The organism is Ruegeria sp. CK3 (assembly GCF_056536565.1).
Genome location: NZ_JBQFPV010000001.1, coordinates 109,510 through 223,323, shown reverse-complemented (window position 1 = coordinate 223,323; position 113,814 = coordinate 109,510). Strand labels below are relative to the sequence as shown.

At 59.2% G+C, this 113,814-nt stretch carries 106 protein-coding genes, 4 tRNA genes and 1 other RNA gene (2 of these 111 cut by a window edge); 54 read left to right on the top strand and 57 right to left on the bottom strand.

Features of this window, described 5'->3' with window-relative positions; translation table 11 throughout:
• Positions 1-94: the 5' end (the start) of a response regulator transcription factor CtrA gene (ctrA, locus tag ACR0C3_RS01150; protein WP_480756743.1), read on the bottom strand. It extends 623 nt beyond the left edge of the window; the window shows 94 of its 717 coding nt (coding positions 1-94); its start codon is at positions 92-94; the stop codon falls past the left edge of the window.
• Positions 95-178: 84 nt separating this feature from the next.
• Positions 179-472 carry a CtrA inhibitor SciP gene (sciP, locus tag ACR0C3_RS01145; RefSeq protein ID WP_480756741.1) on the bottom strand — a complete coding sequence of 98 codons (294 nt, stop codon included), beginning with the start codon at positions 470-472 and terminating at the stop codon, positions 179-181.
• Positions 473-600: 128 nt separating this feature from the next.
• On the opposite strand from sciP, the gene mnmA reads away from it, so the two are divergent.
• A complete protein-coding gene (gene mnmA, locus ACR0C3_RS01140; RefSeq protein ID WP_480756739.1) occupies positions 601-1,746 on the top strand; it encodes a tRNA 2-thiouridine(34) synthase MnmA in 1,146 nt (381 codons plus the stop codon).
• Here the strand turns inward: mnmA and ACR0C3_RS01135 are convergent.
• From ACR0C3_RS01135 to ACR0C3_RS01045, 19 genes are all read right to left on the bottom strand, one after another.
• Positions 1,743-2,288 carry a carboxymuconolactone decarboxylase family protein gene (locus ACR0C3_RS01135; RefSeq protein ID WP_480756737.1) on the bottom strand — a complete coding sequence of 182 codons (546 nt, stop codon included), beginning with the start codon at positions 2,286-2,288 and terminating at the stop codon, positions 1,743-1,745. The two genes, mnmA and ACR0C3_RS01135, sit on opposite strands and share 4 nt — an antisense overlap.
• An 80-nt stretch (positions 2,289-2,368) precedes the next feature.
• Positions 2,369-2,944 carry a hypothetical protein gene (locus ACR0C3_RS01130; RefSeq protein ID WP_480756735.1) on the bottom strand — a complete coding sequence of 192 codons (576 nt, stop codon included), beginning with the start codon at positions 2,942-2,944 and terminating at the stop codon, positions 2,369-2,371.
• A complete protein-coding gene (gene lpxB / locus ACR0C3_RS01125) occupies positions 2,937-4,103 on the bottom strand; it encodes a lipid-A-disaccharide synthase (protein ID WP_480756733.1) in 1,167 nt (388 codons plus the stop codon). Before lpxB ends, ACR0C3_RS01130 begins: the two co-directional genes overlap by 8 nt.
• Complete coding sequence (locus tag ACR0C3_RS01120; RefSeq protein ID WP_480756731.1) at positions 4,103-4,897, bottom strand: LpxI family protein; 795 nt, start codon at positions 4,895-4,897, stop codon at positions 4,103-4,105. The genes lpxB and ACR0C3_RS01120 overlap by 1 nt, the downstream gene beginning before the upstream one ends.
• A 4-nt stretch (positions 4,898-4,901) precedes the next feature.
• Complete coding sequence (gene lpxA, locus ACR0C3_RS01115) at positions 4,902-5,687, bottom strand: acyl-ACP--UDP-N-acetylglucosamine O-acyltransferase (RefSeq protein ID WP_170373766.1); 786 nt, start codon at positions 5,685-5,687, stop codon at positions 4,902-4,904.
• Positions 5,684-6,157: a 3-hydroxyacyl-ACP dehydratase FabZ gene (gene fabZ, locus ACR0C3_RS01110; protein WP_170373767.1), complete on the bottom strand. Its 474-nt coding sequence runs from the start codon at positions 6,155-6,157 to the stop codon at positions 5,684-5,686. The genes lpxA and fabZ overlap by 4 nt, the downstream gene beginning before the upstream one ends.
• Before the next feature lie 75 nt (positions 6,158-6,232).
• Positions 6,233-6,751 (bottom strand): OmpH/Skp family outer membrane protein, encoded by a 519-nt coding sequence (locus ACR0C3_RS01105; RefSeq protein ID WP_480756729.1) that lies wholly within the window; start codon positions 6,749-6,751, stop codon positions 6,233-6,235.
• Positions 6,752-6,823: 72 nt separating this feature from the next.
• Entirely contained in the window at positions 6,824-9,142 is a 2,319-nt protein-coding gene (gene bamA, locus ACR0C3_RS01100; protein WP_480756727.1) for an outer membrane protein assembly factor BamA, read from the bottom strand.
• A 168-nt stretch (positions 9,143-9,310) separates the two neighbouring features.
• Entirely contained in the window at positions 9,311-9,439 is a 129-nt protein-coding gene (locus ACR0C3_RS01095) for a hypothetical protein (protein WP_419737989.1), read from the bottom strand.
• An 80-nt stretch (positions 9,440-9,519) separates the two neighbouring features.
• Positions 9,520-10,872, bottom strand: a complete 1,353-nt coding sequence (gene rseP, locus ACR0C3_RS01090; protein WP_170548594.1) for an RIP metalloprotease RseP — start codon at positions 10,870-10,872, stop codon at positions 9,520-9,522.
• 4 nt (positions 10,873-10,876) lie between these two features.
• The gene (gene dxr, locus ACR0C3_RS01085) at positions 10,877-12,049 is read right to left on the bottom strand and encodes a 1-deoxy-D-xylulose-5-phosphate reductoisomerase (RefSeq protein ID WP_480756725.1); all 1,173 of its coding nucleotides are present in this window, start codon (positions 12,047-12,049) and stop codon (positions 10,877-10,879) included.
• On the bottom strand, positions 12,049-12,831 hold the full coding sequence (locus ACR0C3_RS01080; protein WP_480756723.1) for a phosphatidate cytidylyltransferase: 783 nt from the start codon (positions 12,829-12,831) through the stop codon (positions 12,049-12,051). The genes dxr and ACR0C3_RS01080 overlap by 1 nt, the downstream gene beginning before the upstream one ends.
• Positions 12,828-13,559, bottom strand: a complete 732-nt coding sequence (locus ACR0C3_RS01075) for an isoprenyl transferase (protein ID WP_170458293.1) — start codon at positions 13,557-13,559, stop codon at positions 12,828-12,830. The genes ACR0C3_RS01080 and ACR0C3_RS01075 overlap by 4 nt, the downstream gene beginning before the upstream one ends.
• Before the next feature lie 10 nt (positions 13,560-13,569).
• Positions 13,570-14,133 (bottom strand): ribosome recycling factor, encoded by a 564-nt coding sequence (frr, locus tag ACR0C3_RS01070; protein ID WP_170373774.1) that lies wholly within the window; start codon positions 14,131-14,133, stop codon positions 13,570-13,572.
• 167 nt (positions 14,134-14,300) lie between these two features.
• A complete protein-coding gene (acuI, locus tag ACR0C3_RS01065; protein WP_480756721.1) occupies positions 14,301-15,296 on the bottom strand; it encodes an acryloyl-CoA reductase in 996 nt (331 codons plus the stop codon).
• A gap of 101 nt (positions 15,297-15,397) precedes the next feature.
• The gene (locus ACR0C3_RS01060) at positions 15,398-16,501 is read right to left on the bottom strand and encodes a dimethylsulfoniopropionate demethylase (RefSeq protein ID WP_480756719.1); all 1,104 of its coding nucleotides are present in this window, start codon (positions 16,499-16,501) and stop codon (positions 15,398-15,400) included.
• Complete coding sequence (locus ACR0C3_RS01055) at positions 16,502-17,059, bottom strand: DinB family protein (protein WP_480756717.1); 558 nt, start codon at positions 17,057-17,059, stop codon at positions 16,502-16,504.
• Complete coding sequence (locus tag ACR0C3_RS01050) at positions 17,029-17,733, bottom strand: DUF1326 domain-containing protein (RefSeq protein WP_480670974.1); 705 nt, start codon at positions 17,731-17,733, stop codon at positions 17,029-17,031. Before ACR0C3_RS01050 ends, ACR0C3_RS01055 begins: the two co-directional genes overlap by 31 nt.
• A gap of 4 nt (positions 17,734-17,737) precedes the next feature.
• On the bottom strand, positions 17,738-18,529 hold the full coding sequence (locus ACR0C3_RS01045) for a DUF2182 domain-containing protein (protein WP_480756715.1): 792 nt from the start codon (positions 18,527-18,529) through the stop codon (positions 17,738-17,740).
• An 83-nt stretch (positions 18,530-18,612) separates the two neighbouring features.
• Between ACR0C3_RS01045 and ACR0C3_RS01040 the strand changes: the two genes are divergently transcribed.
• The 9 genes from ACR0C3_RS01040 to ACR0C3_RS01000 all read left to right on the top strand — a co-directional run bounded on the left by ACR0C3_RS01040 (position 18,613) and on the right by ACR0C3_RS01000 (position 25,492).
• A complete protein-coding gene (locus ACR0C3_RS01040; RefSeq protein WP_480756714.1) occupies positions 18,613-19,344 on the top strand; it encodes a FadR/GntR family transcriptional regulator in 732 nt (243 codons plus the stop codon).
• 127 nt (positions 19,345-19,471) lie between these two features.
• Positions 19,472-20,872 carry a selenium-binding protein SBP56-related protein gene (locus tag ACR0C3_RS01035; protein WP_480756713.1) on the top strand — a complete coding sequence of 467 codons (1,401 nt, stop codon included), beginning with the start codon at positions 19,472-19,474 and terminating at the stop codon, positions 20,870-20,872.
• A gap of 13 nt (positions 20,873-20,885) precedes the next feature.
• The gene (locus ACR0C3_RS01030; RefSeq protein WP_480756711.1) at positions 20,886-21,536 is read left to right on the top strand and encodes a hypothetical protein; all 651 of its coding nucleotides are present in this window, start codon (positions 20,886-20,888) and stop codon (positions 21,534-21,536) included.
• Between the two features lie 75 nt (positions 21,537-21,611).
• Positions 21,612-22,262, top strand: a complete 651-nt coding sequence (locus ACR0C3_RS01025) for a TenA family protein (protein WP_480756709.1) — start codon at positions 21,612-21,614, stop codon at positions 22,260-22,262.
• An 18-nt stretch (positions 22,263-22,280) separates the two neighbouring features.
• Positions 22,281-22,643: a DUF4345 family protein gene (locus ACR0C3_RS01020; RefSeq protein WP_170665087.1), complete on the top strand. Its 363-nt coding sequence runs from the start codon at positions 22,281-22,283 to the stop codon at positions 22,641-22,643.
• A gap of 25 nt (positions 22,644-22,668) precedes the next feature.
• Positions 22,669-23,016, top strand: a transfer-messenger RNA (tmRNA) gene (gene ssrA, locus ACR0C3_RS01015).
• A gap of 94 nt (positions 23,017-23,110) precedes the next feature.
• The gene (locus ACR0C3_RS01010; RefSeq protein ID WP_170717935.1) at positions 23,111-23,542 is read left to right on the top strand and encodes an ester cyclase; all 432 of its coding nucleotides are present in this window, start codon (positions 23,111-23,113) and stop codon (positions 23,540-23,542) included.
• Positions 23,543-23,703: 161 nt separating this feature from the next.
• On the top strand, positions 23,704-24,957 hold the full coding sequence (gene chrA, locus ACR0C3_RS01005; RefSeq protein WP_480756708.1) for a chromate efflux transporter: 1,254 nt from the start codon (positions 23,704-23,706) through the stop codon (positions 24,955-24,957).
• A gap of 76 nt (positions 24,958-25,033) precedes the next feature.
• The gene (locus tag ACR0C3_RS01000) at positions 25,034-25,492 is read left to right on the top strand and encodes an SspB family protein (RefSeq protein ID WP_170466831.1); all 459 of its coding nucleotides are present in this window, start codon (positions 25,034-25,036) and stop codon (positions 25,490-25,492) included.
• A gap of 29 nt (positions 25,493-25,521) precedes the next feature.
• On the opposite strand, the gene ACR0C3_RS00995 is transcribed toward ACR0C3_RS01000, so the two are convergent.
• Complete coding sequence (locus ACR0C3_RS00995) at positions 25,522-26,037, bottom strand: hypothetical protein (RefSeq protein WP_425083199.1); 516 nt, start codon at positions 26,035-26,037, stop codon at positions 25,522-25,524.
• A 241-nt stretch (positions 26,038-26,278) separates the two neighbouring features.
• Between ACR0C3_RS00995 and fumC the strand changes: the two genes are divergently transcribed.
• Genes fumC through ACR0C3_RS00975 form a run of 4 tightly spaced genes read left to right on the top strand, consistent with a single transcriptional unit; the run spans position 26,279 to position 28,728 of the window.
• On the top strand, positions 26,279-27,673 hold the full coding sequence (gene fumC, locus ACR0C3_RS00990; protein ID WP_170548552.1) for a class II fumarate hydratase: 1,395 nt from the start codon (positions 26,279-26,281) through the stop codon (positions 27,671-27,673).
• Positions 27,673-27,849 carry a DUF4169 family protein gene (locus ACR0C3_RS00985; protein WP_480756707.1) on the top strand — a complete coding sequence of 59 codons (177 nt, stop codon included), beginning with the start codon at positions 27,673-27,675 and terminating at the stop codon, positions 27,847-27,849. Before fumC ends, ACR0C3_RS00985 begins: the two co-directional genes overlap by 1 nt.
• Positions 27,846-28,067, top strand: coding sequence for a ribbon-helix-helix domain-containing protein (locus tag ACR0C3_RS00980; RefSeq protein ID WP_480756705.1), 222 nt, complete (start codon positions 27,846-27,848; stop codon positions 28,065-28,067). The genes ACR0C3_RS00985 and ACR0C3_RS00980 overlap by 4 nt, the downstream gene beginning before the upstream one ends.
• A 58-nt stretch (positions 28,068-28,125) precedes the next feature.
• A complete protein-coding gene (locus tag ACR0C3_RS00975; protein WP_480670992.1) occupies positions 28,126-28,728 on the top strand; it encodes a DNA-3-methyladenine glycosylase I in 603 nt (200 codons plus the stop codon).
• A 3-nt stretch (positions 28,729-28,731) separates the two neighbouring features.
• Here ACR0C3_RS00975 and ACR0C3_RS00970 read toward each other — a convergent pair whose 3' ends face one another.
• From ACR0C3_RS00970 to ACR0C3_RS00955, 4 genes are all read right to left on the bottom strand, one after another.
• Positions 28,732-29,613: a fructose bisphosphate aldolase gene (locus tag ACR0C3_RS00970; RefSeq protein WP_170548543.1), complete on the bottom strand. Its 882-nt coding sequence runs from the start codon at positions 29,611-29,613 to the stop codon at positions 28,732-28,734.
• 73 nt (positions 29,614-29,686) lie between these two features.
• Positions 29,687-31,036, bottom strand: coding sequence for a cytochrome P450 (locus ACR0C3_RS00965; protein WP_480756703.1), 1,350 nt, complete (start codon positions 31,034-31,036; stop codon positions 29,687-29,689).
• Entirely contained in the window at positions 31,033-32,229 is a 1,197-nt protein-coding gene (locus ACR0C3_RS00960) for a hypothetical protein (protein ID WP_480756702.1), read from the bottom strand. Before ACR0C3_RS00960 ends, ACR0C3_RS00965 begins: the two co-directional genes overlap by 4 nt.
• 55 nt (positions 32,230-32,284) lie before the next feature.
• On the bottom strand, positions 32,285-33,037 hold the full coding sequence (locus ACR0C3_RS00955) for a cytochrome c biogenesis CcdA family protein (RefSeq protein WP_170373794.1): 753 nt from the start codon (positions 33,035-33,037) through the stop codon (positions 32,285-32,287).
• A gap of 105 nt (positions 33,038-33,142) precedes the next feature.
• Here ACR0C3_RS00955 and ACR0C3_RS00950 point away from each other — a divergent pair, with 105 nt between their 5' ends.
• The gene (locus ACR0C3_RS00950) at positions 33,143-33,376 is read left to right on the top strand and encodes a sulfurtransferase TusA family protein (protein WP_480756700.1); all 234 of its coding nucleotides are present in this window, start codon (positions 33,143-33,145) and stop codon (positions 33,374-33,376) included.
• Between the two features lie 51 nt (positions 33,377-33,427).
• On the opposite strand, the gene ACR0C3_RS00945 is transcribed toward ACR0C3_RS00950, so the two are convergent.
• A complete protein-coding gene (locus ACR0C3_RS00945) occupies positions 33,428-36,274 on the bottom strand; it encodes an Rne/Rng family ribonuclease (RefSeq protein ID WP_480756699.1) in 2,847 nt (948 codons plus the stop codon).
• Positions 36,275-36,919: 645 nt separating this feature from the next.
• Here ACR0C3_RS00945 and ACR0C3_RS00940 point away from each other — a divergent pair.
• The gene (locus ACR0C3_RS00940; RefSeq protein ID WP_480756698.1) at positions 36,920-38,464 is read left to right on the top strand and encodes a trimethylamine methyltransferase family protein; all 1,545 of its coding nucleotides are present in this window, start codon (positions 36,920-36,922) and stop codon (positions 38,462-38,464) included.
• A gap of 51 nt (positions 38,465-38,515) precedes the next feature.
• Here the strand turns inward: ACR0C3_RS00940 and ACR0C3_RS00935 are convergent, their stop codons facing one another.
• The gene (locus tag ACR0C3_RS00935) at positions 38,516-38,761 is read right to left on the bottom strand and encodes an EF-hand domain-containing protein (protein ID WP_170717925.1); all 246 of its coding nucleotides are present in this window, start codon (positions 38,759-38,761) and stop codon (positions 38,516-38,518) included.
• Positions 38,762-39,297: 536 nt separating this feature from the next.
• Positions 39,298-42,912, bottom strand: coding sequence for a vitamin B12-dependent ribonucleotide reductase (locus ACR0C3_RS00930; protein ID WP_480756696.1), 3,615 nt, complete (start codon positions 42,910-42,912; stop codon positions 39,298-39,300).
• Between the two features lie 507 nt (positions 42,913-43,419).
• Between ACR0C3_RS00930 and ACR0C3_RS00925 the strand changes: the two genes are divergently transcribed.
• Positions 43,420-43,854 (top strand): hypothetical protein, encoded by a 435-nt coding sequence (locus tag ACR0C3_RS00925; RefSeq protein WP_480756695.1) that lies wholly within the window; start codon positions 43,420-43,422, stop codon positions 43,852-43,854.
• Positions 43,855-43,863: 9 nt separating this feature from the next.
• Here the strand turns inward: ACR0C3_RS00925 and ACR0C3_RS00920 are convergent.
• The 4 genes from ACR0C3_RS00920 to pdxH form a co-directional block, all read right to left on the bottom strand.
• Positions 43,864-43,940, bottom strand: a tRNA-Pro gene (locus tag ACR0C3_RS00920).
• Positions 43,941-43,984: 44 nt separating this feature from the next.
• Complete coding sequence (locus tag ACR0C3_RS00915; RefSeq protein WP_170688714.1) at positions 43,985-44,452, bottom strand: DUF192 domain-containing protein; 468 nt, start codon at positions 44,450-44,452, stop codon at positions 43,985-43,987.
• Between the two features lie 4 nt (positions 44,453-44,456).
• Entirely contained in the window at positions 44,457-44,984 is a 528-nt protein-coding gene (locus ACR0C3_RS00910) for a cold-shock protein (protein WP_170373801.1), read from the bottom strand.
• 121 nt (positions 44,985-45,105) lie between these two features.
• Positions 45,106-45,711: a pyridoxamine 5'-phosphate oxidase gene (pdxH, locus tag ACR0C3_RS00905; RefSeq protein ID WP_480756694.1), complete on the bottom strand. Its 606-nt coding sequence runs from the start codon at positions 45,709-45,711 to the stop codon at positions 45,106-45,108.
• A 136-nt stretch (positions 45,712-45,847) separates the two neighbouring features.
• Here pdxH and fabI point away from each other — a divergent pair, with 136 nt between their 5' ends.
• From fabI to trpE, 5 genes are all read left to right on the top strand, one after another.
• Positions 45,848-46,654 (top strand): enoyl-ACP reductase FabI, encoded by an 807-nt coding sequence (fabI, locus tag ACR0C3_RS00900; RefSeq protein WP_170458428.1) that lies wholly within the window; start codon positions 45,848-45,850, stop codon positions 46,652-46,654.
• A gap of 6 nt (positions 46,655-46,660) precedes the next feature.
• Positions 46,661-47,170, top strand: a complete 510-nt coding sequence (gpt, locus tag ACR0C3_RS00895) for a xanthine phosphoribosyltransferase (protein ID WP_480538387.1) — start codon at positions 46,661-46,663, stop codon at positions 47,168-47,170.
• Positions 47,171-47,227: 57 nt separating this feature from the next.
• Positions 47,228-48,403: an aminotransferase gene (locus tag ACR0C3_RS00890; protein WP_480756692.1), complete on the top strand. Its 1,176-nt coding sequence runs from the start codon at positions 47,228-47,230 to the stop codon at positions 48,401-48,403.
• A 68-nt stretch (positions 48,404-48,471) separates the two neighbouring features.
• Positions 48,472-50,313, top strand: coding sequence for a SurA N-terminal domain-containing protein (locus ACR0C3_RS00885; RefSeq protein WP_480756691.1), 1,842 nt, complete (start codon positions 48,472-48,474; stop codon positions 50,311-50,313).
• A gap of 11 nt (positions 50,314-50,324) precedes the next feature.
• Positions 50,325-51,836, top strand: a complete 1,512-nt coding sequence (trpE, locus tag ACR0C3_RS00880) for an anthranilate synthase component I (RefSeq protein WP_480756690.1) — start codon at positions 50,325-50,327, stop codon at positions 51,834-51,836.
• A gap of 53 nt (positions 51,837-51,889) precedes the next feature.
• On the opposite strand, the gene ACR0C3_RS00875 is transcribed toward trpE, so the two are convergent.
• Entirely contained in the window at positions 51,890-53,296 is a 1,407-nt protein-coding gene (locus ACR0C3_RS00875; RefSeq protein WP_480756688.1) for a divergent polysaccharide deacetylase family protein, read from the bottom strand.
• Between the two features lie 195 nt (positions 53,297-53,491).
• Here ACR0C3_RS00875 and ACR0C3_RS00870 point away from each other — a divergent pair, with 195 nt between their 5' ends.
• From ACR0C3_RS00870 to lexA, 6 genes are all read left to right on the top strand, one after another.
• The gene (locus tag ACR0C3_RS00870; RefSeq protein WP_170459279.1) at positions 53,492-54,073 is read left to right on the top strand and encodes an anthranilate synthase component II; all 582 of its coding nucleotides are present in this window, start codon (positions 53,492-53,494) and stop codon (positions 54,071-54,073) included.
• Complete coding sequence (gene trpD / locus ACR0C3_RS00865; protein ID WP_480756687.1) at positions 54,070-55,089, top strand: anthranilate phosphoribosyltransferase; 1,020 nt, start codon at positions 54,070-54,072, stop codon at positions 55,087-55,089. The genes ACR0C3_RS00870 and trpD overlap by 4 nt, the downstream gene beginning before the upstream one ends.
• Positions 55,086-55,898 carry an indole-3-glycerol phosphate synthase TrpC gene (gene trpC / locus ACR0C3_RS00860; RefSeq protein ID WP_480756686.1) on the top strand — a complete coding sequence of 271 codons (813 nt, stop codon included), beginning with the start codon at positions 55,086-55,088 and terminating at the stop codon, positions 55,896-55,898. The genes trpD and trpC overlap by 4 nt, the downstream gene beginning before the upstream one ends.
• Complete coding sequence (gene moaC, locus ACR0C3_RS00855) at positions 55,898-56,371, top strand: cyclic pyranopterin monophosphate synthase MoaC (protein ID WP_170466778.1); 474 nt, start codon at positions 55,898-55,900, stop codon at positions 56,369-56,371. Before trpC ends, moaC begins: the two co-directional genes overlap by 1 nt.
• Positions 56,368-57,540, top strand: coding sequence for a molybdopterin molybdotransferase MoeA (locus tag ACR0C3_RS00850; RefSeq protein WP_480756685.1), 1,173 nt, complete (start codon positions 56,368-56,370; stop codon positions 57,538-57,540). The genes moaC and ACR0C3_RS00850 overlap by 4 nt, the downstream gene beginning before the upstream one ends.
• A 78-nt stretch (positions 57,541-57,618) precedes the next feature.
• Positions 57,619-58,317: a transcriptional repressor LexA gene (gene lexA / locus ACR0C3_RS00845; RefSeq protein ID WP_170373813.1), complete on the top strand. Its 699-nt coding sequence runs from the start codon at positions 57,619-57,621 to the stop codon at positions 58,315-58,317.
• Here the strand turns inward: lexA and ACR0C3_RS00840 are convergent.
• Positions 58,311-60,362, bottom strand: coding sequence for a ComEC/Rec2 family competence protein (locus ACR0C3_RS00840; RefSeq protein ID WP_480756684.1), 2,052 nt, complete (start codon positions 60,360-60,362; stop codon positions 58,311-58,313). The two genes, lexA and ACR0C3_RS00840, sit on opposite strands and share 7 nt — an antisense overlap.
• Positions 60,363-60,440: 78 nt before the next feature.
• Here ACR0C3_RS00840 and gltX point away from each other — a divergent pair, with 78 nt between their 5' ends.
• From gltX to ACR0C3_RS00825, 3 genes are all read left to right on the top strand, one after another.
• A complete protein-coding gene (gene gltX, locus ACR0C3_RS00835; RefSeq protein WP_480756683.1) occupies positions 60,441-61,841 on the top strand; it encodes a glutamate--tRNA ligase in 1,401 nt (466 codons plus the stop codon).
• 124 nt (positions 61,842-61,965) lie between these two features.
• Positions 61,966-63,261: a citrate synthase gene (gltA, locus tag ACR0C3_RS00830; protein ID WP_170373816.1), complete on the top strand. Its 1,296-nt coding sequence runs from the start codon at positions 61,966-61,968 to the stop codon at positions 63,259-63,261.
• 229 nt (positions 63,262-63,490) lie between these two features.
• Complete coding sequence (locus ACR0C3_RS00825; RefSeq protein ID WP_419738028.1) at positions 63,491-64,384, top strand: autotransporter outer membrane beta-barrel domain-containing protein; 894 nt, start codon at positions 63,491-63,493, stop codon at positions 64,382-64,384.
• Positions 64,385-64,392: 8 nt separating this feature from the next.
• On the opposite strand, the gene ACR0C3_RS00820 is transcribed toward ACR0C3_RS00825, so the two are convergent.
• The gene (locus ACR0C3_RS00820) at positions 64,393-65,460 is read right to left on the bottom strand and encodes a PA0069 family radical SAM protein (RefSeq protein WP_480756681.1); all 1,068 of its coding nucleotides are present in this window, start codon (positions 65,458-65,460) and stop codon (positions 64,393-64,395) included.
• A gap of 255 nt (positions 65,461-65,715) precedes the next feature.
• Between ACR0C3_RS00820 and ACR0C3_RS00815 the strand changes: the two genes are divergently transcribed.
• The gene (locus tag ACR0C3_RS00815; protein WP_170373819.1) at positions 65,716-66,414 is read left to right on the top strand and encodes a corrinoid protein; all 699 of its coding nucleotides are present in this window, start codon (positions 65,716-65,718) and stop codon (positions 66,412-66,414) included.
• Between the two features lie 109 nt (positions 66,415-66,523).
• A complete protein-coding gene (locus ACR0C3_RS00810; RefSeq protein WP_480756680.1) occupies positions 66,524-67,183 on the top strand; it encodes a DUF1638 domain-containing protein in 660 nt (219 codons plus the stop codon).
• Positions 67,184-67,185: 2 nt separating this feature from the next.
• Here ACR0C3_RS00810 and ACR0C3_RS00805 read toward each other — a convergent pair whose 3' ends face one another.
• A complete protein-coding gene (locus tag ACR0C3_RS00805; protein WP_170526724.1) occupies positions 67,186-67,596 on the bottom strand; it encodes a SufE family protein in 411 nt (136 codons plus the stop codon).
• 138 nt (positions 67,597-67,734) lie between these two features.
• Between ACR0C3_RS00805 and ACR0C3_RS00800 the strand changes: the two genes are divergently transcribed.
• Entirely contained in the window at positions 67,735-68,262 is a 528-nt protein-coding gene (locus tag ACR0C3_RS00800; protein WP_480756679.1) for a hypothetical protein, read from the top strand.
• A gap of 4 nt (positions 68,263-68,266) precedes the next feature.
• On the opposite strand, the gene rnd is transcribed toward ACR0C3_RS00800, so the two are convergent.
• From rnd to purM, 3 genes are all read right to left on the bottom strand, one after another.
• Positions 68,267-69,424 (bottom strand): ribonuclease D, encoded by a 1,158-nt coding sequence (gene rnd / locus ACR0C3_RS00795; RefSeq protein WP_480756677.1) that lies wholly within the window; start codon positions 69,422-69,424, stop codon positions 68,267-68,269.
• Positions 69,425-69,533: 109 nt separating this feature from the next.
• Positions 69,534-70,130, bottom strand: coding sequence for a phosphoribosylglycinamide formyltransferase (gene purN / locus ACR0C3_RS00790; protein ID WP_170466747.1), 597 nt, complete (start codon positions 70,128-70,130; stop codon positions 69,534-69,536).
• Positions 70,127-71,173 carry a phosphoribosylformylglycinamidine cyclo-ligase gene (gene purM / locus ACR0C3_RS00785; RefSeq protein ID WP_480756676.1) on the bottom strand — a complete coding sequence of 349 codons (1,047 nt, stop codon included), beginning with the start codon at positions 71,171-71,173 and terminating at the stop codon, positions 70,127-70,129. Before purM ends, purN begins: the two co-directional genes overlap by 4 nt.
• 107 nt (positions 71,174-71,280) lie before the next feature.
• Here purM and ACR0C3_RS00780 point away from each other — a divergent pair.
• Positions 71,281-71,357: transfer RNA gene (locus tag ACR0C3_RS00780), tRNA-Ile, on the top strand.
• Positions 71,358-71,390: 33 nt separating this feature from the next.
• Here the strand turns inward: ACR0C3_RS00780 and ACR0C3_RS00775 are convergent.
• Positions 71,391-72,710, bottom strand: coding sequence for an ATP-binding protein (locus ACR0C3_RS00775; protein ID WP_480756675.1), 1,320 nt, complete (start codon positions 72,708-72,710; stop codon positions 71,391-71,393).
• A 44-nt stretch (positions 72,711-72,754) separates the two neighbouring features.
• On the opposite strand from ACR0C3_RS00775, the gene ACR0C3_RS00770 reads away from it, so the two are divergent.
• From ACR0C3_RS00770 to ACR0C3_RS00760, 3 genes are all read left to right on the top strand, one after another.
• On the top strand, positions 72,755-73,669 hold the full coding sequence (locus ACR0C3_RS00770; protein ID WP_480756674.1) for an MBL fold metallo-hydrolase: 915 nt from the start codon (positions 72,755-72,757) through the stop codon (positions 73,667-73,669).
• A gap of 75 nt (positions 73,670-73,744) precedes the next feature.
• Positions 73,745-73,819 (top strand) — tRNA-Asn (locus tag ACR0C3_RS00765).
• A 133-nt stretch (positions 73,820-73,952) separates the two neighbouring features.
• Positions 73,953-74,027 (top strand) — tRNA-Asn (locus ACR0C3_RS00760).
• An 11-nt stretch (positions 74,028-74,038) separates the two neighbouring features.
• On the opposite strand, the gene ACR0C3_RS00755 is transcribed toward ACR0C3_RS00760, so the two are convergent.
• The 4 genes from ACR0C3_RS00755 to zwf all read right to left on the bottom strand — a co-directional run bounded on the left by ACR0C3_RS00755 (position 74,039) and on the right by zwf (position 79,573).
• Positions 74,039-75,658, bottom strand: coding sequence for a long-chain-fatty-acid--CoA ligase (locus ACR0C3_RS00755; RefSeq protein ID WP_480756672.1), 1,620 nt, complete (start codon positions 75,656-75,658; stop codon positions 74,039-74,041).
• A gap of 184 nt (positions 75,659-75,842) precedes the next feature.
• Entirely contained in the window at positions 75,843-77,450 is a 1,608-nt protein-coding gene (pgi, locus tag ACR0C3_RS00750; RefSeq protein ID WP_480756670.1) for a glucose-6-phosphate isomerase, read from the bottom strand.
• 3 nt (positions 77,451-77,453) lie between these two features.
• Complete coding sequence (gene pgl, locus ACR0C3_RS00745; protein WP_480564440.1) at positions 77,454-78,125, bottom strand: 6-phosphogluconolactonase; 672 nt, start codon at positions 78,123-78,125, stop codon at positions 77,454-77,456.
• Positions 78,122-79,573 carry a glucose-6-phosphate dehydrogenase gene (gene zwf, locus ACR0C3_RS00740; protein WP_170717901.1) on the bottom strand — a complete coding sequence of 484 codons (1,452 nt, stop codon included), beginning with the start codon at positions 79,571-79,573 and terminating at the stop codon, positions 78,122-78,124. The genes pgl and zwf overlap by 4 nt, the downstream gene beginning before the upstream one ends.
• Before the next feature lie 198 nt (positions 79,574-79,771).
• Here zwf and ACR0C3_RS00735 point away from each other — a divergent pair, with 198 nt between their 5' ends.
• Entirely contained in the window at positions 79,772-81,340 is a 1,569-nt protein-coding gene (locus ACR0C3_RS00735; protein ID WP_480756668.1) for a caspase family protein, read from the top strand.
• A gap of 4 nt (positions 81,341-81,344) precedes the next feature.
• Here ACR0C3_RS00735 and ACR0C3_RS00730 read toward each other — a convergent pair whose 3' ends face one another.
• Positions 81,345-81,614, bottom strand: a complete 270-nt coding sequence (locus ACR0C3_RS00730) for an usg protein (RefSeq protein ID WP_480756667.1) — start codon at positions 81,612-81,614, stop codon at positions 81,345-81,347.
• Between the two features lie 193 nt (positions 81,615-81,807).
• Between ACR0C3_RS00730 and gyrA the strand changes: the two genes are divergently transcribed.
• Positions 81,808-84,546: a DNA gyrase subunit A gene (gene gyrA, locus ACR0C3_RS00725; RefSeq protein WP_480756665.1), complete on the top strand. Its 2,739-nt coding sequence runs from the start codon at positions 81,808-81,810 to the stop codon at positions 84,544-84,546.
• 29 nt (positions 84,547-84,575) lie between these two features.
• Here gyrA and ACR0C3_RS00720 read toward each other — a convergent pair whose 3' ends face one another.
• The 4 genes from ACR0C3_RS00720 to ACR0C3_RS00705 all read right to left on the bottom strand — a co-directional run bounded on the left by ACR0C3_RS00720 (position 84,576) and on the right by ACR0C3_RS00705 (position 89,376).
• Positions 84,576-85,844, bottom strand: coding sequence for a DsbA family protein (locus ACR0C3_RS00720; protein WP_480756664.1), 1,269 nt, complete (start codon positions 85,842-85,844; stop codon positions 84,576-84,578).
• 87 nt (positions 85,845-85,931) lie between these two features.
• Positions 85,932-87,401: a carboxypeptidase M32 gene (locus ACR0C3_RS00715; RefSeq protein ID WP_480756663.1), complete on the bottom strand. Its 1,470-nt coding sequence runs from the start codon at positions 87,399-87,401 to the stop codon at positions 85,932-85,934.
• Between the two features lie 4 nt (positions 87,402-87,405).
• Entirely contained in the window at positions 87,406-88,551 is a 1,146-nt protein-coding gene (gene ctaA, locus ACR0C3_RS00710) for a heme A synthase (RefSeq protein ID WP_480756661.1), read from the bottom strand.
• An 81-nt stretch (positions 88,552-88,632) separates the two neighbouring features.
• Positions 88,633-89,376, bottom strand: a complete 744-nt coding sequence (locus ACR0C3_RS00705) for an RNA methyltransferase (RefSeq protein ID WP_170373836.1) — start codon at positions 89,374-89,376, stop codon at positions 88,633-88,635.
• 161 nt (positions 89,377-89,537) lie between these two features.
• On the opposite strand from ACR0C3_RS00705, the gene ACR0C3_RS00700 reads away from it, so the two are divergent.
• Positions 89,538-90,161, top strand: coding sequence for a thiamine phosphate synthase (locus ACR0C3_RS00700; RefSeq protein ID WP_480756659.1), 624 nt, complete (start codon positions 89,538-89,540; stop codon positions 90,159-90,161).
• Here ACR0C3_RS00700 and ACR0C3_RS00695 read toward each other — a convergent pair.
• Entirely contained in the window at positions 90,154-91,266 is a 1,113-nt protein-coding gene (locus tag ACR0C3_RS00695; protein WP_480756658.1) for a HupE/UreJ family protein, read from the bottom strand. The genes ACR0C3_RS00700 and ACR0C3_RS00695 overlap by 8 nt on opposite strands.
• Positions 91,267-91,431: 165 nt before the next feature.
• Here ACR0C3_RS00695 and ACR0C3_RS00690 point away from each other — a divergent pair, with 165 nt between their 5' ends.
• From ACR0C3_RS00690 to ACR0C3_RS00680, 3 genes are all read left to right on the top strand, one after another.
• On the top strand, positions 91,432-92,325 hold the full coding sequence (locus ACR0C3_RS00690) for a PfkB family carbohydrate kinase (protein ID WP_480756657.1): 894 nt from the start codon (positions 91,432-91,434) through the stop codon (positions 92,323-92,325).
• Entirely contained in the window at positions 92,322-93,233 is a 912-nt protein-coding gene (locus tag ACR0C3_RS00685; RefSeq protein WP_480756655.1) for a pseudouridine-5'-phosphate glycosidase, read from the top strand. The genes ACR0C3_RS00690 and ACR0C3_RS00685 overlap by 4 nt, the downstream gene beginning before the upstream one ends.
• 64 nt (positions 93,234-93,297) lie before the next feature.
• Positions 93,298-93,975 (top strand): DUF502 domain-containing protein, encoded by a 678-nt coding sequence (locus ACR0C3_RS00680; RefSeq protein WP_480756653.1) that lies wholly within the window; start codon positions 93,298-93,300, stop codon positions 93,973-93,975.
• On the opposite strand, the gene ACR0C3_RS00675 is transcribed toward ACR0C3_RS00680, so the two are convergent.
• Both ACR0C3_RS00675 and ACR0C3_RS00670 read right to left on the bottom strand, forming a co-directional pair.
• Positions 93,976-95,001: a patatin-like phospholipase family protein gene (locus ACR0C3_RS00675; protein WP_480756652.1), complete on the bottom strand. Its 1,026-nt coding sequence runs from the start codon at positions 94,999-95,001 to the stop codon at positions 93,976-93,978.
• A 64-nt stretch (positions 95,002-95,065) separates the two neighbouring features.
• Complete coding sequence (locus tag ACR0C3_RS00670) at positions 95,066-95,839, bottom strand: 3-hydroxybutyrate dehydrogenase (protein ID WP_480756651.1); 774 nt, start codon at positions 95,837-95,839, stop codon at positions 95,066-95,068.
• A 286-nt stretch (positions 95,840-96,125) separates the two neighbouring features.
• Here ACR0C3_RS00670 and ACR0C3_RS00665 point away from each other — a divergent pair, with 286 nt between their 5' ends.
• Together ACR0C3_RS00665 and ACR0C3_RS00660 are read left to right on the top strand one after the other, a co-directional pair.
• Positions 96,126-97,940, top strand: a complete 1,815-nt coding sequence (locus tag ACR0C3_RS00665; protein WP_480756649.1) for an extracellular solute-binding protein — start codon at positions 96,126-96,128, stop codon at positions 97,938-97,940.
• 296 nt (positions 97,941-98,236) lie between these two features.
• Positions 98,237-98,458 (top strand): hypothetical protein, encoded by a 222-nt coding sequence (locus tag ACR0C3_RS00660; protein ID WP_170688747.1) that lies wholly within the window; start codon positions 98,237-98,239, stop codon positions 98,456-98,458.
• A gap of 106 nt (positions 98,459-98,564) precedes the next feature.
• Here ACR0C3_RS00660 and ACR0C3_RS00655 read toward each other — a convergent pair whose 3' ends face one another.
• The gene (locus ACR0C3_RS00655) at positions 98,565-99,188 is read right to left on the bottom strand and encodes a helix-turn-helix domain-containing protein (RefSeq protein ID WP_170373845.1); all 624 of its coding nucleotides are present in this window, start codon (positions 99,186-99,188) and stop codon (positions 98,565-98,567) included.
• A 65-nt stretch (positions 99,189-99,253) separates the two neighbouring features.
• On the opposite strand from ACR0C3_RS00655, the gene ACR0C3_RS00650 reads away from it, so the two are divergent.
• From ACR0C3_RS00650 to ACR0C3_RS00635, 4 genes are all read left to right on the top strand, one after another.
• Positions 99,254-100,771: a class I adenylate-forming enzyme family protein gene (locus tag ACR0C3_RS00650; protein ID WP_480756647.1), complete on the top strand. Its 1,518-nt coding sequence runs from the start codon at positions 99,254-99,256 to the stop codon at positions 100,769-100,771.
• The gene (locus ACR0C3_RS00645) at positions 100,768-101,436 is read left to right on the top strand and encodes a DsbA family oxidoreductase (RefSeq protein ID WP_480756646.1); all 669 of its coding nucleotides are present in this window, start codon (positions 100,768-100,770) and stop codon (positions 101,434-101,436) included. Before ACR0C3_RS00650 ends, ACR0C3_RS00645 begins: the two co-directional genes overlap by 4 nt.
• Positions 101,437-101,514: 78 nt before the next feature.
• Entirely contained in the window at positions 101,515-102,723 is a 1,209-nt protein-coding gene (locus ACR0C3_RS00640; RefSeq protein WP_480756645.1) for a multidrug effflux MFS transporter, read from the top strand.
• Positions 102,724-102,784: 61 nt separating this feature from the next.
• The gene (locus tag ACR0C3_RS00635) at positions 102,785-104,443 is read left to right on the top strand and encodes a tetratricopeptide repeat protein (RefSeq protein WP_480756643.1); all 1,659 of its coding nucleotides are present in this window, start codon (positions 102,785-102,787) and stop codon (positions 104,441-104,443) included.
• Positions 104,444-104,575: 132 nt separating this feature from the next.
• On the opposite strand, the gene mfd is transcribed toward ACR0C3_RS00635, so the two are convergent.
• Together mfd and ACR0C3_RS00625 are read right to left on the bottom strand one after the other, a co-directional pair.
• Entirely contained in the window at positions 104,576-108,037 is a 3,462-nt protein-coding gene (mfd, locus tag ACR0C3_RS00630) for a transcription-repair coupling factor (RefSeq protein ID WP_480756642.1), read from the bottom strand.
• Positions 108,038-108,058: 21 nt separating this feature from the next.
• The gene (locus ACR0C3_RS00625; RefSeq protein WP_480756932.1) at positions 108,059-108,583 is read right to left on the bottom strand and encodes a component of SufBCD complex; all 525 of its coding nucleotides are present in this window, start codon (positions 108,581-108,583) and stop codon (positions 108,059-108,061) included.
• Positions 108,584-108,703: 120 nt separating this feature from the next.
• Here ACR0C3_RS00625 and hemB point away from each other — a divergent pair, with 120 nt between their 5' ends.
• The 4 genes from hemB to ACR0C3_RS00605 all read left to right on the top strand — a co-directional run bounded on the left by hemB (position 108,704) and on the right by ACR0C3_RS00605 (position 113,545).
• The gene (gene hemB / locus ACR0C3_RS00620; RefSeq protein WP_480756640.1) at positions 108,704-109,702 is read left to right on the top strand and encodes a porphobilinogen synthase; all 999 of its coding nucleotides are present in this window, start codon (positions 108,704-108,706) and stop codon (positions 109,700-109,702) included.
• A 144-nt stretch (positions 109,703-109,846) separates the two neighbouring features.
• Entirely contained in the window at positions 109,847-110,419 is a 573-nt protein-coding gene (locus ACR0C3_RS00615; protein WP_170373852.1) for a lipid-binding SYLF domain-containing protein, read from the top strand.
• 162 nt (positions 110,420-110,581) lie between these two features.
• Positions 110,582-113,044, top strand: coding sequence for a penicillin acylase family protein (locus tag ACR0C3_RS00610; protein ID WP_480756639.1), 2,463 nt, complete (start codon positions 110,582-110,584; stop codon positions 113,042-113,044).
• Positions 113,045-113,149: 105 nt separating this feature from the next.
• A complete protein-coding gene (locus tag ACR0C3_RS00605) occupies positions 113,150-113,545 on the top strand; it encodes a nuclear transport factor 2 family protein (RefSeq protein ID WP_170665028.1) in 396 nt (131 codons plus the stop codon).
• 3 nt (positions 113,546-113,548) lie between these two features.
• Here ACR0C3_RS00605 and hflX read toward each other — a convergent pair whose 3' ends face one another.
• Positions 113,549-113,814 carry the final stretch of a GTPase HflX gene (hflX, locus tag ACR0C3_RS00600; RefSeq protein WP_480756637.1) on the bottom strand. It continues 1,006 nt past the right edge of the window, so 266 of the gene's 1,272 nt are visible here — the last part of the coding sequence; its start codon lies beyond the right edge, outside the window; its stop codon occupies positions 113,549-113,551.

The window sequence follows — 113,814 nt, the reverse complement described above, 5'->3', positions numbered from 1 at the left end:
GGTCCGTCGCATACACATTCAGGTTGGCATGCGTCAGCATCAATTCAATGCTTTTGGACGTGGTCGGATCATCCTCGACAAGAAGTATTCTCATTTCACTGCTCCAATTCGGGTCAAAACTTCCAATTAAAAATAAACCTGAACAAGAATGGTTAATCTTGCGTTACCGTTGAATCACTTATTCACTTTCGCCTTTAGGTTGTCGATATTTTTTTAGTGCGGTAACTTTCAGTGCATCAACGCCATGCTCTGCCACGGCAGAGACCCAGATGTTGAATTCCTCATCGCTGATGCCGTAGCGTTTCTTGGCCTCGGACAAGGTGATCAGGCCATACAACACCCCGCGCACGACCAGGATCTTGCGCGACGCCACCCAACGCCGCGTGTCTGGCGGCGGCAGATCGGCCCGCGACAAAATCGTGCCATCCGGAAGGGTTACAGACCGCGGACCTTCAACTTTGTGCAAATACATCTCTCAACCCTTTTCTGCTGCGACAAAGTTGACACCAGCCTACTTAATGCTGCGTGAAACCGCCCCTTGAGAGTGTCTAGAATTTTCTTATATTCTGCCGGTCTTTCTTAACCCGGACTGGAATCGCCATGGCCCTCGCCGCCGAGACCCAACTCAATTCGCTTGGCTTTGCCAAACCGCCCTCGGAAACGCGGGTGGTGGTTGCTATGTCGGGCGGCGTCGACAGCTCGGTCGTGGCTGCGTATCTGGCGGATCAGGGCTATGACGTGGTGGGCGTGACGCTGCAACTGTACGACCACGGCGCGGCGCTGGCCAAGAAAGGCGCGTGCTGTGCCGGGATCGACATCCATGACGCACGGCGCGTGGCCGAAGAGCGTGGGTTTCCGCATTACGTTCTGGACTATGAGAACATCTTCAAGGACGCGGTGATTGAGGAATTCGCCGACAGCTATCTGGCGGGCGCGACCCCGGTGCCCTGTATTCGCTGTAATGAACGGGTGAAGTTCAAGGACCTGTTGGAAACCGCGAAAGACCTGGAAGCCGACTGCATGGCGACCGGCCACTATATTCAGCGCAAGATGGGACCGAACGGGCCCGAGCTGCACAGCGCCGAGGATGCGAACCGCGATCAGTCCTACTTCCTGTTCTCGACCACGCCCGAGCAACTGGATTTCCTGCGCTTCCCTCTGGGCCACCTGCCCTCGAAGGATGCGACCCGCGAAATGGCGGCGCAATACGGGCTGGCCGTTGCGGACAAGCCCGACAGTCAGGACATCTGTTTCGTGCCCAACGGCAACTATGCCAGCGTCATCGAAAAGCTGCGCCCCGGTGCTGCTGAACCCGGTGAGATCGTCCATGCCGATGGCCGTGTGCTGGCAAAGCATAACGGCGTGATCCACTACACGATCGGACAGCGCCGCGGGCTGGGTATCGGAGGCCTGAGCGAGCCGCTTTATGTGGTGAAACTCGATGTCGACAAGAAGCAGGTCGTCGTCGGCCCGAAAGAGATGCTGGCCACGCGAACTGTTCCCGTGCGCGAGATCAACTGGCTAGGCGATGAACCCTTCACGTCACGCGACGAATGGCATGTTTCGGTCAAAGTCCGCTCGACCCGCCCCCCGCGCGAGGCGATCATTCGATCATTGTCTGAAACTACAGCCGAAGTTGAATTGCTGACACCCGAGGAAGGCATTTCGCCCGGTCAGGCCTGCGTGTTCTACGACCCAAACAGCAGTCGCATTTTTGGCGGCGGCTGGATTTGGCGCGGCTACTAGGCCGAGACCGGCGTGACCTCGGGTTCGATCTGGATCTGAAGGGCGTCGTTGAACCGGTTGAACGCCCCGCAAAGGGCAATGCGCCATGTCAGTTCAACGATCTGCGCGTCAGTAAACCACTCTTTCAGGTCCGAGATCTCCGCGTCGCGCATCCTGCCTGATCGGGTGGTCACTGCTTCGGCATAGCGGACCACCGCCCTGTCACAAGCGTCCAGCTCGGGGTGATCCTCGACCTCCGGCAGCCGCGCCACGCCTTCTGCGCTGAGACCCGCAACGGTCAGCAAGGGCGTGTGATGCGACACGCAATAGTCACAGGCGTTCAGCTTGGATACCGTAACCATCGCCAGCTCCAACGCGCGGCGCGGAAGGGTCGCCTGTGCGCGCAGCGTGGTGAGCATCCCGCTGACATGTTCCAGAATCGGCGGGCAATGCGCCGCCACCCGCGCCCAATTTTCGAACGGCCCATATGCGCCCAATTCCGCATGCGCGGCTCGCGCGGCCGGTGTCATGTCATCGTCGGTCAAGGCGGGAATACGGGTCATCTAGGCTCTCCTTCTGCCGCAGGATATCGCAAGCTGCAGGTCCAACTGCAACGCTGCTTCATTCACAACAGCGACACAGATTAGAGTATATCGGTCGGCGAGTTCAGCAGAATGTAGAGACCGACGCAGACCATGATATAGGGCGCGATCTTCTCTAGCCGAGTGACGCGTGGACCCAGTTTCTGCGCATGAGGCGCACCCCAGGCAGCAACGGCTGCCAAACTTGCGGAGGCACAACCCGCGCCAATCAGAGCCGCCAGCCGGTATGAGGGACTAGAATCGGCCAGCAAGGGGGTCATCACGGCGAATGTATCGACCGACAGGCTGAGAAACAGTGTCACGACTGAGGTCACAGCGCCCTTTGGGGTGTCGTCTGTCTGCTCAACGCCTGAAATCTGGTGCCAGATACCGCGCAGACCAAGCGCTAGCGGAACGATCCCAAGATACCCGATCCACTCCGGCAGTCCGCTCTGGCTTAAACCTGTCGCGACGGCCAATGACAGGCACAGGACAAGCCCATGCGCAACGGCAAACCCCATAAGCGAGCGGCGGTGATCCATCACCAGCATCAGCCCCAACAACACGGCCAGATTGTCGAGATTGGTCGACACCATCACAACCCCAGCCGAGACCGAAAAGAGCAGATACTCAAGCATCAGCTTTGGTCATCCGGGCTAAAACGGCCTTCGCCGCGCGAAGCCCAGGCGCTTCGCCGCCGCGGCCCAGAAGATCCATCGTGAGCGCCATGGCCTCACGTTGCGCTTCCGGGTTCGCGGCGACCTTTGTCAGGGCTTCGGCGATCTGGTCGGGCTGGCAATCGTCCAGCAGACACTCTGGCACTGTCCGCGTGTCTGAGACCAGATTGACCAGAGTCACCGTGTCCAGATGCACCATCCGCTTGGCAATCAGAGTTGTCAGCCAGTTGAGGTTATATGCAATCACCATCGGCGTGGCCTGCGCCGCCAACTCCAGTGACACAGTCCCTGACGCGGCCAAGGCCAGATCCGCCGCCGCAAAAGCCGCCCGCTTTTGCTTCACCGCCTGATCCGAGGGCAGATCACGTGGGTCAACCACCACAGGTGATCCGGGCCAGCTGTGCAGATGATCCGTCACCGTGTCGACCATATGGGCCACCGCTGGCACAATAACCCGCGTTTCCGGGCGGGTTTTCAGGTAGAGCGAGAGTGTCTCGCCAAAGACAGGTGCAAGCCGGTCGACCTCGCCCCGGCGCGACCCCGGCAGGGCCAGTATTAGCGGGGCATCCCCCAGATCGTAGGCATCACGGAAGGCCTTGATATCCGCCTCCGTCGCCTGCGGTTCGCTTGCGACCGGGTGGCCGACAAAATCGCACTCCATCCCCGCGCGCTCCATGTAGGGCGGCTCGAAAGGAAGCAGCGCAAGAACGTGATCGATCACCTTCGCCATCTTGTCCGCTCGACCCGGGCGCCAGGCCCAGACGCTGGGGGCGACATAGTGAACAGTGCGAATTTCGCTGCTCGCCTTGACCAGTTTGGCCACACGCAACGAGAAATCCGGACTGTCGATGGTGATCAGAACATCTGGTTGGGTGTCCAACACAGCCTGCGCAGTCTCGGCAATCCGGCGTTTGAGGTGGAAGAACTTGGGCAGCACCTCAACCAGGCCCATGACGCTGAGTTCGGACATGGGAAAGCGGCTGTTCAGACCCTGCGCCTGCATCAACGGCCCGCCTACCCCGTCAAACGCGACGTCAGGGACCAGCGCCTTTAGACCCTCCATCAAAGCGCCGCCCAGCCGGTCGCCCGAAGGTTCTCCGGCGACCAGAAAAACGCGCATCAGACGGCCCGCTCGCGCACGTAGAGGAACAGGCCAAGGCGGTTGCACTCGGCGACCACGTGATCGCGTCGCAGTACCATGACGCCACCTTTTTCGATGACGATGCCCGTCAGACCGGCGGCCACCGCATCAGTGACGGTCTCCGGACCGATTGCAGGCAGATCAACACGGCGATCCTGATCGGGTTTTGGGCCTTTGAACAGAACCCCGCCGCCCGCATCAGGCCGCTGGGTCAACGATTGCAACATCCACGCAGTGCCAAAAATGCTCTCAACCGCCAGAGCCTGCCCTTTGGAGACGGCACAGGCCTGACCAATATCTGCGCTGCCCATTGCGCGCAGAATACCTGCGGCACGATCCGCATCTCCCAGATCGGCCTCGGACGGATGCGCCTCGGTCAGACATCCCAGCGGAGGCAGCAGGTCAGGTGCGATCTCATGCGCGGCTTTGACGGCCAGGCCCGCATCCTCAAAGATACCGATCACAGCGCGCAAAGCGCCATCATCACCCGACATCATCGCCTTTTGAATGATCGGCACCAAAGGCATCGTTGCGGCATCAATCCGCGTGGGATCGACCTTTGGCCGCTGCACCGCACCCGCCATGCAGATCTGCGTCACGCCGCGCACCTTGAGATCTGCGAGAAAGCTGCCGAGCTGCTCCAGACGGAAAACGACGTCTACAGTCAGGCTCTCAGGTTCGAACCCCTCCATCGCGCAGACCAACGGACGGTCTGGCAGAGCGTCCACAACAGCGTCCGGCAGAACACCCGTTCCTGCGATCAAAGCCAGCATTTGGTTATTTCCTCGGCGTCAGGAACGAGCGATCTGATTGACCGGTGACGAACTCGACAATGCGTTGAACATATTCGCTGTCGGTGTCCTTGCCTGCGCGATGGGCGCGTTCCTGAAAAGTCCCCTCGCCGCCGGACAGTTCCTTGAACGCAGCCCGCAGAGCCGAGATATCCTCACGCGATACACCGCGACGTTTCAGGCCAACAAGGTTCAGCCCGTCCAACTCGCCGCGTGGCGCTTGCACCAGACCGTAAGGGATGACGTCGTTGGGCACCATGGTCAGCGCGCCTATGATAGCGCCGCGACCGACGCGGACCCATTGGTGCAGGCCCGAGATTCCGCCAACGATTACGTCATCTTCGACGATACAATGCCCCGCCGCGCCCGCGTGGTTCACCATGATCACACGGTTGCCGATCTGAACGTCATGGGCCACGTGAACTCCGGCCATGAACAGGCAATCGTCGCCGATCCGGGTCACCCCGCCACCGCCTTCGGTGCCGGTGTTGATGGTCACATGCTCGCGGATGCGGTTGCGTTGGCCGATCTCAAGCCGCGTATTCTCGCCGCCGAATTTCAGATCCTGCGGAATCTCACCGATCACCGAGAAATTGAAGATCACAGTATCGTCGCCAACCGTAGTATCACCTGTGACGACCACATGCGTCTTCAGCTCGACCCGATCGCCCAGTTTGACCTGAGGACCCACGTAGCAGAACGGACCAATCACGCAGTCCTGACCGATCTGCGCACCGTCTTCGATGATTGCGCTTGGGTGAATGCCGCTCATGTTGTTTTTTCCATGTCCCAGTCGACATAGGCCGAGAATTCGGCTTCGGCTGCGACTTCACCATCAACGGTCGCGCGTCCATTGAATTTAAACAGCTTGCCGCCCTTCTTGCCGCGCAGGGTTTCGACATGCATCTCAAGCACGTCACCCGGCACCACCTTGCGGCGGAATTTGCATTTGTCGATGCTCATGAAATAGATCAGCAGCTCGGTATCAATGACATCCATGCCAACACCCAGCATCACGCCCGAGGTCTGCGCCATCGCCTCAACAATGGTCACGCCCGGCATTATCGGTGTTCCGGGGAAGTGGCCTTGGAAATGAGGCTCGTTCATGGTGACATTCTTGATGCCACGGGCCGATTGATAGCCGTCGATGTCGACCACCTTGTCGACCAGCAGAAACGGATAGCGATGCGGCAATATCCGCTGAATCAGCTGAATGTCGGCGCTTTTGGTTTCCGTCGTCATCGTTCACTCGTCCCGTTATTTGGATGTGTCAGTTTCCGCGTGGTTAGCAATACCCGCCCCTGAGGGCAAGCGAACCTATTCGCCTGTGCCGTCCTGCAGGCCGGTTCCATCGCCAATTGCGGCATTGATGCGGGCAATCGCATCATCCGTGATGTCGGAGGTGTCGGCGCTAAGGAATACATTTGCGCGTTCCAGCACCACAGCGGCCCCCGTCTCGCGCATAAGTTCGATCAGAACAGGCTGCGCCAAGGCATAAAACGTTTGGCGGCTTTCTTCGCTACGTCGGGCCAAAGCGTCCAGTTTGGCGCGCTGGCCTTCGCGATGCGATTGCACCTTGTCGTCGAAGGCCTGCGCAAGAGGGCGGAAATCCTCTGGGGCCAACTCGGCCCGTTTCTGCGTCAAGTCTTTCTCTTCGCTGCTGAGTTCCGCGACGATCCGCTCATTCTCTTCCGCAAGCTGCGCACCCTCGGATTCGATTTCGCGCAGCACGCGCTGGCCGAACGCCGAATCCGCAAACAACCGGTCGCTTGAGATGGTCAGGACCAGCGGATCTCGCACGCCCAATTGCTGCGCCGCTGTTTGGGACGCAAGCACAAGGCCCAGCAAAAGGCAAAGGGCCCGAACCGGGCCCCATGCGCGTCTAGATATTCGCAACCGCATGCCGGATCAGAACCGAGCCTGAACGGTCAGGTCGAAATTCTGTTCCTTGTCGAAGTCTTCTTTCTTCAACGCTTTCGAGAAGTTGAAGCGCAGCGGGCCGAACGGAGTTTCCCACAGAACCGACACACCGATGACGTGACGAATGGAGCCATCCGCACCCACAATATTTGCACCTGCGGTGTTTACGTCATTGATGTTGTAAAGGTTGCCAACGTCGTAGAATAAACCGCCCCGCAGACCCAGTTCTTCCGGCAGTCCCAATGGGAAGTCGCTTTCGAACCGCGCCACCCAGTAGTAGTTGCCACCGATGGCGTCGTCCTGCCCGTTGGATAGATCACGCGGGCCAAGACCGGCAGGCTCAAACCCACGGAAGGTGTTTGGACCCAGAACGAAACGGTCGATGGTACGGCTGAAGTCATTCCCCGACCAGTGAAGCGCACCGGCCTCAAGTGTCGCGCGCAGAACGACCTCTTCGTTCCATACACGGGTTTGCGCGATCGTGCGCGCCGTGGTCTTGAAGTACTTGTTATCGCCACCCAGACCGGCTGCATCGAAGCCAAGTTCGAACAGCACACCCGCATTCGGGTTCAGGCCGCCGATACGGCTGTCATAGACATAGGTCAGGCCAAAGCTGCTGTTGACCCGCTCACCCTGTGCGATCTCCGACGTGATGACCGCACCGTTCGTCTCGTTGTCCTGCTGGGTCATTTCCGAGCGTTCCCAGCCATAGCGCACACGCAGGGCCGACAGTTCGCCGATCGCATAGGTCAGCTGTGGGTTAAAGAACAACCGATCCGTATCATAGCTGGCAAAGCTAGAGTTTGTCGTCGCGACACCAAGACCCAGGTCAAAACGCAGTTTGCGGCCCAAAAGGTACGGCTCAGTAAAGCTCAGCGAGTATTGCTCTGAGTCTTGAGCTGTCGAGATCGTCAGACCCAGGTTCTGGCCCCGGCCCAGAAAGTTCGATTCATTCAGGCCGATGGCGACACCGAAACCATCCGAGACCGAGTAGCTACCACCAAGGCTCAGCGAGCCAGTAGGCTGTTCCTCGACATCCACATCCAGGATCACCTGGCTGGGCGATGATCCTTCGCGCGGCTCGACCTCGGCGTTGGCAAAGAAGCCTAGTGCGTTGATCCGCTCAGCCGCCTGACGGATTTCACGTGGGTTGAACGGATCGCCTTCCACCGTGTCGAACTGACGACGGATCACCCGGTCCAGCGTTGTTGTGTTGCCCTCGATATCAATGCGTTCCACGAAAATCCGTGGCCCACGGCTGAGGACGAATTCCACATCCAGCGTCAGATCACGCGGGTTGCGTGTGACGCGCGGTTCGACCCGCAGGAAATCCACACCCTGCTTCACACCCAGCCGTTCCTGACGCGCAATCGAGTTCTCGATCAGGGTCGGCGAATAGGTCACGCCCGGCTTGATCTTCAGAGCATCCTGATAGATCGACGGATCCACACCCGGGATCTCGCTTACGGTCGTGATTTTGCCGAACGAGAACTTCTGCCCTTCAGTGATGTTCATGACCAGGAAAAAAGCATCCCGCTCGCGGGTGAATTCAACATTGGCACTGTTCACACGGAAATCGACATAACCACGTGACAGGTAGAAATCCCGAATGACCTGTTTGTCGAATTCGATCCTGTCCCCGATGAACGTATCGTTGCGGAAGAACGTCCGCAGGAAGGTCGCCTGTTTGGTCTCAAGCACGCGACGCAAACGGCGGTCCGAGAAGGCACGGTTGCCGACGAAGCTGACGCGTTCAACCTCAATCGTGGTGCCTTCTGCAACTTCAAACACCAGATCGACGCGGTTGTCGTTTCGGCGGATGACGCGCGGGATCACAGTTGCCGATACCCGGCCTTGGGCGGAATAGACTTCGGCAATCAGATCGGCGTCCGCCTCGGCTGCCTGCGGAGTGAAAACACGGCGCGGCTCGGACGAGATCACATCAAGTAGAAGGTCATCTTTGACGCGGCGATTCCCTTCGATGCTGATCTGGTTGATCGTCGGGTATTCCTGCACCTCGATCACCAGAGTCGTGCCACGAGGTGTCAATTCGACTGTTTCAAAAACACCACTGTCAAGCACACGCTGATACGCATCATTCAACTGACCGGCCGAAACCGTCTGCCCGGGTTCGATTCCCGTCCGTTGGATGATTGTGCCGGTCTCGATGCGCCGGTTCCCCTCAACCTCGAAGGAGTTGATGGTAAAGTTTTGCGCCTGTGCTGCATGCGGCAAAGCCAGTAAACCCACTGCCGCAGTAAGAAAAAGAAATGATCGTGTGCGCCACAAAATCTTGTTTGTTGTCATCTGCCCTCCGCAGGATATACCCGCGCCTCGCCCGTCAGCCATTTTTTCTCTACCCAAAAATTTAGGACTTAATGCTGAGTAACGAGATTGAATGCGCTTGTCAAAACTCCAAAACCATCGGGGCGACGATAGGTCACCTGACACGCATTCTTATAGGGTTTTGGGGAATCAGAGACCGGCGAGATACGCGCCGCCAGCAAGCGCCAGCGCCGTCAGACCAAAGCATAAAAGCACATCCCAGTTCAGAACAAACAGGACGCTGACACTCTGATAGGATTTTTGAATAGCTTTGGTCATGGCCGCCTCATTTTCAGCGGCTATTTTTTACCTCCGAAATGAGGCATCAATGCGGCGCGATTGCGCCGCTTGCGCCACAATCAGCAGAACAGATCGTTACTGACTGAGAAAACCATGAGGCTGAGAACGACCGCAATCCCGAGGGTCATCAAAATCCGAAGGGCTTTGTCGCTGGGCGGTTTTCCCGAGACCGCCTCATAGGCGTAGAACACGAGGTGCCCTCCGTCCAAGGCCGGGATCGGGAACAGGTTAAGCAGACCCACAGCCGTTGACAGCACCGCGATGAAGAAGATGAAGTTCTGCGCGCCCTGGCTGGCCATGGCGCCGGAGGTCTCGGCGATTCCGATCGGACCCGAGATGTTACAGGTGCTGATCGCGCCGGTAATCATGTGCCACATGCCGGACAGAGAACCTTCGATGATGCGCCCGGTCTGACCCACGCCGCCAACCAGCGAATCCCAAAGCCCCGCAGGCTCGGTCGCGGGTTGCAGCATCATGCCGCCGACGATCCCGATCCGCCAATGGGTGACAAAACCGCCATCTGGCTTCGGTTCATCAGTCCGACGCGGAGCAAGCGCGAATTCAAGCTCGGCCCCGTCACGCCAGACGTTCAGCAACAACACCCGACCGTCCGAGCCTTCGACATGTTCTTTCAGCTGCTCGAAGGCAAAGATCGGATCTCCATCGACCGAAGTAATGACGTCGCCCCCTTCCAGCTGGATATCAAACGCCGCACTGCGCGGTGTGACCTGCTGAATCAGCGGCGGAAACAGCCAAGGGGCTGAGACATCCAACGTTTCGCCATCGCGCAGAACCGTATAGTCCAGCACCGGCTCGACCGGCAGCGCGTCGGTGAAGTCGCTCCACGCGCCTTCTTCATCGAAATCAGGGACTTCAATCCCAGCAATGGCCAGAATCTCATCGCCCTCCTGCAGCCCCTGCTCTGTTCCCGGCAGCGGCTTCAGTTCTCCAACCGTCAGCGGCTCACGCGTGACACCCTGAGACCAGAAGATCAGGCCAAAGACCAGAATGGACATGACGAAGTTGAACACCGGCCCCGCCGCAACAGTGGCGGTTCGCGCCCACAGGGGTGCGCCGTGCATAGTATGGCGCAGATATTCCGGCTGCTGCTGCGCGATGTCATCCATCGCCTCTTCATCTTTACCCGAGGCCGCATTGGCATCCCCAAGGAACTTCACATAGCCGCCGAAAGGCAACAGCGCGATCTGCCACCGCGTGCCGCGTTTATCCACGCGGCTCCACAGAACTGGGCCGAACCCAATCGAGAACACCTCGGCATGAATGCCGGACCAGCGGCCAACGATGTAGTGCCCGTATTCGTGAACCGCGACGATCGCGGACAGGGCAATCACAAAGGCCACAATCGTCCAGAGCAAATTTCCGAACTGAGGGATCAGCGAAAGTACGTCCAAAACTCTATCCTGCTCGTCTAATCACGGCTTCATCCGCCCACTTCCGTGCGAGATGGTCCGTTTGCTGTACGTTATCAAGGGTCAAAGGGGCGTTAATAAGGCCATCCTCGGCATCAAAACGGTCGAGAACGCGTGAGACGACCTCCGCCATGGTCGTGAAACCGATCCGACCTTCGATGAAGTGATCCAGCGCACGCTCTTTCGCGGCGTTGAAAACCGCCCCCGAAAGGCCGCCTTGCGCCATCACGTCTCGGGCCAGTTTCAAAGCGGGATAGCGGTTCTGGTCGGGATGGGAAAAGCGTAACTGGCTGAGCTGCGCCAGATCCAGCCGCTCAACCGGCAAATTGCGGCGTTCGGGCCAGTGCAGAGCATAACCAATTGCATGCCGCATATCAGGCGGGCCCAGATGTGCCATCAGCGCCCCGTCCCGAAACCCGACCATCGCATGAACAATGGATTCTGGATGAACCAATACCTCGATCTGGTCCGGATCGACGCCAAAGAACTCTCGGGTTTCAATGACTTCAAGCGCTTTATTGAACATGGATGCGCTATCAATCGTGATCCGCTGCCCCATGTCCCAGTTCGGATGGCTTGAGGCCTGCGTAACGGTCGCGGACGCCAAATCCTCGAGCGGCCAATCCCGGAACGCTCCGCCGCTTGCGGTGATAATAACGCGCTCGACCGCGTCCATATCCTCACCGACCAATGCCTGAAACACCGCTGAATGCTCACTGTCGACAGGCAGCACACGCGCATCGTTCTCGCGGGCCGTATGCAGAACAAGGGCGCCCGCACAAACCAGAGTTTCTTTATTGGCAAGCGCCAGCGTTGCGCCTTGCTTCAACGCCTCAATACCGGGAGCCAGACCCGCAGCGCCGACGATCGCGGAAAGCACCCAGTCCGCGGGGCGCGCGGCGGCTTCAACGATCGCGCTCTGACCCGCCGCCACCTCGATCCCGCTGCCCTGCAACGCATCGCGAAGGTCCTGCAATCGGTCCTCAAACGCGGTGACAGCGAGTTGCGCGCCAAGCCGCCGGGTATCCTCGGCCAGTTGTCGGATATTCGCGCCACCTGTCAGGGCGACCACATCATAGGCTTCGATATCGCGCGCAATAAGGTCAATCGCATTCTGACCAACTGATCCGGTCGCCCCAAGGATCGAGACTTTGCGCATCACATCGCTCCGGGTGCGTAAACCAACCCTGCGATCAGCACAAACAACGCCGCACCCATCATGCCGTCAAACCGGTCGAGAAAGCCGCCATGCCCAGGTATGAGGTTCGAACTGTCCTTGACGCCGAATTTCCGTTTGACCGCGCTTTCAACGATATCGCCCGCCTGGCTGGCCATGGACGTCAGAACCGAGACCAGAACGAAGGGCACCCCGAACCCGCCATGCAGTGCGAAGCCCGCGCCAACAAGGCCCGCCGCGACCCAGCCACCTGCCGTGCCCGACCATGTCTTCTTGGGGCTAACCTTGGGCCAGAATTTCGGGCCACCAATGGCCTTGCCCACGAAATACCCGGCAACATCCGTGGCCACGACGACCGCGATCAGCCAGACCATCCAGCCGAAGCCCATGTTTTCACGAATTGAAATGAAGCCCAGACCAGCGCCTGCAATCCACAAGGCGAACAGAAAGTACAAGCCGCGCGAACGGGTGACCTGCCCTGCCCCAACCAGCGCCGGAGCAACCAGAAACGGTAGCTTGTAGAGCGGCGGCACGTGATAGCTGATGATCACCGCAACCCCGGTTAGGATACCGAGTTGCACGGCCATGCCGTCGCGCTTCGGTTCGATCATCCGTACCAGTTCCCAGGTCATCAAACCGCAGGCAACCGCGATGAAGCTTTCAAACCACAACCCGCCCAGCCAGACCTCAACCGCGCCGATTGCGACCAAAACGACTGCGGACAGAATCCGTGCGGTCAGATCAGACCATCGGCCTTCGCTCATGCCAGAACCGCTCCGAAACGCCGCTCGCGCGAGCCGTAGTTGCGGCACAGACGCTCCAATTCGGCCGCAGTGAAATCCGGCCAGAGGGTGTCGATGAACTCGTATTCGGAATAGGCGGACTGCCAGAGAAGAAAGTTCGAAATTCGCGCCTCTCCGCTGGTGCGAATGACCAGATCGGGATCGGGAAGAACGCGTGTATCCAGATACTTGGGCAGAGTTTCTTCATCCACATCCTCGGGCTTCAGCCGCCCTTCGGCCACATCCCGTGCAAGACGTTTTGTGGCCCGCGCCACCTCATCCCGGCCGCCATAGTTCAACGCGACGGTCAAATGGACCAAATCGTTGTCCTTCGTTGCCTCTTCCAGCGAATCCATCAGGTCGATCAGCTTGGCATCCAAGCGGACCCGATCACCGATAAAGCGCACGCGAATGCCGTTCTCGGCCAGAGTGCGGGTTTCCTTGATGATGTAGCGCCGAAACAGGCTCATGAGGCCAGCGACTTCGACCTGAGTCCGCTTCCAGTTTTCCGTCGAAAACGCAAAAACGGTCAAGTATTTGATGCCCAACCCCGGACAGGCCTCGACCACCTCACGTACGCGCCGCGCACCTGCGTGGTGACCAAAAAGCCGAGGCCGGCCACGCGCCTGCGCCCACCGACCATTGCCATCCATGATAATTGCGACATGCTTTGGGCCAGCCTGCACGTCCGTATGGGGATCCTTGGGCATCAGTACCGGCTCAGACCTGCATGATTTCCGACTGCTTGGTCTCAAGCGCGGCATCAACAGCTTTGATCATCGTGTCGGTCAGATCCTGAACTTCGCTCTCCCAGAACTTCTGGTCATCCTCGGACATTCCGTCCGATTTGGCCTTCTTGATCTGGTCCATCCCGTCGCGGCGCACATTTCGGATCGAGACCCTAGCGCTTTCAGCGTACTGTCCCGCAACCTTGCCCAGCTCACGGCGGCGTTCCTCATTCAGCTCTGGGATCGGCAGCATTATAATGGTGCCGTTCAGCTGCGGATTGATGCCAAGCCCGCTTTCTCTGATCGCCTTTTCAACCTTGCCCACAAGACCCTTGTCCCAGACATTCACCGTCACCATCCGAGGTTCAGGCACATTGACCGTGCCAACCTGGTTGATCGGCGTCATCGAGCCATAGGCATCCACCATCACCGGCTCCAGCATCGAGGCCGAGGCCCGCCCGGTGCGCAGAGAGGCAAATTCAGTTTTGAGATTGGACATAGCGCCGTCCATGCGGCGTTTCAGATCGTCGGTGTCCAGTTCGAAGTCGTCAGACATGCTGCTCACTCCCCGTCTTCAAGTGCTGTTTGGATGGGTCTTAAGCCATCACATTTGGGATGTATAGCAATCATGAGCATGAATTGTGGCAATGACCAGAACTGTTTCGGTCCTTTTGCCGCCCAGAAGGTTAAGCCAGGGCAGTTCTGCCCCGGTTAATTTTTTAATCAGGCGTTTACGTCGACAACAACGCGGCCCTTGACCTGACCTTTAAGAATATCCGCGCCCAGTTGGGGCAAATCGGACAGAGCTGCCAGGTGCACCATGGCCTCCAGCTTGTCCATTGGCAGGTCGGTCGCGATGCGCTGCCAAGCCCGCAGGCGGTTGTCATAAGGCTGCATCACGCTATCGATCCCCAGAAGGTTCACACCGCGCAGCAGGAAGGGAATCACTGTTGCAGGCAACCCCGCACCGCCAGCAAGTCCAACCGCAGCGACCGAACAACCGTATTTCATCTGACCCAAAACGCGCGCCAGCATGTCACCGCCAACGGCATCGACACAGCCCGCCCAAGTTTCGCTTTCCAGCGGGCGCTTCGTGGTCTCGTTCAGCTCTTCACGCGGCACGATGGTCGTGGCGCCAAGCGATTTCAGGTAGTCTCCGGTCTCAGGGCGCCCGGTCACAGCCGCGACCTCATAGCCCAGTTTGCCCAGAATAGCCGTCGCCACTGAACCAACGCCGCCCGCAGCACCAGTCACCAACACAGGCCCACGATCCGGCGTCAACCCGTGATCCTCCAGCGCCATCACCGCCAACATGGCCGTAAACCCGGCCGTTCCGACGGCCATTGCCTGCCGAGCGTCCAGCCCATCCGGCAACGGCACCAACCAATCGGCCCGAGCGTTGGCCTTCTGTGAGTACCCACCCCAATGGGCCTCACCCACACGCCAGCCGGTCAGAACCACCTTGTCACCAGGCTTGTAGCGGTCGTCCGAGGACGCCTCGACCGTTCCTGCATAGTCAATCCCCGGCACATGCGGGTAGTTCCGCACCAGACCACCACCTTTGGCCGACAAGCATAGACCGTCCTTGTAGTTCACTGTCGAATACTCAACAGCAACCGTCACCTCTCCGTCAGGCAGATCCTCCAGCGAGAGTTGCTTGACCGAGGGGCTTGCCAGACCGCTTTCTTCATCCTTTTCCATAACCAAAGCATTGAACATATTGCTATCCTTTCATTTTTGGCGGCCAGCCCTATCCTTCACCTGGCCCAAAATATCCCGGGGGAGTCGCGCAGCGACGGGGGCAGAGCCCCCAGCCTCCGCTAGATCCAAAACTGCCCCTGCACCGTCGCGCTCCGCATTCCATCAGGCGTTTCAACTTCGACCTTGGTTCCGGCGTCCCAATGGCTCAATTTGACCATACCTATCGAAACATTGGTCGAGAAATCCGGAGACCAGGCAGCAGACGTCACCTGACCCACCTTCTTTCCGTCCGCAAAGACAGGCCACGGCTGAACACAAGGCGGCACAGCATCACCGTCAATCGCGATCGGACGTATCTGTTGCACCGGACCTTCCTTGGCCACACGCAACAACGCATCCCGGCCCACACAGCCAATGGCGGTATGCGTGTTGCAGAACTTTCCCAGCCCGCATTCATGCGGCGTGTTGTCGTCGGTCATATCATTGCCGTAGGACAACAACCCTCCCTCGATCCGCTCGATCAGGTTGGGACACCCGGCTCGCACGTACAGGTCTTCGCCCGCCGAGAACAGAGCGTTCCACAGAGGCATACCGATATCGCTGCCCTCGACATAAATCTCGAACCCACCTTGCTTGGAGTAGCCCGAGCGGGCAACAGCAAGATCGCGCCCTTCGAATTCGAACATGTCGAACTTGAAGAAACGAATATCGCGCACACGATCACCGAATACGCGCGCCATCAGCTCATCTGCCTTTGGCCCCTGAACACCCAACGGCGACACATCCGGCTCATCAACCAGCACATCCAGACGATACCCGTTGGCCAACCCCTTGACCCAAAGCAACAAATCGCTGTCGGCGATAGAGATCCACCAGCGGTCTTCAGAAAGCTTCACGGCTACGGGATCGTTCAACATCCCGCCGGTTTCGTCCACAATCGGCACGTAGAAGCACTGTCCGGGTAGCATCCTGCGCAGGTCGCGCGGTGTCAGCATCTGCATCAGACGGGCAGCATCCGGCCCGCGCAGTTCAACCTGACGTTCACAGGAAACGTCCCAGACCTGAACGTTCTTCTTCAGGTGATGGTAGTCGGCCTCGACACTTTCAAAGACCGTCGGCAACAACATCCGGTTGTAAACCGTGTAGCCTTTGACACCAGCGGCTTCGACGCCTTCGGAAAACGGCGTGCGACGCAGGCGACGAGACAGGGATATTTGCGGCATTCAGCCCTCCTTTGGCATGAAGCAAAGATCGCTGACCGGGGCCTCGGAACCGGCTTCGGTCAGCATTTTGTGGAGTTGTCCACGATGATGAGTTTGATGGTTGAAGAAATGCATCACGCATTGCGCGTAAGGCAAAGTAACATCAGCCTCTTTTGCAGCTGAGTACCATGTGAAAGGCCCCGAAAGGACCTCATCGCCAAGCGTATCCGCCCAATCCGAGATCCGATCATCCATAGCCACGCGCAGAGCCAGCCAGCTATCGAGATCAGGGCAGAGATGCACGCTTTCGTGGATGCCCCCTCCGGCTCGGTGGATGTTGCTCTCTGGCCCCGGCCCTTTGTCAAAGCGTGACATCCAGATCCAGTCGCCCCACAGCAAATGGTTCGCCGTGCCTATAATCGAGCCGAAAAAAGCACCACGTTCCTGCATCAGTTCTTCGGGCGAAAGCGCTTGAAGAAATTCCGCCAACTGGCTGTTTTGCCAGTGGTTGTAGCGCGCCATTTCTCGGGCAAAGGCTCCGGTGATCATCACTTCGGCCCATGCCAGTCGATCGGGCAAATCTCGGCCGATTTACCGCCGAAATCCCAGACGCGACCATAGTCGCGCACTTTCGATTTGTTTCCTCGGGCTACGATGATGTCCGGCCCCATCCAGTATTTGGAGTTCGACACCATTACCGGATGCTCAGGGTCTTTACCGCCCAGCATCTCAATCTCGCCTTGGATTTTACGACCGATCGCGATCCTTCGCTTGTTGCCGTCCCGTTCGATCTGGACCGGAGCACGTTCGGCCCCGATGATCTCACTCACCAGCATGGTGAACAGGCCAGTGGTGCCGCCGGCCTGACCGCTAAAAATCTGCAGCAGCCCGTTATAGGCCTTGCCGCTGGCGCGTTCATCGACATAGGCGGCAACTTTCCACTGCCCCTCGCCCATGCGACCCGGAATATCGACCAGAAGACCAACATTCAGGCCCGACAGATCTTCACCCTCAAAATGCCCTTCATCGATGATCACACCCATCCAGGCGTGGCAGTGGCCCTCAGTCGGAGGGTGCGCGCCCAAAGAGACCACGCAGGGGCAGAACACATCGCACGAGCAGTTCAGGATCAACTCACCTTTGATGGACCAGTCCGTCGGGCTCATCTCACGCCGTTTGGGGTTGGGCATACGGCTGTCGATCCGCTGACTAATCGGAAGCCGGTCGGCCTCGGGTTTTCTGTTTTTCGCCATCAGCTTATCCTCCGTAAGCAAAGGGATAGATCAGCAGCACAACACCGCCTGCGATCAGTATGAACCCCATGGGTCGGGTCACAGCATGCCCGATCTGGGGGAGTTTTTCCAAAACCATGAACAGGGTCGCCAGACCCATCCACAAAAGGCTCATGACGCCACCAACAAAGCCAAGCGCCATGAAGCCCCAGCAGCAACCGACGCAGAACGCGCCGAGCCCCAGCCCCATTCTCACACCGCCCGCAAAGCCGGTTTTCCAATGGCCCAGGAAATACGTCATTGGGGCGTGACAAACGCCGTGGCAGACCTCTTTCGCGCGAGTGAACTGGAAGGCGCCGACCACGATCAGCAGCCCTCCGGCCACCCAATTGGACTTGGCGATGCCCAGCATATCGACAAACCCACCGAACAGCAGGGCAAGCTGAACGCCAGCGATAAGCGCCGCAAATCCCACCCAGACGATGAAATACCCGGCCAGAACGCCCAGCCATCCAGCCCGCGTACCATTGGCGCTGCGGATCAGGTCGTCATAGCTGCGGAGCGTCGGCACTAGCGTCGGCAACATCATCGCCGCCATCATGATCGCCCACATCCAGAACAAAGGTCCGAACTCGGCCATTGGCATATACATATCCATGCGCGGATCCATCGCCGCCATGGCCTGTCCCATCGGCCCTGGCCGGCCAATGAAGTCCAGATCCATGTCTCGGCTCATCGAGAACATGACCCACCACGCCCACAGGATCACAGCATAGAACGCCAGCCACATTCCGCTGCGGAATAATGCGCGACTCATGTGATCCTCCGACTCAACTCTCTTGCTTTTCAAATGTCAGACTTTTAAATGTCAGACAAATAAAATTTTCAGACTGGCCACAAATGAAGATAGACCCCGCCAATCCCGCAGACCTCTCTGCCCAGATCGCACAGGCCATTCGGAACGCGATTGTGTCCGGCGAATTGATCGTGGATGAGCGCCTGCCCTCCGAATCAGAGCTTGCGGATCAGTTCCAGGTGTCGCGACCTACGGTGCGCGAGGCGCTGAAGCGCTTGGCAGCGCAGTCCCTGATCCGTACCCAACGCGGTGCAACCGGCGGGGCCTTTGTAAACCGGATCAGCTTTGAGGACGCCTATTCGCAGCAAATTACCACCTCGACCCTGCTGCTGTCGATGAACGCCGTTAGTTTCGACACAGCGTGCGAGGCGCGGTATGCGCTGGAACGCGCCTGTGCGCCTTTGTCGGCCCAACGTCGCACCGCGGATCAACTGGCAACAATGCGGGCCGAGATCTTCCGTCAGGCTCAGCCGGGCCTGACAGACGAGGCCTTCTGCGCCTCAGACGTCGCCTTTCACCGTGCGCTGGTCGATGGCGCGGACAATCCAGTGCTGTCCTATCAACTGGCCGGTGCGGTCGAGGCCATGCAGCCTCTGATGAACATGATCACCTTCACCGCGCGCTCGCGCGAAGAAATAATCGCGCTACACACCAAGATCGCCGACGCGCTTGAGGAACGCGATGCCCCATCGGTGGACGCGACGCTGATCGAACTTGAAACCTATACGCGCCAGCTGGCCCGGGATGTGGCCGAGCGCAAACGTAAAACCGCCTGACACTCAGGCCCGAAATCTGACGCAGACCAACAGGCAGAAAGGAAGCACGAGCAGGCAGGATGTCACCCGGCGCCAAGACCGGAACTCTCAGAATGAATTGACGATCAATGACTTACGGGAGGATGTTATGAATACAAGACCGGACCCAACCTTTTACCCATCTGCCAAGCTGGCGATGGAGGGCCCCACTGAGACGCTTGCTTTTACGCTGATGCTCAGCCCGGATTTTTCGCAACCTGACGGACTGGCGGTTGTGAATGTCGATCCAACTTCTGACGACTATGGAAAAATCGTCCATCAGGTCATCATGCCGGAAAAAGGTGATGAGTTTCATCACTTTGGCTGGAATGCTTGCTCTTCCGCGCTGTCACCGCTGACGGGCCACGCGTTTCTGGAACGACGCTATCTGATCATCCCGGGCATCCGCTCCAGCCGGATCTACGTGATCGACGTGAAGAACCCGCTAGAGGCCAAAATCCACAAGATCATTGAACCCGAAGAAGTCTTTGCAAAGACAGGATATTCTCGCCCTCACACCATTCATTGCGGCCCTGAAGGCATCTATGTCAGCACCTTGGGCGGCGGCGGAGAGGACGGAACCGACGGCCCTCCGGGTATCTTCATCATGGATTGTGAAAGCTTCGAGATCATCGGACGATATGAAATCGAACGGGGCGTGCAGGACAAGCACTATGATTTCTGGTGGAACCTGCCGCGTGACTACATGGTCAGTTCCGAATGGGGGCTGCCGCCACAGTTCGAGAACGGAATCGTGGCCGAGGACCTGCTGTCGAACAAATACGGTCACAGCATCCATTTCTGGAACCTGCGCAGCCGCACCAATATCCAGACCATTGATCTGGGCGAAAACCACCAGATGGCGTTGGAAATTCGTCCGGCTCACGATCCGGTAAAGCAGTATGGGTTCTGCGGCGTTGTTGTGGACACAACGAACCTGCAAGGTGCGATCTTCACATGGTGGCGAAACGACGACGGCACGTTTGAGGCCAAGAAAACCATCACCATCGACCCGCAACCGGCTGACCCGGATGACCTGCCGGGCTTGCTCAAAGGTTTCTCGGCCGTTCCACCGCTAGTGACGGATATCGACCTGAGCCTCGACGACAAGTACCTCTATGTCGCCTGCTGGGGCACCGGTGAGATGCACCAATATGACGTCTCGGACCCAATGAACCCGACACTGGCGGGAAAGGTCGAGATTGGTGGGATCGTCAAAAAGACCAAACACCCGAACGGTCAGGACTTTGGCTATGGCCCGCAAATGGTCGAAATCAGCCGCGACGGCAAACGGGTCTATTGGACCAACTCGCTCTATTCCACCTGGGATGACCAGTTCTATCCGGGTGAACGCGGTGCAGCCATGGTCAAGGCGGATGTCGGCGAGAACGGCGGTCTGACTTTGGATCCCAAGTTCTGGGTCGAGTTCCCCGAAGGCTATCGCAGCCACCAGATCCGGTTAGAGGGTGGAGACTGTTCGACCGACAGTTTCTGCTACCCCTCGGTCTGAGTTGGACTTTCTGATGACATCAACGGCTGGCCTCTGGCTGGCCGTTGTTCTCAGCGGTGCCTATCACGGGCTGAATCCCGGTATGGGCTGGCCGCTTGCTGTCTCCTCCGCGTTGATGGAGCAACGCCAATCGGCCCTCTGGCGTGCGTTGGCGGCCCTTGCGGGCGGTCATTTCCTGGCGATGCTGGGAGTCCTGCTGCCATTTGCGATGATGGTCGTGTTGATTGACTACCAACGCGAAATCCGCATTGGGGCCGCGCTGATTGTCATTGCGATGGGGCTGTATATTGCTGTCACCCGCAACCACCCCCGGTTTTTGTCGCGCGTGCCGCCCAGTAAACTCGCGCTGTGGTCCTTTCTGGTCGCGCTCGCCCATGGCGCGGCGTTGATGCTTGTTCCGATCTATCTGGGTCTGTGCAATTTGGATGAGCTGGACGCCGGGCATCAAGCCATCTCTCAGATCATGACAACAAACACCCTGCTGGTTCTGGCCGTGGCCGCGCTGCACACAGCCGCAATGATCCTAGGAGGCGGTCTTCTGGCCTATGGCGTCTATCGCTGGCTTGGGCTTCAATTCCTCTCACGCACCTGGTTCAACCTTGAACTCATCTGGGCACTCAGCTTGATTTTGGTCGGCGTGTTGGGGCTTTGGTCCGCAATCTAGTCGCCGCACGATCACCTTGCACATGTTTTGAAAAACCGCTTTGTCCTGTTTTGAAAGAAGTTAGGAGTTCTCGAAGTGTCCCAGAACACGCGTCCCACGGAATTGCTGCGCCAAGGTAAGGCAGCCGACTGGCAGGCCGCTACCACCCATGCCTTCACGCGCGAGCTGTCAGAAGGCACCCTGCCCGAGGACAAGATGCGCTGGTATCTGCAACAGGACTATCAGTTCGTCGATGGCTTCGTCCGCCTGCTGGCCAGCGCCATTGCACACGCGCCCACCCTGGCCGACAGCGTTCCCGCCGCGCAGTTTCTTGCGGTGATTACTGGGCCTGAAAATACCTACTTCCTGCGCTCGCTCGAAGCGCTGGGCACCCAACCCTGCACCGACCCTGCCCCCGCTACCAAAGCCTTTCAGGACCTGATGGCCGAGGCCGCAGCCTCGGGCCGGTATGAGAACATGCTGGCGGTTCTGGTTGTCGCAGAATGGGTCTATCTCAGCTGGGCCAGCGCGGAAAATCCGCCGAAACCCGACCTACCCTTCTGGTTCGCGGAATGGATCACGCTACATGCCGGAGAAGGTTTTGAGGGCGTGGTCGAGTATCTGCGCGGGCAGCTCGACAAGACCTGGCCCACCTTGACGCCAGAGGCGCAAGCCGAAGTAACACGGCTGTTCCACCGGGCGGTCGAGCTGGAGAAAGACTTCTTTGACGCCGCCTACGCGGTGTAACCGGACAAAGGCACAATCATGGTACATATCCTCAACGTCATCGCGGCTCTGCTGACCATCGGCTTTGGCCTGTTCGGCTTTCTCGCACCTTTGCACACCGCGACGGCGCTGGATCTGGCCCCGACGAACAGCAACATGGGTCTGAGCGAGATGCGCGCCTCGGTCGGAGGGTTGTTCGTTGTCACGGGCATCGCCGTGATCTGGCTAAACCACCCAATGGCATACGCCATGCTGGGCGTAGCCTATGCCGGGGCGGCTTTGGGGCGGTTCGTGTCGGTGCTGCTGGACAATCCACCACTTGCTAAGGCCATGATTTTTGGGGGAATTGAACTGATCCTAGCCGTCTGGCTGATCGCCGCAAATCTGAACCGCACCCCGTGATTTACAGTGCTCTAAGGGCATTTCCGGGTTTGCATCCCGAAATCTCCTCACCTATATAAGTTCTGTCCTTCGGGACTATGGACATAAACGCGCTCGTAATAAGCGGATCGGACCCGGGGGCGGTACCCGGCGGCTCCACCAAACATCCTTCGTTTGAGGATTTTGGGGCCGAAATAGGATCGACGAACGTCTAAAGGGGTTAGCTTTGTCTCGGCTGTCTGCCACCGTTATCGGCGAAACTAGTACAATTGCAAACGACAATCGTGCTCCGGTTGCAGTTGCTGCGTAAGCAGTAACAAGACCGAAACTTAAGCCCTTGCGCCTAGCCGCGTAAGGCGGGGTTCGCAGGTACCTGGCAACAGAAACCTGCATTTCCCCTACCTTATGTCTGCGTTTATTTCGGCTCAGATTCAGAGTTTATTCATCTCTTTTGTCCAAAGTCATCCCAGACAGACAGGAGGGCCGGGATGACCCACTCAGATATCTTGAAAGCGTGGTATTCGGAAGTTTGGGAACAAGGGAATACCGATGCAATTGATCAGTACTTTGCGCCGGAAACCATGGCCGAGGGGCTGATCCCCGAAATGCAGGTTGGGGCCGATGATTTTCGCGATCTTGTGATGGCCTTCCGGCATATTCTGGGTGAAATCTCGGTCGAGCTGCCAAAGATCATCGAAAACGGGGATTGGGTGTCCGCCATTCTGCACGTCAAAACCTTCCGCGCCGACAACGGTGCCCCGCTGGAGGTGACGGGCCAGGTCATGGCCCGCTTCAAGGGCGACAAGATGGTGGAGGCCTACAACCAGTTCGATTTCATATCGTTTTTTGAACAGCTTGGTCAGTTTCCGCAGGATACCCTGCCCGTCTGCATGACCGGTCAGCGACTGGATTGGAGCTGAACACCCAAGCCGCCTTGACCCCCAAGTTTCCAACGCGATAGCTAAGGCCATACGTGCTGCGCGCATTCGGCGCACGGCCGCCATTGCGGGGAAATGGGTCATGCTTCGTGATCGAAAAAACCAGCTGTCCGAGCGCATTTTGACCGTTGGGCTAACGTGACATGACGCCTTCAGTGCGCGACCTTGTTCTGGTCTTCGGCAGAATTGGCCTTTTGTCCTTCGGCGGCCCTGCGGCGCAGATATCCTTGATGCATCAGGAGTTGGTAGACCGTCGCGCCTGGCTGTCTGAGGAAACCTATTTGCGCGCTCTTTCCCTATGCATGTTGCTGCCGGGGCCAGAGGCGATGCAGCTGGCCACTTATGCGGGCTGGCGTCTTCGGGGCGTGACCGGAGGGTTGATTGCTGGCACCCTGTTTGTTCTGCCGGGGGCAATAGTCATCTCTGCGCTGGTTCTGCTCTATGCGAGCTTCGGCACCCTGCCCCTTGTGCAAGCCGGTTTTCTGGGGATCAAGGCCACGGTCATCGTGATCGTCCTTCAAGCGCTCCTGAAGCTGTCACTAAAGGCATTGACCGACACGGAACACCGCCTCATCGCGGGGATCGGGTTCCTGGGTATCTTCCTGTTCAACCTGCCCTTTCCACTGATCATTCTGGCCGCCGCGCTATGGGGCTATGTGTCTTTCAAAGGACCCGTTGCGCAGCAAGACACCTCCCCACGCGCAAGTTTTTCCGGCACCCTACGCACGGTTGCCATTTGGGTGCCGCTCTGGCTCGGACCATTGGTCCTCCTGTCCCTGTCCGGTCATCAATTGCTCAGCGACTTGGGATGGTTCTTCGCCCATCTGGCCGTGGTGACCTTTGGCGGGGCCTACGCAGTTTTGGCCTACATGACACAGACGGTGGTCGATCAATATCAATGGATCAGCACCGGCCAGATGATCGACGCGCTGGGCCTTGCGGAAACCACCCCCGGGCCGTTGATTCTGGTCACGCAATTCGTCGCGATGCTGACCGGACAAATCAACGGAGGGGTCTCGCTGGCCTTCGCCGCAGGTGCGGTTGCGCTATGGGCGACGTTCGTTCCGTGTTTCCTTTGGATCTTTCTGGCCGCTCCGTATTTGGACAAACTGGCGACGCGCCCTCGGCTCTCTGCCGCTTTGCATGGCATCACGGCAGCCGTCGTAGGTGTGATTCTCAACCTCTCCGTGTGGTTCGCCTTGAACGTTCTATTCGATGTGGTCACGCAATACAATTGGGGGCCTGTCTCGATACCTTTGCCTGAGTGGGACTCGCTAAACCTCACTGCGGCTGCGCTCACTATCGCCGCCGGGGTATTGATTTTTCGAGCAAAATTAGGGATGACAACGGTTCTGGCACTGATGGCCGTCGCGGGCATCGCTATCCAGCTATTCTGATCAATCCGGCGATACGCGCCCTTTCGTTTCCAGCTAAAACGCCTATGCTGGAGGCGACCACTTTCGAGGATGACACATGTCGCAAGACATCGACTATGGAAACCTGATGCACACCGCCATGCGCGGGCTGATCAAAACCGTTCTGACCGGTGTCTCTGAAACCGGGCTACCAGGCGCGCACCATTTCTTCATCACGTTCGATACAAGAGAAGACGGCGTCGACATCGCAGACTGGCTGCGTGACCGCTATCCGGAAGAGATGACTATTGTGATGCAGCACTGGTTCGAAAACCTCGAGGTCGGTGAAAACGGCTTTGCGATTACGTTGAACTTCGGCGATGCGCCGGAACCGCTCTACATCCCCTACACGGCCATCAAGACCTTCGTGGATCCGTCCGTCGAATTCGGCCTGCGCTTTGAAGGACCCGAGGATGACGACGCGGAAGAGGAATTCGTAGAAGAGACAATCGAGGTTGAAGAACCCGAGGTTCATCACGACGCCGACGTCGTCTCACTGGACAGCTTCCGCAAGTAGTCCATCAAGCCCCGCGCCCTTCGCAGGGTTTATTGTTTTTGCAAAAAGGTCTCGACCGCGCGGGATTTGTCTCCGTTGATGAAGCGCGAGAACGACAGATTCAGCCCGCCCTCGGCCAGGGTTCTATCATATTGCTGCAACTCGTAGCCGCCCTGCGCATCAATAAACAGGGAAAACACGGTCATCGTGTCCCCTTCAATCCGGCCCCAGACAAAGGGTTCTCCTTTCATTGGGTCCAGAGGAACCTCATGGCCGAACACATTCCGTTGCATGGCTGCCGAAAACACATCGGGCCGGTCCGAGGGCACAAAGTCGACCGAGAATTTCTGTTGCTTGACCCGCCCGTCCAGCTTGTAGGTCGTTGTGGTCCAGCTGACATTGAACCCGTGGCGGGTCTCATGGATCGAAACGCTCATATCCCGAGGCGTTGCAGTTCCATCTACGTCGACAACATTGGCGGATCCGGTGTAGTCCCCGACGAAGGGCGTGATACTGGATGCGTTTGCCAGCGTGCCAAGCAAGACCAGCCCCATGGCCAACAGCATGGTTTTCAACGGGATCATCCGAGCTGAGATTGGCATTTCATCCTCCACGATGGCCACACATATATTGTAGCTCAGCGGCAGGCGCGCACAATGGGGCTTGCGCGCGCGATTGGAACAATTTCACCCGCCTTGCGCCTATACCTTGGGTTTTGTTGAGTTTAAGCTGCGCGCAACTTGCCAATTGCGTTGCGGCGCTGCCTTGGCTAAACGGCATACAACTGCATACCAGACGGAGTACCCGATGTCTCAGACCCGCACCGAATCCGACAGCTTTGGCCCGCTCGAGGTTCCCGCTGACAAGTACTGGGGGGCGCAGACGCAGCGCTCGATTATGAACTTCCCCATCGGTTGGGAGAAGCAGCCCGTAGCCATCGTGCGCGCTCTGGGCGTGATCAAAAAAGCCTGCGCAATGGAGAACAAAGCGACCGGCAAGCTGGACGCCAAGATCGCCGACGCGATCATTCAGGCCGCTGGCGAGGTGATCGAGGGCAAGTTCGACGACAACTTCCCTCTAGTCGTATGGCAGACCGGCTCGGGCACGCAGTCCAACATGAACTCGAATGAAGTGATCGCAAACCGCGCGATCGAGATTCTGGGCGGCGTCATCGGCTCGAAAGACCCGGTTCACCCAAATGATCACTGCAACATGGGCCAATCGTCGAACGACACGTTCCCGACCGCGATGCATATCGCAACTGCGGTCAGCGTGCGCGACGTGCTGCTGCCCGGTCTTACCAAATTTGCCGAAACTCTTGAGAAAAAGGCGGCTGAATTCGCGGGTATCATCAAGATCGGTCGCACTCATACGCAGGATGCGACTCCGCTGACGCTGGAACAGGAATTCGGAGCTTACGCCCATCAGATCCGTCAGGGCATTACCCGCGTTGAGGCTGCAATGCCCGGTATCTACGAGCTGGCGCAGGGTGGCACCGCCGTTGGAACCGGGTTAAACACCCATGGTGGATGGGACGAAGCCGTCGCCGCCAACATGGCTGAAATTACTGGCCTGCCCTTTGTAACCGCTCCGAACAAATTTGAAGCATTGGCCGCACATGACGCCATGGTCTTCTTGTCCGGTGCATTGGCGACCATCGCCGGGTCTTGCTACAAGATCGCCAACGATATTCGCTTGCTAGGCTCAGGCCCCCGCTCGGGTCTGGGCGAGCTAATTCTGCCCGAAAACGAGCCAGGGTCTTCCATTATGCCTGGTAAAGTGAACCCGACACAGGCCGAAGCCCTCACTCAGGTGGCTGCCCATGTCATGGGCAATGATGCTGCGATCAAGTTCGCGGGCTCCCAGGGTCATTTCCAGCTGAATGTCTATAACCCGATGATGTCTTACAACCTTCTGCAGTCGATCCAACTGCTGGGCGACGCCACCGACAGCTTCACTGAACGGATGCTGTCGGGCATTCAGGCCAACGAGCCGCGCATCGACAAGCTGATGAAGGAATCTCTGATGCTGGTGACCGCTCTGGCCCCCACCATTGGCTATGACAACGCCACCACAGTCGCCAAAACGGCGCACAAAAACGGAACGACCCTCAAGGAAGAGGCCATCGCGCTGGGTTTTGTCGATGAAGAGACCTTTGACGCTGTCGTTCGCCCCGAACAGATGATCGGCCCGAAAGACTGATGGATAAGCCGGTCAATCTAAACCGGTATCGGAAAGAGAAAGCGCGGGCCGAGAAAAAGGCCCGCGCGGATCAGAATGCGGTCGCCTTCGGTCGCAGCAAGGCCGAAAAACAGGTCGTGAAGCTGCAAAAAGACAAGCAGACCCGCGATTTGGACAATCACGAGTTGGATGAATGAGCGGCCCTCCGGTCAAACGCTCTCTGACCCTCAAGGGGCACCGGACTTCAGTCTCGCTTGAGGATGAATTCTGGCGCGCGTTTCGCGATATTGCCGAAGAAAAACAACAGCCCATCAATGCTTTGGCTGCAGACATTGATGTTGCACGCGACCCTGAAACAGGTTTAGCATCGGCCATTCGTGTTTTTGTTCTGAAATGGTACCGCGACAAGCTTTGACGCTTGTCAGAGCCTCAGCTATGAGTGTAGTTTGAATGAGAACAAAATAGGTACATTCATGAGCAAAATAGTTTTGGGTCCTGATGGCCTCGCCCGATGCGCATGGTGTCAAGCGGCGCCTGAGTTCTTCGACTATCATGACACGGAATGGGGTTACCCGGTGTCCGATGATCGACGATTGTTCGAAAAACTGTGTCTTGAAAGCTTTCAGTCCGGCCTCAGCTGGCGCACGATCCTGAACAAGCGCGAGAATTTTCGCCGCGCCTTTTGCGACTTTGATTTCAACAAGATGGCCGAGTTTTCTGAGGCTGATATCGAACGCCTTCTGCAAGATGCAGGTATCATCCGCCATCGCGGCAAGATCGAAGCCGTGATCAACAACGCCCGTCGTGCGCAGGAGTTGGTGGCGAAGGAAGGTTCCCTCGCGGCCTACGTCTGGCGGTATGAACCGACCTCACCACCAGAGCCACAGACCGCCAGCACCTCAGCCGAGTCAGTGGCGATGTCGAAGGACCTGAAGAAGCGGGGATGGAAGTTTGTCGGCCCCACCACCGTTTTTGCCTTCATGCAGGCGATGGGGCTGATCAATGATCACGCGATAGGCTGCGTCAGCCGTGAAAAAGCGGCGCAGATGCGCCGCGATTTCGTCAAACCGGTTTAGGCGTCACGCGGACGCTTTGAAGATCTTGTCGATGTTGCTGCCGAGGGCGGCGTTGAATTCGGCGTCCGATTGCTGTTTCGAAAGCCCCTCGGTCAGCGCGCGCGAAAACGACGCGATCATCTTGCCGTTCTGACCCAGCAGATCACAGGCCTGCTCGGTCGAGTAACCACCCGACAGGGCCACTACGCGCAGAACACGCGGGTGATCGGCCACTTCGTCAAAGAGGTTCGCGACGCTTGGGATGGTCAGCTTCAGCATGACCTCCTGCCCTTCGGCCAGTTGGTCGAGGTTTTTCAGAATTTCGGCTTTCAGGATGTCCTCGGCCTCGGCTTTGGTTTCCGAGTTGATGTTCACCTCAGGCTCGACAATCGGCACCATGCCAGCGTCGGTTACAACGCGAGCCACGTCGAATTGCTGGGCAACAACGGCGGCGATACCTTCGGCGTTGGCTTCATGAATGACCGAGCGTTCCTTGGTGCCAAACACGCCTTCCGTTTGGGCCAATGTCTCGGCCAGCCCCGGGATGGGCTTCATCATCTGCACACCGTTTGCAGTATCTTCCAGACCCTTGTCGATTTTCAGGAACGGCACGATCCCTTTGACGGACCACAGGTAATCGGCCACCTTGCGGCCGTCGATCTCTTCGCCAAGGGTGCGTTCGAACAGGATCGCGCCGATCACTTTGTCCTTGGTGAAGTCATCCGCCAGGATGATCCGCGCGCGCATGTTCTGGATTTCGCCGAACATCTCCTCTTCCGAGGCGTATTGCGCAGCATCCACACCGTAGAGTGCCAGAGCTTTCGGGGTTGATCCGCCGCTTTGATCCAGTGCTGCAATAAAGCCTGCTCCGTTTGACATCTGCGCGCGCTGTTCTGCTTTGGACATAGTATTTTCCCGTTCAAGACTGATTCCGATTTCCTTCATCGCATACAGCACAGTTATGGGTGATGGTAGTTTGTTAGCGCTCAACCACGCGCAACCATATGCCATCCCGCGATCTGACCGTCAGATGAGCCACCGGAACAGGCGTTTTGTCCGGGATTGTTTCGAATCTGAAATGGCGCAGCAATGTGGACAGGATCAAAGGTCCCTCCACCATCGCAAACCCGGCCCCGGGACAGACGCGAGGGCCTGTCGAGAACGGAATATAGGCCTCACGCTGACAGGTTTTGCCGTTTTCCGTACCCCAACGAATGGGATCGAAGTCATCCGGGTTGTCCCACAGCCGCTCTTGCCGATGCAGATGCCAGGGGCTGATCACAATCTGCGACCCTTTTGGAATGTCTCTGTTGCGAAACCTATCGGGGCAACTGGCCTGCCGGACCATCATGGGCACCGGCGGATAGAGCCGGAGCGACTCACGGAACACGTCGCGGCTGAGTTTCAGCTTGGACATAACCGCGAAAGAGCGATCCTCAAGCGCCTGCGCTTCCGAGGCCAGTTTCTCCTGCCACTCGGGATAGAGCGCCATCAGGTAGAGCGTCCAGGCCAGGGCCGAGGCGCTGGTTTCGTGTCCGGCCAGAAAAAAGATCGATACCTGATCGACCATCTCCTCCGGATCAAAACACTTGCCGGTTTCCGGGTCCGGTGTCTTCATGATCTTTGTTGCCAGATCATTGGGCGCGCGATCCGCAGCAATCGCGGCAGCCCGATCTTTCGTCAGTTTGGCAATAAGGGCGCGGATCTCTCGCGCGGCTCCACGCGTCTTTCGCGAATGAAACCGGGGCAACCAGCGCGGGAGCGGCACGAGGGCGGCGAGGTTCAACAAGGGCTGCTCGCGCTGATACGCTCGGAACCTGTCGAATACCTGCGCGGCAATGTCGTGTTCGATAGGCACGGAAAACAGGGTTCGGAAAATCACATCAGCGGCGGCATGGCTGGTGACCTGTTCGCACTCGGCTTGCGTTCCCGCCAAAGGGCGCAGCCGATCCACACAAGCGTCAGCGGCGGCGAGCATGGCAGGGAACGTATCCTTCAGCCGACCGCCCTCAAAAGCAGGGTCAATGATACGACGCTGGTGCTTCCACATCGCGCCGTTGGTCAGAAACACGGACTCCCCCAGCAACGGCCGCAACCCTTCGCTGATGCGGTTGGATTTCGGAAAATCATCCGGACGTTTCTTGAGGACCTCATCCACCAAATCCGGCTGATTGATCATGTAGGACCGGAAAAACGGCGTGCGAAACTCGGCCATCCACGCGCGGTAGAGCCGCTGAGGTTGCGCTGACAGCAGGTCCTGCCGGAACAATTTCAGATAGCGCCAGAGAGAGACTCGATCCGGGCGAGACTGCGGCTTGGGCGGTTTCATCGGCTCGTATCCGTGTGTTTGGAAACAGGCGTCTCGATCCGGCTGTTCGACGGCGCGCGGTCCTTAAACCGTTCCGCCAGTGTCAGAGGTCCCGCCGTGATGCGGAAATAGTCATATGTTCCCGGTCGATCAAAGGCGCAGAGGTATTGAAAATGCAGCCGAAAGAACCTCCACCGCAGGGCTTTCCATCGCTCGGGCGACAGCGTCTGTGTAAAGGCGGCGGACAGGACCAAAGGCCATTTCTTGGCGGGACCCGCGACGCCGCTGACGGCGACCGGATCACATAGGGCGAAAGAGCAGCCATCACCGGGCGCTGAGACATCCACCCATGTCAAATTGGTTTGCGTAGACAGGAACTGAAGATCCGACCTGAGTTTCTGTGCCTTGGGTAGGAACGAGACCATCGGTACCACTTGCCCAAGTGTCAGAAACGACTGTGCTGGCCCACCGGCGGTCTGTCTGCGCAAAACATCCGCCAGAACAGAAACGCCCAGATGCGCGCCCGAGCTATGGCCGACGACCAGAACCTCATCCACGTCCGTCTCTAGCGCGGCCTCGATCAAATCCGCGAACTCCTCAAGGCGGTGCTGGAGCTTGTCCGGAATCTCCCCCTGAAATTGCGCCGAGTATGCGTAATCATGCATCAGGTAATAGGCGAAAAGCCGATTGTCGATTTTGCGGAACCAGCGCAGCAGACCGTAGGCCAAAGCCAAACCCGGCAGCAACCCCCACCATCCAGCCAGAGTGGCCGCAAGGATCACGACCAACACGGCAGCGAGAAGTTGCAACAGCAGCATCCCCACCGGATAGAGCGCCGCAATCACCGGGCCTTTTCTGAGTTGCCGCAGCCGTTTTAACGTTCCTGTTGAGATATAGGTCCATGCCGTCTGACCAAGCTGCTGATAGGTCGCCAGTATCGAGCCCGACATGCTGTCTTGAACGATATCGGACCAGACCAGAACCTCGACATCCGTTTGAACCTCAACCCCGTCCTGAACGGAGGAAACATGCCAGCCAAATGGGCCATCGCCCGTCTTGGGCGCGAGCGTGATCTGATAACCCGAGATCTCAGCCTGCGTTTGCGACTCAGCCCGGTACAGCTCGCGATAACGCCGCGCAGGGATCGGGTCGTAGCCGGGAATGTAGAACACATGCCGCCTGCGCAGCTGTGGTTGATTTATCTGACTGCTCATGGCCTTACCTTCTGCTGCGCAGGTTAACGCAGCATTGCGGCCAAGGTAAGGTGGATCAGCCCAGAACCGCCAGCGCCGGGAAGGTTTCCAGCAGCCACCAGCTGAATTCGGTGAAGAGGCCAGTGATCAGCATGATGCCCACGAACAGAAGCAGCCCGCCCATGACCTTCTCGATCGTGCCCATATAGGGTTTGATCCGGTTCATGACGCCCATCGAGCGATTCAGGAACATCGCAGCCAGCAGGAACGGAATCCCCAGACCCGCCGCATAAACACCCAGCAGCAACGTGCCGCGCGCGACCGAGGCCTCGGACGCGGCCAGTGACAGGATTGCACCCAGCTGAGGGCCAATGCACGGCGTCCAGCCAAAGGCAAAAGCGAGACCCAGAATATAGGCGCCAAAGACCGAGCCACCGGAGTCTCCGGTTTCAACCCGCGCTTCGCGGTCAAGCAGAGGGATACGGAATACGTTCAGAAAGTGCAGGCCAAAGACAATCACCACGGCACCCGAGAGCTTAGCGAAAAGCACCTGATTTTTCAGAACAAACGCCCCGAAGGCTGAGGCGGTAAAGCCAAGCAGCAGGAACACGGTCGACAGACCCAAAACAAAGAACAAGGCGGTCAAAGTCGCCTTGCGCCGGGCGCGGGCCTGATCTTGCATTTCGTTGATGCTGACGCCGCTCATATACGCCAGATACGGCGGCACGATGGGCAGCACACAGGGCGACAGAAAGCTGATCAAACCGCCGATCAGGGCGATGAACATAGCAGGCAGCAGACCCGCGTCGATGATATCTATTCCGAACATGTTTCAGCACATATGGTATGGAGGCGGCTTCGTCACGGGGCTATTAAGTCACATCCTCGTGGTTGCGCGCTGGACACTGCGCCTTGGGCGAAATATTTGAGCCTTATGTCTAATCCTACTGAAACCCTCGATGCCCTCGGCCTGTTGTGCCCTTTGCCTGTGTTGAAAGCGCGCAAAAAGCTAAAGTCTTTGCCCGGTGGAGCAGTATTGCGCGTGCTGGCGGATGATCCTGCGGCGATTGTTGATGTCCCGCATTTCTGCGCGGAGAGCGGCCACACCCTACTGTCGCAAGGGGAAGAGAACGGCCATCAGGTCTATCTGATCCAGAAAGCGGGTTAAGTCCCAAGCAATCAAAACGAAAAAGGCGGGCCTCAAGCCCGCCTTTTCATTCTAGCTTCCAAGTGACCACCAACCGCGCCGTTTAGGCTTGGGCGGCTCTGACGGTTGTTCCGGCTCTTCCGCAACTGTCTCCAGAACGGGTTCGGCTGGGGTTTCCTCAACTGCGGGTGCGGCTTCAGCCTCAGCAACCTCTTCGACCGGGGCGGGTTCCTCAGCCGGTTGAGCTTCGACCGGTTCTTCTGCTTCCACCGCCTCGGCAGGCTCTGCCGTTTCAACAGCTTCAGCAGTTTCTTTGGTGTCTTGAGCCGGTTCCGGTGCGGCTTCTGTAACCTCCGCGACGTCCGATGGAGCCTCTTCGACCTGTTCCGGAGCAGCCTCAGCCTCGGCAACCACATCGGCTGCTTCCACTGGGGCGTCTTCCTTGGCCTCTGCCTCCTGTTCGAGGGCATCCTGCGCTTCGGATTCCACGTCTTTCTTCTTGCGACGGGGCGCACGGCGACGCTTGGGCTTGGCGGGCTTTTCGTCCTCGTCCGATGCCTCAGGAGCATCTTCAGCTTTGGCTTCGTCCGAGGGAGCCTCGGCGGCCGTGTCTTCACCCGCTTCTGATGTCTCAGCCTCTTGCTGATCGCTACCGCCCTTCTTACGGCGACGACGACGACGCTTGCGCTTGGGCTTGGATTCTTCTTCGGCCTGAACCGCCTCTTCTTCGGTCTCTTCCTCTTCGGTTGCGTCAACCAGATCCATCAGTGACGCATCGACGGAGACGACCGGAGCGGTCGCTTCGGGCACGATCCGGCTGGCGGTCTTGAACTTCTCCAGCGAGAAATCGGGGCTGACCAGATGCATGTCGCCTTCGACGCGCACGGACAGACCATAGCGCGCCTCGATCTGGGCGATATGTTCGCGTTTCTGGTTCATCAGGAAGTTGGCAATGCTGACCGGGCAGCGCACCAGAACCTCGCGTGAGCGGCGGCGGGTGCCTTCTTCTTCGATCTGGCGCAGGATCGACAGCGCCATGTTGTCGTCCGAGCGGATCAGGCCGGTGCCATGACAGGCCGGGCATGGCTGCGTCGTCGCCTCGAGCATACCGGGGCGCAGGCGCTGGCGGCTCATCTCCAACAGGCCAAAGCCCGAGATACGACCCACCTGAATACGCGCGCGGTCGGTTTTCAGCTTGTCCTTCAGGCGTTTTTCGACCGCAGTGTTGTTCTTGCGCTCGTCCATATCGATGAAGTCGATAACGATCAGACCGGCAAGGTCCCGCAGACGCAACTGGCGCGCCACTTCCTCGGCCGCCTCAAGGTTGGTCTTGAGCGCAGTTTCCTCGATCGAGCCTTCTTTGGTCGCCCGGCCCGAGTTCACGTCGATCGCCACTAGCGCTTCGGTCACGCCGATCACGATATAGCCACCGGATTTCAGCTGCACGGTCGGGTTGAACATCCCGGCCAGATAGCTTTCCACCTGATAGCGCGCGAACAGAGGCAGCGCGTCCTCATACCGTTTCACGTTCTTGGCGTGCGACGGCATGATCATCTTCATGAAGTCCTTGGCAATGCGGTAACCGCCCTCGCCTTCGACCAGAACCTCGTCGATGTCGCGGTTATAGAGGTCACGGATCGACCGTTTGATCAGGTCGCCTTCCTCATAGATTTTTGCGGGCGCAATGGACTTCAGCGTCAGCTCGCGAATCTGCTCCCACATGCGCTGCAGGTATTCATAGTCGCGCTTGATCTCGGATTTCGTGCGTTTGGCCCCTGCGGTCCGGATGATCAGGCCGGCGCCAGTTGGCACGTCGATCTCGGCTGCGATTTCCTTCAGCTTCTTGCGGTCGGGCGCATTGGTGATCTTGCGGCTGATGCCGCCGCCACGCGCTGTGTTGGGCATCAGGACGCAGTAACGACCGGCCAGCGAGAGATAGGTGGTCAGCGCGGCACCCTTGTTGCCCCGCTCTTCCTTGACGACCTGCACCAGCAGAACCTGGCGCACTTTGATCACTTCCTGGATCTTGTAACGACGCGGGCGCGGCTTGTGCGGAGGGCGAATATCCTCGCTGTCGTCTTCGTCCGCAACCGATTCAATCGAATCATCCTTGGCGGTCGCATCAGGCTTTTTCTCTTCGTCGTCTGAGTCGTCACCTTCGGCAGGCTCTGTCTCAGTGGTTTCTGCCTCAGGCGCAGCCTGCGCGGTTTCCTCGGTGTCAGCCTCGGCTTCTTCCGCTTCAGCTGCAGCTTCGGGCTGTTCTTCCGCCTCGGTTTCAGCCTGTTCATCAGAGGTCGCCTCAACGGTCTCGACCTCAATAATCTCAACCTCAGCAGTCTCTTCCTCAGCAGCCGGAGCGTCAGTGGCCTCAGACGCTTCATCCTCAGAGGGTTCTTCCACCGGCGTCTCGGCAACCGTCTCCATTGGAGAGGTCCCCTCGGGCACAGTCAGATCATCACTCTCTTCGCTGTCGTCGAGATCAATGGTCTCCATACCCGTTGGCTCGGACGAGACATCCAATGTCTCGACCGGGTCGTTCGACTTGACGTCCGCTGCTTTGCTGCGCGACCGCGAGCGGCGTTTCTTGGGTTTGGCTTCCTCGGCCTCATCACGCGCCTTCATCGCCTCGGCATAGGCGCGCTCTTCCTCCATCAGCGCCTCACGGTCGGCGACGGGGATCTGATAATAGTCGGGATGAATTTCAGAAAACGCCAGGAAACCATGGCGATTGCCGCCATAGTCCACGAACGCCGCCTGCAGAGACGGTTCGACCCGGGTAACTTTTGCTAGATAGATATTGCCAGCGAGCTGGCGTTTGTTTTCGGATTCAAAATCGAACTCCTCGACCTTGTTTCCGTCAACCACCACAACCCTAGTTTCCTCGGCGTGGGTGGCATCGATAAGCATTTTCTTAGCCATGTGTCCTTGATGCACCGCGCCAAACGCGTTGTCCTGACCCATCCAGGCGGACAGGCACTTTTGGGGAGGTGTCTTGTACGGGCGATATCGGACGGCGCGCGGCAGGGTCTGGCGCTGTGGCCCCCTGCCCGGTCTCTCAAACGTTGCGCGCGCGTCATCGCGGTTCTTCTCCGACAGGCGCGATCTTGGTCGCTGCCTGCCCATTTATTCCTTTCGCTCGGAATTTTCCGGGCTCAGGCACTCCATTGCCCCGACCGGGGCACAATCGGTCTGCCATGCCGTGAAAGATCGATCATCACATGCGGCACAGCAGCGAAACTCAAAAAAGCGGGACTTATGGGCGTCAAAATCGCCAAGCCCGTTCGGACACAATAAAAGCAGTCCTGTGGAAAAGACAATGGGCAAACGTCATGCGACCGAGAAAGCAACATAATTGACAGCGAGGTCGCAAACAGAACAGACTTAAATCCAACGCTGCTCAGGATGGGTCTGCAAGCCCGAGGAATTGAATGCCCAACGAAGTTTGGAAAATACGTCTGATCAGCCGCACGATTGGCGCGGATCGTGGTCGTGCGGCACGGGGACGCCCAGCACAGGTCTGATTTTGATCGTAATCTCAATCACCTGAATAATCGGATAGCCATAATGAACGAACAAACTCGCAGCTCTGCAAGAACTGGCGGACGCGCAGCGCGTCGTGCTGCCCGCGCCGCGGCCCTGCCCGACCACTTGCGCCCGGTCCGCCCGGGGATGGAGGGCGGCACCTACAAGCCTCTGACCCAAGCGCAGATGGAGCGTATTCACGAAGCGGCGCTTCAGGCTCTGGAAACCATCGGGCTGGCGGACGCTCCGCAAAGCGGGATCGACTATCTGGTGGGCGCTGGCTGCACTCTGGGTGACGATGGGCGCATTCGTTTCCCGCGTGCATTGGTCGAAGACACCATCGCCAAAGCAAACCGCTCGGTCACTTTGTATAGTCGAAACGGCAAGACCGATCTGGAGCTGAGCGGGACAAAGGTTCACTACGGCACGGCGGGTGCCGCGGTCAGCATGGTCGACGTGGATGGGCGGAATTACCGCGACTCGACCGTGCAGGACCTGCACGATGCTTCTCGCATCTGCGAGCAGCTCGACAATATCCACTTCGTTCAGCGCCCCATGGTGTGCCGTGACATCGCCGACAACCTCGAGATGGACCTGAACACGATCTACGCGGCATGCGCGGGTACGTTTAAACATATCGGCACCTCCTTTACCGAACCCAGCCACGTTGCCCCGGCGATGGAGATGATCCACATGATCGCCGGCGGCGAGGACAAATGGCGCGAACGTCCGTTTATCTCGAACTCGAACTGCTTTGTTGTTCCACCCATGAAATTCGCAACCGAAAGCTGCGAAGTCATGGAAGCGGTCATCAAAGCCGGGATGCCGGTCCTGTTGCTGTCTGCTGGCATGGCCGGAGCAACCGCACCGTCGACCATCGCAGGCGCCATCACTCAAGCGACCGCAGAATGTCTGGCCGGTCTGGTCTACGTAAATGCCGTAGTTCCTGGCGCGCCCGCCGTCTTTGGCACTTGGCCCTTCGGTCTGGACTTGCGCACCGGGGCGATGTCCGTGGGATCGGGCGAACAGGCGCTGCTGAGCGCGGGATGCGCCCAGATGCACAACTTCTACAACCTTCCGGGCGGAACCGCCGCCGGAGCATCGGATTCGAAACTGCCCGACATGCAGGCCGGGTGGGAGCAGATGTGTTCGAACGTCATGACCGGCCTGTCTGGTGCCAACATGATCTATGAGGCCGCCGGTATGCATGCGTCCCTTCTTGGGTTCTGTCTTGAAAGCCTGATCCTGGGCGACGACCTGATCGGACAAGCGCAGCGTTGCGTGCGTGGGATCGAAGTGTCGGACGAAACTCTGGCGCTGGATCAGATCGCTGAGGTGTGTATTGGCGGGCCCGGCCACTATCTCGGTACGGATGCGACGCTCAGCCGGATGCAGGCGGACTATGTTTATCCAACCTTCGGCGACCGCACCTCACCCAAAGAATGGGCCGAATTGGACAAGCCTGACCTGATCGAAAAGGCAATCGCGCGCAAAAACGAAATCCTCTCTAGCCCGTCTGCAGCGAATTTCGACCCTCTGCTGGACGCGGAAATTCGCGCCAAATTCAACATTCACTTACCGCTGTAAGAAATTGAAAAGCGGCCCGATTTTACTCGGGCCGCCGTTTTACGTCAGCGATTAGCCGTTGCTTGGGGGCAGCAAACCGGCTTCTTGCGCGATGGCGATTTCATCCGCATCCAATGCGCCATCCCCATTTGCATCCATGGCCGAGAACGTATCAGCGTTAACCTCGGGCACGACGGCTTGAACCTCTTCGATGGTCAGCACGCCGTCTCCATTTGCGTCGGCAGCCGATTGCGCGGCAGCCAGATTGGGCAGTGCGAGTGCTACAGCCGCCAGAGCGGTCAGATATTTCGGTGTCATAAGTTTGCCTCCTGAGTGAATATTTGGATTTTGCGTCCGGACGAGCGCAAGAAACCTCAGGATTGGGGCAGCGTCACCCGCATAGCGAGATCGAGGCCACTTCGCGCCAATCTCCGCGTGTTTGGCCGAGTCGCCTCTGCGGCTTGTTGCCGGGCAAAAATCCCCCATCGCGCCTCGGCAGAACTTGCCCGACGGTTTTGAGGTGATCCGGCAAAACTTAGCTTAGCGGCCGGTCGTTGGACAAAAAGAAAGGGGGCCGAAGCCCCCTGTCAGTTTCGCCTTCCAGGCTCATTTCGTTGACCGCCCGGTATTTTTTTGCCTGCGGCCTGGACTGCGCATGGGGCGAGCGCACCCGCCCCGTGAAAGAGTGGGAGGGAGCAATATTCCGCCCCACCCTGTTCCCGGCCAACACGGGCATGTCGGCCGAGTGGAACATGGCTTTGATGGTAAGTCTCAGCGCCATGCTCCGTATTCGTCGGGGCCGGTACATAAGGCAGCGACCGACCCCTGCACCCCGGGTTGCCGGGGCGCTAAACTCAGCTACACCCGCTTGTCGCGCCGCAGGTGTTGCACTTCATGCAGGTGCCGTTGCGCACCAGCGTGTAGTTTCCGCATTCGCCGCAGGGGTCTCCCTCATAGCCCTGCATTTTGGCTTTGGTCCGTGCGTCCATGCCGGTCGCCACGGCCGTTTCCGCCGGCGCTTCAAACGCGGCTGCCGGTTCGGACATTCCGTTGAGTTCGGCCTGCGGGTTGAACATCGCCAGGTCCTGTGGCAGGCGCTTCCGCAGATATCCGGTCGAGCTGATTTGCTTCAACACTTCCAAAGATTTGGACGCCGCAGTGTCACTGATCTCGGAGACATTCGAGACCCCTTCTTCCTCACCACGCCCAAGATCATCAAAACTCGCGCCTTCAGGTTTCACATGGGCCAGATCGGTGCGGTCCAAGTAGGACACGGCCAATTCGCGGAAGATATAGTCCAGGATCGAAGTCGCGTTCTTGATCGAGTCGTTGCCCTGCACCATCCCAGCCGGTTCGAACTTGGTGAACGTAAAGGCGTCGACGAATTCCTCGAGCGGCACGCCGTATTGCAGGCCGACCGACACCGCGATGGCAAAGTTGTTCATCATCGCCCGGAAGCCCGCGCCTTCCTTGTGCATGTCGATGAAGATCTCGCCCAGCTTGCCGTCTTCAAACTCACCGGTCCGCAGGTAAACCTTGTGGCCACCAACGATCGCCTTCTGGGTATAACCCTTGCGGCGATGGGGCAGTTTCTCGCGGTGGCTGCGGATCATTTCCTTGACCACAACCTTCTCGATCACCTTTTCGGCCAGAACGACGGCTTTTTCCTGCGTCGAGCCGCTTTCCAGCACTTCCGCAGCTTCGTCGTCATCCTCGACCAGCGCCGCCGCCAAAGGCTGCGACAGTTTCGAGCCATCACGATACAGCGCGTTCGCCTTTACACCCAGCGACCAGCTGAGTTCGTATGCCTTCTGGCAATCCTCAATGGTCGCGTCATTCGGCATATTGATCGTCTTCGAGATCGCGCCCGAGATGAAGCTCTGCGCTGCCGCCATCATGGTGATGTGGCTATCAACCCCAAGGAAACGCTTGCCTTTCTTGCCACACGGGTTGGCGCAATCGAAGATCGAATAGTGCTCTTCCTTCAGATGCGGCGCACCTTCCAGCGTCATGGTCCCGCAGACGTGGTCGTTCGCCGCGTCGATATCCGCCTTGGTAAAGCCCAGATGGCGCAGGAGGTCGAAGGTCGGATCGTTCAGCTTGGTTGCCGGGATGCCCAGAACGCCGGTGCAGAAATCCTCACCCAGTGTCCACTGGTTGAAGACGAACCGGATGTCGAAGGCGCTTTCCAGCGCGGCGTCTACTTTAGCCAGCTCATTCGGGCCAAAACCATGGCCGGTCAGCGAGGTGTGGTTGATCCCCGGCGCGTTTCCGATCGTGCCGTGCCCAACCGCATAGCCCACGATCTCTTCAATCTGAGACGAGGAATAGCCCAGCTTCTCCAGCGCCGACGGTACCGAGCGGTTGATGATCTTGAAGTAACCGCCCCCGGCCAGTTTCTTGAACTTGACCAGGGCAAAGTCAGGCTCGATCCCGGTGGTGTCGCAATCCATCACCAGACCGATGGTGCCGGTCGGTGCGATCACGGTGGCCTGCGCGTTTCGGTAGCCGTGTTTCTCACCCAGGCTCAGAGCCTCATCCCAGGCCGACATGGCCAGATCGATCAGACGCTTGTCCGGGCAGTTGCTGTGGTCCAGAGGCACCGGCTTTACGGCCAGTTTCTCATATCCATTGGTCACGCCTTGCGCTGCACGGCGGTGGTTGCGAATGACGCGCAGCATGTGGTCCGCGTTGCGCTCATAACCCTTGAACGGACCCAGCTCTCCGGCGATCTCGGCAGAGGTCGCATAAGCCACACCGGTCATGATTGCAGTAAGCGCGCCACAGATCGACCGACCCTCGTCCGAGTCGTAGCTGTAGCCCATGTTCATCAGGAGGCCGCCGATGTTCGCATAGCCCAGACCCAAGGTACGGAAATCATAGGAGAGTTTGGCGATTTCCTTCGACGGGAACTGCGCCATGGTCACAGAGATTTCCAGAGTCAGGGTCCAAAGGCGCGCCGCATGCATGTAATCGGCCGCCTGGAACTCACCATCCTTCAGGAAGGTCAGCAGGTTCATGGACGCCAGGTTACAGGCCGTATCGTCCAGGAACATGTATTCCGAACACGGGTTCGAGCCGCGAATCTCACCATCTTCTGGGCATGTGTGCCATTCATTGACCGTGTCATGGAACTGGATGCCCGGATCAGCGCAAGCCCATGCTGCGTGGCCGACTTTCTCCCACAGATCGCGTGCCTTTACGGTCTTGGCGACCTTGCCGTCGGTGCGGTTGATCAACTCCCAATCGGCGTCTTTCTCAACAGCGGTCAGAAACGCGTTGGTCACGCGGATCGAGTTATTCGAGTTCTGACCCGAGACCGAGCTGTAGGCTTCCGAATCCCAGTCCGTGTCATAGGTGGGGAATTCGATGCTGTCGTGACCCTGCCGCGCATAGTCCAGCACGCGCTTGATGTAAGTCTCGGGGATCGCGACCTTTTTGGCCTCACGCACCGCTTTCTTCAAACTATCATTCTTGTTGGGATCATACGCATCGTCCTGCGCGCCGTCCCAGCTGCGGATGGCCTCGAAAATGCCGTTCAGCATCTTCTCGTGCATCTTCGATCCGGCAACGATCGAGGCCACCTTCTGCTCTTCGATCACCTTCCATTCGATGAATTGCTCGATGTCCGGGTGATCCGCATCGACGATCACCATCTTTGCTGCTCGACGGGTTGTCCCGCCTGATTTGATCGCGCCAGCGGCGCGGTCGCCGATCTTGAGAAAGCCCATGAGGCCCGAGGACTTGCCGCCACCCGACAACGCTTCGCCTTCTGCACGCAGATGGCTGAAATTGGTGCCTGTTCCCGAGCCATATTTGAACAGGCGCGCCTCGCGCACCCACAGATCCATAATGCCGCCTTCGTTCACCAGATCATCATCGACGGACTGGATGAAGCACGCATGCGGCTGCGGATGCTCGTAAGCGGATTTCGACTTGGTCAGTTTGCCGGTTTTATAGTCGACATAGTGATGTCCCTGTGCCGGGCCGTCGATCCCGTAAGCCCAGTGCAGACCGGTGTTGAACCATTGCGGCGAGTTCGGCGCGGCGCGCTGGGTCGCTAGCATGTAGCGCATTTCGTCAAAATAGGCGCCCGCGTCTTCCTCGGTTGAGAAATAGCCACCCTTCCAGCCCCAATAGGCCCAAGCGCCTGCCAAACGGTCAAACACCTGCTTCGAAGATGTCTCACCTTCGAACTCGGCATCGTCAGTCGGGACCGAGCGCCACAGGAACTCAGGTACATCCTTTTCTTTGACCTTCTTCAGCTTGCTGGGAACGCCCGCCTTACGGAAGTATTTCTGTGCGATGACATCACTGGCCACCTGGCTCCAGCTTGAGGGGACCTGGATATTGTCCAGACGAAAAACAATTGTGCCGTCAGGGTTTCGAATCTCGGACGTTGCCGAGACGAAATCGAGGTCCGCATACGCATCCTGCCCTGATTTGGTAAATTTTCTTTCAATCTTCATGTCCGCCGCCTTTTAATGTCCGTCTACCCTCGCTGCGGCTTGGGAAATGCAAAGCCACTAGCAATGCCGAACTTGACAGACGCAAAGGACCAACCGCTGCCCGTATGAGCGCGATACCGCCGCTGCGGTTGCACAAATGTACTCGTGTGCGTTCCGTCCCTGCCCTGCGCCCTCTCCGGCTTTCATACCAGATGTAGTGGCGTCATATTCGGCCCATACAATCTGGCGTATCTTTGCATATCAGGTCAACGACCTTTTTAAGTCATTTTTGAAATCTTTTGTGTTGACCTGTTTGTCGGGTGCATGGAGATCTGATTCCTCCACAGAGTGATCCACGGCGAGACGACGCCGATCGCAAAACCGGCCACATGAAATTGCCTTTTATACCAGCATGGTTATCCGGGTTTGATCATCCAGACCTGTGCTGGCTAAGCTGGCAGGGAATCATATTGTGGCCTTTCGGCCATATCCTTGCGTCAACCCATTGAACAAAGAGCAGGCAAAACGATGAAGTTGCTTCACCTCGCCCCGATAGGCGCCCTAATCGCGGCCTGCACAGCGCAAGAATTGCCAACGGCGTCGCGTAGCGCTCAATTCAGCGCCTACCCCGACAGGTTGTTCGAAACCTTCCAGACCAGTTGCGACGGCCCCGGCGAAACCTTCCAGAAAATCGACGCCAATTCTTATGAGTGCCGCGAGTTTCTACCACCGGATACCACAGCCTTTTTGATTCTCAGCTATGATGGCTCGCCCGAGGATCTGCCGCAGAGTATCATGCGCATGACCTCAACCAAAACCTCTGGCGGGTACCGCGTGGATGCGCGGCTGTTCTTTCATGTGCCGCAGAAAAGCGGCGCAACCGTCGAAGTTCCCGTTGAAAGCAAAACGCTGGATAAAGCGCTGAGCGCGCTCTACCAAGCGATGGGTGGTTCACCAACATAAGTGAAGAAGTGGTCGGGGCGGCAGGATTCGAACCTACGACCCCCTGTACCCAAAACAGGTGCGCTACCAGACTGCGCCACGCCCCGAACCGTGCGACGTTCCTAACGATGCTGATCTGATTTGAAAAGCCCTAACAGGGCCAAATCGCACTCGCTTGTGAAAAAATTTCGTGCCGCATCTGGGTGCCGGGCTGAATGCCGTAACGCGCGGACAAACCGGCGTTGATTTCAAGCACGGCAAAGATGTCGCCGCCCCCTTCAATCGGAGTCAGATCACCGGGAATCGCACCTTCATGCACGCGGGTCACAACGCCCGAGTGATCGACGAAAATCATGTCCAGAGGAATCAGTGTGTTCTTCATCCAGAACGCCACCTGTTGCGGTGGATCGTAGACGAAGAGCATGCCAGACCGGTTCGGTAAGTGCTCGCGGAACATCAGCCCGCGCGATTTCTCGGGACCGGTCACGGCCAGTTCAACATCAAATCGGACATGAGTCTGATCGTTGCGCAACTCTACCCGGTCAGGACGACATTCGGCGGCCACGCTTTCTGCCAGAAACGTCACGCATACTGCCAGAGAAGCCCAAAACCGCATCATGGTGTTAGTGATCCAGCGCCGCTTCCCAAGCCAAGACCTGAGCCGCCATACGGCCCCGTTTGCCATCAATCACCCGCATGGCCAACGCCTCGCCCGGCTGCAGATCGGCAAGGCCAGAACGGCGGAGAACTTCGATATGCAAAAACACATCCTCATCCCGGCCGAACACATTGGCGAATCCGAATCCCTTGCCCTTGTCGAACCATTTCACCCGTGCAGCTTCCAAAGGCGCCGCCGCAATCGCCGCCGGATCCAGCTCGGCAAAGTCAGCCAACATCATTGAGTCGGCGCGCACCGGAGGATCAACAGCAACAACTTCGACGGCCTGAACACCGCGATCTGTGCGATGGGTCATGATCTCGATGCCTGCCCCATCGGCAACCGAGCTCTGCCCGAAATTCCGCAACACGTTCACATGCAACAGAATATCCGGGCCGCCTTCATCAGACACAACGAACCCGTATCCCTTTGCGGGATCGAACCATTTTACGTGTCCACGAACGCGGTACATGTTGTTCAGGTCTTCAGGCACGGTGTTCCCATCGAATGATTTAGTAGTGCGTTAAGGTTTCGGTTTTTATGGCAATGGCAGGCAAATTCAAGCTGAAAAAAACCTTTGATTTCGGTCTGTTGCATTTCGCGATACGTGAACGTCATGGATTTAACCTCTGCACATCCCAAGCGGAACCCGGATCAGCCCTCCGCCATCTGAACCGATCATGCAGGCGAAATGCGCCGTCGGCCCAGAATTCAATTTCAGTCGGAACCAACCGGTATCCTCCCCAAAATGGAGGGCGCGGCGGATTGGATCCAAGTTTTGCCGTCACCTTGGCAACCTCGGCCATCAGGGCCGTTCGGCTGCTCAGGGGTTGCGACTGCTTAGACGCCCAAGCACCCAGCCGACTTTTCAGCGACCGTGACGCATAATATTCATCCGCCTTGGGCCCGCTTTCCCGACTGACTATACCACGAACACGAATCTGACGCCGCAAAGATTTCCAATGCATGACAAAAGCGGCTTTTTCAGCCTGATCCAACTCAGCCGCCTTGGCGCTTTCATAGTTGGTATAGAAAACAAAGGCCTCCGGCTCGATGTCTTTCAAAAGTACCATGCGCGCGTTCGGCATGCCGTCTTTGTCAACGGTCGCCAGCGCAATCGCGTTCGGGTCATTCGGTTCATTCTGTTCGGCCTCACCCAACCACCGCGCCGCTATTTCAAACGGATCGGAGCCAGCAAAATTGCCATCACGCTCGGTCATTTCCATCCCCTGGAAAGTATTTGACGGAAGCCTAGGGCGATTACCCGCCGCGGGCAAGACCACACGGCCTTGAAGCAGGGCAGTCAATGGCATAAACCCATCGCAACATAACGCGACGACAGGCGGAGAACCAATCATGTCAAATCAGTTGATGGCCGGAAAACGCGGCCTCATCATGGGACTGGCCAATGACAAATCAATCGCATGGGGAATCGCCCGCGCCTTGTCCAACGCCGGGGCCGAGTTGGCTTTTTCTTATCAAGGCGATGCTCTGAAAAAACGTGTCGACCCTCTGGCAGCGCAACTCGGCAGTGAAATCGTCCTGCCATGTGATGTCAGCGACGAAGCCTCGATCGACGCTCTGTTCACCTCACTGGAAGAGAAATGGGGCAAACTAGATTTCGTTGTCCACGCCATCGGCTTCTCAGACAAGAATGAGCTGCGCGGCCGCTATGTCGACACCAGCCGAGCAAACTTCAAACTAACTATGGATGTGTCCGTCTATTCCTTCACCGCCGTGATGCAGCGGGCCGAAAAGATGATGTCCGAGGGCAGCAGTGCCATTACGCTCACCTATTACGGTGCCGAGCAGGTCATGCCACACTACAACGTGATGGGCGTCGCCAAGGCCGCGCTTGAAGCGTCGGTCAAGTATCTCGCCGAAGATCTGGGCAAGGACGGTATCCGCGTCAACTCGATCTCGGCAGGCCCGATCAAGACACTGGCCGCCAGCGGCATCGGAGATTTCCGCTACATCATGAAGTGGAACGAATACAACTCGCCCCTGCGCCGCAACGTGACCATCGACGATGTTGGCAACTCGGCCCTGTATCTGCTGTCTGACCTCAGCAGCGGCGTCACCGGAGAGAATCTGCACGTGGATTCGGGGTATCACATCGTTGGCATGAAAGCCGTCGATGCCCCGGACGTTGAAAAGGGTTAAGATAGCATGAGCGCCAAAGATCGCCTGCCCCACGAAAAAGGCTTCCACATCAGCTGGGACCAAATTCACCGCGACTCGCGCGCTCTGGCGTGGCGGCTGGATGGTCAAGGCCCGGATGACGGGGCATGGCGCGCCGTTGTTGCGATCACCCGCGGCGGCATGGCCCCTGCCATGATCGTCAGCCGCGAGCTGGACATCCGCACCGTCGATACTATCAGCGTCCGCTCGTATCACCATCAGGAACAGGGCGAAGCCGAAGTCCTGAAGGCCCCCGATGCTGGCTTGATGGGCGATGGTGAAGGCGTTCTGATCATCGACGATCTGGTCGATAGCGGCAAAACGCTAGAACTGGTGCGTGCGATGTACCCCAAGGCGCATTTCGCGACCGTCTATGCCAAGCCCAAGGGCCGCCCTATGGTGGACACGTTCATCACCGAGGTCAGCCAGGACACGTGGATCTTTTTCCCCTGGGATATGGCCCTGCAATATGTCGAGCCCTACCGCGGCACCGACTAACTTCTTCTGTTTTAAAATACCTCGGAGCGCGAGGCAGAGCCTCGCAGAGATGCTGCCATGTCCCAAACACGCACCCGGTCCACCTTCCCGCCACCAGTGATGGAGGCGCGGCGTTGGTTGGACGGAGTCTTGTTTCCCGACGACCGGCCCCTGATCAATGTCAGCCAGGCCGCACCGGTAGACCCTCCGCCACTTTCCATGCGGCAGGCCATGGCAGAGTTCGCGGTGACTGAAGACAGCGCCCATCTTTATGGGCCTGTGCTCGGCAATCACGATCTGCGCGCCGAATTGGCCGCGCAAATCAGCAATCACTATGCCGGGCAGGTTTCAGCAGATCAGATCGCCATAACATCGGGTTGCAATCAGGCGTTCTCCGCCGTGATTTCGGCACTCACTGACGAAGAGGATGAGGTCATCCTCCCAACCCCATGGTATTTCAATCATAAAATGTGGTTGGACATGGCAGGTGTGCGGGCCGTTGACCTGCCCACGGGCGACGATTTGCTGCCCGACCCAGAGGCGGCGCGCGCTGTGATCACCGATAAAACCCGCGCCATTTCTCTTGTAACACCAAACAACCCGGGCGGCGTCGAATACCCCGCCGAACTGGTCAGCGCCTTCTACGATCTCGCGCACGAGGCAGGCATTCGTCTGCTGGTCGATGAAACCTACCGCGATTTTGACAGCCGCAGTGGCCCTCCGCATGACCTGTTCCAAAAGCCCGGCTGGGATGAGACGCTGGTGCATCTCTATTCCTTCTCAAAAGCCTACCGTCTGACCGGACATCGTGTTGGCGCGATTGCAACCAGCACAAGCTTGCTTTCAGAGGCCGAGAAATTTCTCGATACCGTTGCCATCTGTCCCGGTCAGATCGGCCAGTTTGCCGCCTTGTGGGGCGTGCAGAACCTGTCGCAATGGCTTGCCGGAGAGCGAGACGAAATCCTCGACCGCCGTGCAGCGATTGCTGAGGGCATGCCGCAGCTCGAGGCCAAAGGTTGGCGCCTGCTGGGTCTTGGTGCCTATTTCGCCTATCTCGAACACCCGTTTGACCTCCCGTCGGACGAGCTGGCGCAAAGACTGGTGTCTGAGGCCGGCATCCTGCTGCTGCCCGGCACCATGTTCATGCCTGATCATGACCCGGCTGGAAAACGTCAGGTGCGCATCGCATTCGCCAATCTCGACCGCGCCGGGATCGCCCAATTGTTCGACCGGTTGCAGGCTCTGTCCTTCTAAGCTTGCCCCCCGGCGGTGCCCGTCGTATTCAGGGCCGCAACCAACAGGGCAAGCAGTAAGAGGGCATCATGGCCGCAGGCAAAAACAGCATCTCGAAAACCTTTGTCTGGATTCTGATGGGCCTTCTGTTTGTAGGCCTCGCAGGGTTTGGCGCCACCAGCCTGACCGGCACCATCCGCACGGTTGCGCAGGTCGGGGATGAGAGCATCTCGGTCGACGCCTATGTCCGTGAGCTTCAACGCGAAATCCGCGCGGTTGAGGCGCAGACCGGCCAAGCCCTGCAGATGTCTCAGGCGCGCGAACTGGGTCTGGAACAGCTCGCCCTGTCCCGCCTGACCGCTCTGGCCGCGCTTGATAACGAGGTTGGTCAACTGGGCCTGTCCATTGGCGACGAGAACTTGCAAGACGAGATCGTCTCTATCCCGGCCTTTCAGGGCGTAAATGGCACGTTCGACCGCGAAGCCTATCGATTTCAACTGGAACAGATCGGGATGACGGATACCGAGTTCGAATCGGACCTGCGAAAGGAATCCTCGCGCACCATCGTACAGGGCGCGATCATCGGGGGCGTCGAAATGCCTGCGACGCTAACCGACACTCTGACAAATTACATCGGCGCGCGCCGTAGCTTTACCGTGGCGACTTTGGGCACGGATGCGCTGGAAACACCAGTCGGCGATCCGACAGATGCGCAAATCCAGGCTTACTACGACGAGAACACCGACCAATTCACCCTGCCCCGCACCAAGCGTCTGACCTATGCGATCCTGTCGCCAGAAATGCTGCTTGATACGGTCGAGGTAGATGAGGACACGCTGCGCCGCCTCTATGATGAGCGCGCCGACGAATACCAACAGCCCGAGCGCCGCTTGGTCGAACGCCTGAACTTCCCGGATGAAGACGCCGCGAACAACGCCAAAGCCCAGCTTGAGGTCGGCGGCACCACCTTCGAGCAACTCGTGCGCGAACGCGAGCTTGAGCTGAGCGACATTGATCTGGGCGACGTGACCCGCGACGATCTGGGCGAGGCCGCGGATGAGGTCTTTGCCGCGGAGTTGGACTCGGTCGTTGGCCCTCTGCCTTCCGTGTTCGGCCCGGCGCTGTTCCGCATCAACGGCTCACTGGCGGCCAACAACGTCCCGTTCGAGGATGCCGAGCCTGCTTTGCGGGAAGAACTGGCCTCGGACCGCGCGCGTCGTTTGATCGAAGCACAATCCGAAGACATCAACGATATGCTCGCCGGTGGTGCCACGCTCGAAGAGCTGGCCCAGGAAACCGACATGGAGCTGGGCCAAATCGACTGGACCCGCGACAGTGTGGATGAAGTTGCCGCCTATGACGGCTTCCGCAGCGCGGCCGAGGCAGTACGCGACGGCGACTTCCCCGAGATCGACTTTCTGGAAGACGGCTCGATTTTCGCTCTGCGTCTGAACGAAGAACTGGCGCCACGCCCGGAGCCTCTGGAAAGCGCCCGTGACCGCGTCGCCGCTGCCTGGATTGCCGCCGAGACAGCAAAAGCACTGCAAGAGCAGGCCAATTCTGTCGTCACAACCTTGGCAACGGATGGCGATTTCACCGCCACCGGCCTGCCGTTCCGCGTGGAAAACGCCCTGACACGGACTGCCTTTCTGGATGATGTCCCCGCAAACTTCATGAACGAAGTCTTCGAGATGGAGCCGGGCGACCTGCGCGTCATTGGCGGCGAAGGAACTGCCCTGATCGTCCGTCTGGACGAAGTTCTGCCCCCGGCAGAAAGCGATGAGCTGCGTCAATTGAGCGACGCTCTGTCCGCGCAGATGAATCAGGCGCTGGCGCAGAACATCTTTGACGCCTATGTGCGCGATGCCCAAACCCGCGCACGCCCGGTTGTCGACCAGCAGGCCCTGAACGCCGTGCAGGCGAGTTACTAAACGAGACCCAAATGGCCCTGACACCCGAATATGAAAGCTTTGCGCGCGCTTATGATGCGGGCGAAAACCAGGTCGTCTATACGCGGCTTGCGGCCGATCTCGACACGCCTGTTTCGCTGATGCTGAAACTGACAGGGGTGCAGAAGGATGCCTTTGTGCTGGAATCGGTCACCGGAGGCGAGGTACGCGGGCGCTACTCGATCATCGGTATGAAGCCTGATCTGATCTGGCGTTGCCGGGGCGAGAAGTCCGAGCTGAACCGCTCGGCCCGGTTCGATGGCGAAGCCTTCACGCCGCAAGACGGCAATCCTATGGACAACTTGCGCGCGCTGCTAGCCGAAAGCCGCATCAACCTGCCCGATGATCTGCCTCAGGCGGCGGCTGGGCTGTTCGGCTATCTGGGCTATGACATGGTCCGTCTGGTCGAATATCTGCCCGATGTGAACCCCGACCCGCTGGGCTTGCCCGACGCCATCATGCAACGCCCCTCGGTCATTGCGGTGCTGGACGGTGTTAAGGGCGAAGTGACCGTCGTGTCCCCGGCGTGGGTGACCGATGGCCAATCGGCCAAGGCCGCCTATGCGCAGGCAGCCGAGCGCGTGATGGACGCGGTGCGTGATCTGGAACGCGCCATGCCTGCTGAAACACGCGATCTGGGCGAAGCGCATGAGGTCGCGCCACCTGTGTCGAATTTCACCAAATCCGGCTATATGGAGGCGGTCGAAAAGGCCAAGGAGTACATCCGCGCGGGTGATATCTTTCAGGTCGTCCCAGCCCAACGCTGGACGCAAGACTTCCCGCTGCCGCCTTTTGCGCTCTACCGATCACTCCGCCGCACCAACCCGTCGCCTTTCATGTTCTATTTCAACTTTGGCGACTTTCAGGTCGTGGGCGCGAGCCCCGAGATTCTGGTGCGCGTCTTCGGCAGCGAAGTGACGATCCGCCCGATCGCCGGTACGCGCCCGCGTGGCGCGACCCCGGAAGAGGATAAAGCGAACGAACTAGACCTGCTGGCCGACAAAAAAGAACTGGCCGAGCACCTGATGCTGCTGGATCTGGGTCGCAACGACACCGGCCGCGTCGCCAAGATTGGCACCGTTCGCCCGACCGAAGAATTCATCATCGAACGCTACAGCCACGTAATGCACATCGTCTCGAACGTGGTCGGAGAACTGGCCGAAGACAAAGACGCGCTGGATGCGTTCTTTGCCGGGATGCCTGCGGGCACCGTGTCAGGCGCGCCCAAAGTGCGCGCGATGGAGATCATTGATGAGCTGGAGCCTGAAAAACGCGGCGTTTATGGCGGCGGTGTTGGGTATTTCAGTGCGGGCGGCGACATGGATATGTGTATCGCCCTGCGTACGGCCATCGTGAAGGATCACAAGCTTTATATTCAGGCCGGTGGCGGCGTGGTCTACGACAGCGACCCCGAGGCCGAGTACATGGAAACCGTCCATAAATCCAACGCCATACGAAGGGCGGCGGCGGATGCGGCCCGGTTCACGGGCAACCGCAACTCATAAAGAAAGGGCGGCTGATCACAGGATCAACCGCCCTTCCCTTTTCTGCGGAAACGTTACTGAACTTCGCGTTTCATAACCGCCGAAATCGGCGCCATGGCAACCCGGTTGCCGCGATCCTCAAGCCCCCACAGCAGCAGAGCCGAGATCGTCTCGGGGCGAACGCGTCCCAGCATCACAACCGTCCCCTCCTGCCCGGCACGGAACGCGGCCTGATCCAGGAAACGGCGCATGATCTTCGGATCCTGCCGTGCGCCATCAATATCGCGGAACACGACGCCCGAAGGGATCCCATTGCGTGCGGCCAATTTCTGAACCGTGTTCAGCCCGTTATCCTGCGTGATCAACCCGCGACCGGTGGCCGCCGCAATCGACGCAACCTGATCGGCCAGTTTCCGGTTGCCCTGAATTCCGCTTTCGACCCCTTCCAGAATACCTACCGTCTCGTGCAGCGTGTCCAGCCATACGGCCATAGACACCTCGGCATCCTGCGCGCTGGCGGATTCATGCAGATCGGCCATGGCCAGAACCTCAAACCCGGCGGCGCGGTGGCGGGCCATTTTCTCGGCGGCGTCGGGGTCGGATGGGCTGATCGCGAAGCTGACGGGATATGGGAAATCCTGCAACGCTTCGGCTCCGAAAGAGCCCTGATCATCGATGAGGATAATCGACATCAGCGGTTTGGCTTCAGGGTTTTCAAAGCTGGCAGCGTAGTCCTCGATCGGCTTTCCGGTCGTCTCTTCTACGACTGCTTCATCGGTTTCGACCGGGGCATCGTCCCGTTCGGTCAGGGGGACAACGCGCGTGCCGACCAGTGAGTTGGTCGAGGTCGTGCCCTCTCCGCCAATCTGGGGGAGTGCGGCCAGCTTGGGCAGATTGCGGGGCAGAGTATCCTCATCCCCTTCCACAGCGATTGGGCTGTTTTCAAAAGGATTCTCTTCATCCAGCTCAGCCTCTTCCGGTGCAAGCTGCGACGGCAGTTCAGGCAAAAGCGTCGCCACATCTTCTGGCTCGGCAGAGGGTTCCGGGGCTTCATCCACAACAACCGGCGCCGCGTCTGTTTCCGGTAAGGCGGGGGCGGTACTGGGTGCCTGAGGCGCAGCCGGCGCGTCGGTGATGACGGTTACGCTGGTTTGGTCTTCGGCCTGAGGTTCCTGCAACGCGTCCTCGGCCTCAGCCACGACGGGCTGTTCGTCGGGCACCGTTTCCAGATCGGACAAATCAAGCGCCTCATCCGGCGCTTCGGCGGGTTTCGGCCCAGCAGGCGGCAGTTCGACAAGATCCGCGTCCGACGGGGTCTCAGCGATTTGTTCCGGTGCTTCGGGTGTTTCGACATCTACCGGTTCGGGAGCCTGGGTCTTGACCACCGGCTTATTGGCCAGCGGCGTGTTGAGCGACAACATCACCCCCACGATCAAAACAACGACCGCCCCGACGATCATTCCTCCGAAAAATCCACGCATTGCTCGTGCCTCTCGACTTTAATCTTGCCTCGCCCATCCTGCGCCATCTTTTGTGGCGCTCGACCTGATGGCGGGTCAAGAACGGGATGTCCTCTTGACGCTGCCTCACAAGCCTGAGCATGTATGTCCCGACATTATACCGTGGCCCGGGGCTGCATCGCCAGCCTGAAATGCCCAAGCGAAGACAAGTGCCAAATGCTGCTGCTGATCGACAACTACGACTCGTTTACCTACAACCTGGTGCATTATCTGGGCGAACTTGGGGCCGAAATGGTCATTCGCCGGAATGATGCGCTGGATGTGCAAGAGGCCATGGCGATGAATCCCGCCGGTATCCTGCTGAGCCCCGGCCCCTGCGACCCGGATCAGGCGGGAATCTGTCTTGCCCTGACCGAAGCTGCGGCCGAGACCAAAACTCCGCTTTTGGGTGTATGCCTAGGGCACCAGACCATCGGGCAATCTTTTGGCGGCAAGGTCGTGCGCTGCCATGAGATCGTGCATGGCAAGATGGGCACCATGAACCACACCGGCAAAGGTGTTTTCGCTGGGCTTCCTTCGCCCTTTGAGGCCACGCGCTATCACTCGCTGGTGGTTGAACGCGAGAGCTTGCCCGACTGCCTTGAGATTACGGCAGAGCTGGAAGACGGCACCATTATGGGGCTGCAGCATAAAGAGCTGCCCATCCACGGTGTTCAGTTCCACCCGGAATCCATCGCGTCCGAGCATGGCCACGCCTTGCTCAAGAACTTCCTGCAAGAGTTGAAAGTCCCCGCATGAGCGACGCCCTGAAACCGCTGATCGGAGCGTCCGCCGACCGCCCTCTGACCCGTGCCGAGGCCGAGCAGGCCTTTGCCATCCTTTTCGACGGTGAAGCCACGCCCAGCCAAATCGGCGGTCTGTTGATGGCAATGCGCACACGCGGCGAAACGGTCGAGGAATACGCCGCCGCCGCCGCCGTGATGCGCGCCAAATGCAACGCGGTGAAGGCACCCGAGGGCGCGATGGACATCGTCGGAACGGGCGGTGATGGCAAGCACACCCTCAACATTTCCACCGCGACGGCCTTTGTGACTGCCGGGGCCGGTGTGACGGTCGCCAAACACGGCAACCGCAACCTCAGCTCGAAATCGGGGACTGCTGATCTGCAGTCGCAGATGGGGATCAACGTGATGGTCGGCCCTCAAGTTGTTGAAAAGGCGATGAATGAGGCCGGTATCTGTTTCATGATGGCCCCCATGCATCACCCTGCGATCGCCCATGTCATGCCCTCGCGGCAGGAGCTCGGAACCCGTACGATCTTCAACATTCTCGGGCCGTTGACCAACCCTGCGGGCGTCAAACGCCAGCTCACCGGTGCCTTCACGCGCGATCTGATCCGACCTATGGCCGAAACGCTGGGCCTGCTGGGGTCCGAGCGCGCGTGGCTTGTACATGGCTCGGACGGCACGGATGAACTGACGATCACAGGCATAAGCTGGGTCGCCGCTTTGGAAGACGACCGCATCAAGGAGGTCGAACTGCATCCCGAAGATGCCGGTCTGCCCGTCCATCCATTCGAAGACATCGTCGGCGGCACACCGGAAGACAACGCCGTCGCGTTCCGTGCCTTGCTCGACGGCGCGCCCTCGGCCTATCGCGATGCGACGCTGTTGAACGCAGCGGCCGCTCTGGTCGTTGCTGATGCCGCGACAAGTCTGCGCGAAGGTGTTGAAATGGCTGCTGAAAGCATCGACAGTGGCAAAGCAAAAGAAAAAGTAACCGCGCTGGCGCGGATCACACAGGAAGCCGCATGACCGAGACCGTTCTGGACAAAATCAAAGCCTACAAGCTGGAAGAAATCGAAGCGGACAAGGCACAGAAAGCCCTGGATGAGCTCGAAAGCGAAGCCAGAAACGCACCCGAGGTTCGCGGCTTTGCCGAAGCTCTGCGTAAAGCCGCCCGGTCTGGCTATGGCCTGATTGCCGAGGTAAAAAAGGCCAGCCCGTCCAAAGGTTTGATCCGGCCAGACTTTGACCCCCCGGCTCTGGCAAAGGCCTATGAAGACGGCGGCGCAGCCTGTTTGTCGGTTTTGACCGATACGCCCAGTTTCCAAGGTGCGAAAGAGTATCTGACCGCCGCGCGTGCCGCGACCAACCTGCCCGCGCTGCGCAAGGATTTTATGTATGACCCTTATCAGGTCATCGAGGCACGTGCCTTGGGCGCCGACTGCATCCTTATCATCATGGCCTCGGTCGAGGACACTCAGGCCGCGGAGTTGGAGCAGACAGCGTTTGACTGGGGTATGGACGTCCTGATCGAGGTTCACGATCAGGAAGAGCTGGAGCGCGCAACAGAACTCAAGAGCCCACTGATCGGGATTAATAACCGCAATCTCAAGACCTTCGAGACCACTCTGGATACAACGCGCCGCCTGTCCAAGCTGGTGCCCGGCGATCGCACCATCGTCTGTGAAAGCGGCTTGAGCACACCCGAGGATCTGGCGGATATCGCTCGCTACGGCGCGCGGTGCTTCCTGATCGGCGAAAGCCTGATGCGGCAGGATGATGTCACCTCGGCCACCCGCCACATCCTCTCCAACCCGCTGATCCCCGGAGTGATGTGATGCCGCTCACCCATTTTGATGCCCAGGGACAGGCTCATATGGTCGATGTCTCGGACAAGGAGGTGACCGACCGCGTGGCCGTGGCCGCTGGTCACATCAAGATGGCCCGGGAAACCTTTGATTTGATTTCAGAAGGTCGCGCTAAGAAAGGTGACGTTCTGGGTATCGCACGGCTTGCGGGGATCATGGGGGCCAAGAAAACCCCGGACCTGATCCCGCTTTGCCACCCCCTGCCGGTGACCAAGGTCGCGGTCGAGTTGACGCTTGACCCTGACCTGCCCGGCGTTCAGATCGAGGCAACCGTCAAGACCTCGGGCCAGACAGGCGTTGAGATGGAGGCCCTGACCGCCGTGTCGACTGCAGCGCTAACAGTCTATGACATGACCAAGGCAGTCGACAAAGCGATGGAGATCGGCGGTATTCGCGTTTTGCTGAAAGATGGCGGCAAATCAGGGCGTTACGAAGCGACATGATCACTGTCGAAGACGCCCGCGCCCTGCTTTTTGATCTGGTTGAAACGCTTCCCTCAGAAACTGTCCCTCTGGCCGAGGCCGCAGGTCGTATCCTGTCGCAGGACGTGAGCGCAACGCGCGATCAACCGCCTTTCGCGGCCTCATCCATGGATGGCTATGCAGTCAAGGCGGCCGAGGTCGAACTCCACGCCATGTTCAAGCTGGTGGGTGAATCGGCAGCCGGAAATCGCTTTGACGGCGCGGTAGGTCCAGGTCAAGCCGTGCGGATATTCACCGGTGCGCCAGTGCCGGAAGGTACTGATTTTGTTGTGATTCAGGAAGATGTCGACCGTAAGGGCGACCTAATCACCATCAGCGATGACCCCGGTAAGAAAACCAACATCCGACCTGCTGGAATTGACTTCACCAAGGGCACGACAATCACCGCCCCGCGCGTGATCCGCCCTGAAGACATGGCGCTTATGGCGGCGATGAATATCCCTCAGGTCCCCGTAACACGGAAACCTCAGATCGCGTTGATCTCGACCGGGGATGAGTTGGTGATGCCCGGAGAGGTTCCGGGTCCGGATCAGATCATCGCGTCGAATACGTTCGGTTTGAAGGCGCTGTTGGAGCGTGAAGGCGCGCATGTTCGCATCCTCCCCATCGCGCAGGATACCGCATCGTCGCTGGAAACCGCCTTTGGGCTGGCCAAGGGTGCGGATCTGGTGGTCACGATCGGAGGGGCATCTGTCGGCGACTATGATCTGGTCTCCGACGTCTCCGAGGCGTTGGGCATGGATCGGTCCTTCTACAAGATCCGGATGCGGCCGGGTAAACCTCTGATGGCCGGTCGCATGGGGGATGCAGCGATGGTCGGATTGCCTGGAAACCCAGTCAGTGCAATGGTTTGCGGCTATCTATTCCTTATTCCTCTGGTACGGCGAATGCTGGGGCTGGAAGCTGTTCTCAACCCGTTCAAAACAGCCGTACTGGCCGAACCGCTTGCAGCCAATGGTCCGCGTGAACACTACATGCGCGCTATCGTCGATGAAAACGGCATTCGGGCATGCGCGGATCAGGACAGTTCCTTGCTGAGTGTTCTGGCCGACGCCAATGCTTTGCTGACGCGCCCTCCCGAGGATCCGGCCTTGCCCGAAGGGACCCAAGTTCACTACCTGCCGCTGTAGAACATCCTCAAAATCGTTGACACAAAACGTGAACATGCGTAGAACAAATGCAAACGCATAAGCGACGAGGTATGAGCGATGCTGACCAAGAAGCAGCTGGATTTGCTGGAATTCATCCACAAACGCGTACAAGCAGACGGCGTTCCGCCCAGCTTTGACGAAATGAAGGCGGCGTTGGACCTTCGATCCAAATCCGGCATTCACCGTCTGATCACCGCGCTTGAAGAACGCGGCTTTATCCGGCGTCTGGCGCACCGCGCCCGCGCGATTGAGATTGTCAAACTTCCAGAGAGCTTAGGCGGAGAGCCCACGGCGGGCTTCACCCCCCGCGTGATCGAGGGCGACAAGCCCGAAGGCCCGCGCCCTGCCAATTTCGAGCCGGTCTCGGTCGACGCGATGGAACTGCCAGTCATGGGCCGGATCGCAGCCGGTGTTCCGATCGAGGCGATCAGCCATGTCTCACACCACGTGGCGGTGCCCGGCCCGATGGTTTCGGGCCAGGGGTCGCATTACGCACTTGAAGTACGTGGAGATTCGATGATCGACGCGGGGATTAACGACGGCGACGTTGTGGTGATCCGTGAGACGTCAACCGCCGACAATGGCGATATCGTTGTTGCTTTGGTCGAAGATCAGGAGGCGACGCTGAAACGGTTCTTCCGCCGTGGCAAAGCCATCGCGCTTGAGGCCGCGAACCCCGCCTACGAAACCCGCGTTCTGCCGCAGGAAAAGGTCAAAGTTCAGGGCCGTCTGGTCGGATTGATCCGGACCTACTGATTGCCAGCATTCGAGCGGGTCCCCGTGGATTTCGGGGACCACAGCCGATTGCCAATCATCTCGGCGCTTGAGGTAATTTTGCCGCCTGAGATCGACAGACTTCCTGTCTCATACAGCCGATCCGGGTCGAAAATGGTGCAATCTCCACTGAGCTTCAAATCGACGGAAGACACAATAATCTGACCGGTTTTGCATTCGTCAAACTCAAGCGCCGCGCGTTTGCCGGTGAGGTGGATCACCTCTGCCCCAGTCAGAGCGATCCTTTGAACCCGATCCGCATGGCCCGGCCATCGACTGGCCGCCAGCTCTTGTGCCAGACCGTCTCCGTCATTCTCAAGCCAGACCGTGGCCACGAATCCGCTGCCCTTCTCTTTGCTGAGCGCGCGGCCCTCAGTGGTCATGACGCCGACCAGCCCACCGGATTCGGCGATCAGAACCTCAGGCCGGTTACCCGAAGTCCAAAGCGCGAAGGCCAGGACCACCGGAGCCATCCCAACCCATCTCGCTCGGCCTTGCCACAAAGCAAGCCAGAGCGCCCCTAAAGCGATCATGGGCAGAACAAACCAAGGCGGACCAACCACATAGCCCTGAGATCCGTCCAACCCGGACACCCACTCCGCGATCATCAAAATCCAACGCAGTCCCAGTCCCATAACGTCAAGCGCGATCCACTCCAGTCCGAAAGGCGACAACAGCGCCGCGACAACGGCCGCGGGGACGACGACGGACCCCATGACCGGTACAGAAAGCAGATTCGCAAGTAGACCGTAGTGCGACATCGTATTGAAATGCGCCGCTCCGATTGGTGCGGTCGCAAGGCCAGCGATGGCTGATGACATCAGAAGGCCAATAGCGGCTTTAGACCATTTCTGCCCGGGCATGGGCCCGAAATCACGCAGCGCTCCGAACACAGCGACCAAGGCGGTGGTCGCCGCGAACGACATTTGGAAACCGGGGCTGAGCAAGGTTTCGGGGCGCAGGGTCAAAACGATCAATGCGGCCACCGCGACGGCCCTGAGTGAAATGGCGCGACGGTCGATCAGAACTGCTCCGAACATGACGCTGACCATGACAAAAGCCCGCTCTGTCGCGACGTTGCCGCCGGACAGCATCAGATAGATCACAGCCGCGACCAGCGCACATCCAGCGGCAAGTTTGCGGACGGGCAAACGGAGGGCTAGCGCGGGGATCGCAGACAACCCAACGCGGCAAATCATGAAAACAAACCCGGTCAGCAGCCCCATATGCAGGCCTGATATCGCCAACAGATGCGCCAGGTTTGACGCGCGCAGCGCATCGAGCGTGTCTTCCCCCATGCCGCTCCGGTCTCCTGTCGTGACGGCGGCTGCGAACCCTCCGACCTCGTCCGGAAGATGGGCGCGCACGTGGTCCGAGATTGCTATGCGAATGGCCGAGACCCGAACGCCCTGCAACGCGTCCCGCGGCGGCGCAATAGTCATCACCGGAACCCGCGTGTACCCTACGGCACCCAGCCCCTGAAACCAGGCGTGACGGCGGAAGTCGAACCCTCCGGGCTCGACAGGGCCTTGCGGCGGGGACAGATGCGCCGTGGTCATGATCCGTTGTCCCGGCGCGATGGGCCCGACCTCGGAATGAACGGAAAGACGGATGCGCTGCGGACGTCGGTGCTCTGGCACGTCCCCTACCCGCACCTGATCCAACGTCAATCGCAGCGCATCCGAGGCGGAGCGGTCCATGGCGACGACCCTCCCCTCGACAGGGCCATAGTATCGCCATGACAGAACCGGTTCCGCCACCATGTGGGCGCGGGCACCCGCAAGCAAAAAGCCAGCCGCCACCAGCACCCCCCCGATTGCCAACGCGCCCCATCCGGCAGGCAACACACGACTCAAGCCGATCAAAGCCAATCCTGCGACGGCCAGACCCAGGTACAAAGTTCCCTCTGGTTCGAACCGCAATCCGAAATAGAGACCGATCCCAAGGGCCAAACACACCGGAGACCACGGAAACAAAAACCCGATCTGGTTTAGCAGCGCCAACCGGACCTGTGCGAGAACACGCATGGTTGCCCCCGTCCTTGAGGCTCGTTAGACAGGCGCCAAGCTAAGCCCATCGCGGTTACCAAAAGGTTAATCAATACAATGTCCGATCAGGTCGTCACCCGTTTCGCCCCTTCGCCTACCGGTTTTCTTCACATTGGCGGCGCGCGTACTGCGCTGTTCAACTGGCTCTATGCGCGTGGACGCGGCGGTAAGTTCCTGTTGCGGATTGAGGACACGGATCGGGAACGTTCGACCCCTGAGGCCACGGCGGCCATCCTGCAGGGGATGGAGTGGCTGGGTCTGGATCATGACGGAGATGTCATCAGCCAGTTTGAAGGGGCTGAGCGTCATGCCGAAGTGGCACATCAGCTTCTGGCCGAGGGCAAAGCCTATAAGTGTTTCTCGACCCAGGACGAAATCGCGGCCTTTCGTGAGCAGGCGCGGGCCGAGGGTAAATCGACCCTGTTCCGCAGCCCATGGCGCGATGCCGACCCGGCCACGCATCCTGATATGCCCTTCGTGATCCGCATCAAAGCCCCGCAGGACGGCGCCACGGTGATCCGTGACCAAGTGCAGGGTGACGTGACCATCCGGAACGACCAGTTGGACGACATGATTCTGCTGCGCTCAGATGGGACACCGGTCTATATGCTCGCGGTTGTGGTGGATGATCACGACATGGGGGTGACCCATGTGATCCGGGGCGACGATCACCTGAACAACGCCGCGCGCCAGATGATGATCTATGAGGCGATGGGCTGGGATGTTCCGGTTTGGGCTCATATCCCACTAATTCACGGGCCGGATGGCAAGAAGTTGTCGAAACGTCACGGGGCCCTCGGCGCGCAGGAATATCAGGCGATGGGCTACCCCGCCGCAGGGATGCGCAACTATCTGGCCCGCCTCGGCTGGAGCCACGGCGACGACGAGTTCTTTACGGATGAACAGGCCAAAGAATGGTTCGATCTGGGCGGAATCGGCAAAAGCCCGGCGCGGTTCGATCTGAAAAAGCTCGAGAACCTGTGCGGCCAGCATATTGCGATCTCAGATGATGCTGCGCTGCGGCATGAAATCGAAGCATACTTGGCGGCGGCCGACCTGCCACCTCTCTCAGAAACACAATCCAGTGATCTGGAAAGCGCGATGTATTGTCTCAAGGACCGCGCTCGGACTTTCCCGGAACTGCTTGAAAAAGCGCATTTTGTACTGACCTCGCGCCCCATCGAGTGCGATGAGAAAGCCCAAAAGGCACTCTCATCTGTATCCGATGGTATACTGAGTGAATTGACGCCGCAGCTGCAAAATGTTAGCTGGTCCCGGAACGAGCTGGAGGAGGCTCTGAATTCCTTTGCAGAAGCAAAGGAGGTCAAGTTCGGTAAGCTGGCAGGCCCGCTTCGGGCGGCATTGGCGGGTCGGGCAGTCACTCCTTCGGTTTTTGACATGATGCTTGTGCTGGGGCGCGACGAAACCCTGGCGCGGCTTTCTGAAGCAGCGGATTAAACCCAATCTTCATATTCGGGTAACGCTGTACCGCTAACACACCCGGGCTGCGCGCCCGCGCGCAGTCATTGCCCGCAGGTCAGGGCGATGAACTGACCTGCGCACAAATGAAGAAGGGACAACCATGACTGATAGCAATAAGACAGCAACTCTGACCGTCCATGGCAAAGAGTATGAGTTGCCCGTTCACTCTCCAACTGCTGGGCCTGATGTTGTCGATATTCGCAAGCTCTATGGTCAGGCAGGTGTGTTCACCTACGATCCCGGCTTTACTTCGACCGCCAGCTGCGACAGCACCATCACCTATATTGATGGCGACAAAGGTGAGCTACTGCACCGTGGCTACCCGATTGATCAACTGGCAGAGAAATCCCACTTCCTCGAAGTCTGTTATCTGCTTCTTTACGGAGAGCTGCCGGTCGCAAAAGATCTTGAAACCTTCGAATCCACGATCACACGTCACACCATGCTGCACGAACAGATGCAGTATTTTTACCGCGGCTTCCGTCGCGACGCGCACCCGATGGCCATCATGGTTGGTGTTGTCGGCGCGATGTCGGCCTTCTATCACGATTCGACCGACATCTCGGATCCGCATCAGCGCGAGGTTGCCTCGCACCGCCTGATCGCCAAGATGCCGACAATTGCGGCCTGGGCCTACAAGTATCACACGGGCCAGCCCTTCGTGTATCCGCGCAACGATCTGGACTATGCGTCGAACTTCCTGCGCATGTGCTTCAGCGTTCCGGCCGAAGAATATGAGGTGAACCCGATCCTCAGCCGTGCAATGGACCGTATCTTTACCTTGCACGCCGATCACGAACAGAACGCCTCAACCTCGACCGTGCGTCTGGCATCGTCTTCGGGCGCGAACCCGTTTGCCTGTATCGCTGCCGGTATCGCCTGCCTCTGGGGTCCGGCGCATGGTGGTGCGAACCAGGCCTGTCTTGAGATGCTGGAAGAGATCGGCACCGTCGATCGTATTCCCGAATACATCGCCCGCGCGAAGGATAAGAATGATCCATTCCGCCTGATGGGCTTCGGTCACCGGGTTTACAAGAATTTCGATCCGCGTGCGAAGGTCATGAAGCAATCGGCGGATGAGGTGCTGGATCTGCTGGGTGTTGAAAACAACCCCAAGCTTCAGGTCGCAAAAGCGCTGGAAAAACAGGCGCTGGAAGATCCGTATTTCGCCGAGAAAAAGCTGTTCCCGAACGTGGACTTCTATTCGGGCATCATCCTCGAGGCGATGGGCTTCCCAACCTCGATGTTCACACCGATCTTCGCCCTGTCGCGCACTGTTGGCTGGGTTAGCCAGTGGAAAGAGATGATCGCCGATCCTCAGAACAAGATTGGCCGCCCGCGTCAGCTGTATCTAGGCGAAACACTCCGCGACTACGTGGATATCGAAAAGCGCTGAACCGCGCGTCAAACCAAACAGAACCAAGGCTCCGGACGTTCTCCGGGGCCTTTTTTGATCCTGAGTTGTTGTAGCGCTGCGTCACTTGCCCCGTCGGTTTTTGCACCTGCTTCTCTCAGCCTAAGACCATGGATATGGTCTCGTGAAATTGTAGAAACCCTGTGTTGCGATGGTATGTCGGTTCCTTCAAATAGCCTTTCTGGCGTTCTTTGCCTTTCCGGCGTCTGGCTTGGCGCAAGGGATTCTTGAGGACATTTTCAAACAGATCCAGCGCGAAAACGCGGCGGGTTCTCTGGCAATTTTAGGCCTTGCTGGCATCCCTGATGACTCAGCCAGTGCGATCTCGCTGCAATCGAACACGGGAAACCGCGAGTACGACTTCAAATCCGCGCAATTGGGCGGGGGCTTTCGGCTGAGCGAAGGCGTACCCATCTACCTTGAAGGCTATATCGGCTATGCGCGCTATGACCCGGTCCTGTTCTTCTCTGGCTCCGGCGAGACCACCACGTTGCCGCTCAAATGGACGAGCGCCGCTGTAACAGGCGGTATCGGCTACCAGTTCGACCTGGGAGAGCGCTGGAAACTGACGCCCATGGCGCATATCTCGATCGGGCGCACCCAATCTGACACGTCAGTCGCCGCTCAAGTGATCGCCGAGCGGCTTGGCATAGAAGCTGATTTCCTCGAAAGCGGCGGTCTCTGGGCCGGAGGTGCCGGCGGTTCCCTGACGCTGGACTACGCACGCCCTCTGACCAATGACCGAGAGTTCGAGATGAGCCTCCGCTACACGCATATCGAATACTGGCCCATTGGTGACGACGAAGACCTCCTCGTGCAATCGACGGCTGCAAATGCAGTGCTTTGGTCACGGTACCGGTTTCCGACAGGCGGTCGGATGTTTGGCCGACCGGTGCGTTGGGTCGGGGATCTGTCCATCTCTTACCTGGTCGGGGATCAGTCGATTGTTCTGGGCACAGATTGGCTGGCACGCGTCGGCGGCGGGATCGAGGTTGATCTGTCCGACACCTGGGTTCCATGGGTGAGCACCACTCGGATCATGGTCCGCTACTACGGCAGCGACACGGTCAACGGGTTCACAGCCGGGATCGGCATCAGCTTCTGACGCGCGGTCTAAAACAGGCTCATCTGATCGCCCGGCTGTGCAGGTTTTGCGAAAAGATCCCGGCGCAGATCTTCGGATTTTACCTTCAGACCCAACCGTTTGACGGCCACCTTGAAGCGTTTTGCGATCAATTCGGCATATTCGCCTTCTCCCCGCATCCGGTGACCCCAGCGTGGGTCATAGTCGCGACCTCCATGCATCTCGCGCAGCCGCGCCATGACCTTTTCGGCCCGCGCGGGTTCATGTTCGGCCAGCCAGTCCTGCCACAGCACCGAAACCTCTCGGGGCAGACGCAGCATGATCCAGCTCGCGGTGTCAGCGCCGGCCTCATGCCCGGCCTCCAGCAAGGTCTCCAGCTCGTGATCCGTCAACCCGGGCACAACGGGCGAGGTCATCACCCGCACCGGCACCCCTGCCCCGGTCAGACGTCGGATGACCTCCAACCGCCGTTTGGGGGACGGAGCTCGCGGCTCCATCCGTCGAGAGAGGCCCGCGTCCATAGTTGTCAGGGATATCCCGGCGCGAACTAACCCCAGCGCTGCCATGGGCGCAAGAATATCCAGATCCCTCTCGATCAGTGTCCCTTTGGTCACGATCGCTATGGGGTGGTTGAAATCCCTCAAAACCTCAAGACAGGCGCGCGTGATCCCGCGTTCTTTTTCAACGGGTTGATAAGGGTCGGTGTTGGTGCCCAAGGCAATCGGCGCGACTTTGTAAGAGCGCGCGGACAATTCCCTGCGCAGCACTTCGGCCGCATTGCCACGCGCGGTCAAACGGGTCTCAAAATCCAGCCCTGCAGACAGCCCTAGATAGGCGTGACTGGGCCGTGCGAAGCAATACACACAGCCATGTTCGCACCCGCGATACGGGTTTATCGAGCGGTCAAACGGCAGATCGGGCGAGCGATTATAGGTGATCACACTGCGCGCCATCTCGTCCCGAATCTCGGTTCTCAGAAGCGGTTGATCTTCTTCGATGTCCCAACCGTCATCCGTCTGGACCGTGGCAAATTTTTCAAAGCGACCCGCTTCATTGGATGCGGTCCCTCGAGCGCGGATATTGGTTTGAGGCTGCATTTGTTCACTCTTCGTTCTCACTGTATTGATACGCGAATACTGAACGCCAGGCAACCACCCCTTGTTTTAGCTAACCTGAGCCAGACACAGGATGATCATGCATATTATTCTGTCGCCCGATGCCGATTTTTGACATAAACGTCGGTCCCGAAACCGCCGAGGTCGCAATCGTCACAGTAAATCTGCGACGTTTTGGCCAAAACGAAAAAAATGCCACCCCGGACCAAGGGTCCGCACAGCTCAGGAAAACACCCCATGTCCGACGAAGAAGACATCATCCTGTCCGAACTGAACGACGAAGAGCTTGTTGAACAGATGTTCGACGATCTCTACGACGGCCTGAAAGAAGAGATCGAAGAAGGCACCAACATCCTTCTCGAGCGCGGCTGGACCCCCTACGACATCCTGACCAAAGCTCTGGTCGGCGGCATGACCGTGGTTGGCCACGACTTCCGCGACGGCATCCTGTTCGTCCCCGAAGTTCTGCTGGCCGCCAACGCCATGAAGGGCGGCATGGCGATCCTGAAGCCTCTGCTGGCTGAAACTGGCGCACCGCGCGTTGGCAAGATGGTCATCGGCACCGTGAAGGGCGACATCCACGACATCGGCAAGAACCTTGTTTCGATGATGATGGAAGGCGCAGGTTTCGAAGTTGTCGACATCGGCATCAACAACCCGGTCGAAAACTACTTGGAAGCACTGGAAAACGAACAGCCCGATATCCTGGGCATGTCCGCCCTGCTGACCACCACCATGCCTTACATGAAGGTCGTGATCGACACGCTGGTCGAGCAAGGCGTTCGCGATGACTACATCGTTCTGGTCGGCGGCGCGCCTCTGAACGAAGAATTCGGCAAAGCCATCGGCGCGGACGCATATTGCCGTGACGCGGCTGTGGCTGTTGAGACCGCCAAGGACTTCGTCTCGCGCAAGCACAACCAGCTGGCGGGATAAGAACTCCGTTTTAAGTTCTGAAAGGGCCGCTCGATTTCGGGCGGCCTTTTTGTTTCAAACCGCGTTTTAGGGCAAAATCACCCGGACCAGCCAGCCAGAGGACCCCGGAATGTCAAAAAGCCAACATCCCGATGACGCCAGCCTGACGACCGATGGATATGACGAAACTGGCAAAGGTCGTATCCTGTTGTTGGCCTGCGGGGCCTTGGCGCGCGAGATTCTGGACCTCAAGACCCGCAACGGCTGGGACCATATGGACCTGACCTGCCTGCCCGCGATCCTTCATGTCCACCCCGAAAAGATCACTCAGGCCGTTGAGGACGCGATTGCCAAGCATCGTGAGCGCTACGATCAGGTCTTCGTCGTCTACGCAGATTGCGGCACCGGCGGCCTGCTGCAACAGGCATGCGACCGGCTGGGTGTCGAGATGGTCAAAGGCCCGCATTGCTATTCGTTCTTCGAAGGGAACGAGGCCTTTGCCGCTCAGGGCGAAGACGAGACAACCGCTTTCTACCTGACCGATTTTCTGGCCCGGCAGTTCGATGCCTTTGTCTGGAAACCACTGGGTCTGGATCGCCATCCCCAGCTGCGAGACATGTATTTCGGGAACTACACCAAACTGGTCTATCAGGCCCAAACTGATGATCCCGCGCTGACGGCGCGAGCACAGGAATGTGCCGAGCGTATGGGTCTGGATTTTGAGCGTCGCCTGACCGGCTATGGCGATCTGGAGACCACGTTGACCGATTGGGCGACTAGAACGCGCTGACGCTACGCCTTCTCCTGTGCGACTTCGCGGATGCGTTCGATCATCGCCCTCAGACCGTTCGACCGCTGAGCGGACAAGTGGTCATTCAGGCCCAGCCGCGCCAACTCTCCGCCGGCGTCGACCTTGATCACCTCAGAAACCGGCAAGTCATTGTAAAGAAGACGCAAAACCGCAATCAGACCACGCACGATTAGCGCATCGCTATCCCCATCGAAGCGAAACACGCCGCCGTCGATCATCGGGTGCAGCCACACCTGGCTGGCGCAGCCGTCCACTTTGGTCGCCGGAACTTTGAGCGCATCGTCCAGCGGCTCCATCGCTTTGCCCTGTTCGATCACATGGCGATAGCGGTCCTCCCAATCTTCGAGGAACTCGAAATCTTCGACAATTTCTTCAAAGGCGGGCGTTGCCATGGCGCGGCGGTCCTTCTGTTTCATTCACAATTGTGACCTATGCCGACGATAGCCCCCTGTCCAGCCCTCGCCGTGGCTTTTCAAGGCAGGGAAATTGCGCTAACCCATTGCGTGAATGACTGTTAAAGCCGTGGGTCCATGCAAAAATCACTGTCTCTTCTTATCATCGCCGCGTTGACCCTGTCTGCCTGCAACAGCTGGCGCAATTCGCGGGCGAACCCGTCTAACTGGTTCGGATCCAGCCAGCCCGCTCCAGTCGAAACCGCTCCGGTGGATGAGGCCTATGCGCTTGTCCCAAAACAGCGCGAGGGCATCGGCCTGTTTGACCGGCCCGAGGAAGAAGACACCAGCGTTCCGATTGCGAAGATCGACGAACTGCGGATCGACGCAACACCCACCGGCGCAATCGTCTACGCCTCGGGCACGGCGCAACGCCAAGGCGCGTTCAACGCCCGTCTGGTTCCCGTGAATTCGGAAGAAAACCAGAAGAACGGCGTGATGGAGTTCACCTTTCTCGTGAATTACCCCAAGTCGCAGACTGCGCAGGGTACTGAGCGTTCGCGCATGGTGTCCGACGCCATCAACGTATCCCGGCAAGAGCTTGAAGGCATTCGTTTGGTCCGTGTCGTTGGGCAGCAAAACGCCCTGGAATCACGCCGCCGTTAAACGATCAGAGGGGCACGACCTTCACGTTTTGCCCTTTTGCTGCCAGTGCGATCTTGCCTTCGCACAGCTTCAGTGCATCCTCACCGAACACCTCGAACCTCCAGCCGGTCATAGAGGGAAGGCCGCGCTCGCCCGCTGCGATCTGGTCCAGTTCTGCGCTGGTCGCGATCAGCTTTGCCGCCACGCCCGAGCTTTCGGTTTTCGATTTCAGCAGCACCCGCAACAGATCCGCCAACGCCGGGTTCACCTTTAGCTTGTCGCGGCTCGTGTCGACCTTGGGCAGTTGTTCGGGCGGACAGTTCACACCCTTTTTGACGGCCGCCAGAATGCCTTCTGCAATCGCCCCCTTGCGCGCCTCTCGCAGCAACAGGCGCGAGCCGCCAAGGTCTGATGGCGTTTTGGGTTTGGTGGAGGCCAGCTCGATCAGCGCGTCATCCTTGAACACGCGGTTGCGCGGGATGTTGTTGTCCTGTGCGTGAGATTCGCGGAACTGTGCCAGCTCCCGCACAACCGCCAGAAACTTGGCCGAATTCGTCCGCGTTTTAACACGCTTCCACGCATCCTCGGGCCGGATGTCATAGGTGCCAGGCTGGGTCAGTATGCGCAGCTCCTCGGACACCCAATGGCTGCGCTTGGTTTTCTCAAGCTCAGCCGCGAGATGTTCGTAGATCTTGCGCAGGTGGGTCACATCGGCCAGCGCATAGGTCTTTTGCGCATCTGTCAGAGGACGCCGCGACCAGTCGGTAAAGCGCGAGGTTTTATCCACCCCTTGCTTGCAGATCTTGCGCACCAGCGTCTCGTAGCCGACCTGTTCACCAAAGCCACAGACCATCGCAGCAACCTGCGTGTCAAACAGCGGCGTTGGGAACACTTGCGCATCGACCCAGAAGATCTCAAGGTCCTGACGTGCGGCGTGGAACACCTTGACCACGCTCTCATTCCGGAACAGCTCATAGAGCGGCTCAAGCGAGATTCCTTCGGCCAGTGGGTCAACCAGAACGGCACTGTCTTCATCCTCAGAAGGGACCGCCAATTGCACCAGACACAGTTTTGAATAGTAGGTCCGCTCGCGCAGAAATTCTGTATCTACAGTGACATAGGGAAAAGAAGCAGCAGCCGAGCAGAAATCAGCCAGCTCTTGCGTCGTTGTCAGAGTTCTCATGCGCCGTACTATTCTTGTTCTTTGTGTGACTGCCCGTTTTTCTACCGTCCCGAGCGTTATCGGCGACCATAGGACGAATTTCCGCCGGGTGTAAATCACCCAAGGGCGATCAGGGCAGCATAAGAACGGACCTGTTGCCTTCCGCATACCGCCGCAGCACCGGCGGGTAGAGCTGATGCTCATAAACCAGCACTTTGGCGGCCAGGCTGTCGGGGGTGTCCTCGGGTTCAATGGCGACCCGCGCCTGCCCCAGAATTGGGCCATCATCCAGCGCCGCGGTGACCTCATGCACGGTGCAGCCATGTTCGGCATCCCCTGCTTCGATCGCGCGGGCATGGGTGTGCAGGCCTTTGTATTTCGGCAGCAGCGAGGGGTGAATGTTCAGCATCCGCCCCTGAAAGCGCGAGACGAAATCGCCGGTCAGAACTCGCATGAAACCGGCCAGACATACAATATCGGGTTGCGCGGCCTCAAGCGGCTTCAGTAACTCCGCCTCAAACGCCGCTCGATCCCCTTTAAAGGGGCGGTGATCAACCACAGCCGTTTCAATGCCGCGATCCCGCGCCTTTGCCAGACCACCGGCCTGCGCGTCGTTGGACAGAACCAGACATGGGCGCGCAGGGTGGTCTCCGGTCATGCTGTCGACCAGAGAAACCATGTTTGACCCGCCGCCGGAAATCAGGATCGCGACGCGCTTGTGGCTCACAGCAGTTTGCCCGAATAGGCCACGCCAGCCTTGTCAGTCACGGTGCCGATGCGCGACACGGTCTCACCCGCCTCAGCCAGCAAAGCCGTCAGCGCGTCGGCCTGATTTGCGTCGCAGACCACGATCATGCCGATGCCGCAGTTGAAAGTCTTCAACATCTCAGCTTCGGCAATCCCGCCAGTTTCGGCCATCCAACCGAAGACAGGCGGCAAATCCCATGCGTCCAGATCGATCTGCGCGCCCAGCCCTTCGGGCAGAACACGCGGCAGGTTTTCGGTCAGACCGCCGCCGGTGATATGAGCCAGCGCATGCACACCCCCGGCGCGGATCGCGGCCAGTGCAGGCTTCACATAAAGCCGCGTCGGCGTCAGCAGCGACTCACCCAGTGTGCCGTCGCTAAAGGGCGAGTCGGCCTCCCAGCCCAGCCCGGAAATCTCGACCAGTTTGCGCACCAAGGAGTAGCCATTGGAATGCACTCCGTCGGAGGCCAATCCCAACAGTACGTCGCCCGCCGCTACGCCGTCGGGCAGATCGGCACCGCGCTCCATCGCGCCGACCGAGAACCCAGCCAGATCGAAATCACCATCGGGATACATGCCCGGCATCTCGGCGGTTTCGCCACCGATCAGAGCACAACCCGACTGAGCGCAGCCTTCGGCAATCCCTTCGATGATCCGCGCAGCGGTATCGGTGTCCAGCTTGCCGGCGGCGAAATAATCAAGGAAAAACAATGGCTCAGCGCCCTGGCAGATCAGGTCGTTGACGCACATCGCGACCAGATCAATGCCGACGCCATCCACAACACCTGTATCAATCGCGATCCGCAGCTTGGTGCCAACACCGTCGGTGGCCCCCACCAGAATCGGGTCTTCATAGCCAGCGGCCTTGAGGTCGAACAGCGCGCCGAACCCGCCCAGACCGCTCATGACTCCGGGGCGATTGGTGCGTTTGGCAGCAGGCTTGATGCGGTCGACCAGAGCGTTGCCTGCATCAATATCCACACCCGCGTCGGCGTAGGTGATTCCGTTCTTGCCCGCTGTCATGGCCTATCCCTCATGAATGGTTTGCGGGCGGGTTAGTCGATTGTGCGCTTTGATGCAACGGTCAGGCTTGACGCGGGCGATCACCGTGGTACTCAAAGCGCTCAGGCGGGCCTGTAGCTCAATTGGTTAGAGCAGAGCGCTCATAACGCTTTGGTTGCGGGTTCAAGTCCTGCCGGGCCTACCAAATTCCGCTGTTTTCACTAAGAACGCCGCGCCTCTAGCGCCCTACGATGATGTCAGCACACAGCCCGCCCAGTCGCCCGCTTTTACCAAGGCGCAAAACGCCGCCATGGGCACGGGCGATGTCGGCCACGATGGCAAGGCCCAAACCAACACCGCTACCTTGGTTCTGATTGCGTGCAGGGTCCAAACGGGAAAAGGGCTTAACGGCCTCGGTCCGTTGTTCGGGCGGGATACCTGGCCCATCATCCTCGACCCGGATGCGTAGAGATTTGGGCGTCAGCGTCAGGCTGACATCCGCCTTGCTGCCATACCGCACGGCATTACCGATCAGATTCTCGACCGCCCGGCGCATGGCTGATGGTCGCAACATCGCTGTCCCCTGCCCGTCGACGGTAACCAGTTCCGCCTTATGACCAGCCCGTCTTGCATCGCTGACGATCTGCGTCAGCAAAGCTTCGGGATCGACCTCTTCGGGAGCACCTTCGGCAGCACCGCGTGAAAAGTCGAGGAACGCATCCAAAAGCGATTGCATCTCGGTTACGTCCTGCTGCAACGGCGCAGCCTCTTCTTCGGGCAGCATAGACAGGCCCAGTTTCAGCCGTGTCAGCGGAGTACGTAGATCGTGGCTGACACCCGATAGCATCATTGTTCGCTGCTCCATCTGCCGCTCAATCCGCGCCCGCATGTCGAGAAAAGCGTTGCCCGCGGCCCGAACCTCGACCGCGCCGCCGGGGGAATACGGCACCACCCGTCCGCGACCAAAAGCCTGCGCCGCATCCGCAAGCCGCGTAATGGGCCGCAGCTGGTTGCGCATGTATAGAAACGAAATCGAGGTCATGATGATGGCAAAGAAAACCATCGTCACAATCAACTGATGCGGCGCCGCAGGGGACAGACGCCGTCGATCAAAGGTCAGCTGCAACAGGCCCAGATGAGTGGGCATATAGAGGCGCGCCTCTTGCCCGCTGGGCAGGGCAACCGCTTCAAGGTCAGGCAATTCCGCCATCAGATCCGCCTCAACCTGTGGCGCTATAAAGTCGTACCACCTGCGCCGGCCGATTTCCGGCATCTCATCCGCGTCGAGGAACTGCATTTTCATCGACAAAGCGCTCAGATCAGGACGCACAGCAGCCAGCGCCTGTTGCCGGGTCTCAGCCTCGGCCATGGTCTGAGTGATCAGTCGGACCTCACGCGCGGCGGCTTGCGTCATTTGCGCGGTCACGTCCTCCAGATGCTTTTGCAGAAACGCGATGCCCACCACCAGCAGCAAGGCCACCACCGGCAGGACGAGAATCAGCGCGGCCCGGACATACAGGCCGCGCGGCATATAGGGTTTGAGCCATTGCGTGGACATGCGCTAAACCTAGCGGGCTGCCCGGGCAAGAGAAAGAGGACAGAATGCAGGCACCTGACGAATTCAACCCGCCGGCTGGCGTGGCCCAGGAGTTGGATCCGGGTTTGCGGCGCATTTTGGCTCCAAATCCTTCGCCGATGACGTATCGGGGCACAAACACCTATCTTCTGGGGACGCGGGATCTGGCGGTGATCGACCCCGGACCGCTGTGCGACGCGCATCTGGAGGCGATTCTGGATGCGCTGACACCCAATCAGAGAATCAGCCACATCCTCGTGACCCACACCCATCTGGACCATTCGCCTCTGGCTGCCCCGCTTGCGGCCCGTTCGGGTGCCCCGATTCTGGCCTTTGGAGGCCCCGAAGCCGGGCGCAGTGCGGTCATGTCCGACCTCGCCCAAAGTGGCATGGTGCAAGGCGGCGAAGGCATCGACACCGCATTCCGGCCGGATATCGAGCTGGCGGACGGAGAACGCATCACGGGCGACGACTGGCAGCTCGAGGTCATCCACACCCCCGGTCATCTGGGCAATCACATCGCGCTGGCCTGGGGCGATATCTGCTTTACGGCAGATCACGTGATGGGTTGGGCCAGCTCGCTCGTCTCTCCCCCTGACGGAGACCTCACCGACTTCATGGCGGCCTGTCATCGACTGCAACAGCGCGACTGGTCCGTCTTTCACGCGGGTCACGGCGCGCCGATCGAAAACCCTGCTGAGCGGTTGGAGTGGTTGATTCAGCACCGCTTGGGGCGAGAAGCGCAAATCCTGGCGGCGCTGGCAGAGCGACAAGGCTCGGCCCGGCAATTGGCTGAGCGTATTTACACCGAAACCCCGAAAGCCCTGCTGCCCGCAGCCGAGCGTAACGTCCTGGCGCATTTGATTGATTTGGCAGGAAAATCCAAAGTCACCTACGATGGCCCACTTGCGTCAGATGCGGTTTTCCAGCGACTTTCGTGAGCGCGTGAAAAAATTCAGATTTCTCGCGCTTCCCCTCTGGACGTCAAAAATCGGGGTTGTTATACGCCCCTCAGTTCCGGCGTAGCTCAGCGGTAGAGCAGTTGACTGTTAATCAATTGGTCGTAGGTTCGATCCCTACCGCCGGAGCCAATTTTCTCAGCAAAATCTGGTGAAATTGATCATGGTCCAGACGGACCAGAACTGCGCTTTGCTGATCGGCAGAAAAAACTTTTCATCCCCCACTGGACGCCGCGAAAACAGCTTGCTATACGGCGCGAACCGTTCCGGCGTAGCTCAGCGGTAGAGCAGTTGACTGTTAATCAATTGGTCGTAGGTTCGATCCCTACCGCCGGAGCCAATTCCCCCAAATCACCCCGTCAATGCGTCGGCAAACTGCGTGCGCAGGGTCCGTTTCAGCACCTTTCCTGTTGCGTTCAACGGCAAAGCGTCGATGAACACAACCTTATCCGGCACTTGCCATTTGGCGATCTTGCCATCAAAGAAGGACAGCAGTTCTTCCTCTGACGGCTCCTCTCCCTCGGCCTTCACGGCGACCAGAATCGGACGCTCGTCCCATTTGGGGTGCGAAACCCCGACCACTGCAGCTGTGGCGAGTTTTGGATGGGCGACTGCGATGTTTTCCAACTCAACCGAGCTTATCCATTCGCCTCCCGATTTAATGATGTCCTTTGACCGGTCGCGGATCGTCATGTAGCCGTCGGCATCCAGTGTTGCGACATCCCCGGTGGCGAACCAGCCATCCTGTAAAAGCGCCTCGTCCTGCATCTGGAAATAGCTGTCCAGTACCCACGGGCCGCGCACCATCAGGTCGCCCTGGGTTTCGCCGTCATGGGGCAAGTCATTGCCGTCGTCATCCACGATCTTCAGCTCGACCCCAAAGGGAGGCCGTCCCTGGCTTTCGCGCAGGCGGTGCTGCTCGTCGATCGGCAGGTCGCGATGTTTGGCAATCGGGACATTGGTTGTCCCCAGTGGACTCATTTCACTCATGCCCCAGGCGTGGACGGTGTCGACGTCGTAGACCTCACGGAAGGTCTCGATCATCGAGGGTGGACAAGCGGCGCCTCCGATCACGGTGCGCTCAAGACTGGCGAGTTTGCTGTCGGATTGCCCGGCATGGGCCAAAAGGCCCTGCCAGATCGTGGGAACGCCCATTGCGACCGTCACGCCATAAGTGTCGATCAGGTTGACGAGCGCCTCACCATGCAGCCCCGGCCCCGGCAGAACCATGCGCGAGCCGGACATGGCACAGCCATAGGGCGACCCCCAAGCATTGACATGGAACATCGGCACCACGGGCATCACGACATCCATCGCCGAATAGCCAATGACGTCTCGCGCGTTCGAGGCAAAGCCATGCAACACGGTCGAGCGATGCGAGTACAGCACCCCCTTGGGATGGCCGGTTGTGCCCGAGGTGTAACACAGGCCGGAGGCCGTGTTTTCATCCAAATCCGGCCATGCAAAATCGGCATCACCCGTCTCGATCAATTCATCATAGAATTGCAGCCCGTCGATCCGTGCGGCCGCTTCTTCATCACGGGGCCCCATCAGCACAAAGTGATGAACCTCGCCCAGCCCGTCTTGCAACGCCGCGACCAGAGGGATGAAGGTGGCATCAAAAAACAGAACGCGATCCTGGGCGTGGTTGATGATGTAGGTCAGCTGTTCGGGGAAGAGGCGTGGATTGATCGTGTGACACACGAAACCTGCACCCGAGGTCGCATAGTAGATCTCAAGGTGGCGGCGGTTGTTCCAGGCCAGGGTTCCGATGCGGTCCTGTGGGTCAAGCCCAAGCTTGGTCAGCGCCGATCCCAACCGGCGGGCGTTGCGCGCCACTTCGGACCAATTGGTCTGCGTTACGGTGCCGTCTGTTTCGACCGACACGATTTCCGTCTGACCGTGGTAGCGCTCGGCGTGATCAATAAGTGACGAGATCAGCAAGGGCTGCGTCATCATCTGTCCCAGCATGGACATCCTCCCTTTTTTGTTCAGGCCACGCTTTTGGCGACCATTCCGTGCTTTGAGTGATACGCGGGCCGGTGGCCGGGCGATCAATCATGACGGTTCATTGGGAAGAACCCTGCCAAGCAATTATTTGTCTGACAATAAAAAGATTGCAGCCCGAGATTGCCCCGGGCCGCATTTCACCACGTCAATTGCGGTGGCGCAGGGCATAAGCGACGAGGGCGGCGGTCGAACCATCCTTGTCGTCCGCGCTCTCTTCTCCGTCCACGATCGGCCCGAGTGAAGTGGCAAGTTCTTTGCCCAGCTCGACGCCCCATTGATCGAAAGAATTGATGCCCAAAAGAACGCCTTCGACGAACACCCGATGCTCATAGAGCGCTATGATCTGACCCAACACAAAAGGCGTCAGTTTGGGGTAGATCAAGGTGGTCGAAGGCCGATTGCCCGGAAACACCCGATGCCGCGCCTGACGATCAAGTTCATCGCCCTGCAAGCCTTTGGCAGCCATACGGGCGCTGGCTTCGTCGAAAGACCTGCCGCGCATCAAGGCCTCGGACTGGGCGAGGCAATTGGCCAGAAGCAGCCGGTGATGATGGGCCAGTTCAGGTTCGTGCCCTTCGACGGCGACCATGAATTCGCAGGGGATCACGTCGGTGCCCTGATGGATCAGCTGGTAGAAGGCATGCTGGCCATTGGTGCCCGGCTCACCCCAGACAACAGGCCCCGATGGCACTGTCAGTTCGCTGCCATCCATTGCGACCGATTTGCCGTTCGATTCCATCTCAAGCTGCTGGAAATAGGCCGGCAGGCGCAGCAGCCTTTGGTCATAGGGCAACACCGCGCGGCTCGCATGACTCAGCACCTGACGATGCCAGATCCCGACCAAAGCCAGCATAACCGGAACGTTCTCGGCCCAGTCGGCCGAGCGGAAGTGCAGGTCCATCGCTTGCCCGCCCCGCAGGAACGCATCGAACGCATTCGAGCCGATCGCGATCATCACCGGCAAACCGACAGGACCCCAGACAGAGTACCGCCCGCCGACCCAATCCGCGAATCCGAAAACGCGATCCTCTGGGATGCCGAAGGCCTGTGTTTTGTCCAACGCGCTTGAGACAGCGGCGAACTGCCTGGAGGGGTCTCCTCCGCCCTCGCTCATCCATGCCCGCGCGGTGCGGGCGTTGGTCATGGTTTCAATCGTCGTGAAGGTTTTCGAGGCCACGATCACCAGTGTCCGGGTCGGGTCCAACTGGCGCAACGTATCCGCGATATGCGCGCCATCGACGTTCGAGACATAGTGCAAACGCGGCCCATCATGGTAGGGCGACAGCGCATGGGTCGCCATCACCGGGCCCAGATCCGAGCCTCCGATGCCGATATTCACCACATCGGTAAAGCTGCCCCCTGCCCCGGCTACCGTGCCTCCGCGCACCTCCTCGGCGAAGACGCGCATCCGCTGCAAGGTGTCCAGAACGTCCGGCATGACATCCTGCCCATCGACCTCAACAGCGCCGCCGTCCAGATTGCGCAACGCCGTATGTAGCACAGCGCGATCTTCGGTCTCGTTGATCTTCTGGCCGGAAAACATTGCGTCGCGGCGCGCTGCCAGATCGGCTTGGTCACACAATTGGGTCAGAGCATCCCGGATCTCGCGGTCGATCTGCGTTTTTGAGTAGTCGAACAGCATATCTCCGGTTGAGGCAGTGAACCCGTTTGCTCGTTCCGCGTCCGTATCGAAAAGGTCGAGAATGCGCGCCTGTTGCGATGCTGCCAGAGCTTTGAGTCTATCCAGTTGCATGGCTCACTCCGCCCAATGCACGGTCATGCCGCCCAGAACGGCCGCGATCGGCGCCTCTTCGGGCGGCAGAGACATGGCCTTCTCCAGCGCTTCCCGCTTCTCGGCGCCGAAGATGATCAGATGTTTCGACAAGGCCCCATCTAGGACCGGAGCCGTCAGGGTGATGCGCGGTTCCGGCTGCACATCCGTCCGCGCCACGGCCAGTGTCGGCGCATTGCTGTCCAACGCCTCAGCCAACCCCAGCATTCCGGGAAACAGTGAGGCTGTGTGCATATCGCCGCCCATCCCCAACACCAGTACCGACAAAGGCAGCACTGGTGCGATCAATGACTCGATCTCTGGCAGAGCGTCCTCGGGCGCGGCCCCCGGCACATAAAGCGGCACGTATTGCGCCACCGAGGCGCGGTTGGTCAGAAGACGTTCGCGGATCAGACGCTCGTTCGAGCGGTCACTGTCCACAGGCACACAGCGTTCGTCGGTCGGCAGCACGCGTATCCGCGCCCAATCGAGATCTGCAGCGCAGAGGACATCAAAAACCGGCCCCGGAGTCGTTCCGCCCGGCACTGCAAGGGCCACCGTGTCGTCATGCAACAACGCGGCCTCCAATTCTCCGGCCAATGCGTTGGCCACGTCGATCGCCAACATGTCGCGGTCGGCATATTCCTGAATATTCATGGCTTGATTCCTTGCCAGTGGCGACCATCTCGTTTCATCAGCAGCTCGGCGTCGCCCGGCCCTGTGCTGCCACTATCATAGGGTTTGGGGACATCGCCCCGCGCCTGCCATCCGGCGATGATCGGATCAGTCCAGGCCCAGGCGGCCTCGACCTCATCACCGCGCATGAACAGGGTTTGGTTGCCCCGGATCACGTCCATGATGAGACGTTCATAGGCGTCAGGCGGATCCTGATTTTCGGGCCCGAGCGCCTCGGCAAAGCTCATGTCGAGCGGCACGTCGATCAGGCGCATTCCACCCTGCCCCGGTTCCTTGATCGTCACCTTCAGGGTGATCCCCTCATTCGGCTGCAACCGGATCGACAAGGCATTAGCGTGTCGCCCTGCTGCCTCGCCAAAGATCGAATGCGGAGCGTCCTTGAACTGCACGTTGATCACCGAGGACCGCGCCACCAGCTGCTTGCCGGTGCGCAGGTAAAACGGCGTCCCGGCCCATCGCCAGTTGCTGATATGCGCCTTCAGGGCCACGTAGCTTTCCGTGGTCGAGCGGGGATTGCCGACAACCTCACGGTAGCCCGCCCCATCGGCCTCGGCGAACTGCCCGCGTACAATATGGTGCGGCTCAACCGGGTCGAGCGCGCGGATGACCTTGAGCTTTTCGTCCCGCACCGCGTCCGGATCGAACTTGGCGGGCGGCTCCATCGCGATCAGGCAGAGCAGTTGCATCAGATGGTTCTGCACCATGTCGCGCATGGCTCCGGCGCGTTCATAATAGTCTTCGCGCCCTTTGACACCGACCGTTTCGGCCACGGTGATCTGGATGTGATCCACGTATTGGCTGTTCCAGAGCGGCTCAAACAGCATGTTGCCAAACCGCACGGCCATCAGGTTCTGGACGGTTTCTTTCCCCAGATAGTGGTCGATCCGATAGATCTGCCCTTCGTCGAAATGCGCCGCCAGCGTCGCATTCAAAACCCGCGCGCTGTCCAGATCGTGGCCAAAGGGTTTCTCTACCACGATCCTTGTATCCTCGGTCGCAAGCGCATGCGCGCGAATCCGTTCGGCCAGAGGGCCAAACAGGCTAGGACCAACCGAGAAATAGAACGCCCGCACCCGGTCCGGGGTCAATTTGCCTGCCAGCTCATCCCACCCGCCGGTTGAGAGGGCATCCATCTGGACGTAGTCGAGGCGCTGCAGGAACCCTTGCAGATTCTCAATCTCGCTGGACCGTCTGGGCGCATAGCTCCGCAACGACTCGGCCACGAGGGTCCGGAACGCATCCGTCGAAAGCTCACTGCGCGCAGCCGCAATGATGCGCGCGCTTTCAGGCCACTGCCCCGCGCAGAACCTGCGAAACAAGGCGGGCAGGATCTTGCGCTGCGCAAGATCTCCGGTGCCGCCGAAAATGACCAGATCGAACGGATCGACGGGAATGACTCGTGAAACCATGAGTTGTCCTTAACCTGCCCCTTAGGTCATGTCCAATGTTAGCGCAATCATTATGCTTATTTATGTTTCTTTTTTCCGTCGCATGACCCGAAAACGCCTCTTATTCGACTGGTCCAGCCAAAGTAATCCAAATCACTGAGGGACGCGGCGGTTTTCCGATATAGATGTAACAGGATCATTCCAGTTTGGGTTGTTGAGATGAACAAGTTTCTGTTTTTTCTGTTTGCATGTTTTGCCGCCCCGCTTTGGGCGCAAGAGCGTTTGGCGCTGGTGATCGGCAATGATCAGTACAACTCGGTCGTTGATCTGAAGAAAGCTGTCGCCGACGCCGAGGCGGTTTCCGACAAGCTGGAAAATCTGGGCTTTGAAACCATCCAAGGTCTCAACCTCGACCGGCGCGGTATGAACCAGAAAATCGCGGACTTCACCGCTCGGCTTGAGGCCGGCGATACCGCTTTTGTTTTCTTTGCCGGTCACGGCGTTGAGATCGACGGAGAGAATTATCTGCTGCCCACCGATATTGTCGCGCCCTCGTCCGGCGAGACCGATTTCGTGAAGTCCGAATCCATCGCCCTGTCGAACCTTTTGGACCGCGTCCGCGCCACCGGTGCGCGCACTTCCATCGCGATCATAGACGCCTGCCGCGACAATCCGTTTGAAACCGTTTCCGGGCGCAGCGTCGGGCGCACCCGCGGCCTCGGTCGCATCAACGCGCCTGAGGGTATGTTCGTGATCTTCTCAGCCGGGGCTGGCCAGATGGCGCTGGACCGCCTGAGCGATGATGAACCCGCGCAGAACTCAGTCTTCACCCGCGCATTGCTGCCGCGCCTGTCAGAACCGGGGCTTGAGCTGCGCAGCATGGTCTCGGACCTGCGTCGCGAGGTGCGCGACCTGTCCCGCACTGTTCAGCACACGCAAATCCCCGCCTACTATGATGAGTTGCTGGGAGAGTTCTATTTCACCCCAGCTGTCGCAACGGTTCCCCGGACCACACCAACGCCCCAAACAGATGATATGCGCGCAGATCTAGAGCTTGCGCGCTCGGTTGGGACGGTGACGGCGCTGGACGCATTTCTGGAGAAATACGAGGATCAGTCTGAGAACTACTCTTATGAGGTGGCTCTGCAGCTGCGCGACAGCCTTGCCTCGGTTGAGCTGCCAATCGAGACAGAGCGCACTCCGGCCCCCGAAGCCCCAGACACCCCGGTCATTTCAGATTCGCGCGAAGTGATGCGCGCCACGCAATCGGCCTTGAACGCACTGGGCTGCAGTGCCGGAGGCGCAGATGGTGTCGCCGGACCACGCACAAGACAGGCCTTTGCACGCTACCGCGACGCGAGCGCGTCGCAATTGGGGGCAGATGATTTGGGAACTCAGCACGCGCTGGAGGAGTTGCAGGGTAGAAGCGGCACGATCTGCAAGGTCGTCGCTGCACCGTCCCCCACACCGGCCCCTGCGCCGTCTGTGTCGGCGAGTGTGACGATGGCTGGCACCTGGCAGTTCAAGGCCACCTGCGCGGTGGTTGTCAAAGTGACCGGAACAGTGCGCTACTCTCATGCCGGTGGCAACAAATACACCGGAAGCCTCACCGACTCGCTGGGTCAAAAAGCCAACACGGTGATCTATGTGAATGACCAACAGATCAGCGGCACCGACTTTTTCCCCGGCATCACGGTTCAATGGCGCGGTCGTCTGGCTGAAGATGGCAACAGCTTCACCAGCTCGGGCTCAACCGGGTGTTCGGTCTACGCGTGGCGAGCGGGATAAGGCGTCAGTTCACGCGGAACTCACCCACCATATTGCGCCACTCCCCCGGGGCGATCATCTTGCGATGGGTGAACTTGACCGAGTGCAAAGGCCCCTCGATCTCTCGCTGCCAAAAGTCGATGAATTCGAACAGTTTCGGATGATCCGGCGCGAGGTCATAATCCTGCCAGATAAACGTATTCAGAACATGGATATAGTCAGGCATATGGTAGAAGAATTCCGCCGTCGTCAGACCGTATCCCTTCAGCATTAATTCGGTTTCGCTTTGCTGCATTCAGACCTCCGATTTCATTCAGGGTCTCTCCATTGTAGCAGCAAAACCACCTAGCATTTGGATAACAAGATGTTACCCGAGTGTTACTTTGGATTTTCACGCCCGGATTCGTTGCTTGCTTGCACCTTATGTGCTGGGTCTGATAGAGTGGAACCACAAAATATAGAGTCTGCACAAGAAACGAGCAGTTTACGTGAGCGATACGCCAGAAACACCTGAAAACATGGATGAAACCCCGCCCGAGCGCCCTGCCTATGACGGCCCGACGGTCTCCATCGAATCCGAGATGCGCACGTCCTATCTGGACTATGCCATGTCGGTCATCGTTTCCCGCGCGATCCCCGATCTGCGCGATGGCCTGAAACCCGTGCATCGGCGGATTTTGTACGCCATGCACGAGACCGGTAACACGCATGACAAGGCGTATCGCAAATCGGCCCGTCCGGTCGGCGATGTGATGGGTAAATACCACCCGCATGGCGACAGCGCGATCTATGACGCGCTGGTACGGATGGCGCAGGATTTCTCGATGTCGCTGCCGTTGCTGGACGGTCAGGGCAACTTTGGCTCGATGGACGGTGATAACCCGGCGGCCATGCGTTACACCGAAGTTCGGATGGACAAACCAGCTGCGTCCCTGCTGGCCGATATCGAAAAAGAGACGGTCGATTTTCAGGACAACTATGACGGCAAAGACAAAGAGCCGACCGTCCTGCCCGCCCGCTTCCCGAACATGCTGGTCAATGGTGCCGGTGGCATCGCCGTGGGTATGGCAACGAACATCCCGCCGCACAATCTGGGTGAAGTGGTCGACGCTACGTTGGCGCTGATTGACGATCCGGATCTGACCTCCGAGCAGTTGATCGAATACGTCCCCGGTCCAGATTTTCCGACTGGCGGCGTGATGCTGGGCCGATCCGGCGCGCGCAAAGCCTATCTGGAAGGTCGCGGCAGCGTCATCATCCGCGCCAAGACCCGAGTCGAGGAACTGCGCAAGGATCGCTACGCCATTGTCGTGGATGAGATCCCCTATCAGGTGAACAAAGCCTCGATGATCGAAAAGATTGCAGAAGCGGTGCGCGAGAAACGCATCGAAGGCGTAGCGCATGTTCAGGACGAATCCGACCGCAACGGCGTGCGTGTGGTGGTCGAGTTGAAACGCGACGCGACGCCTGAGGTGGTTCTGAACCAGCTCTATCGCTTCTCACCGATGCAGACCTCCTTTGGCTGCAACATGCTGGCCCTGAATGGTGGTCGGCCAGAGCAACTGACCCTGCGCCGGTTCCTGACATCCTTCATCGACTTCCGCGAAGATGTGGTCGCCCGCCGCACCGCCTATGATCTGCGCAAGGCGCGTGAGCGTAGCCATATCCTGTGTGGTCTAGCGGTGGCCGTGTCGAACGTGGACGAAGTTGTTGCTACCATCCGGTCGTCAGCCGACGCGGCCGAGGCGCGCGAAAAGTTGATGACCCGCCGTTGGCCTGCGGCTGAGATCGAAGGCTATCTGCGCCTGATCGACGATCCTCTGTCCAAGATGAACGACGACGGCACCTATAACCTGACCGAAGTTCAGGCCCGCGCTATCCTTGAGTTGCGCCTGCAGCGCCTGACCCAACTGGGCGTCAAAGAGGTCACGGATGAGCTGGAGCAACTGGCCGCCAAGATCAAGGAATACCTCGATATTCTGTCCTCGCGCGAGCGCATCATGTCGATCATTGGGGACGAACTGCGCGAAGTGCGCGATCAGTTCGCTGTCCCGCGTCGCACCGAGATCGTCGACTGGTCAGGCGACATGGAAGACGAGGACCTGATCGAGCGGGAAGACATGGTCGTGACTGTCACCTCGGGTGGTTACATCAAGCGCACGCCGCTGGCCGATTTCCGGGCGCAGAAGCGTGGCGGCAAGGGCCTGTCGGGGATGCAGACCAAGGAAGAGGACGTGGTCACCACCCTCTTCGTGGCCAACACCCATACGCAGCTGCTGTTTTTCACGACCGACGGGATGGTCTACAAGCTCAAGACGTGGCGCCTGCCGCAATCGGGACGGACCGGCAAGGGCAAGGCGATCGTCAACATCCTGCCGATCCCGACCGGAGTCTCCATCGCTGCGATCATGCCCGTGGATGTACCGGATGAGGAATGGGAGAACCTTCAGGTCGTCTTCGCCACTAGCGCAGGCACAGTGCGGCGTAACCGCCTGTCGGACTTCACCAATGTGAAGCGCAACGGCAAGATCGCCATGAAGTTCGAGGATGAGCATGCCGAGACGAAGCTGATCAACGCGCGCATCTGCTCGGAAGAGGATGATGTGATGCTGGTCACCAAATCCGGCCGTGCAATCCGCTTCCCGACGACCGATGTGCGGGTGTTCAACAGCCGCTCCTCGGTCGGTGTGCGTGGTGTGCGCCTCTCCGGCAATGACGAAGTGGTTTCGATGTCCGTCATCCGCCATTTCGATGCGACCTCGGATGAGCGGGCCGCATATCTCAAGATGCGCCGTCTGATGGCTGGCGTCACCGATGAGGCCGAGGGCGATGAGGATGAAGGCAATGCCGACAGCGTTCTGCCTCAGGAACGTTATGCCGAGATGTCGGCCGCGGAGAACCTGATCCTGACTATCACAGCGGGCGGTGCAGGCAAACTGAGCTCCAGCCATGACTACCCTGTCCGTGGGCGCGGCGGCATGGGCGTTGCCGCAATGGACAAGGCGATGCGCGGCGGCGAACTTGTCGCCTCGTTCCCGGTCGAGATTGATGACCAGATCATGCTGGCCACTTCAAAAGGTCAGTCGATCCGCGTGCCGGTCGATGGCATTTCCTTCCGGTCCCGCAGCGCCGGCGGCGTGCGGGTATTCAACACCGGTAAAGGCGAAGAGGTCGTCAGCGTCGCCTGGATCGCCGATCAGGGCGATGAGGACGAGGCCGAAGAATAATCTTTCGGCTAGAGCACATGAAACAGGCGCTAACCGGACCCGGGCAGCGCCTGTTTTGATTCAGTGCCCAATAGATCAGCCACAGCCCAGAGCCGATCCTGACCCCAAATGCTCTGACCGTCGACGTGGAAGCTGGGAACACCCCAAAGGCCAACGTCTTGCAGCCTGTTTTGGTTCTGCTCAACCCGCCGACGCCAAGTCTGTGATTTCAGCTCATCGCGCGCTTTGGCCCAATCCAGACCGGCGGCCCTGACAATATGGGATAGCCCCCTATCACTCGCCGCGTCCGCACCCTCGGACCAGACCGAGCGCATGAAAGCAGAACAAAACGTGGCCATCCGACCTTCGGATTCGGCGTAGTCGAACAACGCATAACCGCGCTCGACCCCCGCGCCCAGAGGGTCGCAGATACGGCCAAACGGGATACCCAGCCGCCGTGCCTCACGCGTGCAATCCCGAAGGATGTATCGGGATTTCGCCTTGGGCACCGGCAGGCCGCGCATCAGCATTGGCAACACTGGGCGCAGGATCAGTTCCGCGTTACATTGTTCTGCCAAGTGCTGAACCCGGTCAAAAGCCAGATAAGAATACGGGCTACGAAAGGAGAAAAAGAACTCCAGAGTTTTTGGGGTGTTCCCTTGGCGATCAAACACCAGCTCTGGGGGCGGCACCAGAAGGGGGCCGGTGCCCAGCCCGGCATTTTGCAACCTGTCTTCAAGATAGTGCAGTCGGTCCACACCCCAGTACCATTCGCCGCCATAGTAAAACATGCCGCCAAGGTAGTGCCCCATGGTACGCAACTCCTGATCCCCGGCGCGCAGGGAGGCGGTGGGATCACTCTGTTTCCCCGCAGGTAGATCCCTCCCGGCCCATTGAGCAGCGCTGATGGCTTTGAGATGTTGCGAGAAATCCGGATCTCCAAGATGGGCGGCCAGACGAGCGTTGACCTCTGGCGCTACACCATCCGCCTTCGGCGAGTCCAAACCCAGCTTTTGCGCCAAGCGCGACGCGTCCTTTAAGGCGTTCTCACGATGCGCTTTCGGGTCGGGAACCGCCTCGGATGGTGGGCCTGAGATCAAATGCGGGCGTAGCGCAGTGTCATAGCGCGCCTCAAATGCTGGCAAAATCTGCGCGGTCAGAGCGCAATACGGGTCTGACGCGTCGTGGAAATAGTGAACTTCGTGCTGCGTGCCACGCGCCCTACGGCCCAGATCATGCAGGCCACGACGCGCGTTTTGCAGACCTCGGCTGGTGATAATTTCGGCCAGCCGGGGCTTTACCAAAGATGTGAAGGGCACAGTCGTCTCCGCCAGGGTCAGATGCCCTACCCTAGCCACTCCCGCGCGGAATACCACGCGGGCACACGGCAACGTGAGTGGTCCGGGTTACAGCCCGTAGAGCGCACCGAATTTCTGCTCAAGATAGCTGAGCAGCGGGTCCGGCCCCGGTTCAACACCGCTTGCACGCTCAATGACCTCACGCGGGGCGTAGAGCCCACCATATTGCTGGACATTCTCACGCAGCCATGTGGTCGCGCCCGAGGTATCACCTTCGGCCAATTGGCCATCCAGCCCCGGCACGGCGCTGCGCAGCGCCTGATAGAGACACCCGGCATAGACGTTGCCCAGCGAGTAGGTCGGGAAATAGCCGAACAGACCCACGGACCAATGCACATCCTGCAGACACCCATTCGAGGGTTTATCGACCGCATAGCCAAAATCCGCCTTGAAGCGGTCATTCCACGCAGCCTCAAGGTCCGAGACCTGCAGGTCTCCGGTCATCAAAGCACGCTCCAGATCAAAGCGCAGCATGATGTGCAGGTTGTATTGCACCTCATCCGCCTCGGTTCGGATATAGCCGTTTTGGACGTGGTTCACAGTCGCGTAGAAGGCGTCGGCATCCGCGATCCCGAAATCTCCGAAGGCGTCGCGCATCTGGGTGAACAACCACCCGGTGAAGGCGCGCGAGCGGCCCAGCTGGTTTTCATAGATCCGGCTTTGGCTTTCATGCACCCCCATCGACACGCCCTGCCCCAGAGGCGTCAGCGCGTAATCGGGGTTGATGCCCTGTTCATAGGCGGCATGGCCGACCTCGTGAATGGTGGAGTAAAAGCAGTTGAACGGATCGGTTGCGCTGGTCCGGGTCGTGATCCGCACGTCCGAGCCACTGCCCGAGCTGAACGGATGCACCGCCTTGTCGACGCGGCCTCGGTTCAGGTCATAACCGAAAGTACGCGCCAGTTTTTGCGACAGGCGCATCTGTTCGGTTTCATCGAAAGAGCCGTCCAGCGCCTTTGGGGAGGGTCGATCCAGAACCGCCGCCCGCAGAGCCACCAAGCGGGGACGCATCTGATCGAAGATCTCAGCAATCTGGGCTCCGGTCGTATAGGGCTCATAATCCTCGACCATAGCGTCATAAACGTCACCGCCCTGCGCCAGTGCGGCCCCTTCCTCGCGTTTCAGCGCGACGACTTCTTCCAGCACGGGCAGGAAGGACGAGACATCCTCATCCGCGCGCGCCTGCGCCCATTTGCCTTGCGCAGCAGACGTGACCCGAGCAAGCGCCTTGGCCAGATCGGCGGGGACTTTGATGGTGCGTTCATAAGACCGGCGGATTTCACGCAGCTGGGCCTGACCAGAGGCATCACTCGCGTCGGCCTGGTCCAGCCATTCAGCCACGCGCGGGTCGGATTTGCGGGCGTGCAAAACGGCCTCGATCGCGGCCATTTCCTCGGCCCGTTGCGGAGCAGCTCCGCGCGGCATCATGGTTTCCTGATCCCAGCCAAGCCGGCCGGCAATCTGACCAAGGGCCGAGGTTTCACGTTGAAAGGCCATCAGGTCGTCAAAGGCGCTCATCGGGTCACGCTCCACGGATTGAGGTTGCAATGGGATAGCCGCTCAGGAACCGCGCACGCAGGATCAGGGTCCAGACCACGACGGCCATGAATTGGTGGAAAATGGCGATCTGCCAAGGGGCTGCGTAGACGACCGTGACGATCCCGACCACCACCTGCAGAGACAGGGCTGCAAAGGCTGCGTTGAAGGCGAAACGGGTCTGTGGATGGGCGCTGCCCTGCCCCCGACGCCAGACGATGATGGCGAAGATGAAAAGCAGATAGCCCGCGCAACGGTGGATGAACTGCACCAGTCCGGGGCTTTCGAAGAAGTTGCGCCACATCGGCTCCAGCATGGTAGCATCTGGCGGCAATAGCTGCCCACCGATCAGGGGCCAATCGGTGTAGGACCGCCCAGCGTCGATCCCGGCCACAAGCGCACCGATGAGTATTTGTAAAAAGGTGAAATGCAGGAGGCCGGTCGAGAGCGAGTACAGCTTCGCCTCTTTCGCGCGGCGCGCCTGCATCAGGTCACGCTCGTCCCGGCCCAGCTCAAAGATATACCACGCAAGGAACCCAAGGATCACGAAGGCCAAGCCCAGATGCGTCGCCAGACGATAGCTGGCAACGGCCGTCATCCCTTCGCCTTGCGTCACACCCGAGGCGACCATCCACCAGCCGACCGCGCCCTGAACGCCGCCCAAGGCACCGGGGATCAGCAGTTTGCCGGTCCAACCCGTGGGGATTTTGCGCGCGATCAGGAAGCCAAAGAAACCAAGCGCCCAGACCAGACCTATCAAGCGGCCCAGTTGGCGGTGGCCCCATTCCCACCAGTAGATGAACTTGAAATCATTCAGCTCCATCCACTGGTTCTGAATGCGCCACTGGTCGATTTCCTTGTACTTGTCGAATTCGGATTGCCAGTCGGCCTCGGTCATCGGCGGGATGGCCCCGGTGATCGGACGCCATTCGGTGATCGACAGCCCGCTATCGGTCAGGCGCGTCAGGCCCCCAACGGCGATCATAACAACGACCAGAGCGAACAGGATCATCAGCCACGCCCGGATCGCCTTGCGTGCCCCGCCCCGGCCCTTGTCGATCATACCGGGTTGAACGGCCTGTTGTTTTTCGGTGTCTGAGACTTCTTCGAAGATGCTGCGCTTTGCGCTCATGCTGTCCTCATATGTCCTGGATTTGGTCGCAAGCTCTGGATTTCGTCGCAAGCTAGGGCCAGTGAGGGGCAAGGTCCAGCCTTACCCTTTGTCTTTCCAACGGACCATCTGACGCATGACACCGTGCAACATCTGCACATCCGCCCGCGTCATCCGCATCCGCGACCACAGGTTGCGCAGATTGGTCTTCATGCCCTCGGCCTTTTCCGGCGGGTAGAAGAAACCGGCCTCTTCCAGCCGATCTTCATAGTGCTCAACCAGCTTCTCGACCTCGATCCCGGTCGCCCAGTCGCCCTTGCCCAGGTCGGTGGCCTCATGCACTACGTCACCGGTCTGACGCATCCACTCATAGGCGGTCAGCAGCACGCATTGTCCAAGGTTGAGCGAGGCATATTCCGGGTTCACAGGCACCGAGATGATGGCATTGGCCTTGGCGATATCCTCATTCTCAAGCCCCGCACGTTCGGGGCCAAACAGAACGGCGACCTTTTCACCCGCGGCTACCTTTTCAGCCGCGATCTGCATGGCGCGTTCCGGGCTGTAGACGGGCTTGGTCAGCCCACGTTGTCGTGCGGTGGTCGCAAACACAAAGGTTGTGTCAGACAGCGACCCCGCCAGATCGTCAAACAATTGCGCCTCATCCAGAAGCCGACCAGCACCGCTGGACATCGCTACTGCCTTCGGGTTCGGCCACCCGTCCCGAGGGGCCACGATCCGCATCCGGTCCAGCCCGAAATTCCACATCGCCCGCGCGGCGGCCCCGATGTTTTCGCCCATTTGAGGGCGCACGAGCACAAAGGAAGGCTGAGAGGTGTCACTAGGCATGTCTGTCTCCGAAAGTTCCGCATGCTCTAATCACCCAGCCCCATCAGGGCAACCCGATCCTCTTCTTCTGTTCGCAAATACCAGCTTGGTGGGCTTAAAAGTTTGCTTCCCGCGCTCAATCCGCTAAACCGCGCCAAAGAATGAAAGCGAAGGACGCGCTAATGGACACCCCCGAGCAGCCGCAGATCTATCTGATCACACCGCCGACCATCACGCTCAGCACCTTCCCTGACCAATTGGCGCGGGTTCTGGATGGGACCGAGATTGCCTGCATCCGGCTCGCTTTAGCTGGGAATGACGAGGACACGATCGCCCGAGCCGCAGATGCCTGCCGCGAGGTGGCGCATGCGCGCGACGTGGCCATCGTGATCTCGAACCACGTTCTACTGGCGCAACGGCTGGGGCTGGACGGCGTACATTTGGACGACGCAGCGCGCTCGGTTCGGGCTGCTCGCAAAGAGCTTGGCGCAGATGCGATTGTCGGCAGCTTTTGTGGGGCCTCCAGCCATGACGGCATGACGGCTGGCGAAGCAGGCGTCGACTATGTCGCCTTCGGTCCGGTCGGAGCGTCTTCTCTGGGCGACGGCACTCTTGCCGAAAAGGATCTGTTCCAATGGTGGTCGGAAATGATCGAGGTCCCGGTCGTGGCCGAGGGCGGCCTGACCCCAGACCTGATCCGCACTCTGTCCCCGCATACGGATTTCTTCGGCATCGGCGATGAAATCTGGTCGGCGGAAGACCCTACGGCCGCTCTGAACGACCTTCTGTCCCATATGGCTAGCTGAGTATCAGGGGCTCGGCCAACCAATAAACGGCAATTCCCGCAATCAGGATCGAGGCCAGAACCGATATCCGACCTCGCATCCTCTCAGATGCCCCGGAAATCAAAGCTGAGACCGCAAAAACTGCGGCGGCTATGGCGTAAAGCGCTACCAGTACTCCGCCCGCATAGCCGAATATCGCGGGCGGCAAATGATCCGGTGGCACCCCAATCGTCGCCAGCGAAGTGCTGAGCGCGATCCCACACAACAATCCGGCCCCGAAAACGGCCAGCAGACGGAATACGGTCAGACGCCTGAGAGCCAAATTCCACAGCGCCAAAACGAGGGTTGCGGCGGTAAGTGCCTGAGACGCGACTGCAGAGGGCAACGCAACCGCGCCGTAGACCGAAAGCGCCAGACCGAAGATCAGCCCGAAGGACACAAACAGCAACTGCGCCAACAGCGGACGCAGGCTGAGGGTCATAAAGACCAGCGGCAGAACAAGGACGATCTCGTGGTAGCCATGCGGAAGGATTCGGGTCAGCCCCTTTGGCAGAAACACCTGCAGCACCTGTTGCGGGCCAAGCGCAGCACCGCCTTGCAACGGGATCAGCGGGCTGACCTCTCCGGCGACCAGATAGCCCGTGTAGGGTGCGTTGACACGCTGTTGTTTCACGACGGCAGGCCCGTGCCCCTCGGGCCATGTTAGGCGCAGACTGGACACGCCTTCCGGCAGCGGCGTGGCCAGCAGCAGCTTTGAAAGGCGCTGAGTATCGGGATCCCCGACAATGGGAATGCGCACGCCCTCATAGGACAGGCGGGCCGGGCCTGCGAGTTCGACCTGCAGCGTCTCGGCCCAGTTTTTGACAAACGACCGGACCTCAGGCTCCAGCTCTGAGGAGACCCGTCGGCGCAACTCTCTGTACCGCGCGTCATCGGCAAAATCCGGGCGGGTTTCGGGGTCGACCCCGGCCAAGAACATCTCGGCATTCAACGTGACCTCAAGAAACAGAGTGTCTGCCTTCGTCCAGAACTCGACAATCGTCGGAGGGGTCTGCGCCTTCGCGGACCATGTCGAAAGGACCAGAAAAGCAGGCAATATCAGGAGGAAACGGAAAATACCGCTCATCTGCGACGCTCATCAATAAAATTGTCAATCATACACATCGAGTGTCCCGCCGAACGCATCGGATCGCAAGTCGAAACGAATACGGACCGGAACACAAAGACCTTATCTCTGTTATCGCTGACGTTCTGGCTTGCACGGCCCTCAGTGCTGCGGCATGACAGCACCATGACTCAGAACAGTGAAATCCTGTGTATCGGCTCGGTCCTCTGGGACGTGATCGGACGCTCGGCCAGTGCAATGCGGCAAGGATCGGACGTGCCGGGGCGGATCACCCGCCTGCCCGGCGGCGTCGCCATGAACATCGCCATGACGCTGGTGCGGTTTGGCATGACCCCAACCTTGCTGACCGCCATTGGCCGCGACCCGGAAGGCGATGAGCTTGTCCACGCTTGCGCCCGACTGGGCATGGTCACCGACCATATCTACCGCTCGCAAGACCTGCCGACCGATCGCTACATGGCCGTCGAAGGGGCCAACGGCCTGATCGCGGCCATTGCCGACGCCCACTCGCTTGAGGCTTCGGGCGCGAAAATCCTGCGCCCGTTGATGCACGGGCCGCTGGGCTATGAGAACACGCCGTTTGAAGGACCCATTGCGCTGGACGGCAACCTGACACTGGACCTTCTGGAAGAAATCGCCCAAAGCCCCGCCTTCGCCAAGGCGGACCTGCGGGTTGCGCCCGCATCGCCCGGCAAGGCCGAACGCCTGCTGCCTTTCCTCAAACACGCCCGCGCGACGCTCTATGTGAACCTCGAAGAGGCTGGCCTGCTGTGTCAGCGCGAGTTCACCGACTCCGAATCCGCCGCTAAAGGCCTGCTGGACCGAGGCGCGCTGCGCGTTCTGGTCACCGACGGCGGCAATTCGGCCACCGTGGGCTCGGCCTCGGACGTTCTGACCCAAACACCTCCGTCCGTGCTTGTGACCCGCGTAACCGGCGCGGGCGACACGTTCATGGCCGCCCATATCGCTTCAGAATCAGACGGCGCCGACGCGCAAACGGCTTTGACCCGCGCGCTCCACGCCGCTGCAACCTACGTTTCAGGAGAAACTCCGCTGTGATCCCTATCCACTACTCTGCCGAGGTCCGCGCCGCAAAAGACGCAGGCCACCCCATCGTGGCGCTGGAAAGCACCATCATCACCCACGGCATGCCCTACCCTCAGAACGTTGAGGTCGCCGCGAAGGTGGAACAGGACATCCGCGATGCCGGAGCTGTGCCGGCCACCATGGCCGTGATCGAAGGCGTGCTGCATGTGGGACTTGAACCCGACCAGCTGCAGGCCTTGGGCCAAGCTCAGGGCGTTGCGAAAATCTCTCGCGCGGATATGGCGGCCTGTATCTCAACCGGCGGGACCGGAGCCACAACCGTGGCCGCAACCATGATCGCCGCGCAATATGCGGGGATTGAGGTCTTTGCCACCGGTGGGATCGGAGGCGTCCATCAGGGGGCCGAGACCACGTTTGACATCTCAGCCGACCTGCATGAGCTGGGTCAAACACCGGTGACGGTTGTGGCGGCGGGTGCCAAAGCGATCCTCGATCTGGCCAAAACGCTAGAAGTGCTGGAAACGCTGGGCGTTCCGGTCATCGCCTATGGTCAGGATGCCTTCCCCGCCTTCTGGTCCGCGCAATCCCCCTATGCCGCGCCACTGCGCATGGACAGCGCCGAAGCCATCGCCAAAGCTCATGCCACGCGCCGCGCGCTCGGCCTGCCGGGCGGTCAGCTAGTCGCGAACCCGATCCCAGCAGCAGATCAGATCCCAGCCGAGGAGCTGGCGCCGATCATCGCCGCAGCTCAGGCGGACGCCGATGCCCATCGGATCACCGGCAAGGCCGTCACGCCCTATCTGCTGCAACGGATCTTTGAAAAGACCGAGGGCCGTTCACTCACCGCGAACATCGCCTTGGTGCGCAACAACGCACAATTGGCGGCGAATATTGCTAAGGCACTGGTAAACGGCGCGTAAACCTGCCCTATTGCACCGGCGCATCGGACTGCTTAGGTACTTTTGCAAACCACTCGGACCTGCAATGAACACACCGTTTGACGAAGAGCCCCACCGCCGCCCCGGCCTGTTCTCGCGCCTGCGCGGGTCTTTTCTGACGGGTATTGTTGTTATTGCGCCTGTCTGGCTGACAATCTGGCTGATCTGGTCCGTCGTGGGCTGGATCGACAGCGCCGTTCTGCCGCTGGTGCCACAACAGTTCCGCCCTGAGGAATATGTGGGCATCAACCTGCGCGGCGTGGGCGTCATCATCTTCCTGGTGTTCACCATTTTGGTTGGCTGGGTTGCCAAAGGCATCTTGGGCCGGTCTTTCATCTCGTTCACCGAGAGCCTCGTCGACCGGATGCCAATCGTCCGCTCGATCTATTCCGGGATCAAACAGATCTCAGAGACGGTGTTCGCGCAGACCGAACGCTCGTTTGAGAAAGCGTGCCTCGTGCAATACCCACGTCGAGGCATCTGGGCCATCGGCTTCGTTTCGACAACCGCAAAGGGTGAGGTCAGCAACCGCGCCGAAACCGGCGGCAACCTCCTGAGCATCTTCATCCCGACAACGCCCAACCCGACCTCCGGCTTTCTGCTGTTCTTCCCGGAAGAGGATGTGATCCTCCTGGATATGTCGATTGAAGCGGCCGCAAAGCTCGTAATCTCGGCCGGTCTAGTCTATCCCAACGAAAAAGACCCGACGCAGCCGCCCGAGTAATCAGCCAAACATTGCGGGCAGATCGACGGTGCTGTGCTGCCCAAGATCATCCTTGTGGCGCGCCAGAAACCCATCTGCAGCGTGGCGACCCGCGTGCTTCAACTTATGCAGGATCACCGGATTGGGCACCGTTTTTGTCGCCACAGACAAGCTGTTCATCAGCTCATTATCCGCAATCATGTGAACCAACACACGGCTCATCTCACCGGCTTTCAACTTGCCCTCTTCCAGCAGCCGCTGAACGAAATTGATCGCCCGCAGCTCGCGGAAAAGGGATGAGTTAAAGCTGATCTCATTAATGCGGTTCTGAATCTGCTGCGGCGTGACCGGCAACTCGTCCCGTTCCAGAGGGTTGATATTCACGATCACCACATCATCGGGCAGGTCGCCCTCGAACAAGGGGTAAAGCGCCGGGTTGCCGGTATAGCCACCATCCCAATAGGCCTCGGTCCTGTCGGTTTCAGGGTCGTAAATCTCAACAGCTTTGAACAGCGTAGGCAAACAGGCCGAGGCCAAAATCGCACTGGTCGAGATCTCATCGCCGGTGAACACACGGATCTTGCCGCTGCGCACGCAGGTGGCGCACACAAACAGACGTGGCCCCTGATCAGCGCAAACCTCATCAAAGTTGAACCGATCCACCACGGATTCCAGCGGGTTCGAATAGAATGGACCATAGGCATAGGGCGACACCATCCGGGACCACGCATCGCCTATGGAGTAAGGCAGCGAATACTCCATCGCCTGCGCAATGATCGCCGGCTCCAGCCCCCTGAACCAGTTGGCCATACGCATGTCCCCAAGGGCCCCCATGCGTTTCCACAACCCGTCCAGCCGCGCCCGCGCGCCCTCGCGCCCATTTGCAACCATGCCGGACTTGAACGCAGCCCCATTCAAAGCCCCGGCCGAGGTTCCGGTGATCGCCGCAACCTCGATATCCTCTTCGTCCAGAAGCCGGTCGAGAACACCCCAGGTGAACGCCCCATGCGCCCCACCACCCTGCAGGGCTAGATTAATCTGCTTCACGTCCCCAACCCTTCTCCTGTTCAAAAATACCTCGGGGGTATGGGGGCAGAGCCCCCATGAAACCTCACAAAGCCGTCCAGCCCCCATCGACCGAGATCGTCGTCCCGGTGATCTGCGCCGCCGCCTCTGAGCAGAGGAACTGAACCGTTCCGCCCAATTGCTCGACCGTGGCGAACTCCTTGGACGGTTGCCGCTCCAGCATGACGTTCTTGATCACGTCCTCACGGCTCATGTTGTATTCCTTCATCGTGTCGGGGATCTGCGCCTCGACCAGAGGGGTCAGCACATAGCCCGGACAAACCGCATTGCAGGTGATCGGCTCTTGCGCGGTTTCCAACGCGACGGCCTTGGTCATGCCAACAACGCCATGCTTAGCCGCCACATAGGCCGCTTTGAACGGAGAGGCCGTCAAACCATGGGCCGAGGCAATATTCACCACGCGCCCCCATCCACTCGCGCGCATCAACGGCAAGGCGGCTGCGGTCGTATGGAAGGCAGAGTTCATATTGATCGCGATGATCGCGTCCCATTTGTCGATCGGGAACTGGTCAATTGGCGACACATGCTGAATACCCGCATTGTTCACCAGAATATCGCAGGAGCCCGCCTTCTCGATCAGGGCGCGGCATTCATCCCCCTTGGACATATCGGCCTGAATGTAGCGCGCGTTGGTACCGGTCTCTTTCGAAATCTCTGCGGCCAACGCGTAATCTTCATCCCGATCTGTGAACGAGTTTAGAACCACGTCCGCCCCGGCCTTTGCCAGCTCGCGCGCGATACCCAAACCGATGCCCGAATTTGATCCCGTGATGATTGCCGTTTTTCCCGAAAGGCTCATGACTGCATTTCCTCTGAGTTCTCCTGACACGCAGAGTGCCATGCTGCACCTGCAAAGAAAACGGGGAACTGCAGAATGAGTAGCTACAAATCTGCCAAAAAAAACGCCCGCACGAAGCGGGCGTTAAGTTATTGAGGCAGGTTTCATACAGGCAAGAAACCTATCGAGCAGTGAGACCTTTATAAGCAATTCTGTGCTTTCGTCCAAGCTAAAAGTTTGAAAACAAGAAAAATCATCGCTACGATGAATCCCAACAAAATAAGGCCAGAGCAGGATTGTTTCCAAAATGAGCCCGTATTTTTCACACACGCTTCGTGGCTTGGCAGCGGGAATCGCCCTGCTTTTTGCGTCCTCACTGGCACAGGCAGAATCGACTCATGGCATAGCTATGTATGGCGACCCAGCCTTACCACCGGATTTTGTGTCTCTACCCTATGCGAACCCAGAGGCGCCCAAAGGCGGCAAAGTCGTTTTCGGAAACACCGGCGGCTTTAACAGTTTGAACCCGTTTGTGCAAAAAGGCACCCCTCCGTGGCAGTTAAGATTTTGGACCCACGAGAGCCTGATGGGCCGCTCCTGGGACGAACCTTTCACTCTTTACGGGCTGTTAGCCGAATCGGTTGAGACTGCGCCGGACCGGTCATGGGTGGAATTCACCCTCCGGGAAGAGGCTCGATTCTCCGACGGCACCCCGGTCACAGTTGACGATGTGATCTGGTCCTTTCAGACCTTAGGGACTGAAGGGCATCTGCGCTATCGCGGACTGTGGTCAAAGATCGACACTATCGAACAGACCGGTCCGCGCTCGGTCCGGATCAGCTTTAACGAGGCTGACCGCGAACTTGCATTGATCGTAGGCCTGCGTCCGATCCTTCAAAAAGCCCAATGGGAGGGGAAGGATTTTGCCGACGCGCAGCTGCACGATGTCCCCATCGGCAGCGGACCATATGTGGTCGAAGATTACGAGGCTGGTCGCTATGTGAACCTGCGTCGAAATCCGGACTATTGGGGCGCTGATGTTCCGTTTCGCCGTGGCACGATGAATTTCGATGACATCCGGATTGAATTCTACGGCGATGCCACCGTTCTGTTCGAAGCCTTCAAAGCCGGAGAGCTTTCGGCCGTGCGCGAGTTCAACGCCGACAAATGGGACACGCAGTACAGCTTCCCCGCCGTACAACGTGGCGATGTGATCAAGACCGAGATTCCGCATGGTAAGCCCTCGGGCATGACCGGGCTGGTGATGAACACCCGCAAAGCTCCGTTCGACGACTGGCGCGTGCGTGAAGCCCTGATGCTGGCGTTCAACTTCGAATTCATCAATGACACGATCACCGGCGGCGCGCAGTCGCGGATTTCATCTTATTTCTCTGGCTCTGACCTGGCTATGCAACCAGGCCCCGCGACGGGGCGCGTTGCGGAGCTGTTGACGCCATATAGCGCAGACCTGATCCCTGGAACGCTTGAAGGCTACGCCCCACCCGAGGGCGACGGTTCAGCCCGAAACCGCACGAACCTACGGCAAGCGGCAAAACTGCTGACCGAGGCTGGCTGGGCCATTCAGGACGGCGTGCTGCGCAATGCAGCGGGTGAGCCGTTCCAGATCACCGTTCTGTTGCAACAGGGCGATGGTGAGATGCAGACAGCAGTCGAGATCTACACACGAGCGCTGGAGCGTCTGGGCATTCAGGTCACGACCGAGCGTGTCGACAACGCGCAATATACCGGGAGGGTGTCTGAGCTGGATTTCGATATGACCCCGTTCCGCCGCGCCCTGTCCTTGTCACCGGGCAATGAACAGCGCCTCTATTGGGGCAGCGAGTCCGCCGATGCGCCGGGCACGCGCAACCTGATGGGCGTCGCCTCGCCCGCTGTTGACGGCCTGATCGACGCCATGCTGGCTTCGGAAAGCCGCGAGGATTTTGTGGCAGCCACCCGCGCCCTCGACCGGGTTCTAACAGCGGGCCGATACGTGATCCCGATCTGGAGTTTCGATGTCGGCCGCATCGCCCATGTCAGTACGCTGAAATACCCCGAAACCCTGCCGATCTACGGCGATGGCCCGCAATACATGCCCGAGGTCTGGTGGTACGCCGATTAGAACCACGCGCTTAGGGTGTGACGCACCGGACCTGACACCTTATGCACGTGGAGATCGGCAAAAACTGGCACATTCCGCGATGAACAAAATCATGATCTCATAGCGCAAAGCGCCACTATATATGGGCATTTCACCGGATTTTGCGCCAAACCCGCCGCGCAAACCTGACTCTGATCGGCACAATTCTGATCAGGCCATGGGTGCGACATCTTGTCATGTCTTCCGCTGCGTCAACTCGTCCGTACGCTGTTCATAGGGGAGAGCCGTCCTGAAACCCGAAGAAGGAAAGCTCGCAGATGCTGAACTGGACCGATCTGACACAAGACTGGAACGCGTGCTACGCCCGCGCGAAACGCCGTTTTCCCAACCTGAGGGACCGGGATATGCCGCGCGTCGGCAAGGATCGCAAACAGTTCGAAGCCTATCTGGCCGAACGCCATCACCTGACTGTCAATGAAGCCCACGAAGAGGTCGAGGATTTCCTGTTCACGGAATCGCTGAACCGAGAACTGAACTGACCCTAGATCGCTTCGGGTTAAACGCGCGACACGAATACCCTGCCACGCTTTCAGCGTTCTCGGGACATTCGCGCCACAGGATGTTTCAGGTAAAACCCGAAACGCTCTAAGCGAGCGACGTCACCCAGAGGATGGTCGCATCCTCGTCGCTAACCGAAATCACGTTATGCCCCATGCTGCCGTCGTAATAGGCGCTGTCGCCCCGGCGCATCTCAACGGGTTCGTAGAACTCGGTGTATAACCGCACGACGCCGGTCAAGACGTACATGAACTCCTCCCCGTCGTGGCGCACCCAACCTTCGAACTCATCCATCGAACGGGCGCGGACGCGGGCGCGATAGGGGAGCATCTGCTTTTTGGTCAGGGTTTCGGCTAGAAGTTCATGTTCATAGGTGGCGGTGGCATGTGCAGCTCCCTCGCCCGACCGGGTCACGGCCATCCGGCCAATCACCTGCTCACGCTGCGGCGGGGTGAAGAGTTGAGGCACCGAGATCTCCAACCCGATGGCCAGCTTCTTCAGCGCGTCGTAAGTGGGCGACATCTGACCGTTTTCAATCTTGCTGAGCGTCGAACGCGCGAGACCGGCCTGCGAGGCCGCCTGCTCCAGCGTCCAGTTGCGCGCCTTGCGCAATTCACGCACGCGGGCGCCCAGGTCCAAAGGCTCGGGTTCCGTGTGTTCGCCTGCATCGCGGGCAATGCGGATCAGGGATTTGGGATCTTGGGTACTCATGCCTTCGTCTATAGGGTGCACAAGCCGCGCTTGCAACGCGCCATGGGCCGGGTTAGCCAGTTGCCATGCTTTCAATCTTCGATCAGGGGCCACCGACGCCCTGCCCGACCCCGTTCAATCTGGCCGCTCATGTGCTGGGCAAGGCGGATGCGTTGGCCGATAAAACCGCCCTGTCCGTTCTGCGCCAAAACGGGTCCGAAGACTGGAGTTATCGAGCATTGAAAGCCGCCGTTCTGGGAACGGGTCAGGGCCTTTTGCAGGCCGGACTTCACCCCGGAGAAATCGTGCTGATGCGACTTGGAAACACCGTCGAGTTTCCCATCGCCTATCTTGGCGCCATCGCTGTCGGTATTGTTCCTGTTCCGACCTCATCGCAACTGACCGAGCCGGAAACCGCACGGATCATCGCGGAGCTTTCGCCCACCGCCATCTTGCGCGACCCTTCGGTGGCCTGTGCCGAGCACCCCAATCAGATCCATCTGCACGACCTGATCGCCATGCATGACCTGCCACCTGCGCAGTTCGACATGGGCGACCCCGAGCGTCTGGCCTATGTGGTCTATACCTCGGGCACCTCAGGCAAGCCCCGCGCAGTCGCCCATGCTCACAGAGCGATTTGGGCGCGCCAAATGATGGTCGACGGCTGGTACGGCCTGACCGAGCAGGATCGCCTGTGCCACGCTGGTGCGTTCAATTGGACTTATACGCTGGGCACCGGGCTTATGGATCCGTGGACGATCGGAGCCTCGGCCCTGATCCCAGAACCCGGCACCGATATGTCTCAGCTGCCGCAAATGCTGCGCCAAAACCGCGCGACGATCTTTGCTGCGGCACCGGGTGTTTTTCGAAAAATGCTGTCCGGTACGGATCGGGTTGAGCTGCCCGATTTGCGCCACGGCCTATGCGCCGGGGAAAAGCTGTCTCGGTCGCTGCATGCCCAGTGGGAAACGGCCACCGGAACGGAGCTCTACGAAGCGTTCGGCATGTCCGAATGTTCAACCTTTATCTCGTCCAGCCCGACCCATCCTGCGCGCGGAGATTCCCTCGGGCAACCTCAACCGGGCCGCCGCGTTGCAATCCTCGGGCCGGAGGGGCCTGTGCCGCAAGGGAGCGAAGGGACCATTGCCATTCACCGCTCTGACCCCGGCTTGATGCTGACCTATCTGAACGCACCCGACGAGGCGGCCGCCCGACTGCAAGGCGACTGGTTTCTGACCGGCGATCAGGGCGCCATGGCCGTCGATGGGCAGATCACCTATCTGGGGCGCGACGATGACATGATGAACGCAGGCGGCTACCGCGTCTCGCCGGTTGAGGTCGAATCCGTCCTGTCCCGCTTTCCCGGCATCATTCAGGTCGGGGCCGCAGCCGTCGAGGTTAAACAGGACACATTTGTGATAGCGGCCTTCTACTCCGGCCCCGAGAGACTGGACGAAGACGCTCTGCACGCCTATGTCCAAGCCAATTTGGCGCGTTACAAACAGCCGCGTGCCTTCGTTCACCTTCCCGAGTTGCCAACCGGCGGCAACGGCAAACTCCTGCGCCGCGCGTTGCCGGCCTATTTCAAGGCGTCCACCCCATGAGCCAAACAGACAATCAGACCGTCAAGCTTGATATCCTGTCCGATCCGATCTGCCCCTGGTGCTACATAGGCAAATCCCATCTGGACAAAGCCTTGGCAAAACTGCCGGATCATCCGTTTGTGATCGAATGGCACCCGTTCCAGCTGAACCCCGACATGCCCGATGCCGGCATGGATCGGCGCGAATATCTGGAACAAAAATTCGGCGGCAAGGACGGTGCGGTGCGCGCCTATGCGCCCGTGGTAGAACATGCCGAGAATGCGGGCCTCAAGATCGACTTTGAGGGGATGAAGCGCACACCAAACACGCTGGACGCGCATCGCCTGATCCACTGGGCCGGGATCGAGGGCAAGCAGAACGCCGTCGTCGATGCTCTGTTCGATGCCTATTTCGTTCAAGCGCGTGATATCGGCGACCCGGAGGTCCTGTCCGACATCGCCGATAGCGCAGGCATGGACGCGGCGGTGGTGATGAAATTGCTGAAATCCGACGCCGACCGCGAGGATATCCGCAACCGCGACACCCACTCACGCGAAATGGGCGTCAGCTCGGTCCCGACCTTCATTGTTGCCAACCAACATGCCGTTCCGGGCGCGCAACCTCCTGAAATGTGGGAGAAAGTGATCGGGGAAATCATGTCTCAACTTGAGGCTTCCTCTGCATAGAAGCACAGAGGTCTGTGCGAAATTCCGGTCTGGCGCAACCTGATCCGTCGTGATAGCGCGATCAGGTAAGGAGTCCCCATGACCAACCGCATGTCTCGTGGAGAGTTCATTGCGCTGATCGCAATGATGTTCTCGACCATCGCCTTTTCGATCGACTCGATGCTGCCTGCCCTGCCCGAGATCGGCGCGCAGCTCAGCCCGGATGACGTCAATCGCGCGCAGCTGATTCTGACGTCATTCGTGCTTGGGATGGGCATTGGCACGTTCTTTACCGGCCCTCTGTCGGATGCGTTTGGCCGCAAACCGGTCATCTATGGTGGTGTCGCACTCTATATTGCGGCCTCGGCCGTGGCCTGGGCCAGTTCCTCGCTCGAACTCGTTCTGGCTGCCCGTGTGGCGCAGGGACTGGGTGCTGCGGGTCCACGTGTTGTGGCTATGGCGGTCATCCGCGATTTGTACTCGGGCCGGATCATGGCGCGCATCATCTCGATCGCGATGTTGCTGTTCACGCTTGTACCCGCCGTGGCGCCCATGTTGGGGGCCGGAGTGATCGCGCTGTTCGGCTGGCGCGGTATTTTTGTTTCGTTCATTCTGTTCGCCGTGATCGTCTGCGTCTGGATGGGAACCCGCTTGCCCGAGTCGCTGGCAGTCGAGAACCGTCGCCCCTTCCGCCTGCCGCTAATGGTCGCCGCAACGAAAGAGATGTTCGCCCACCCGACTGTGCGCCTGTCGATCATGGTGCAAACCCTGTGCATGGGGATTTTGTTCACCATGCTGACCATGGTTCAGCCCGTCTATGACGTGATACATGACCGGGCCGAGAGTTTTCCGTTCTGGTTCGGGTTCGTCGCACTGATGTCGGGATCGGCCAGTGTGTTGAATGCAGCCCTTGTGGTGCGCGTTGGCATGCGCCGCATGGTGACTTGGGCGCTGGGGGCGCAGATCGGTATCACCGCGTTGGTTATCGTGACCAATTCCTTCCCGCTGTCGCCCGACGCCTCGTTTGGCCTGTTCGTGGCCTGGCAAACCACCGTGTTCTTCATGGCGGGTGTCACCATGGGCAACCTGAACGCCATCGCGATGGAGCCGATGGGGCATATTGCCGGAATGGCGGCCTCTGTCATCGGCTCGGTCTCGACAGTGCTCGCCGCGGCCATTGCCGCCCCGGTTGGGCTACTGTTCGACGGCTCAATCATGCCTTTGACCACCGGCATTCTGACCATGTGTATTGTGGCCTTTAGCCTAATGATCCACATGGGGCGCATCGAAAACAGACTGCTCGCCTGAGGATTTTCAGCCCGGATCAAACGCGCTACGCTGTCCCGACCAACATGGCGGAGGGTCAGTTATGAGTGAGTACTACGATCTGGGCACCTATTCCTGCCCTGTTTCAACAGCATCCGCTGCAGCCCAACTCTGGTTCGACCGAGGGCTGGTCTGGACCTATGGCTACAACCATGATGAGGCCGTCGCCTGCTTTGAAAAAGCTGTCGAACATGACCCGAACTGCGCCATGGCGCATTGGGGCGTCGCCTACGCGGCCGGCCCGAACTACAACCTGCCGTGGGACTTGCAAGACGACCGGGGACGGCAGAAAGCACTGACAAAGGCCTTTGAAGCCACGCAAAAGGCGCTGAGCCTAACCGATAGCTGTACCGAGGTTGAAAAGGCTCTGATCCTCGCCCTGCCGTCCCGCTATCCGCAGCGCGACACGACCGAGGGCATGCATGAGTGGGACTATGATTTTGCCGACGCGATGCGCGCGGCCTTCAAGGCTCAGCCAGATCACCTAGACTTGCGTACAATCTATGTTGAGGCGCTGCTCAACCTGACGCCGTGGCAAATGTGGGACCTGTCAACTGGTCAACCCGCCGAAGGTGCCGCCACGCTTGAGGCGCAAGAGGCGCTGGAATGGGCCATGCAGAACGACCCCGACGCCATGTCTCATCCCGGCCTTCTGCACCTCTATGTCCACCTGATGGAGATGTCCCCAACCCCCGAAAAGGCCCTCAAAGCGGGCGATGTCCTACGCACTCTCGTCCCCGATGCAGGCCACCTTGTTCATATGCCGACGCATATAGATATCCTCTGCGGCCACTATCAGAACGTGGTGCATTGGAACCAGAAAGCCTCGGAAGCGGACCTGAAGTACTATGAGCGTGAAGGGGCGTTCAACATATACACCGGCTACCGCCAGCACGACTATCATTTCACCATCTATGGCGCGATGTTTCTGGGTCAGATCGAACCGGCCCTGCGGGCCAATCAAGGTATCTGGGACACGACCCCCGAAGAGATGTTACGCATTGAGAGCCCGCCCATGGCGGATTTCTTCGAAAGCTACATGTCCATGGGACCTCACATCCTGATCCGCTTTGGCCGATGGGAGGAAGCAAAAGCGCTGGCGCTACCCGACGACCCTGACCTGTACCGCACGCTGACGGCAACCACCCACTACGCCCGCGCGCTTGCTTTCGCCGCGACCGGCGATGTGCCCCGCGCCGAGGTCGAAGAGCAGCTGTTCCTCAAAGCCAAAGCCCGAGTTCCCGAGGCTCGGCGATTGCACAACAACCGCGTCATCGACCTGCTGGAGATCGCAACCGAAATGCTGCGCGGTGAGATCGAGTACCGAAAGGAAAACTTCGATCTCGCTTTCGCCCACCTGCGCCGATCTGTCGAATTGGACGACACCTTGCCTTACGACGAGCCTTGGGGATGGATGCAACCCACCCGCCACGCCTTGGGCGCACTACTGTTCGAACAGGGCCATTTGACCGAGGCGGAAGCCGTGTACCGAGAAGATCTGGGCCTTGGCGGAAACCTCAGCCGCGCCTCGATCCATCCGGACAATGTCTGGAGCTTAAAGGGCTTGCACGATTGCCTGAAAGCACGCGGCGAAACGATTGAGCTACCTCAGATCAAACAGAGGCTGGATTTGGCCCTGGCAAGGGCCGACCGCGCAGTCGCTGCATCTTGTTTCTGCGCCCAGTCCGCCATGCGGACCTGAAACGCGCTGCGCGCGATGCCTCCGGCGGAGGTATTTTTAGCCAGATGAAGTCCGGATCGCCTGCTTCATCTGGCCGGAAATACCTCGGGGGAGTCGCGGCTTGCCGCGGCGGGGGCAGCGCCCCCTTCCCCGCTATCCGCCTGTTTTGGCCTTTTTTCTTTCTGCCAAGACTTTCTCAGCAAGGTCACGGGCAATCGCAAACGCGCCTTTGATCTTATCGCTGTCTTTCTTCCAGTCGCGGCGCACAACGATTTTGTTGTCTTTGACCTTCGCCATGCCGCGCTGGTTCTGGATGAACTCGACCAGCCCTTGGGGCGAAGCGAATTTATCATTGTGAAACTGAATCGTCGCCCCTTTCGGTCCACCATCCAGTTTTGCGATACTCGCGCGCTTGCACATGGCCTTGATGCGGACGACCAGCATCAAGGTATTGACCTCTTTCGGTAAGGCGCCGAACCGGTCAATCAGTTCCGCGGCAAAGCCCTCAAGTTCAACCTTGGTCGAGAGCGATGACAAACGGCGATAAAGGCCCAGGCGAACATCGAGGTCGGGCACATAATCCTCGGGGATCAGAACCGGTACGCCCAGATTGATCTGAGGCGCCCATTGGTCATCGGCGTCCGAGAGCCCCTCCATCTCACCGGCTTTGATCTTGGCAATCGCCTCTTCCAGCATCGACTGGTAGAGTTCATAACCCACATCGCGCATCTGGCCGGATTGTTCTTCGCCCAACAAATTGCCGGCGCCCCGAATGTCGAGGTCCTGACTGGCAAGAGTGAACCCGGCCCCTAGTGTATCGAGCGACCCAAGAACGCGCAGGCGCTTTTCGGCGGTAGTGGTCAGTTTCTGACGCGGCTTGGTTGTGAGGTAGGCATAGGCCCGGGTTTTTGACCTCCCGACCCGGCCTCGGATCTGATAGAGCTGCGCAAGGCCGAACATATCGGCCCTATGCACGACCATCGTGTTCGCCGTTGGGATATCCAGCCCGCTCTCCACAATCGTCGTCGCCAGAAGCACGTCATATTTGCCGTCATAGAACGCGTTCATTCGGTCGTCGAGTTCACCCGCTGCCATCTGCCCATGAGCGACAACGTAAGTCAGCTCTGGCAATTGCTCCTTCAGGAACTCTTCGATCTCGGGCAGGTCCGAGATGCGTGGCACCACATAGAAGCTCTGCCCGCCGCGATAGTGTTCGCGCAGCAGGGCCTCGCGGATCGTTACCGCGTCGAACTCGCTGACATAGGTGCGGATGGCCAGACGGTCGATGGGCGGCGTGCCGATGATCGAGAGGTCTCGCACACCCGTCAGCGACAGTTGCAGCGTCCTGGGGATCGGCGTTGCGGTCAGGGTCAGGACGTGGATATCCGAGCGCAGCTGTTTCAAGCGCTCTTTATGGCCGACGCCGAAATGCTGTTCCTCATCGATGATCAGCAGGCCGAGGTTGTTGAAACGGATAGTTTTCGCGAGCAGGGCATGGGTGCCGATCACAATATCGACTGTCCCGCGCGCCAGCCCGTCTCGAGTCTGTTGCGCCTCTTTCGTCGAAACAAAACGCGATAGCTGCCGGACCTCAAGAGGGAAGCCTCGGAAGCGTTCCTTGAACGAGGCAGCGTGTTGACGAGCAAGCAGAGTGGTCGGCGCAACGACGGCTACCTGCACGCCTGACATGGCGGCGACAAAGGCCGCGCGCATGGCGACTTCGGTCTTGCCAAAGCCCACATCGCCGCAGATCAGACGATCCATCGGCGCGCCGGAATGCATGTCCTCCATCACCTCGGAGATTGCGCGCAGCTGGTCGTCGGTTTCCTGATAGGGGAAACGCGCGCTGAACTCCTCCCACGCGTGGGGCGGTGGGTCCATCACGGGAGCTTTGCGCAGTGCACGCTCGGCCGCGATGCGGATCAATTTGTCCGCCATGTCGCGGATGCGCTCTTTCAGCTTAGCCTTTTTCGCCTGCCACGCGCCGCCGCCCAGACGGTCCAGTAGCCCTTCGTCGTGGCCGTATTTGGACAGCAGCTCGATATTCTCGACCGGCAGGTACAGCTTGGCCGCTTCGGCATATTCCAGCAGCAGGCATTCATGGGCCGCACCGGCGGCTGTGACGACCTCCATCCCCATATAGCGACCGATGCCGTGGTCCACATGCACCACCAGATCGCCGGGGCTGAGGGATTGGGTCTCGGTCAGGAAGTTCTCGGCCTTGCGGCGCTTCTTGGGTTGGCGGATCAGGCGGTCGCCCAGAACGTCTTGTTCCGCAATCACGGTCAAGTCCGCCGTTTCGAACCCATGTTCCAAGGCCCAGACCGCCAGATGGAGGCCCCTTTTGCCGATGCGCGTACCATCGGTGACCGGGATCGCCTCGGCCAGACCTTCATCTTCGATCAAGCCGGTTAGACGTTCGCGCGCACCTTCCGAGTAAGACGCAATCAGTACCGGCCCTTTGTCCAGCTTGCCCTTGATGTGGTCTGCTAAAGCGCCAAACAGGCTGATGCTTTCCTGCTGACGCTCAGGAGCAAAGTTCCGCCCGATCCGCCCGCCCGCGTCGATCACGCCGGGTCCGCTGGCCTGCGGCAGAGGGCTGAATTGCAGCACGCGCCGATCGCACACGGCCTGATCCCACGCCGCATCATCGAGATAAAGCAAACCCGGTGGGGTCGGCTTGTAGACCGTGTCCATGCGTGAGCGGTTTTCCAACGCCAACCGCCGAGTCTCATACTGATCGGAAATCGTGTCCCACCGTGCCAGACGCGCCGGCGAGACCTGATCGTCCAGAGAAATCGTCGCCTCCGGCAAATAGTCGAACAGGGTTTCCAGCTTTTCGTGGAAGAAAGGTAGCCAATGTTCGATGCCCTGATGCTTGCGGCCCGCGCTGACGGCCTCATAGAGCGGATCATCCGTACCCGCCGCACCGAATTCGATGCGATAATTCTGACGGAATCGGGTGATGGCGGCCTCGTCCAAAATAACCTCGGAGACGGGGGCAAGCTCGACCACTTCAAGCTTTTCGGTGGTACGTTGCGAGACCGGATCAAAGCGGCGCGCGCCGTCCAGAACGTCTCCGAACAGGTCCAGCCGAACAGGGCCGGATTCGCCCGGAGGGAAGATGTCGATGATCCCGCCCCGGATCGCGTAGTCTCCGGGCTCCATCACGGTGGGGCTTTGGGTGAACCCCATCCGCACCAGAAACTTGCGCAGAGCGTCTTCGTCCACGCGTTGGTTGACGCGAGCGGTAAAGGCGGCCTCGCGCAGAACCTCGCGCGCAGGCACGCGTTGGGTCGCGGCATTCAGCGTGGTCAACAGCACGAAACGCTCAGGCATCTGGTGGACCAGTGCTGCCAGCGCCGCCACCCGCGCCGCGGCAATATCCGCGTTGGGCGAGACCCGGTCATAGGGCAGACAATCCCAACCGGGGAAAACGAAAACCGGCATGTTGGGGGCAAAGAACGCAAGTGCTGCGCGCATCCCCTCCAACCGCTTGTCATCTCGTGCCACATGGCAAACCGGCCCGCCCGAACGCGCGATCTCGTTCAGGACAAGTTGTGCGTCATACCCTTCGGGGGCACCGCCGACTGTCACGTGGTTCGGAGCCTTCATCTCTGACCCTTTCAGATTTCGCTATCCGAGAACGCTGATCGAAAAGTTCTGATACATGCCCCACATCGAAGTGACCAGTATCGAGATCATGCCGATGATCTGCGTATACAAGCGGCATCGTGACAACGTCTTGGCAACGCGCTCCAAAGTCAGTTCGTGCCGCCGCAAACGGCGTGCGTGGAAGATGTTGATGAAGGTCACGATCACCAGGGGAAACAACAGCAGGAACACGGCCTGCGCAAACTCGACCCAATAGTAAAAGCCAAGCGTCGCCAATGCAGTAAAGACGAAACAGGCCATTGCCAACATCACCATGCCCGATACCTCTACGTAGTAGACTATGCGGTTGGTGTTGATGCGCACGATGTCCAGCAGGTCAACCTCAAGCTGGCCGCCAACGCGGCGGGCGCGGACCACCATGTCGTAGGGCACCCCCATCGACCAGTGACTGGCCGAAGACCAAGTGACCGCCAGAACAATCCAAAACCACAGATTCGAAAAGCTGCGCATGTCGATTAGTTCGAAAATCGTAGAGTACCAGTCCAAACGCAGCCCTTTATTCACAATCCTCAGAGGGGTTCTGTCGCGATGGCGCGTCCATTGATGCCCTTGAGCCCTTGGCGAATTCATGCCACCCAATGCGGCAATGTTCAAGGAGGACGCGCCATGAAACCGACCATCGCCCCTTACCCTCAGACCCGTTTTCGCCGGGCGCGTCAGTCCGATGCGATCCGCGGGCTGGTGCGCGAGCATACGCTGACCACCGACGATCTGATCTGGCCGGTTTTCGTTCGCGACGGCGAAGGCATTGAAGAGCCGGTGCCCTCGATGCCCGGCGTGATGCGGCGGTCGGTTGACCTGATTGCTAAAGCAGCGGTCGAGGCGCAAGCCATTGGAATCCCCGCGATCTGCATCTTTCCCTATACCGATGCATCGCTCAAGACCGAGGATTGCGCCGAGGCCTGGAGTCCTGAAAACCTCTCGAACCGCGCGATACGTGCGATCAAGGCGGCAGCGCCGGATATCGCGGTCATGACCGATGTTGCGCTGGATCCGTACAACATCAACGGCCATGACGGCTATGTGGTGGATGGCGAGATCGTGAATGACCAGACCGTTGAGGCGCTGGTTAAAATGACCCTCGCTCAAGCCGAGGCCGGGGCCGATATCATTGGTCCGTCAGACATGATGGATGGCCGGATCGGCGCGATGCGCTCGGCGCTTGAGGCGGCCGGTCATCACAACGTGATGATCCTCAGCTATGCCGCGAAATATGCCAGCGCCTTCTACGGCCCGTTCCGCGATGCGGTTGGTGCCTCTGGCGCCCTTACCGGCGACAAGAAAACCTATCAGATGGACCCAGGCAACTCCAACGAGGCTCTGCGCCTGATCGAGCGTGACCTGACCGAAGGGGCTGATATGGTGATGATCAAGCCGGGCATGCCCTATCTGGATATCTGCCGCCGCGTTAAAGACACGTTTGGTGCGCCCACCTACGCCTATCAGGTCTCGGGCGAATACGCGATGATCCAGGCGGCCGCACAGAACGGGTGGATCGACGGCGACAAGGTGATGTTGGAGAGTCTGCTGGCGTTCAAGCGCGCAGGTTGCGACGGAATCCTGACCTATTTCGCGCCGCAGGTCGCACGGGTTCTTCAAGGCTAAAACCCCGGCACCTCGCGATTTTTCGCCGATTGTTTCGCGGGCCGTGGCAGCTTTGTCGTGACATGCAGGGCCAATCGGCGTATTCTTGCACATAAGATCGGGAACACCCGACATATCAGGCACAGTTACAGAGACAAAAAAACCATGAGCAGTTCCACCCTTCCCCGACTGAACCGTCGCGGCTTTGCCTTGGGCATGGCAGGTCTGACCCTGACCGCAGCCTGCGGCAACGGCGTCGGCAACTCGAACGCAGCCACCCTCGACGCCCGTGTCGACGCGACCCTGACCGAGATGTTTGCCCGCTACCCCAACACGGTCGAGATCGCTGAAAAAGCCAATGGCATGTTGGTCATGCCCCTGATCACAGAGGCCGGGTTCGTATTCGGCGGCGGCTATGGTCAAGGCGCGCTGCGCATCAATGGAGCCACGGTTGACTATTACTCGGCCGTTAAAGGCACCGCGGGCCTGCAGATCGGCGCCCAGCAATACGCACATGTGCTGTTCTTCATGACCGAGGACGCACTGAACGATTTCCGTCGCTCTAGTGGTTGGACCGCCGGTGCCGATATTGGCTATGTGGTCAGCGATCAGGGCGACCAGTTGTCGACCGACACTACCACCCTGCTCAGCCCGGTCTTGGCCGCCATCTTCGGTCAGGCAGGCCTGCAGATCGGCGCAACCGTCGAAGGCATCAAATACACCCGCATCATCCCTTGATTTTGCACTACCACGCCCCTCTCTGAAAGACCTCGTCCCCTCTTGGGGCGAGGTCTTTTTCATTGCCACTTCAAGGCAGGTTTCCGCAGTGTTCCTCTTTCGGTCGGGGCAGCCTTGAAGTAACCTCTCGCCACGTGAAGAACGAATACAAGTGGGACGTCCATGGCTCTTGTCTTTCGCTGGTTGATACGCATCACCACGGGTCTTGTCCTGCTGGTTCTTGCCGCCATCGGACTGGTCTATTTTCTGGCCAGCCAATCGCTGCCCGAATACAATCAAACCCTTGAGGTACAGAGCGTCACTGCCCCGGTCGAGATTATTCGTGACACGGCGAACGTGCCCCATATTCTTGGCGAAACCGACCCGGATGTGTTCTTTGGGTTGGGCTATGCACATGCGCAGGATCGTTTGTGGCAGATGACCGTTATGCGCCGCACCGCCCAGGGCCGTCTTTCCGAAGTATTTGGCGCGCGCACCGTTGCCATCGACAAGCTTCTACGTCGGCTTGATCTCTATAGTTTGGCCCATCGCTCGGTCGAGGCGCAGGATGACTACACAAAGGCTGCGCTGCGCGCCTATTCCGCGGGGGTCAACGCCCGCCTCACACAGATCAACGAAGAAGCTTTGGGCCGCGGCGCGCCCGAGATGTTTCTGTTCAACGCCCCCGTCTCCCCTTGGCAACCCGGCGACAGCCTCGCCGTGATCAAGCTTATGGGGTTGCAGCTGTCGGGCCACCTGAAGGATGAGGTTCTGCGCGCCAGAACCTCGCTGATGCTGGACGATCCGGCGCGCTTGGTCGACATCCTGCCGGATGTGCCCGGTGCCGGTATCGCCGCCCTGCCCGAATATGCCCAGCTGTTTCCCGGCCTGCCGCGCTATGCCGCTGGGACGCCGATGCCGGATACGCCGCTGTCGCCCTTCCCAAAACGTGGTCTAGCCGGAGCGTCAAACGCATGGGTTGCCGCACCGTCGCGATCGGCAAGCGCAGGGACTCTTTTGGCCAACGACCCGCATCTGGGTTTCACCGCACCCGGCGTGTGGTATCTGGCCCATCTGGACCTTGCCAAGGGCGGCGTGATCGGCGCAACAATCCCGGGCATACCTGCCGTGATGAGCGGCCGCAGCGACCGTCTGGGCTGGGGCCTGACCTCCTCCTATCTGGATGATCAGGACCTGCATATTGAGCAACTCAACCCTGACAATCCCGAGGAATACCTGACCCCGGACGGGTTCAAGGAATTCCAAAGCCGCCCGTCGATCATCGAAATCAAGGACGAAGCCCCCATTACTCTGACCCTGCGCTGGACGGAAAACGGCCCGGTTCTGCCCGGCAGTCACTATGATCTGGAAACGATCACTCCACCCGGACATGTCGCATCATTGTCCTGGACCGCACTCAGCCCGAATGACACATCGATGAGCGCCTCAATGGCTCTGATGAACGCCGATACCGTACGCGAAGCCATTGATGTTGCAGAGAAATTCATCGCGCCGTCGCAGAACCTGTCCCTGGTCGACACCGAAACGATTGGCCTGAAATTGATCGGAGCAATCCCTCAGCGCGACCGCCTGAACCAAAGCAAAGGGCGCATTCCAACGCCCGGCTGGATTGCGGAAAACCGGTGGCAAGGCCGGATGCCCTACGCCACCAACCCCGAGTTCACCTCACCCGCCGGTGGTCTGCTGGGCAACACCAACAATAAGATTGTCGACCGTCCTTTTCCCAACCATGTCTCATTCGAATGGGGTGACACGCAGCGCGTTCACCGCTGGGAACGGCTGATGCAATCACGCGAGGTCCATACCCGCGACAGCTTTATCGAAGCGCAACTGGACACTGTTAGTTTCACCGCGCGCTCGCTGCTGCCGCTGATTGGGGCTGATCTTTGGTTCACCGGCGCCTCGGCCCCCGAGGGCACGCCCGAGCGCCAACGCCAGATCGCCCTGTCCCTGCTGGCGGAATGGAATGGCGAAATGAACGAACATCTGCCGGAGCCTTTGATATACGCCGCGTGGCTACGCGCCTTGCAGATCCGCCTGATCGGGGATGAACTCGGCCCGCTGGCCATTGAGTTCAAGCATGTCGAACCTCTGTTCATCGAACGGGTTTACCGGGACATTGATGGCGCGTCGGTCTGGTGTGACGTGCGCCAAAGCGCCCCGGTCGAGACCTGCTCGGACATGGCAGAGCTGGCGTTGGACGACGCGCTGATCTGGATCGCCGAGACCTACGGCACCACGCTGGAATCCCTGCGCTGGGGCGATGCCCATCAGGCCACCCATGATCATCCGGTTCTCGGGAACGTTCCGGTCCTGCGCTATTTCGTCAACATTCGCCAATCGACCAGCGGAGGCGACAACACGTTGCTGCGCGGGCGGACCTCGGGCGAAGGCCCCGATCCCTTCCTGAACGTGCATGGCGCAGGCTATCGCGGCGTCTATGATTTCGCCGATCCCGACAGTTCGGTCTTTATCACCGCAACCGGGCAGTCCGGGCATTTCCTGTCTCGTTACTACGACGATCAGGCGCAGCTGTGGCGGCGTGGAGAATATATCCCGATGTCCCTCGACATTGATCTGGCGCGGGCCGCAGCGGTGGGAGTTACCACCCTCACCCCGCAATAATCCGCCCACTTGGCAATTCCCCGCCCCGAATTCCGAGGTGCCGTGGCATGATCTGTGGTTTCGTCCTACCATAACCGGGCGAAACCGCATCTACTGGGGGGGATCATGGCCAGCCTACGGGATACTCTGAACACGCTTGCGCGCGACTATGCCATCGCCTGGAGTTCGGGCGACCCAGACTCGGTCGCGAGTTTTTATGCACCTAACGGGCAGATCATCATCAACCGAGGCGACCCTCTCAAAGGCCGGGACGCCATCGCCGAGATGGCCCGAGGGTTCTATGCCGAATTCCCCGACCTCGAGGTCCGTTGCGACATGCTCCGATGGGCCGGGTCACATGCGATCTTTGTCTGGACCCTCGAAGGGCACCATGCGGAAACTGGCAATCACGTGGTCACGCGAGGTTGGGAAGAATGGGAGTTGACCGAAGACCACAAAGTTCAGTCCTCTTTGGGGTGGTTTGACGCCGAGGACTATCAAAGACAAATCGACGGCAAATAGCCGTCAAAGCCCCGCAAACTGCGCCGCCTGTTTGTCGGTCCACAGCACGGTGATCTCAAACCCGTCTTCCGTCTGCTCTTCGGATCGAACGACATCCTGCCGGAACAGCCAAGCGCGCTTGTTCCCTTCGGCGAAGCTCAGCGAGAGAGTGGTTTCGCGCCGGACCCCCTGCAGTTTTGTTGCGATATCAGCCAGCAGAGGCGCGATCCCATCCCCGGTCACGGCTGAGATCGCAAAGATCGACGGATCGCGGTCGGCGCGAGCCAAAA

What these genes read in the sequence shown, in the direction of transcription:
- ACR0C3_RS00610 (WP_480756639.1), top strand. Translation starts at nt 110,582, where the DNA reads ATGGCTCTTGTCTTTCGCTGGTTGATACGCATCACCACGGGTCTTGTC.
- ACR0C3_RS00665 (WP_480756649.1), top strand. Translation starts at nt 96,126, where the DNA reads ATGAGCCCGTATTTTTCACACACGCTTCGTGGCTTGGCAGCGGGAATC.
- gpt (WP_480538387.1), top strand. Translation starts at nt 46,661, where the DNA reads ATGAGCGCCAAAGATCGCCTGCCCCACGAAAAAGGCTTCCACATCAGC.
- ACR0C3_RS00730 (WP_480756667.1), bottom strand. Translation starts at nt 81,614, where the DNA reads ATGCAGCAAAGCGAAACCGAATTAATGCTGAAGGGATACGGTCTGACG.
- ACR0C3_RS00775 (WP_480756675.1), bottom strand. Translation starts at nt 72,710, where the DNA reads ATGTCCACGCAATGGCTCAAACCCTATATGCCGCGCGGCCTGTATGTC.
- ACR0C3_RS00985 (WP_480756707.1), top strand. Translation starts at nt 27,673, where the DNA reads ATGGATAAGCCGGTCAATCTAAACCGGTATCGGAAAGAGAAAGCGCGG.
- ctaA (WP_480756661.1), bottom strand. Translation starts at nt 88,551, where the DNA reads ATGAGCGCAAAGCGCAGCATCTTCGAAGAAGTCTCAGACACCGAAAAA.
- ACR0C3_RS00815 (WP_170373819.1), top strand. Translation starts at nt 65,716, where the DNA reads ATGTCCGACGAAGAAGACATCATCCTGTCCGAACTGAACGACGAAGAG.
- lpxB (WP_480756733.1), bottom strand. Translation starts at nt 4,103, where the DNA reads ATGCGCGTTTTTCTGGTCGCCGGAGAACCTTCGGGCGACCGGCTGGGC.
- ACR0C3_RS00655 (WP_170373845.1), bottom strand. Translation starts at nt 99,188, where the DNA reads ATGAGTACCCAAGATCCCAAATCCCTGATCCGCATTGCCCGCGATGCA.
- trpC (WP_480756686.1), top strand. Translation starts at nt 55,086, where the DNA reads ATGACCGAGACCGTTCTGGACAAAATCAAAGCCTACAAGCTGGAAGAA.
- acuI (WP_480756721.1), bottom strand. Translation starts at nt 15,296, where the DNA reads ATGTTCAATGCTTTGGTTATGGAAAAGGATGAAGAAAGCGGTCTGGCA.
- moaC (WP_170466778.1), top strand. Translation starts at nt 55,898, where the DNA reads ATGCCGCTCACCCATTTTGATGCCCAGGGACAGGCTCATATGGTCGAT.
- ACR0C3_RS00940 (WP_480756698.1), top strand. Translation starts at nt 36,920, where the DNA reads ATGAACGAACAAACTCGCAGCTCTGCAAGAACTGGCGGACGCGCAGCG.
- pgi (WP_480756670.1), bottom strand. Translation starts at nt 77,450, where the DNA reads ATGCAACTGGATAGACTCAAAGCTCTGGCAGCATCGCAACAGGCGCGC.
- ACR0C3_RS00805 (WP_170526724.1), bottom strand. Translation starts at nt 67,596, where the DNA reads ATGGCAACGCCCGCCTTTGAAGAAATTGTCGAAGATTTCGAGTTCCTC.
- ACR0C3_RS00660 (WP_170688747.1), top strand. Translation starts at nt 98,237, where the DNA reads ATGCTGAACTGGACCGATCTGACACAAGACTGGAACGCGTGCTACGCC.
- ACR0C3_RS00840 (WP_480756684.1), bottom strand. Translation starts at nt 60,362, where the DNA reads ATGCGTGTTCTCGCACAGGTCCGGTTGGCGCTGCTAAACCAGATCGGG.
- gltX (WP_480756683.1), top strand. Translation starts at nt 60,441, where the DNA reads ATGTCCGATCAGGTCGTCACCCGTTTCGCCCCTTCGCCTACCGGTTTT.
- mnmA (WP_480756739.1), top strand. Translation starts at nt 601, where the DNA reads ATGGCCCTCGCCGCCGAGACCCAACTCAATTCGCTTGGCTTTGCCAAA.
- zwf (WP_170717901.1), bottom strand. Translation starts at nt 79,573, where the DNA reads ATGGTTTCACGAGTCATTCCCGTCGATCCGTTCGATCTGGTCATTTTC.
- ACR0C3_RS00810 (WP_480756680.1), top strand. Translation starts at nt 66,524, where the DNA reads ATGTCAAAAAGCCAACATCCCGATGACGCCAGCCTGACGACCGATGGA.
- ACR0C3_RS00735 (WP_480756668.1), top strand. Translation starts at nt 79,772, where the DNA reads ATGAACAAGTTTCTGTTTTTTCTGTTTGCATGTTTTGCCGCCCCGCTT.
- fumC (WP_170548552.1), top strand. Translation starts at nt 26,279, where the DNA reads ATGTCTCAGACCCGCACCGAATCCGACAGCTTTGGCCCGCTCGAGGTT.
- ACR0C3_RS01035 (WP_480756713.1), top strand. Translation starts at nt 19,472, where the DNA reads ATGAATACAAGACCGGACCCAACCTTTTACCCATCTGCCAAGCTGGCG.
- pgl (WP_480564440.1), bottom strand. Translation starts at nt 78,125, where the DNA reads ATGAATATTCAGGAATATGCCGACCGCGACATGTTGGCGATCGACGTG.
- ACR0C3_RS00955 (WP_170373794.1), bottom strand. Translation starts at nt 33,037, where the DNA reads ATGTTCGGAATAGATATCATCGACGCGGGTCTGCTGCCTGCTATGTTC.
- ACR0C3_RS00715 (WP_480756663.1), bottom strand. Translation starts at nt 87,401, where the DNA reads ATGAGCGCCTTTGACGACCTGATGGCCTTTCAACGTGAAACCTCGGCC.
- ACR0C3_RS00925 (WP_480756695.1), top strand. Translation starts at nt 43,420, where the DNA reads ATGAAGTTGCTTCACCTCGCCCCGATAGGCGCCCTAATCGCGGCCTGC.
- ACR0C3_RS01060 (WP_480756719.1), bottom strand. Translation starts at nt 16,501, where the DNA reads ATGCCGCAAATATCCCTGTCTCGTCGCCTGCGTCGCACGCCGTTTTCC.
- fabI (WP_170458428.1), top strand. Translation starts at nt 45,848, where the DNA reads ATGTCAAATCAGTTGATGGCCGGAAAACGCGGCCTCATCATGGGACTG.
- ACR0C3_RS00800 (WP_480756679.1), top strand. Translation starts at nt 67,735, where the DNA reads ATGCAAAAATCACTGTCTCTTCTTATCATCGCCGCGTTGACCCTGTCT.
- ACR0C3_RS00995 (WP_425083199.1), bottom strand. Translation starts at nt 26,037, where the DNA reads ATGCTGTTGGCCATGGGGCTGGTCTTGCTTGGCACGCTGGCAAACGCA.
- ACR0C3_RS01075 (WP_170458293.1), bottom strand. Translation starts at nt 13,559, where the DNA reads ATGCCCAAGGATCCCCATACGGACGTGCAGGCTGGCCCAAAGCATGTC.
- ACR0C3_RS00705 (WP_170373836.1), bottom strand. Translation starts at nt 89,376, where the DNA reads ATGCCTAGTGACACCTCTCAGCCTTCCTTTGTGCTCGTGCGCCCTCAA.
- ACR0C3_RS00695 (WP_480756658.1), bottom strand. Translation starts at nt 91,266, where the DNA reads ATGAGCGGTATTTTCCGTTTCCTCCTGATATTGCCTGCTTTTCTGGTC.
- ACR0C3_RS00975 (WP_480670992.1), top strand. Translation starts at nt 28,126, where the DNA reads ATGAGCAAAATAGTTTTGGGTCCTGATGGCCTCGCCCGATGCGCATGG.
- ACR0C3_RS00650 (WP_480756647.1), top strand. Translation starts at nt 99,254, where the DNA reads ATGCTTTCAATCTTCGATCAGGGGCCACCGACGCCCTGCCCGACCCCG.
- ACR0C3_RS00635 (WP_480756643.1), top strand. Translation starts at nt 102,785, where the DNA reads ATGAGTGAGTACTACGATCTGGGCACCTATTCCTGCCCTGTTTCAACA.
- ACR0C3_RS00945 (WP_480756699.1), bottom strand. Translation starts at nt 36,274, where the DNA reads ATGGCTAAGAAAATGCTTATCGATGCCACCCACGCCGAGGAAACTAGG.
- pdxH (WP_480756694.1), bottom strand. Translation starts at nt 45,711, where the DNA reads ATGACCGAGCGTGATGGCAATTTTGCTGGCTCCGATCCGTTTGAAATA.
- ACR0C3_RS01045 (WP_480756715.1), bottom strand. Translation starts at nt 18,529, where the DNA reads ATGAGTCGCGCATTATTCCGCAGCGGAATGTGGCTGGCGTTCTATGCT.
- frr (WP_170373774.1), bottom strand. Translation starts at nt 14,133, where the DNA reads ATGTCTGACGACTTCGAACTGGACACCGACGATCTGAAACGCCGCATG.
- fabZ (WP_170373767.1), bottom strand. Translation starts at nt 6,157, where the DNA reads ATGACGACGGAAACCAAAAGCGCCGACATTCAGCTGATTCAGCGGATA.
- ACR0C3_RS00680 (WP_480756653.1), top strand. Translation starts at nt 93,298, where the DNA reads ATGAACACACCGTTTGACGAAGAGCCCCACCGCCGCCCCGGCCTGTTC.
- mfd (WP_480756642.1), bottom strand. Translation starts at nt 108,037, where the DNA reads ATGAAGGCTCCGAACCACGTGACAGTCGGCGGTGCCCCCGAAGGGTAT.
- ACR0C3_RS00915 (WP_170688714.1), bottom strand. Translation starts at nt 44,452, where the DNA reads ATGATGCGGTTTTGGGCTTCTCTGGCAGTATGCGTGACGTTTCTGGCA.
- ACR0C3_RS00870 (WP_170459279.1), top strand. Translation starts at nt 53,492, where the DNA reads ATGCTGCTGCTGATCGACAACTACGACTCGTTTACCTACAACCTGGTG.
- ACR0C3_RS01135 (WP_480756737.1), bottom strand. Translation starts at nt 2,288, where the DNA reads ATGACCCGTATTCCCGCCTTGACCGACGATGACATGACACCGGCCGCG.
- ACR0C3_RS00950 (WP_480756700.1), top strand. Translation starts at nt 33,143, where the DNA reads ATGTCTAATCCTACTGAAACCCTCGATGCCCTCGGCCTGTTGTGCCCT.
- ACR0C3_RS00850 (WP_480756685.1), top strand. Translation starts at nt 56,368, where the DNA reads ATGATCACTGTCGAAGACGCCCGCGCCCTGCTTTTTGATCTGGTTGAA.
- ACR0C3_RS00640 (WP_480756645.1), top strand. Translation starts at nt 101,515, where the DNA reads ATGACCAACCGCATGTCTCGTGGAGAGTTCATTGCGCTGATCGCAATG.
- ACR0C3_RS00820 (WP_480756681.1), bottom strand. Translation starts at nt 65,460, where the DNA reads ATGCAGCCTCAAACCAATATCCGCGCTCGAGGGACCGCATCCAATGAA.
- ACR0C3_RS01050 (WP_480670974.1), bottom strand. Translation starts at nt 17,733, where the DNA reads ATGGCGAAAAACAGAAAACCCGAGGCCGACCGGCTTCCGATTAGTCAG.
- gltA (WP_170373816.1), top strand. Translation starts at nt 61,966, where the DNA reads ATGACTGATAGCAATAAGACAGCAACTCTGACCGTCCATGGCAAAGAG.
- ACR0C3_RS00615 (WP_170373852.1), top strand. Translation starts at nt 109,847, where the DNA reads ATGAGCAGTTCCACCCTTCCCCGACTGAACCGTCGCGGCTTTGCCTTG.
- trpE (WP_480756690.1), top strand. Translation starts at nt 50,325, where the DNA reads ATGGCCCTGACACCCGAATATGAAAGCTTTGCGCGCGCTTATGATGCG.
- ACR0C3_RS01010 (WP_170717935.1), top strand. Translation starts at nt 23,111, where the DNA reads ATGACCCACTCAGATATCTTGAAAGCGTGGTATTCGGAAGTTTGGGAA.
- ACR0C3_RS00965 (WP_480756703.1), bottom strand. Translation starts at nt 31,036, where the DNA reads ATGAAACCGCCCAAGCCGCAGTCTCGCCCGGATCGAGTCTCTCTCTGG.
- ACR0C3_RS00770 (WP_480756674.1), top strand. Translation starts at nt 72,755, where the DNA reads ATGCAGGCACCTGACGAATTCAACCCGCCGGCTGGCGTGGCCCAGGAG.
- ACR0C3_RS00700 (WP_480756659.1), top strand. Translation starts at nt 89,538, where the DNA reads ATGGACACCCCCGAGCAGCCGCAGATCTATCTGATCACACCGCCGACC.
- ACR0C3_RS00875 (WP_480756688.1), bottom strand. Translation starts at nt 53,296, where the DNA reads ATGCGTGGATTTTTCGGAGGAATGATCGTCGGGGCGGTCGTTGTTTTG.
- lexA (WP_170373813.1), top strand. Translation starts at nt 57,619, where the DNA reads ATGCTGACCAAGAAGCAGCTGGATTTGCTGGAATTCATCCACAAACGC.
- ACR0C3_RS00980 (WP_480756705.1), top strand. Translation starts at nt 27,846, where the DNA reads ATGAGCGGCCCTCCGGTCAAACGCTCTCTGACCCTCAAGGGGCACCGG.
- ACR0C3_RS01040 (WP_480756714.1), top strand. Translation starts at nt 18,613, where the DNA reads ATGAAGATAGACCCCGCCAATCCCGCAGACCTCTCTGCCCAGATCGCA.
- ACR0C3_RS01020 (WP_170665087.1), top strand. Translation starts at nt 22,281, where the DNA reads ATGGTACATATCCTCAACGTCATCGCGGCTCTGCTGACCATCGGCTTT.
- ACR0C3_RS00670 (WP_480756651.1), bottom strand. Translation starts at nt 95,839, where the DNA reads ATGAGCCTTTCGGGAAAAACGGCAATCATCACGGGATCAAATTCGGGC.
- sciP (WP_480756741.1), bottom strand. Translation starts at nt 472, where the DNA reads ATGTATTTGCACAAAGTTGAAGGTCCGCGGTCTGTAACCCTTCCGGAT.
- ACR0C3_RS00605 (WP_170665028.1), top strand. Translation starts at nt 113,150, where the DNA reads ATGGCCAGCCTACGGGATACTCTGAACACGCTTGCGCGCGACTATGCC.
- ACR0C3_RS00890 (WP_480756692.1), top strand. Translation starts at nt 47,228, where the DNA reads ATGTCCCAAACACGCACCCGGTCCACCTTCCCGCCACCAGTGATGGAG.
- ACR0C3_RS00690 (WP_480756657.1), top strand. Translation starts at nt 91,432, where the DNA reads ATGACTCAGAACAGTGAAATCCTGTGTATCGGCTCGGTCCTCTGGGAC.
- purM (WP_480756676.1), bottom strand. Translation starts at nt 71,173, where the DNA reads ATGACAGCGGGCAAGAACGGAATCACCTACGCCGACGCGGGTGTGGAT.
- ACR0C3_RS01000 (WP_170466831.1), top strand. Translation starts at nt 25,034, where the DNA reads ATGTCGCAAGACATCGACTATGGAAACCTGATGCACACCGCCATGCGC.
- lpxA (WP_170373766.1), bottom strand. Translation starts at nt 5,687, where the DNA reads ATGAGCGGCATTCACCCAAGCGCAATCATCGAAGACGGTGCGCAGATC.
- chrA (WP_480756708.1), top strand. Translation starts at nt 23,704, where the DNA reads ATGACGCCTTCAGTGCGCGACCTTGTTCTGGTCTTCGGCAGAATTGGC.
- ACR0C3_RS01080 (WP_480756723.1), bottom strand. Translation starts at nt 12,831, where the DNA reads ATGAGCGAAGGCCGATGGTCTGATCTGACCGCACGGATTCTGTCCGCA.
- ACR0C3_RS00645 (WP_480756646.1), top strand. Translation starts at nt 100,768, where the DNA reads ATGAGCCAAACAGACAATCAGACCGTCAAGCTTGATATCCTGTCCGAT.
- ACR0C3_RS00930 (WP_480756696.1), bottom strand. Translation starts at nt 42,912, where the DNA reads ATGAAGATTGAAAGAAAATTTACCAAATCAGGGCAGGATGCGTATGCG.
- ACR0C3_RS00970 (WP_170548543.1), bottom strand. Translation starts at nt 29,613, where the DNA reads ATGTCCAAAGCAGAACAGCGCGCGCAGATGTCAAACGGAGCAGGCTTT.
- dxr (WP_480756725.1), bottom strand. Translation starts at nt 12,049, where the DNA reads ATGCGCAAAGTCTCGATCCTTGGGGCGACCGGATCAGTTGGTCAGAAT.
- ACR0C3_RS01120 (WP_480756731.1), bottom strand. Translation starts at nt 4,897, where the DNA reads ATGCTGGCTTTGATCGCAGGAACGGGTGTTCTGCCGGACGCTGTTGTG.
- rnd (WP_480756677.1), bottom strand. Translation starts at nt 69,424, where the DNA reads ATGAGAACTCTGACAACGACGCAAGAGCTGGCTGATTTCTGCTCGGCT.
- trpD (WP_480756687.1), top strand. Translation starts at nt 54,070, where the DNA reads ATGAGCGACGCCCTGAAACCGCTGATCGGAGCGTCCGCCGACCGCCCT.
- ACR0C3_RS01130 (WP_480756735.1), bottom strand. Translation starts at nt 2,944, where the DNA reads ATGCTTGAGTATCTGCTCTTTTCGGTCTCGGCTGGGGTTGTGATGGTG.
- ACR0C3_RS01030 (WP_480756711.1), top strand. Translation starts at nt 20,886, where the DNA reads ATGACATCAACGGCTGGCCTCTGGCTGGCCGTTGTTCTCAGCGGTGCC.
- ACR0C3_RS01095 (WP_419737989.1), bottom strand. Translation starts at nt 9,439, where the DNA reads ATGACCAAAGCTATTCAAAAATCCTATCAGAGTGTCAGCGTCCTGTTT.
- ACR0C3_RS00755 (WP_480756672.1), bottom strand. Translation starts at nt 75,658, where the DNA reads ATGCTGGGACAGATGATGACGCAGCCCTTGCTGATCTCGTCACTTATT.
- ACR0C3_RS00935 (WP_170717925.1), bottom strand. Translation starts at nt 38,761, where the DNA reads ATGACACCGAAATATCTGACCGCTCTGGCGGCTGTAGCACTCGCACTG.
- hemB (WP_480756640.1), top strand. Translation starts at nt 108,704, where the DNA reads ATGAAACCGACCATCGCCCCTTACCCTCAGACCCGTTTTCGCCGGGCG.
- ACR0C3_RS00885 (WP_480756691.1), top strand. Translation starts at nt 48,472, where the DNA reads ATGGCCGCAGGCAAAAACAGCATCTCGAAAACCTTTGTCTGGATTCTG.
- ACR0C3_RS00960 (WP_480756702.1), bottom strand. Translation starts at nt 32,229, where the DNA reads ATGAGCAGTCAGATAAATCAACCACAGCTGCGCAGGCGGCATGTGTTC.
- bamA (WP_480756727.1), bottom strand. Translation starts at nt 9,142, where the DNA reads ATGACAACAAACAAGATTTTGTGGCGCACACGATCATTTCTTTTTCTT.